Genomic DNA, 113,594 nt, shown 5'->3' with positions numbered 1-113,594 from the left:
GCCGGCCATCATCTGCTGCACCTGCAGAGCAACGCCGAGTACGAACTGATCGAACGCATCCACGCCGCCCGCGGCGAAGGCGTCGACTTCATCATCATCAACCCGGCAGCCTTCACCCACACCAGCGTCGCATTACGTGACGCATTGCTGGCGGTGAGCATCCCATTCATCGAAGTGCACCTGTCCAACGTGCACAAGCGCGAGCCTTTCCGGCACCACTCCTACTTCTCCGACGTGGCGGTAGGCGTGATCTGCGGTCTCGGCGCCAGCGGTTATCGGCTGGCCCTCGACGCGGCCCTGGAAAACCTGGCGAGCAAAAACACCTGAAACCGACGCCATGACAGATCATGTGAAAGCGTAGCGAGCGAAGGTCAGGCGAGGCAAAAAACGGCGAAAAAGCGCAGTTTACGAGTTGTAAATGAGCTTTTCGATTGGACTCGCATCCGAGCCGGTTTTTAACGCAGCATGACCGAGCGCAGTAGCTTTCGCATAATCTGCTCAAGCGGCGGTTCATTTACACAACTTGAACGACCCTGACCAGACTGGGAGTTGAACACCTATGGATATTCGCAAAGTCAAAAAACTGATCGAGCTGCTGGAAGAGTCCGGCATCGACGAGCTGGAAATCAAAGAGGGCGAAGAGTCCGTACGCATCAGCCGTCATGGCAAGCAACCGGCTTACGCCCAACCGACCTACGCACCGGCGCCCGCTCCGGTCGCTGCCGCCGCTGCTCCAGTAGCCGCTGCCGCTGAAGCTGCTCCGGCCGCCGCCAAGCTGAACGGCACCGTGGTGCGTTCGCCAATGGTCGGTACCTTCTACCGCGCCGCTTCGCCGACTTCGGCCAACTTCGTTGAAGTCGGTTCGACCGTGAAGAAAGGCGACATCCTCTGCATCGTCGAAGCGATGAAGATGATGAACCACATCGAGGCCGAAACCAGCGGCACGATCGAATCCATCCTGGGCGAGAACGGCCAGCCGGTGGAATACGATCAACCGCTGTTCACCATCGTCTGATGCACGGGGAACCCGTAATGCAGAAGCTGGAAAAAGTTCTGATCGCCAACCGCGGCGAGATCGCCCTGCGCATCCTGCGTGCCTGCAAGGAGCTGGGCATCAAGACCGTGGCCGTGCACTCCACTGCCGACCGCGAGCTGATGCACCTGGCCCTGGCTGACGAATCCGTGTGCATCGGCCCGGCGCCGGGCAACCTGTCGTACCTGAACATCCCGGCCATCATCAGCGCCGCGGAAGTTACCGGTGCCACCGCCATCCACCCCGGCTACGGCTTCCTTGCGGAAAATGCCGACTTCGCCGAGCAGGTGGAAAACTCCGGGTTCGCCTTCATCGGCCCGAAAGCCGACACCATCCGCCTGATGGGTGACAAGGTGTCCGCCAAGGACGCCATGATCAAGGCCGGCGTACCGGTGGTTCCAGGCTCCGACGGCCCGCTGCCGGAAGACGAAGCTCAAGCCCTGCGCATCGCCCGTGAAGTCGGCTACCCGGTGATCATCAAGGCCGCCGGCGGCGGTGGTGGTCGTGGCATGCGCGTGGTGTGGAAGGAAGAAGACCTGATCAAGTCGGCCAAGCTGACGCGCACCGAAGCCGGTGCCGCGTTCGGCAACCCGATGGTCTACCTGGAGAAGTTCCTCGGCAACCCGCGTCACGTGGAAGTCCAGGTGCTGTCCGACGGCCAGGGCAACGCCATCCACCTGTACGACCGCGACTGCTCGCTGCAGCGCCGTCACCAGAAAGTGCTGGAAGAAGCCCCGGCGCCGCTGATCGACGAGAAGGCCCGCGCCGAAGTGCTCAAGCGCTGCGTCGATGCCTGCATCGAGATCGGCTACCGCGGTGCCGGTACCTTCGAGTTCCTCTATGAAGACGGTCGTTTCTACTTCATCGAGATGAACACCCGCGTTCAGGTCGAGCACCCGGTTACTGAAATGGTCACCGGCATCGACATCGTCAAGGAGATGCTCAGCATCGCCGCGGGCAACAAGCTGTCCTACAAGCAGGAAGACATCAAGCTCCTGGGCCACGCTCTGGAGTGCCGCATCAACGCCGAAGACCCGGATAACTTCATGCCTTGCCCCGGCAAGGTGAAGCACTTCCATGCCCCGGGCGGTTTCGGTGTGCGTGTCGACTCGCACCTGTACAGCGGTTACTCGGTACCGCCGAACTACGACTCGCTGATCGGCAAGCTGATCACCTACGGCGTGACCCGCGACGAGGCCTTGGCCCGCATGCGCAACGCCCTGGACGAGATCGTCGTCGACGGTATCAAGACCAACGTGCCGCTGCACCGCGACCTGGTTCGCGACAAGGGGTTCTGCCAGGGTGGGATCAACATCCATTACCTGGAAAAGAAACTGGGCATGGACAAGCACTGAAACGATCTGCCCGTAGCCTGAGTAGCGCTGGGCTCAACCGCAGGCTAGGGCGTCGTCCGTCTTCAGAGCATTTCCGCGGCAACTGCTGCGCGGATGGCTTCCAACAGCATCATGCACGCCGGGTTGTCGTTGTTGCTGCGCCAGGTCAGGTGCAGCTCGCTCTGGATGCCTTCGCCGAGGTCGATCTCGCGAAAGCACACGTTCTTGAACACCACGTTGGTGGCGCAGCGAGGTACCAGGGCCAGGCCCATACCGGCGTTGACCAGCGCCAGAATGGTCAGCGACGAGCCCAGCCATTGCACGTATTCCGGGGCCACGCCGGCCGATCGAAACATGCCGGTCAACAGCTCGTTGAACGGCGGGTAGGCGGCGTGGGCGTACATCAGGAAGGGCGCGCCATCCAGATCCCGGACGCCCACCTGACCGACCGCGGCCAGCGGGTGCTGGCGGGGGATGGCCAGCACGAAGGGTTCGCGCACCAAACATTCGTTTTCGTAGCCGGCCTGCAGCAGCGGCTGGCGCACGATGCCCAGGTCGATGCGCCGGGTGCGCAGCGCTTCGTGTTGCTGGTGGGTGTTCATCTCGCTCAGGGAAATCTTCACCTGGGGCTGATTGAGGCGCGCCTCGGCGATCACCCGGGGCAGGAATTCATACACTGCACTGCCCACGAAGCTGATGCTCACCGAGCCGATATCACCGGCGGCGAAGCGCCGCGCCGAGGCGGCGGCCTGGTGGGCGCGCTCCAGCAGGTTCTGCGCTTCGATGAAGAACGCCCGGCCGGCGGCGGTGAGCGCGACGCTGCGCGTACTGCGGGTGAACAGTTCGACGCCCAGGCTGTGTTCGAGCAGCTGGATCTGCCGGCTCAGTGGTGGCTGGGTCATGTTCAGCCGTTCGGCGGCGCGGCGAAAGTTGAGTTCGGTGGCGACGGTGGTGAAGCAGCGCAGTTGAGCGAGCTCGAACATTGATCTAATCCAGGTATCAATCGAATGCCAATATAGATTAGACGGGATCAATGCCCGCGTACATGATCGGCGCATCCCACAAAAACAATGATCGGGAGTCGCCCCAATTGAATAACGTCCAAGGTTCAGCCGACCCGCAGGTTGTCGCCCGCGCGGTCTCGAAAGTGAAACGCCACGTCTTGCCGCTGTTCGTGGTCATGTTCATCGTCAACTACATCGACCGGGTGAACATCGGCTTCGTGCGCAGCCACCTGGAAACCGACCTGGGTATCGGCGCCGCTGCTTATGGCTTAGGCGCCGGCCTGTTCTTCATCGGCTACGCGCTGTTCGAAGTTCCCTCGAACATGCTGCTGCAGCGCTACGGCGCCAAGGTGTGGCTGACCCGGATCATGTTCACCTGGGGCATCGTCGCCACCGCCATGGCCTTCGTGCCCAACGAAACCTGGTTCTACATCCTGCGCTTCTTGCTCGGCGTCGCCGAGGCCGGGTTCTTCCCGGGCGTGGTGTACTACTTCACCAAGTGGCTACCGGCCGGCGAACGCGGCAAGGCCATGGCCATCTTCCTGAGTGGCTCGGCGATCGCTTCGATCATCTCCGGCCCGCTCTCGGGCGCGTTGCTGCAGATCGACGGTCTGGGCATGAAGGGCTGGCAGTGGATGTTCTTCATCGAGGGCATGTTCTCGGTGCTGCTGTGCGGCTTCGTGTGGTTCTGGCTGGACTCGCTGCCCAAGGACGCCAAGTGGCTGACCCGTGAGGAAAGCCAGGCACTGACCGACTGCATCGACGAAGAGCAGCGTCAGCGACAGCTGGCGGCGGGGGAGACCGGTGCGGTCAAACACTCGGTGTTCAAGCTGCTGCGTGACCCGCAGATCATGCTGTTCTGCTTCCTGTACTTCTCCATTTCACTGACCATCTATGGTTGTACCTTCTGGCTGCCGAGCATCATCCGCTCCATGGGCGGGCTGGGCGACTTCGAGGTCGGCCTGTTCAACTCCATTCCCTGGATCATCTCGGTCGCTGCCATGTATGCCTTCGCGGCCCTGGCCTCGCGCTACAAGTGGCAACAGGCCTGGGCCTCGGCGGCGTTCATCATCGCGGCGTTCGGACTGTTCATGTCGACCACCGGCGGGCCGGTGTTCTCCTTCGTCGCCATCTGCTTCGCGGCCATTGGCTTCAAGGCGGCGTCCTCGCTGTTCTGGCCGATTCCCCAGGCCTATCTGGATGCGCGCATCGCCGCGGCGGTGATCGCCCTGATCAACTCGGTAGGCAGCCTGGGCGGCTTCGTGGCGCCGGCCACCTTCGGTTATCTCGAGCAGCACACCGGCTCCATCGAGGGCGGGCTGATCGGTCTGGCCGTGGTCTCGCTGGTTGCCGGCATCCTGGTGTTCATGACCAAGACCAGCAAGGGCGCCAAGGGCAACGGCAATGGCGTGAGCCCCAAGCCTGCCGTAACGCCTGCCTGACATGCACCGGCGCTGGCCAGGCCCGCGCCGCTACTTCCAGCACAAGGAATTTGAATGATGAGGATCAAACAGGTACGCGTGACGCCGATTGCGTTCCGTGACGCACCGCTGCTCAACGCCAGCGGTATCCATGAGCCCTACGCACTGCGTTCGATCATCGAAGTGGAAAGCGACAACGGTTTCATTGGCCTGGGCGAAAGCTACGGCGATGCGCCGGTGCTCAGCGTGCTGCAGGCCATGCAGGATTCGCTGGTCGGTCTCGACCCCTTTGACCTGAACGGCTTGCGCGCCAGGGTGGTGAAGACCGTGGCCGCGCTCAAACCGGGCACCGCGGGCGCCGAACTGGCGCCGGGCTCGCACCCGAGCAAACAGGTGGCCAATGCCTATTCGGCTTTCGAGGTGGCCTTTCTCGATCTGCAGGCGCGTTCCCTGGGCATGCCGCTGGTGGATCTGCTCGGTGGTGCGGTGCGCGATCGCGTGCCATTCAGCGCCTACCTGTTTCTCAAGTACGCCGAGCACGTGGGCTCACCCTACAAGCCCGATCGCTGGGGCGAGGGCATCAGCCCCGAGCAGATCGTCGCCCAGGCGCGCACCATGATCGAAGAGAACGGCTTCAAGAGCATCAAGCTCAAGGCCGGTACCTTGCTCGGCCCTGAGCATGAAGTGGCGTGCATCAAGGCGCTGCGCCAGGCCTTCCCGGAAGCGCCGCTGCGTATCGACCCGAATGGTAACTGGTCGGTGGAAACATCGCTGCGCATGGCCGAGCTGATGGGCGATGATCTGGAATACTACGAAGACCCGTGCCCGGGGCTGGAAGGCATGGCCGAGGTGCACAAGCGCACCGGTATCCCGCTGGCGACCAATATGGTGGTCACCGACTTCGACGAGTTCCGCCGCAGCGTGGCGCTGAACAGCGTGCAGATCGTGCTGGCCGACCATCATTACTGGGGCGGCTTGCGCGATACGCAGATCCTCGCGCGCATGTGCGACACCTTTGGTCTGGGCGTGTCGATGCATTCCAACTCGCACTTGGGCATCAGCCTGATGGCCATGACCCATGTGGCGGCGGCGGTGCCGAACCTGTCCTACGCCTGCGATACCCACTATCCGTGGCAGGAGCCGGACGAGGAAGTGATCAAGGGCGGCAAGCTGCCCATCGTCGACGGCTGCGTAACACTGACCCACGCGCCGGGCCTGGGCGTCGAGCTGGACTACGACCAGTTGGCCAAGCTCAACGACCAGTACCTGACCTGCGGCATCCGCTCGCGTAACGACGTGACCCAGATGCAGAAGTACGACCCGAGCTGGAAGGCGCTCAAGCCGCGGTTCTGATCCGCCACCTGCCGAGGTGGCCGCCCATGGCCACCTCAATCCTTTCCTATATCTGCTTGAGTAGTGCTAGCGCTGCTTGGCTTTCAATGACCTGTGCGTACTCATCCTGCAGATTGGCCAGCGCCATGGCGTGCACGTCCTCGGCGCTGCGCAGCACCCCGTGGTAATCGGCCTTGGCGAAGGTGAAGCAGCCATCGGCGATCACATAGGTGGTGAAGCCCAGATTGCCGGCCGTGCGCGCTGTCGCTTCCACGGAGTTGTTGGTGCTGACGCCGACGATCACCAGTGAATCCAGGCCGCGAACCCGCAGCCAGCGTTCCAGTGCCGAGTTGATGAATGCATCCGGCACGTTCTTCTCGACCACATGTTCCTGGGGCAGCGGCTGCAGCGCTGGCTGGAATTGCGCACCGGGCTGACCCGGTGCGAACGGCGAGCCCGGCGAGCGGGAAATGTGACGCACATGCACCACCGGTGCGCGCGCCGATCGCCAGGCCTGTAGCAGTTCGGCGATGCGGTTCGGGGCGTCGGGGTTGTTGCGCACGCCTGCTGCCGGTTCGAGCATGCCGCGCTGCATGTCGATGATGATCAGGGTAGGGAGGGCCATGAGACTGCCTTGTGTCGGGTGGAAGGGCACTTCTGCGGAAATTACCCCTCTATAGAATAATCCCCCTCCCTCCCAGTATTGCATCTTGCACGACCAGAATCTGGTTACCGTGCAGGATGCATAGTTCAATTATTTTTTATCTTTAAATAGTCCTTTTAAATCAGTGACTTAGTTTTTTCCTATAGCTGGCATGCAGCCTGCAATATCCCTCTCGACGAAGGAACACCACTCAGAGGGTACGAGCCATGCAATACGCCATCCAGCACCTGATCGAAAACCTCCCGGACTACGCCATCGATTTCAAGAAGCGCCCCGACGGGATGTTGCTGATGACGTTGCGCAAGGATGGTGAAGTTGCTTTCGTGAAGGCGATCGACCGCCAGACCGTTTTCTGCGAGACCCGCGTTCAGGCGCTGCTGCATGAGATCATGCGTGACAGCAAGCTGATCAGCGGCGAAATCAACTGGAAGGGGCAGGGCGCCCAATGGATCGATCGCAGCCTGCCAACCTTCACGGGCGCGCCGATCAACCCGACTGCTGCCAAGATGATGTGGGCCCGCCGTGGTCGCGACGGTTCCTACCGCGCTACCGCCTGATTCCGTCCAGCAGGCTCAAAGAAGCCCCGCCCAACCAGGCGGGGCTTTTTCGTGCTCGCGAGATGACTTTCCGTGAGCCAACCTCATGACCCGCGGCGCCAGCTCGATGATCGAGTGGATGCGCAGCGCAACGCCATAAATTGTTACGCAGCCATGACATGCCGTAACGGCTTCGCAAAGCCCATGTGAACGGGGCCTTGCAGCTTTCCGACGGGTTTTTCAGCGTCCTGAAAATCACGGTGTGGGCGATCAGCCAGTACCTGTCACAAAAAGTTCATAGGATTGATGCAAAGTGCGGGCTCCCTCTCACAAGGAGTTCCCTAATGAAAAAGCTAATCAAGTCTGCCGCCATCGCCTTCACGGTTTCTCTTTGTGCCACTTCGGTGTCCTTTGCCGCGGAAAATCTGCGACTGACCGGCTCCGGTGCCAGCTTTCCTGCACCGATCTACCTGACTTGGTTCAAGGATTTCAGCAAGAACACCCCCGGCGTCACCGTTGACTACCAATCCAAGGGTAGCGGTGCCGGTGTACAGGATTTTCTGAACAAGACCGTCGACTTCGCGGCCAGTGACTCGGCGATGAAAGAGGAAGATATCGCCAAGGTGGCCGAAGGCGTTCAACTGCTGCCGATGACCGCGGGCGAAATCGTTCTGGCCTACAACCTGCCAGGCAACCCGAAGGGCGTTAAGTTGCCTCGCGACGTCTACTCCAACATCTTCCTGGGCAAGATCACCAAGTGGAACGATCCGAAGATCGTTGCCGCCAACCCCGATCTGGAACTGCCCGACCTGCCAATCACCGTCGTCGTGCGCGCTGACTCCAGCGGCACCACTGCCGTATTCACCAAGCACCTGTCGGCCATCAATGCCGAGTTCAACAAGGAGCTGGGCGAAGGCAACACCGTCAACTGGCCAGGCAGCGACAAGTTCATCAAGTCGCCGAAAAACGATGGCGTGACCGCTACCGTTCGCCAGACTCCCGGCTCCATCGGCTACATCGAGTACGGCTTCGCCAAGCTGGCCAAGGTCGACTTCGCCGTGCTGGAAAACAAGGCTGGTGAATATGTAGTGCCGAACGCTGAAAGCGGTGCCGAAGCACTCGCCGCGGTGAAAATGCCGGAAAACCTGGTGGCCTGGCTGCCGGATCCGGATGGTGCCAAGTCCTACCCGATCACCACCTACACCTGGATGATCTTCCGCAAGGACAACGGCAACCCGGCCAAGGCCAAGGCCCTGCGTGACATGGTCGAGTACAGCCTGACCGAGGGTCAGAAGATCGCCGATTCGATGGGTTACATCCCGCTGCCGCAATCGGTCATCGATCAGGTTCGCAAAGCGTCTGCCAACATCCAGTAATGCCCGCACGGCTCCGTCGGGGGTGGCTGTTAGCTCCGCCCGACGGAGTTCTGCATATGCGTCGGAATTAGCCAATGACCAGCCCTTTCCTTGTTCCAGACAATCCTGATTCTGCTTGTCGGCCGCCTTCCAAGAAGGATTTTCTGGTCGACCGCACCTTCCGCGCACTCGCCCGAGTGGGCGTGGTTCTGATTCTGGCCGTGGTCTTCGCCCTGGTTTTCGAAGTCGGAAGCAAGGCATTGCCCGGCATGCAGGAGTACGGTTTCGATGTGCTGTTTGGCACCGTCTGGGATGTCAATCAGAACAAGTACGGCATCCTGCCCGCCATTTGGGGCACGCTGTACAGCGCCTTTATCGCCTTGTTGATCGCTGGGTTCTTCGGCATCAGTATGGCCATCTTCCTGACCCAGGATTTTCTGCCTGCCAAACTCGCGGCGGTCTTTCGTACCATCGTCGAGCTGCTGGCGGCCATCCCCAGCGTCGTGTACGGCCTGTGGGGTATCTACGTAGTGATCCCGGCCATCCGGCCGCTGACCACCTGGCTGCATGCCGAACTCAGCTGGATCCCCTTTTTCGGCTCATCGCTGAGCGGCCCTGGCCTGCTGCCTGCCGCGCTGGTGCTGGCGATCATGATCCTGCCGACCATCGCAGCGGTTTCTCAGGATGCGCTGTCCAGCGTTCCGATGAAGACCAAGCAAGCCGCCTACGGCATGGGCACCACCCATTGGGAGGCGATTCTCAAGGTGATGGTGCCGTCCGCCGCGACGGGCATCTTCGGTTCGCTGGTGCTGGGCTTAGGCCGCGCGCTGGGAGAGACCATGGCCCTGGCCATGCTGGTCGGTAACGCCAACAACATTTCCCTGTCGCTGTTCGCCCCGGCCAACACCCTGGCGGCGCTGCTGGCCCTGAACTTCCCGGAAGCCGGGCCGCGCGAGGTCGAGGTGTTGATGTACGCCGCACTGGTGCTGATGCTGATCACCCTGATCGTCAACATCATCGGCTCGATGCTGATGGTCTACGCCCAGCGGGGCAATAAACAATGACTAACCTGACTGCTCCTCCCGCCGCAATGCCGAGCCTGCAGCGCCGCTTCGAGGGCCGCGCGCTGCGCAGCCTGGTGTTGACCGGCATGGCCTGGCTCGTGGCATTGCTGGCCAGCGTGCCGCTGCTCTCCGTGCTCTACATGCTGATCACCCGCGGCGGCGCGCGCCTGAGCCTGGAAGTGTTCACCGAGCTGCCGCCCACTGGTTTCGAGACCGGTGGCGGTTTTGGTAACGCCATGGCCGGTACCTTCGTGATGGTTGGCATCGCAGCGGCCATCGCCGTGCCGGTCGGCATTCTGGCGGCGATTTTCCTGGCCGAGTTGGGGCCGGACAGCAAGCTCGCCAATGCCGCGCGCTTCGCTGCCAAGATGCTTACCGGGCTGCCGTCGATTCTCGCCGGGGTGTTCGCCTACGCACTGGTGGTGGTCACCACCGGCACCTACTCGGCACCGGCCGGCGGTGTGGCGCTGGCGGTGTTGATGCTGCCCATCGTCGTGCTGACCGCCGAAGAGGCGATGAAGATGGTGCCCAAGGTCATGAAGGACGCCGCCTACGGTATGGGCTGCACCCGCTCCCAGGTGGTCTGGAAGATCATCCTGCCGACCGGCCTGCCGGCGATTCTCACCGGCGTCATGCTGGCTGTGGCCCGCGCCGCTGGCGAAACCGCGCCGCTGCTGTTTACCGCGCTGTTCAGCAACTACTGGATCTATCACAACGGCGAGCTGGCCGTGATGAATCCCACGGCATCGCTTGCCGTACTGATCTACAACTTCTCCGGCATGCCGTTCGACAACCAGCTCGAGCTGGCCTGGGCCGCCTCGCTGGTCCTGGTGCTGATCGTGCTCATGGTGAATGTCATCAGCCGTATTTTCGGCAAGCCCAAGTATTGAGAATCGGAGCACTCTGATAGTGAACCAATTATCCGCACAAATAGCCACCCCGTTCGAGACTCAAGCGCCCGTGGTCATGGACTGCAAGCTGGACAAGATCTTCTACGGTAACTTCCTGGCCGTGCGCGACAGCCACGTGCCGATCGAGAAGAACAAGATCACCGGTTTCATCGGCCCGTCCGGTTGTGGCAAGAGTACCGTCCTGCGCAGCCTCAATCGCATGAACGATCTGGTCAAAGGCTTCCGCTTCGAGGGCCACGTGCACTTCCTCGGCCAGGACGTTTATGGCAAGGGCGTCGATCCGGTAGTGGTGCGCCGCTACATCGGCATGGTGTTCCAACAGCCCAACCCGTTCTCGATGAGCATCTTCGACAACGTCGCGTTCGGCCTGCGCCTCAATCGCTACAAGGGTGACCTGGGCGACCGCGTCAAGCACGCTCTGCAAGGCGCCGCGCTTTGGGATGAGGTCAAGGACAAACTCAAGGTCAGCGGCCTGTCGCTGTCCGGGGGCCAGCAGCAGCGCCTGTGTATCGCTCGCGCCATCGCGACCGAGCCGGAAGTGCTGCTGCTCGACGAACCCTGCTCGGCGCTCGACCCGATCGCCACGCGCCGGGTCGAAGAGCTGATGATCGAGCTGAAGAAGGATTACACCATCGCTCTGGTTACCCACAACATGCAGCAAGCCATCCGTGTAGCCGACACCACTGCGTTCTTCTCGGTGGACATCTCCCAGGGCACCCGCACGGGTTACCTCGTCGAGATGGGCGCGACGGACCAGATCTTCGGCAACCCACGAGAGAAAATGACCGAGGACTACATCAGCGGCAAGTTCAGCTAACCGCTGTAATCGTTGCAGGCCGAATGCCGTGAGGAGTGGAAACGCTCCAACGGGTATCGGCCGTTTTGTCGTTTCAAAATTTTTCGTACAGGAATGCCAATGCCTGCCAAGCGTCGCCTTGATTTACCTGCAGTGGAGCACGCCCTTCGTGAAGTGCAGAGCCGGTTCGCCGACCTCAGCCGGCACTTCACCGAGCCCCGCGATCCGCTGACCGACGAAGTGCTGGAAAATGTGCTTGAGGGCTACGCGCTGATTGACGATTATGTCGCCCGCGGCATCGACCTGTTCGAACTGCAGAACCTGAACCTGATGCTGGAGCTCAATGCCACTGTGCTCTGTGGGCAAGACGCGGCGCGTCGGCAGGAGTTCGCCCAGCACCTGGCGGCGACTGAAGCGCACTTCTTCAACAACATCGAAGGCGGGATCAAAGACGTGTTCAACTGGTATTGCGCGCATCGCGGCGAATCGGTCTGGAAGCGTGCCGCCGGCGTCTACGTGCGGATTCTCAGCAAGCCGCAGCTGTTCATCGAAGGCAACAACCGTACCGGCTCGCTGATCGTCAGCTACCTGCTGATGCGTGACGGTCAGCCGCCTTTCGTGCTGACCCTGAAAAATGCCGAGGGCTACTTCAATCCTTCTTCGGTGATCCGCAACTCTGCCAAGCACGGTGTGAAGGCCTTGTACGAACTGCCCAAGATCAAGAAGAAATATGCCGCCTTTCTGGAAGATCAGTCGCCCGAGCGCAAAAAGTTTTTCCTCAGCGAGAAGAAACTCGCGGCCGGACAGCGGTGGGAGGCGTAATGAACAAGCGTTTTGCAGCCCGTTTGTCTCACCTCACCGATCTGCCCACGTTGCAGAGTTTCAAGGGGCTCGTGCCGCTGGCTTCGCTCAAGCGCCAGCGCCTGCGTATTTCCTTCGACATCGACGACACCCTGGCCTGCCAGGCCCTGCATAGCGAAGCAGAGCCGAGCAAGCTGCCGGCGTTCGTCCATCGCTGGCTCGGCGAGCCGCTGCGTATCGGCACCCGTTCACTGATTCGCGAGCTGCGTCGTCAGAATTGCAGCGTCTGGATCTACACCTCGTCCGGGCGCACGCCAGCCTACATTCGGCGCTGGCTGATGCTCCACGGCATCCACGTCGACGGGGTGGTGAACAGCGTGCGTCACAAGCATGCGCTGACGGAGCGCGGGCTGTCGCACGCGCCCTCGAAACTGCCGTCGGCATTCGATATCGACCTGCATGTCGACGATTCCGAAGGCGTGCAGATAGAAGGCCAGCATCATGGCTTCCGCGTGGTGGTGGTGCGCCCTGATGACCAGCAGTGGGCGCAGCAGGTGCTGGGTGCCGTGGCCAAGGTGCAGAAGCAGATGAGCCGACAGCAGAACGTGCGTCGCGCCAAGGCCGTGCAGGGCGCGCAGGTTTATTCGTCCTGAACCAGGCGCGTTGAATCGACCTTTACAAAACGCCCGGCATCAGCCGGGCGTTTTTGTTGGTCAGCCGGCCAGCACGCTGTCGACCAGCGCCTTGGCTTCACTCTGAATGCGCTCGAGGTGGGCATCGCCCTCGAAGCTTTCGGCGTAGATCTTGTAGACGTCTTCGGTACCGGACGGGCGGGCGGCGAACCAGCCGTTGTCGGTGACCACCTTGAGCCCGCCAATGGCCGCACCGTTGCCCGGTGCCTCGGTGAGAATCGCGGTAATCGGCTGGCCAGCCAGCTCGCTGGCGGTGACCTGGGACGCCGACAGCTTGCTCAGGCGGGCCTTCTGCTCGCGATCCGCCGGCGCGTCGATCCGTTGGTAGACCGGCGCGCCGAAACGCTCGGTCAGCGCCTGGTAGCGCTCGCCCGGGTCCTTGCCGGTGACGGCGGTGATTTCCGCCGCCAGCAGGCCGAGGATGATGCCGTCCTTGTCGGTCGACCAGGCGCTGCCGTCCTTGCGCAGGAACGAGGCGCCAGCAGACTCTTCACCGCCAAAGCCGAACCGGCCTTCGATCAGGCCGTCGACGAACCACTTGAAGCCTACCGGCACTTCCACCACGTCGCGGCTGATGCCCTTGGCCACGCGGTCGATCATCGACGAGGACACCAGGGTCTTGCCGATGGCAGCCTGGGCCGCCCACTGCGGACGGTGGGTGAACAGGTACTCGATGGCCACGGCCAGGTAATGGTTGGGGTTGAGCAGGCCCACGGAGCGGGCGACGATGCCGTGGCGGTCGTGGTCGGTGTCGCAGGCGATGGACACGTCGAAGCGGTCCTTGTTCTCGATCAGCCCAGCCATGGCATGGGGCGAGCTGCAATCCATACGGATCTTGCCGTCCCAGTCAACGCGCATGAAACGGAAGGTCGGGTCGATACGGGTCGACAGCACCTCAAGCGGCAGGCCGAAGCGCTCGGCGATGCGCGTCCAGTAGTGCACGCCAGCGCCGCCCAGCGGGTCTACCGCGAATTTCAGGCCCGAGCCGCGAATCGCCTGCATGTCGAGCACCTGCTCGAGATCGCCGACGTACTGTTCGATGAAGTCGTGGCGCTGGGTGGTCGGGGCTTTCAGGGCGCTGGCGTAGTCAATGCGCTGCACGCTCTTGAGGCCGGCCACCAGCAGTTCGTTGGCGCGTTCCTGGATCCACTTGGTCACGCCAGTGTCGGCCGGGCCACCGTTGCTGGCGTTGTATTTGAAACCGCCGTCAGCCGGCGGGTTGTGCGAAGGGGTGATGACGATGCCATCGGCCAGGCCGCTGCTGCGGCCTTTGTTGTAGTCGAGGATCGCCTTGGAGATCGCCGGGGTAGGGGTGTAGCCCGGCTCGCTGGCGGTTTCGCTGCAGCCGGCATCGATACGGGTTTCAATGCGGTTGGCGGCCAGCACTTCCAGGGCGGAAACGAAAGCGGGTTCGGATAGCGCGTGAGTGTCCATGCCGATGTACAGCGGGCCGTCGATGCCCTGGCCGCGGCGGTAATCGCAGATCGCCTGGGTCACGGCGAGGATGTGCCATTCGTTGAAGCTGTTCTTCAGGGAAGAACCGCGGTGGCCCGAGGTGCCGAAGGCTACCTGCTGAGCGGGATCGCTCGGATCCGGGCGCTCGCTGTAGTAGCGCGCCACCAGGCGTGGCAGGTTGACCAGGCTGTGCTCGTCGGGAAGGAGCCCCGCGTTGCTGTGAATGCTCATCAATCGTTCCTTTGATGGGGTGAAAGGGCCGGGCGGCTGTCGCGGCACGCCTGACGTCGGACTCGGGGTTCGACACCAGGGCGGTGGGCTGGAGTTCCCCATACTCGCGCCGCGGATGATAAAGATTGCGCGGTAAAGCGCCAGTACCCCATAACTGGCCACTTGGTCAGCTTCGATTGCAAAAGCACGGCACTTTGCATGAGTGCGATAGATTTTTTTTACGCACGAGTCGATAGCACTTTGCTAGTGTTCAGTTATGCGAGCCGGAATCGGCATCGCGTTGCTGGGCCGACAGGGAGTGGTTGGTAGAACGCCTCTGATCTGGTGCCGCCATGAACCTTCGCAGCTTCAACATCGCCCCCCGTGCCGCCTTCTGTTTCGCGCTCATCACCTTGCTGGTGATGGTGCTGGGCGTATTCTCCCTGTACAAGCTCGGCGACCTCTACGAGGCCGAGCAGGACATCGAAACCAACTGGATGGCGAGCATCCAGGCCACCGGCGAGATGCAGAAGGATCTGCTCAACGTACGCCTGGAAACCCTACGCATGCTGGCCGTGGTCGAGAACACCGCGCAGCTGACGTTCGACGAAAGCGCCGCGCAGCAATACCGTGGCGCGCTGCAGCAGGTGCTCGAACAGTACGGCCGTCATCTGGTTTCCTCGGATGTAGAGCGCGCAATGTTCACCCGCATCAACGCCAGCGCCCGGAGCTACCTCGATGGCCAGCAGCAGATCGTCCAGTTCCTGCGCCAAAAGCAACTGCCCCAGGCGCTGGAGCTGGCCAACGGCCAGGTGCGCGATGCCGGTAATACGCTGCAGCAGCAGCTCGACGAACTGACCACCTACAATATGCAGGGTGCCAAGCAGGCCGGCATCAATGCCAATACGACATTCCAGCATGGCCGTACCGGCGTGCTGGTGACCATCAGCGTCGCGGTGCTGCTGACCGTGCTGCTGGCAACGCTGCTGACCCGTTCCATCGCCGCGCCGATCAGGGAGGCGCTGCAGAGCGCCGAGACCATCGCCTCGGGCGACCTGAGCCGCACCGTGCAGGTCACCGGCAAGGACGAAGCCTCGCGCCTGCTGGCCGCTCAGGCCGCCATGCAGAAGAACCTCAACGACGCCATCCGGCAGATCAGCGACTCGTCCACTCAACTGGCCGCCGCGGCCGAGGAAATGGCATCGGTTACCGAGGAGAGCACCCGTAACCTGCAGAGCCAGAATGCCGAGATCGATCAGGCCGCCACGGCGGTGACGCAGATGAGTTCGGCGGTCGACGAAGTGTCGCGCAACGCCAGTGGTGCTTCCGATGCCTCGCGCGAGTCCACCGTGTCGGCCAATGCTGGCAACCAGCACGTGGCGCGCACCGTATCGGCGATCCGCAACCTGTCGAGCAACGTCATGCAGGCCTCCGATCAAGTGCAGGGCCTGGCCGACCAGGCGCGGGACATCAGCAAGGTGCTGGACGTGATCCGCAACGTCGCCGAGCAGACCAACCTGTTGGCGCTCAACGCCGCCATCGAGGCGGCTCGCGCTGGTGACCATGGCCGCGGTTTCGCCGTGGTGGCTGACGAAGTGCGCGGGCTGGCCCATCGTACCTCGGCCTCGACCCAGGAAATCGAGCAGATGATCGCGGCAATCCAGGCCGGCACCGAGAAGGCCGTGCAGGCCATGCGCGGCAGCAGCCAGGAAGCCACCAATACCCTGCAGGTCGCTGACGAGGCACGCGCCGCCCTGGGGCAGATCGTCGATTCCATCGGCATGATCAACGAGCGCAACCTTCAGATCGCTACCGCTTCGGAAGAACAGGCCCATGTGGCCCGCGAGGTGGATCGTAACCTGGTGAGCATTCGCGACCTGTCGATCCAGAGCGCTTCGGGTGCCAACCAGACCGCTGCGGCCTGCAGCGAACTGGCGCATCTGGCTCAGGGGCTGAACAGCCTGGTGGGCCGCTTCAAGCTCAGCGCCTGACTCCATGAGCGGATAGCGGCGCGTTGACCATGGTCAATGCGCCGCCAGCGTGGCTATGATGCAGGCCATGAATTCTTCCCTGCCGATCCGTCATCCCTGCCCACCGGGCGCTTGCGACTGCGAGCGCGAGCAGTTGCTGGACGTGCCCGGCGGCGATCAGCGCATCCTGCTGCTGACCAAGGCCGAGGAGAAGCGCTTGCTCGAGCGCCTGGAAAACCTGGCCAGCCTGGAAGACCTCGAACGCATGCAGCAGCGCATGTTCGAGCAACTGGGGATTCGCGTCGAAGTGGCGCCAGGATTCAACGAAGTGCGCAGCATGCGCGGCATCGCCATCGAAGTGCAGACTTTTCCCGGTTTATGCCGCAAAACCCGCCAGGCGATCCCGGCCGCCATCCGCCGAGGCCTGGAGCGACGCCCGGAAATCGCCTACGCGCTGCTCAACGCCCACGACCTGTTCCGCGACCTTTAGGGTCTGTTCCCGTTTCACGCACGGCCGCGCCGGAGCCAGTTTTTGCGCGAGGCAAGGGCCGCGCCCGCTCCCGGCGGGCTTGCGGCATTTCCCACATCCATGTGGGTCACACAGATGCGAAGTTTGGCGGGCCAAATGAGCCATCGAGTAACGCCGCATCGCGCAAAAACTGGCCCGGCCCTCCGGGTGGGGCCGCCTAGGTTGCGCGGGAAATGACCTTCGCTGTCGTTGCAGGACTTGGCAAGGGAAAACGCGGACGGCTAGTCCATTCCCTGCGTCCTGCGCCTAACCGGAGGCCATTTCTCGCGGCAACGCGGCTCGCGCTGAAACGGGAACAGACCCTAGTGCGCCAACGCGCTCAGTGGTTGTTGCACGGCACCTCGAGAGCTCGGTAGCGCGCGTCGAAATCCTCGGCCAGCGACGCCACGCTGATCGACGATAAGCGCTGCAGCAGCAGCGCCTGGGCTTCGTCGAACGCCTGCCCAAGCGCATGATTGACCGCCTGCTCGACCAGGCAGGTGGGGTGATCGGTGGCCAGCCCGATGCTGAAGATAGACTGCGAGCCCAGCGCCTGGTGGATGTCCAGCAGGGTGATCTCGGCCAACGGCCTGGCCAGCGACCAGCCCCCGTTGTGGCCCTTGTCCGACGTCACGTAGCCCTGGTCGCGCAGCAGGCCCATGGTGCGCCGTACCACTACCGGGTTGGTTTCCAGCATGCGTGCGATGGTCTCCGAGGTGGTGCGCTGCGCGTGGCGGTCCATGTGGATCAGAACATGCAGCATGCGGGACAGCCGGGTGTCGTTTCTCATGGGCGTCTCGAGGTGGAAGCAGGCGCGCAGAGTATGATTCGTAATGAATGAAGTTACGAGAGGTTGACCCTCAGATTGTATGTAACTTATGGTGTTGCATGATGGCTCGGTCTTCTCCCGAGTCGCGCATGGAGGAGCAACGCCATGAGTTATGACGCAATCATCGTCGGTGGCAGCTATGCCGGCTTGTCCGCCGGCCTGCAGCTGGCCCGTGCTCGACGTCGCGTGCTGGTGATCGACGCCGGCGTGCGGCGTAACCGCTTTGCCAGCCATTCCCACGGCTTTCTCGGTCAGGACGGGCGCGCGCCCGACGACATCGCCGCCGACGGGCGAGCCGAGTTGATGGATTACCCCAGCGTCACCTGGCAGGTCGGAGAAGCCGCCGAGGTGCAGCGCGAGGGCGACGGCTTCGTGGTCAGGTTGCGCGGTGGCCAGGCCCATGGCACCCGGCGACTGATCCTGGCCGGCGGTGTGCGCGACGAGCTGCCCGCCATCGACGGGCTGGCCGAGCGCTGGGGCCGTCATGTGTTTCATTGCCCGTATTGCCATGGCTACGAGCTGGATCAGGGGCGCATCGGCGTGCTGGCCGTGTCGCCCATGTCGATTCACCATGCCATGATGCTGCCGGACTGGGGCAGCACCACCTTCTTCCTCAACGGCGCATTCGTGCCCGATGCCGAGCAGCTCGAACAGCTGGCGCGTCGAGGTGTGGTGGTCGAGCCCGATCGCGTGCAATCGATCAGCGGCGAGCGCGTGGACGTCAACCTGGCCGACGGCCGCAGCGTGGCCCTGGACGGTCTGTTCGTGATGCCACGCACGCACCAGGGCAACCCGCTGGCCACGCAACTTGGTTGCGCCCTGCTCGAAGGGCCGATGGGGCTTTACCTGCAAACCACCGAAACCCAGGAAACCACCGTGCCTGGCGTATTCGCTTGCGGCGACGCAGCCCTGGCCGCAGGTTCCGTGGCGCTTGCCGTCGGCACCGGCGCAAGGGCGGGGGCGGGGGCGCATCAGTCGCTGATCTTTCGCTAGCGCAGATCAATGAATCGGTGTGAGTGCTGGGGCATACTGGTGACCCCTCCGCATCCACTTCAGCGTACCAATGACCGTTTCTGTACTGACTCACCTACCGGGCCGGCGCCTCCTGCGTCACGGGTTGCTCATCTCGGCGAGCGCGCTGTTCACCCAGGCGGCCCTGGCCGAAGCCGACATCGCTGCCGGCGAGGCATTGTTCAAGCGCGTCTGTGGCAACTGCCACAACGTCGGGCCGGGCGCGCGGGCGGCCTTCGGGCCCCAACTCAACGGGATTTTCGGCCGCCACGCCGGCGCCACTCAGGACTACAAGTATTCGCCTGCCATGCAGCAGGCGGACGTGGTGTGGGAACACGACACCCTGAGCGCCTTCATCAAGGATTCCGACAGCGTGGTGCCCGGCAACAAGATGCGCTTCTGGGGCATTGGCGATCAGGACAAGATCGATGGCCTGCTGCTCTATCTGAAGGCTCAGCAGGATCACTGAGCGCAAGCAATCAATCTGAACGAAGCCCTCAGCGCTGGCTCTGAAATTGAACCAGCGGACGGCCTGGCCGTTCGCGATCCTCCCTCACGCACCCCGGGATCGCTATGGCAGATGAACAACAGATCAACTGGCTGGTCGAGCAGTCCATGCTGCACACCGCCCGCCAACGCATGCGCCTGTATTCGGGCCAGGCCCGCTTGTGGCAGCAACCCTATGCATTGGCCCGGCCGCGTAGCGTCACCGCGGTAGCCTCGGTGTGGCTGGCGGTCTATCCCGCCTCGATCATTACCTCGCCCGATGGCTCGGTACTGCAGGCGCTCGGCGACGAACGCTTGTGGGCAGCGCTCTCCGAGCTCGGCGTTCAAGGCATCCACACTGGGCCGCTGCGTCGTTCGGGTGGTTTACAGGGGCGCGAGTACACGCCCACCGTCGACGGCAATTTCGACCGGATCAGCCTGGAGATCGACCCGCGCTTCGGCAGCGAGGAAGAGCTGGTGCACCTGAGCCGCGTGGCGGCCGCCCACAATGCGGTGACCATCGACGACTCGATCCCTTCGCACACCGGCAAGGGCGCGGATTTCCGCCTGGCGGAAATGGCTTATGGCGACTATCCCGGTCTCTACCACATGGTGGAGATCGCCGAGGCCGACTGGGAGCTGCTGCCGCCGCTGCGCGAGGGTCGCGATTCGGTGAACCTGTCGCCAGCCACCGTCGATGCACTGCGCGACAAGCACTACATCGTCGGCCAGTTGCAGCGTGTGATTTTCTTCGAGCCGGGCGTCAAGGAAACCGACTGGAGCGCCACGGGCGAGATCACCGGCGTCGACGGCAAGGTGCGGCGTTGGGTGTACCTGCATTACTTCAAGGAAGGCCAGCCGTCGCTGAACTGGCTGGATCCGACCTTTGCCGCCCAGCAGTTGGTCACCGGTGAGTCGCTGCACGCCATCGACGTGATCGGCTCTCGGGTGTTGCGCCTGGATGCCAACGGCTTCCTCGGCGTCGAGCGGCGTAGCCAAGGCAATGCCTGGTCGGAGAGCCACCCGCTGTCGCTGACCGGCAACCAGTTGCTCGCCGGGATGATCCGCAAGGCCGGCGCCTTCAGCTTCCAGGAACTGAACCTCACCCTGGACGACATCGCGTCGATGTCCCAGGGCGGGGCGGATCTGTCCTATGACTTCATCACGCGCCCGGCCTACCAGCACGCCTTGCTGACCGGTGAAGTCGAGTTCCTGCGCCTGATGCTGCAGCAGATGCACGACTTCGGCATTGACCCGGCGTCACTGATCCACGCCCTGCAGAACCACGACGAACTGACCCTGGAGCTGGTGCATTTCTGGACGCTGCATGCCAACGACACCTACGTGTTCCGAGGCCAGAGCCTGCCGGGCAGCATCCTGCGCGAGCACATTCGTGGCGAGATGTACGAGCGCCTAACCGGCGAGCACGCGCCTTACAACCTGAAATTCGTCACCAACGGCGTGGCCTGCACCACGGTGAGCATCATCACCGCGGCGCTGGGCATCCGTGATCTGAACACCATTACCGACGCCGATATCGAGCAGATCCGCCGCGTGCATCTGCTGCTGCTGATGTTCAATGCCATGCAGCCGGGCGTGGTGGCGCTGTCAGGCTGGGATCTGGTCGGCGCCTTGCCGCTGGAAGCCGATCAGGTTGCCGAGCTGATCGCTGATGGCGACACGCGTTGGATCAATCGTGGCGGCTACGACCTGGTCGACCTCGACCCCGAGGCGTTGCTGTCTGCCGAAGGCCTGCCGCGCTCGCGTCAGCTGTACGGCAGCCTCAGCGAACAACTGCAAGACCCGCACTCGTTCGCCTCCCAGGCGCGACGGCTGTTCGCGGCACGGCGCTCCCATGGCGTGGCTTCGAGTCGGCAGATCGCCGTGCCGGTCACCGAGCATCCTGCGCTGCTGATCATGGTGCATGAGCTGCCGGCCGGGCGGGGCATTCAGGTCACGGCGCTGAATTTCGGCGCCGAGCCGCTCAGCGAGATGATCACCCTGGAGCACGTCGAGCCGGGCCCGGTGGTGGACATCATTCACGAGCGGCTGATGGGTGATCTGTCCGCCGATGGCGAATTGCACATCCAGCTCGAACCCTATGAAGGGTTGGCGCTGCGTATCGCCAGCATGGCACCCGGCATCGCGCCCATGGACGGCTGAGCGATATGCCTTTGCGCACTAAGCTCATAACCTGCGAGTAGTTGAGCGAGTCTGCGAGTGCGCCGTATTGTCCATGTTCTGGCTGGCCGTTGGCGCCGGCCACTTGTTGAGTTGAGGTGTCGATGAACGGCGAGCTTGCCATCCGCAATGACGATGGCGCCGAGGTTGATTACTGCTCCCGCCCCGTCAACTGGGACCTGGAACAGACCGTGGCCGGCCTGCGTGCGGCGCGTGCCGACTGGCGCAACCGCTCGGGCCGTCACCCTGAGTTGGGTGGCCGCGAGTTGCCATCGCGCCAGGCCATGGCAGCAATCTTGACGGGCTTCTGCGGGGCGCTTTTCCCGATGCGCCTGGGGCCTACGGAGCTGCGTGAGGAAAGCGAAGATTATTACGTCGGCCATACCCTGGATCGTGCACTCAATGCCCTGGTGACCCAGGTGCGCATGGAGTTGCGTTACGCGGCGCGCCAGCGCGGTGAGTCCGGCGATGACGTGGACGGTCAGGCGGTTGCCATCGTGCGTGATTTTGCCGCCGCATTGCCGGCGCTGCGCCGCTTGCTCGACCAGGATGTGGTGGCTGCCTATAACGGCGACCCGGCGGCGCGCAGCGTCGACGAAGTGCTGCTGTGCTACCCCGGCGTGCTGGCCGTGATCTATCACCGCCTGGCGCATCATCTGTACCGCGCAGGGCTACCGCTGCTGGCGCGCATCGCCGCGGAGACCGCCCACGGCGCCACCGGTATCGACATTCACCCGGGTGCGCAGATTGGCCACAGCTTCTTCATCGATCACGGTACCGGCGTGGTGATTGGCGAGACGGCGATCATCGGCAACCACGTGCGCATCTACCAGGCCGTGACCCTGGGCGCCAAGCGCTTCACCAGTGACGAGAGCGGTCAGTTGCACAAGGGCCAGCCGCGTCACCCGATCGTCGAGGACGATGTGGTGATCTATGCCGGCGCGACCATCCTGGGGCGCATCACCATCGGCAAGGGCTCTGTCATCGGTGGTAACGTCTGGTTGACGCGCAGCGTCGAGCCGGGGAGTAATGTGTCCCAGGCGAGCGCTGAACGCAGCGGTTGCTGATCCCTGTCACAGGAAGGTCACGGGGATCCACTAGAATCGGTGCGAGACCGAAGAGAGAGAAAGGAGAAAGCGATGGACGATTATCAGGAAGAGTTGCTCGAGTCCCGTGCCCTGGAACAGGACGTGCCCGAGTTCGCCGAAGACGCCACCGAGCTCTAGCAGGCCGTTGAAAAACGTAGGCGAGGCAGCCAGTGCAAGGCCAAAACAGGCGAAAAAGCGGAGTTTACGAGGTGTAAATGAGCATTTTGAGCCTGTTTTTAACGCAGCAATGGCAACGCAGGTAGTTTTTCAACAGCCTGCTAGGCTCGCTGAAAGGCTGGGGGCGAACCCTGGCCACGATCAGAACAAAAGGCCCGATGCACATGCATCGGGCCTTTTTCGTTACGACGGCTGAAATGCTTACTGGCTCAGCGCCTTGACCAGCGCGTCGACGTTGCCTTCCAGCTCGGCGACCGGGTCGTCGCTGTCGGTTGCCAGCACCAGCAGCTGCACGCCGGCGGCCTGCACTGCATCAGCCACTGCTTTGGGCGGGTTGCGGTGAGTCAGCACCAGGGCCACGTCATCGGCTTGCAGAGCGCCGGTCAGGGACTTCAGGGCGTCGGCGTCCCAGTCGCGGTCATCGCGGCTGTCGCTACTCACCAGATCCAGGTTGAGGCCGCTGATCAGGTAGTCCAGGCGATCGCTGAGGCTGTACACCGACAGGTTGTCGGCCTTGGCCAGCTCGCGCTCGCTGTGGGCGTTGAGCTTGAGCAGGCGCTGCTTGAGGGCAGCCAGGTTCTGCTCGACCTTGCCCTTGGCGTCCGGCGCCAGGCGCACCAGGTCGGCAGCCATCACGTCGGCCATGCGCCCCATGTTGTTGATCGCCAGCCACGGGTGGCTGGCCAGGTCGTTGTCACCGGCACTTTCGGCCTGGATGGCGATACCCGGCAGGGCGCCATCCACCGGGCGGGCGGCATCGATCTCGACGATGCGGATGTTGCTGCGCCGTGCCATGGGGTAGAGCGGGTCTTCCGACCATAGCGAGCGCAGGGCGATGGCTGCGTCGGCCTCGACGGCGACCTTCTGCAGCGCGGCGGCGCCACGCCCGGCGAAATACGATACCTGGCGGCTGGCCGGAAGGTTGGCCGGCGCGGCGCGCTCGATGTGCACCTGGGTGCCGTCGAGCAGGTCACTGGCCAGGCCAAAGGTGATCGGCTGCGAAACCAGCACGCTGACCTCCTTGGCGAGGGCGAGGCCCGGCAGGCTGAGGAGCAGGGCAAGGCCCAGTTGGTGGAGTCGATGGGTCATCCCAGGTTCCCTTTCAAGCTTGGTACGACGCCGCGTGCGATGGCGGCGAGGGCGAAGGCGATACCAGCGATCATGATGATCGCGGCGCCGGAGGGGATCGGCAGATCCAGCACGATGGGCAACAGGATGCCGAGCAGCGTGCTGACGGTGGCGATCAGCACCGAAAGCCAGAAGAAGCCTTTCAGCGACTGGCTGAGCAGACGCGCGGCGGCGGCTGGAATTACCAGCAGGGCGCCGACCAGAATCGCGCCGATGACCTTGACCGCGGCCACGGTGATCAACGTCACCAGGATCACGAACAGGTAATCCAGGGTCTTCACGGCAACGCCGCGCACTGCGGCCAGCTGCGGGTTGAAGCTGGCCAGCATGATGCGGTTGTAGAGTGGCAGCGCCAGGCCCATGACCAGGCCACCGACCACCAGCAGCACCAGAAGGTCGGTGCCGTTGACGGTGAGCACCGAGCCGAACAGCACGTTTTCCAGAATGTGCACGTTGATGCGCCCGGCCAGCACCAGCAGCAGGCTGGCGCCCATGGCCAGGGACACCGACAGGAACACGCCGATCAGCGTGTCCGGCGCCAGGCCCGTGCGATTGCGCAGGTAGTTGAGCAGGATGCCGAACAACAGCGCGTAGCCGAACAACGCGCCGTAGGGGCCGGTGTAGGGCTCGCCGAGCAGGATGCCGATGGCCACGCCGGTCAGCGCGGCGTGGCCTACCGCCTCGGAGAAGAAGGCGAAGCGCTTGACCACCACCAGGGTACCCAGGCCGCCCAGTACCGGGCCGATCAGCAGGCCGGCGAGCAGGGCGTTGACCACGAAGCCGTAGGCCAGCGCGGCGGGCAGGTAGCCAGCCGAGGCCCAGCCCTGGATCAACAGACGGAACTGTTCATAGTCGATCATGGCTGGGCGGCCTCCACGGTGCGGGCATGGGTGGAGAACAGGCTGAGCAGGCGCTCCGGGGTCAGGGCTTCACCTGGCGGCGCATCGAACAGCACGCGGCGGCTCAGGCCGGTGACGCGATCGGCCAGGCGCTTGACCGCTTCCAGGTCGTGCTCGATCCACAGCACGGTCATGCCGGCACGGCGCCAGTCACCGAGCAGGCGCTCGAACACCTGGATGCCGGCTTCGTCGAGGGCCGACATCGGCTCGTCGAGCACCAGCAATTGCGGCGCGGGAATCAGCCCCTGGGCCAGCAGCACGCGCTGGCGCTCACCGCCGGACAGCGCGCCCATGCGCCGTTTGCGCTTCTCCAGCATGCCGACGCGGGCCAGGGCCTCGTCGATGGCCTTGGCGTAATGCTTCGACAGGCCGAGAAAGGCTGGTCGGCGCTGGCACATGGCAGCCATGAAGTCGTCCACGGTCATCGGCAGGCCGCGGTCGAACTCCAGCGCCTGAGGCACGTAGCCGATGGTGCCGACTTCGCCCTGCCAGGCCAGGCTGAGCGTGCCCTGATGGGGCATCTGGCCGAGCAAGGTCTTGATCAGCGAGCTCTTGCCGCCACCGTTGGGGCCGACCAGCGCATGCACGCTGCCCGGGCGCACCTGAAAGCTGACCTTGTCGAGGATCTGCGTGCGCCCCAGCACCAGGCTGACCTGCTGGAAATCGAGGGTCGGGCCGATGGCCGCCACGCTCAGGTTTTCGGCTGCGGTCATTGGCCGGCGTCCTGGATGGCGCGCACCACGGTGTTCATGTTGTTGGCCATTTCCTTCTCGTATTTCTCGGCGCTGTATTCGCCGTAGGAAATGTGCGACAGCGGGTAGAGCTTGACGCCCGACTCGCGCTGGATGGTGTCGACGTAGGTGGACGGGAAGTCCAGCTCGGAGAAGATCACCTTGACGTCCAGCTCGCGCAACTGGTCGATGGTTTTCTTCAACTGGCTCGGGCTCGGCTCGATGCCGTGGGCTGGCTCTACCACCGCGGTGACTTCCAGGCCGAATTCGCGCAGCAGGTAATCGTAGGCCGCATGCACGGTGGCCACGCGCAGGTCGGCGTCTGGCGCTTCGGTGAGCTGGGCGAGGGCGTCGGCGCGCAGCTTGCGCAGGCGCTTGCCGTACGCACGGGCATTCTGGGTGTAGGTCTTGGCGTTGTCCGGGTCGAGCTTGCCGAGTTCGCGGGCGATGTTGTTGACCTGGGCGATGGAGGCGCTGATCGACAGGAAGGTGTGTGGGTTGACCACCTTGCCGGCGCCACGGGCTGCAATGCCGGTGGCGGCCAGCAGCGGCACGTTGGCATTGGCCTCGATCACTTCGATATCCGGCTTTTCGCTGGCGGCGATCATGCGGTCGGCGAAATCGTCATGGCCCACGCCGTTGAGCACCACCACGTCCAGCGAGCCGATGCGCTTGATGTCCTCGGCCCGCGGCTCGTAGGCGTGGGGGTTGAAGCCGGCCGGAATCAGCGGCACCACCTCGGCCTTGTCGCCGACGATGTTGCTCACGTAGCTGTAGTAGGGGTGCAGGGTGATGCCGATGCGCAGCTTGGCATCGGCCACGCTGGCGGCGCCGAGTAGCAGCAGGGCGGTCGCGCCGATACTCAGGCGTGACAGCAGGTGGCGTGCGCGGAAAAGGCGGGAAATGGGCATGGGCGGGCGGTCTTCTGTCGGGTGAGTCAAAGGTGTCAGTGGCGATGTTGCCGGGTCACACCTGCGTCGTACTGGGAGGCGATCTGCTGCCAGCCGGCAGCGATAAGGGCCGGTGCATCGAGGCTGGCAGGCGCGCTGGCGGTGCTGCGGTTGAGCCACACGTCGGCCTGCTCACCCTCGGCGTCGAGGCGCATGAGCAGGGAGCCGGCGACGTCCAGCGCCTGGCTGGCACCGAAGTAGGCGGCCTCGTCGCCGGGCAGCAACTGCCACTGGTGGCTGCCGCGGCTGGTGGCGCTGGCATCGTTGACGAATGGGGGGAAGCCTTCATCGGCCAGCTCGGCGGGGCTCAGCAGGGTCTGCTCTTCGTCGCGGCGAATGCGGATCTCGTCGGCGGCCACGCGCAGGTCGGCATAGATGCCTTGTTCGGCGGCAGTCAGGTCGCGGCGGGCATCGATCTGGTGACTGGCGATGGCGGTTTCGCTGTCCGTTTCGCCATGCCAGGCGACCACCGAGCCGGCCACCAGCACGATGACCAGGCACAGGGCGAGCACGTAGAGGGTTTCATGACCGGCACCGGCGGGGCGTACGACCTGAACCGTCATGGGGCCTCGATTTCCGTGTGGTCGATTTCGACGATATGGCCGGGGCCCGCGTCGAACAGCACGTAGAACTCACCTTCGGGCTTCTTGAAGGTCAGGGTCGAATCGTCGGCCAGTTTGCCGGGCACCAGGATGCTCTCGTCATAGCCGATCACATCCAGGGTCACGCCGGCGGCGCCGCTGCCATCGGAGAAACCGCCGGTGCAGCGGATGTTCTCGGCATCGACTTCCTCGCACTGGCACATGGGGTTGTGAGCCAGGGCCAGGCCGCTCAGCGACAGCAGGGCGATACCTGCGACGCTGCGCAGGACGTTGGGCTTGATCATGGTTTGCCTCCTTGTTGTTTCTGCAGCCACGCGACGGTGGATGGGGATGCCTGTTCGAGCGGTACGGCGGCCTGATGCACGGAGCCGTCCCAGCCCTCCATGGTGATCCACAGCTCGGCGTCGGGCTTGGTGCGGTTCGGCAACGGCACGGTGGCGCCCATGCGGTAGGCGCTGCCGAAGAAGATGCCGCCGGCGGCGCGCAGGCTGCGGGGCTTGCCGATGCGCAGGTAGGTGGCCTTGACCTGGCCGATGCATTCCTTGCACAGCGCACCGGTGAAGGTCTTCATGTAACCGGCCGGGCCGTCGAGTTCCGGTGGTGCGGCGCGAAATTCTGCCAGGGTGATCGACCAGGGGCCGACCGGGAATTCACCTACCGTGCGCTCGCCCAGGCCGCTGGTGCCGCGAAACAGCGCGACGTCGGCGAAGTACTTGGGCATGAACCCCAACGGGATGAGCACCAGCAGGATGTTGATGTGAAAGCGCCACTTGTACCAGAAGCGGCTCAGCGGCGAAGCGGGTTGTGCTGCCATGGCCTTGCTCATGCCTTGACCTCCCCAGTGTCGGTTGCAGTGTCGCGGTCACGCGAGCGCGCCGGGCGCTTGATCACCTTGGCGGTGGCCTGGGCGGTGCGCTTGGTCCAGATCAGCAGACCGCTGAGCACCATCATGCTCAGCATCAGGCCGAAGAAGAACCAGATCATCTTCACCCACAGGCCCCCGAAGTCGCCGGTGTGCAGCGGGCGCATGGATTCGGTGACGAACTCCAGTTTGGAGCGATCCTCGAGCAGGCGCTGCTGGGCCACTTCGCCGGTGTAGGGGTTGATCGAGGCACTCTGCATCATCAGCGGGTACCAGCCGCGCCCGCCGACGGAGATATGGTCGTAGGCGTTGCTGGGCAGGCGGGTGAAGCTGACGTCCAGGCTCGGTACCTTGCCGATGGCGATGCGCGCCGCTTCGTCCACGTCGAGCATCGGGATCGGCTCGCCGGGGCGCACGTTCGGCACGTCCTCGCGGGCCACTACGGCGGGCACGCCTTCGGTGGAGATGGAAATCTGATTGTCGAACAGGATCGCCTGGATCAGGAACCAGATGCCGGTGATCGACACCACGGCGATGAACCAGATCGACCAGATGCCGCTCAGGCGGTGGAAGTCGCCCCAGAAGATCCGCGCGCCCTGGTTGAAACGCAGGCGCGGCTTGAAGAAGCCCTTCCAGAATTTCTTGTAGACCACGAGGCCCGTGATCAGCGACAGCAGCATGGGGATGCCCATCATCGACACCAGATACCAGCCCCAGCTGAAACCGTTGGTGAAGGGCACCAGCCACCAGCCGTGCAGGGCGCGGGTGAACTGGCGGAAGTCGAACTCGGGGCTCACGCCCTGAATGGCGCCGGTGTAGGGGTTGACGTAGATGGTCGGGTTGCTGCCGTCCGGGTAGCTGACCCGCGCGGTGAGGGCGAAGTGCGATTCGTCAGGGCGGGCGATGGACTGCACCACCAGCTCCGGCTGGGCCTTCTTGATTTCGGCCAGCACCTGGCCGAAGGTCAGCAGCTCGGCGTCGTCCGAGGGTTTGCTGGCGCGTACGTCGGGGTTGGCCAACCAGACGATTTCCTGGCTGACCACCGCCAGGGTACCGGTGACGCAGACGATCAGCACGAAGAACCAGATCGGCAGAGCGAGCCAGCTGTGCACCAGGAACCAGATTTTTGAACGCGACTTCTTGGACATGTATATCAGTCTTGTCTGAGCGCCTCGTGCGTTGCACGGGGCGCGATTTTAGGTACGAACGAAACCTCGCCGGCCAGGTAGCCAGCGAGGTGTACAAACCGATGAAGTGCTCGCCAGGCGGGCACGAATGAATCAGCTATCTACTAGGACGGATGAGAAGCGTAAAACCCGCAGCTGCAAATGAAAATAGTTATTTCATAGATTCAGATGTGCTGCTGTTCTGTCGCAGGGTGCGGCGCATTTCTCCCGGTGGGTGCTCGAGCCAGCGCTTGAAGGCGCGCTGAAACGCCTCCGCGGAGGCGAAGCCGAGCAGGTAGGCGATCTCGCCGAAACTCAGCTCGGTGTCCCGTACGTAGGCAACCGCCAGGTCGCGGCGGGTCTCGTTGACGATGGTGCTGAAGCGGGTGCCTTCTTCGCCCAATCGACGGCGTAGCGTCCAGCTCGGCAACTGCAATTGGCGGGCGATGTCGTCCATGTCCGGCTCTCGCCCATGCAGGCGCGGGCCGAGCAGTTGGATGACGCGATCACGCATGTTTTGCGGGCGGGTCAGCTTATGCAGCTCCTGCTCGCAAAGTTGTAACAATTCATTCCAGGTGCCCGGGCAATGCAGCGGATTGCGCAGGTTGAGCGCCTGCTGGTCGAGCCTGAGTCCGTTGAAGTCCGCCTCGAAGGTCGGCACGCAACCGAACTCCAGCGGATAGCGTTCGGCGTAGTCAGGCGCGCTGAATTCCAGCTGAAGCGCTTGCGCGGTCAGCGGCGTGCGGGCCAGGGCGCCCAATTGTTGCAGCCAGGTGGCCAGCACGGTGTCGACCACGAAGCGGTTGTAGGCGTTGTACGGGCCGATGGAGTGAAAGCGCAGCCAGGCACCATTGCTGTCTTCGGCCAGGCTGGAACGACCACGGTAGTTCGAGGCGTACAGTGCCTCGAAGCGGATCAGCGTACGGGCCGCCTCGCGCACGGTAGGCGCCTGGGCCGCGGCGATACCGGCCAGCCCCAGGCGATGCAGGTAGGCGAAGCGGCCCATCAGCAGGCCCAGGGCCGGCTCGCCGGTCAGTTCGATGGCGGCGTGGCCCAGGTGCATGTAGCGCGGGATCGATAGCCGCGCGCGTGGCTCGGCCAGGCGCGCAGCATCGAAGCCGTAGTGTTCGAGCAGCGGCTGCGAGGCGTGGCCCAGATGGTCGACGGCGTCCGCCAGGCTATGCAGGTAGCCAATGGAGAGATCGCCCAGGCGAATGGCGGCAGGTTTCATCGGCGTGCGCCCGGCAGGGAGGTTCGCCAGCGTAGCTCGGCCCAGGGCAGTGCGCCAGATGTGCTGTCACTCATGATCATTGATTTGTCATTTACGATCATTGAGTGGGGGCATCTGCTTCACTATCGTCTAAGCCATACGACCGCTGCCCGCGCAGGTGGCGGCAACTCCGTGACCGACGCCGATGGACTGAAACCATGACCGCCTACCCGCACCTGCTCGCGCCCTTGGATCTGGGCTTCGTGACCTTGAAGAATCGCACCCTGATGGGCTCCATGCACACCGGCCTGGAAGAGAAACCCGGCGGCTTCGAGCGCATGGCGGCCTACTTCGCCGAGCGTGCCCACGGCGGCGTCGGTCTGATGGTCACCGGCGGCATTGCGCCGAACGAGGAGGGCGGTGTGTACGCCGGTGCGGCGAAGCTGAGCACGCCCGAGGAGGCGGACAAGCATCGCATCGTCACCGAGGCGGTGCATGAGGCGGGTGGGCTGATCTGCATGCAGATCCTGCACGCCGGCCGCTACGCTTACAGCCCCAAGCAGGTGGCGCCCAGCGCCATCCAGGCGCCGATCAATCCGTTCAAACCCCAGGAGCTGGACGAGGCGGGCATCGAGAAGCAGATCGCCGACTTCGTCAATTGCGCGGCGCTGGCGCGCCAGGCTGGCTATGACGGCGTGGAAATCATGGGGTCCGAGGGCTACTTCATCAATCAGTTCCTGGTGGCCCATACCAACCAGCGCAGCGACCGTTGGGGCGGCAGCTACGCCAACCGCATGCGCCTGCCGGTGGAGATCGTGCGTCGCGTACGCGAGGCGGTCGGCAGCGACTTCATCATCATCTATCGCCTGTCCATGCTCGATCTGGTCGAGGGCGGCAGCAGCTGGGAGGAGATCGTGACGCTGGCCAAGGCCATCGAGGCGGCGGGCGCCACGCTGATCAACACCGGCATCGGCTGGCACGAGGCGCGCATCCCGACCATCGCCACCAAGGTGCCGCGCGCCGCGTTCACCAAGGTTACCGCCAAGCTGCGCGGCGAGGTGAAGGTCCCGCTGATCACCACCAACCGCATCAACACCCCGGAAGTGGCCGAACAGGTGCTGGCCGAGGGCGATGCCGACATGGTATCGATGGCGCGGCCGTTCCTGGCCGACCCCGAGTTCGTCAACAAGGCCGCTGCCGGGCGCAGCGACGAGATCAACACCTGCATCGGCTGCAACCAGGCGTGCCTGGATCACACCTTTGGCGGCAAGCTGACCACCTGCCTGGTCAACCCGCGGGCCTGCCACGAAACCGAGCTCAACTACATCCCCACCACTGCGGTGAAGACCATCGCCGTGGTCGGTGCCGGGCCTGCCGGGCTCGCCGCTGCCAGCGTGGCGGCCGAGCGCGGGCACCGCGTTACCCTGTTCGATGGGGCCGGTGAGATCGGCGGCCAGTTCAACGTGGCCAAGCGCATCCCGGGCAAGGAAGAGTTCTTCGAGACCCTGCGCTACTTCAAACGCAAGCTGGAGACCACCGGCGTCGAGTTGCGCCTGAACACCCGGGTGAGCGCTGCAGACCTGCTCGCCGGCGGTTTCGACGAGGTGATCCTGGCCACCGGCATCGTGCCGCGCACGCCTGCCATCCCGGGTGTCGAGAACGCCAAGGTGATCAGCTATCTGGACGCCATCCTGGGGCGCAAGCCGGTGGGCCCGCGCGTTGCGGTGATTGGCGCCGGTGGCATCGGCTTCGACGTCAGCGAATTCATCACCCATGCAGGCCCGGCCACCAGCCTGGACCGTGAGGCGTTCTGGAAGGAGTGGGGCATCGACCCGGCCCTGCAAGCGCGCGGCGGCGTCGCCGGCGTGCAGCCGCAGGTCGAGCCGGCAGCGCGCCAGGTGTTTCTGCTGCAACGCAAGAAGAGCAAGGTCGGCGACGGCCTGGGCAAGACCACCGGCTGGATCCACCGCGCCGGTCTGAAGAACAAGCAGGTGCAGATGATCAATGCCGTCGAATACCTGCAGATCGACGACCAGGGGCTGCACGTGCGCGTGGCCGAGGGCGAACCCCAGGTATTGCCGGTGGACACGGTGATTCTCTGCGCCGGCCAGGATCCGCTGCGCGAGCTGCAGGACGCGCTGGTTGCCGGCGGTGCTTCGGTGCACCTGATCGGCGGCGCTGACGTAGCCGCCGAGCTGGATGCCAAGCGCGCCATCAACCAGGGCTCACGCCTGGCGGCAGCACTGTAGTTCGGCATTTTCATTCACCCTCTACCGAACGGGTCACAGTTCGACCGTACCGTTCGTCCTGCGGCTGAATGACTGCCAACCGGGTCACACAGCCTGTAATGGGTTCTCGCCTAGACTTGCCTGGCTGGCGTCTCGTTGCGCCAGGCCAAAGGCAGCGTGAACCGTCATTACCCGTGGAGAACATCGATGAGCAAGCCGCAACTGATCGAGGCCGTGATGTTCTTCGCCCCGGACGGCAGCATCGGCAAGCAGATGTTCTACACCGAGTTCGAGACCCTGCTCGATGGCCTGGTGAAGATGCCGACCCTGGCCGACGAGCAGGTGCGGGCCGTTTACGTGGTGATCAATGGCCGTCTGCAGATTCGCTCGGCGGTGTTCTTCTACCTGGATCTCGACGAAGACGGTGCGCCGGACAGCGGTTGGAACATTCCCCTGCAGCAGATGGCCGAGCGTGCCGGCCGCGGCCCCGACCTGGGCGGCGGGCCGATTCGCCTGGCCTGCCGGAGCCAGTGCCCGGTTTCCTGGCACCAGATGCATCTGTGGGACCCGAGCCTGGTGCCCGGCAACAATGATCTGGCCACCTTGCGTGACACGGTGCGAGCCAACGCCCTCGGCATCCTCATGCAGGAAGAGGAAGCCCCGGCCGTGACGCCCGAGCGGCTGCAGGTGGCTTCCGAGGATCAATGGTACGCGGCCGACGCTTCCCGCGATCTGGCCGAGAAGCTGGCCGAGCGCCTTTCCCACGACTACCGGCAGAAGGCCGCGCAACTGGTTCGCCAGCAACGCGAGCGCCTGGCTGCCCTGGCTCACGAGCACCAGGCCGAACTGGCGCGCGCCGCGTCCAGAAGCGATGGACAACTGGCCGAGCTGCAAGGGCAGATTCAGGCGTTGCGGCAGGCGCTGCGCCAGCAGGAAGGGCTCAACCAGAGCTTGAAGTCGCAACTGGCCGAACAACGGGAAGCGCAACAGAGCGAGCGCGAGGAAATGGCGGTGCGGGTGCGCGCTGCCGAGCGTCACGCCCGCACCGAGCGCGAAATCCTGCGCGAGCAGTTCGACGAGGAACTGCGCGCGCGCATTCTCGCCACCCAGTCTGCCGCCGAGGAACAGGCGTGTCGCCGCGAGGGCGAGGCTGCCCAGCGCGGCGCCAGCCAGGTGCTCGAACGCCTGGCTGCGCAAGGTGTGGTGTTCGTGGTGTTCCACCCGGGCGCGGGGCACCTGACCGTGCCTTTGCAGGATGTCGACCGCTACCTGGCCGGCCCACTGGCTTATGCGGCGAGCAAGTGCTTCGTGCCGGAGAGCCAGTACCGACAGTGGCTGGAGCATTATCAGCGGCCCCGTTGCGAAGGGCTGCAGGCCGATGGCCAGCGCTGCGACGTAGCGGTCGAGCGGGTCGAAACGCCCGGGCGTTTCGTGGTTGGCGAGTCCAACTGCTGCATGCAGCACAAGACCGCCCGCCTGCGCACCGTGGGTTAAACTCCCGGCCTTTTTCCGGGCCATATCGTCATGACCTCGATTCCACTGGCTGCCATCAGCGCCTGGCATCCCCAGGCGCCGTTGCAACGGCTGCAGTTCGACTGGCTGACGGGCGTCGAACTGGCGGTGCTGCGCCTGGACCTGATCGACCCGCTGATCAGCGGCAACAAGTGGTTCAAGCTCGCCCCCCATCTGCGCGGCGCTGCTGAACAGCGTGCCAGCGGCATCATCAGCCTCGGCGGCGCCCACTCCAATCATCTGCATGCCCTGGCGGCCGCTGGGCAGCGGTTTTCCTTCGCTACCGTCGGCCTGCTGCGGGGCCACCCTCAGGACACGCCGACCGTCGAGGATCTGCAGCGCTTCGGCATGCAGCTGCATTGGCTGGGCTACGGCGGTTATCGCGAGCGGCATCGTGCCGACTTCTGGGCTCAATGGCTGGCGCGTCATCCGGGTTTCATGCCCGTGCCCGAGGGCGGTGGCGGGCTGCCCGGCGCGCTGGGGTGTGCCGATTTGCCGGCGATGGTGGCGGGGCAGCTGGCAACGCTTGGCTGGGATGATTACCACGATTGGTGGTTGGCGGTAGGCACCGGCACCACGCTGGCCGGGTTGGTGATCGCAGAGGAGGGGCGGCATAGCGTTCACGGCGCTCTGGCGGTACCGCTGGATCATGGCGTGCCCGAGCGGGTGCGCACGCTACTGGCTGAGGCGGGCCGTGACGATGGTGGATACCGATTGCTGGATGCCTGTCGCGGCGGCTTCGCGCGTCAGGACAGCGAGTTGCTGGCCTTCATGGAAGGGTGCGAGGCGCAAAGCGATTTGCTGCTGGAGCCCTTGTATACCGCCAAGGCGTTGCTGGCCTTGCGCGATGCCATCCGCCGAGGTGAGATCGAGGCCGGCCGACGCCTGATCTTCCTACACACCGGCGGCCTGCAGGGCCGCCGCGCTGCGCTTGGCAAGGACTCAGCGCGCTGAGGGCGGCGCCGCACCCGGTTCGGTGCCGCTGGCGGGCCAGTCATCGGCGACCAGAAAGATCCGCTGTCGCTCGGTAAGTGCGCCGTTGTCATCAGGCTGTAGATCGACCAGCAACTGCGCGCCGGCGTCCACGGCCAGCCCATCCATCCAGACCTGCAGGTCCTGGGCTGACCAGGCTTGCACCGCCAGCCGTCTAGCCGGTGCCAGCCAAGCGTTGCGCGGCAGTGGTTGCCAGCGGGCATCCGGGTATTGGGCCTGCAGCCCAGGCCATTGCCGGCGGTGCAGCCAGGTGCCGCGCAGGTGCGCCGGCTCGGCCTCCGCCGGTGATGGATGATCCCGGCCATGGGGGTAGAACAGATAGCCACCCAGCCACATCGAGGCCTGGATCGGTGCGTGGGTCAGCCTCTCCAACGCTTGCCGCGCTTGCGGCGAAGCCGACAACGGCAACTGGTGAATGGCGAGATGATCGAGCTTGAGATCCAGGCGGTCCCGGCCTCCCGGGCCGATCCAGTGCTCGGGTGCACCGGGCGGCTGGCCCAGGTACAGCTTGATCGCCAGCTCCACATGGTGCACGCCGCTGCCATCGCGCAGCAGCAGATCCAGCTCGCCCAGGGTATGGCCGCCCTGGCGGATCGGCAGGTTGGCCGCCAGTATCTCGATACCCGGCGCCGCGTGCAGGGCGAACTGCCACAGGCGTTCGTAATAGAGGCCCAGGCGCCGCACCGAGCTACGCGACAGCCATTCGTGCAGCGCTTGCGGGTTTTCGTCCTGAAGCTGCAACCAGTCGGCCAGTAGATCCGGTTCGGCCGCCCAGCTACTGGCGATGAGGGGATGGCGCTGTGGCCAGGACGTATGGGCGAGCAGGGGCGGCGAAAGCAGCGTCCAGGCCAGGTCGCGCACGGCAGGTTCGCTGAGGTGGCGGGGCAGGTCGGCAAGCGCGGTGAAGGGGTTCATCGTTGCAGCATAGGCGTTTGGCAAGCCATTGAAAAACTACCTACGTTGCCATTGCTGCGTTAAAAACAGCCTCGAGTGCGAGCCCAGGCTAGGCGCCCCCGTAAAAATGCTCATGTACAACTCGTACACTCCGCTTTTTCGGCTGTTTTTGTGGGGCCGCCCAGGCCTTGCACTGGCTGCCTCGCCTACGTTTTTCAACGGCCTGCCAGGGCCGTCGGCGTCAGGGTTTGCTGGCGCAGGGTGCCTTCGCCCATAATCCAGGCCATTAGAGCCAGAGCCTCGCGGGAGCCCCATGGAGCAGTTTCGTAATATCGGCATCATCGGCCGCCTGGGCAGCACCCAGGTGCTCGACACCATCCGCCGCCTGAAGAAATTCTTGCTCGAGCGCCAGCTGCACGTGATTCTCGACGACACCATCGCCGAAGTGCTGCCGGGCCACGGCCTGCAGACCTCGGCGCGCAAGCACCTGGGCGAGTTCTGCGATCTGGTGATCGTGGTCGGTGGTGACGGCAGCATGCTCGGCGCCGGTCGCGCCTTGGCGCGCCACAAGGTGCCGGTACTGGGCATCAACCGCGGCAACCTGGGTTTTCTCACCGATATCCGCCCCGATGAGCTGGAGTCCAAGGTCGCCGAGGTGCTGGAAGGCAATTACCTCACCGAGAACCGCTTTCTGCTCGAAACCGAGGTGCGCCGGCATTCCGAGGCAATCGGCCAGGGCGATGCGCTCAACGACGTAGTGCTGCACCCGGGCAAGTCGAACCGGATGATCGAGTTCGAGCTGTATATCGATGGCCAGTTCGTCTGTAGCCAAAAGGCCGACGGTTTGATCGTCGCCACGCCAACCGGCTCCACGGCTTACGCGCTGTCCGCCGGCGGGCCGATCATGCATCCCAAGCTCGATGCCATAGTCGTCGTACCCATGTACCCGCACACGCTGTCCAGCCGGCCCATCGTGGTGGATGGCAACAGCGAGCTGAAGATCGTCGTCTCCAAGGACCTGCAGCTCTACCCGCAAGTGTCGTGCGACGGCCAGAACCATTTCACCTGTGCGCCGGGTGACACCATCACGGTACGCAAGAAATCCCAGAAGCTGTGCCTGATCCATCCGCTGGATCACAACTACTACGAGGTCTGCCGTACCAAGCTGGGTTGGGGTAGCCGACTAGGCGGAGGCGACTGATGCAGCTCGATCCGTCTCGCGGTTATGACCTGATCGGTGATGTGCACGGCTGCGCCAATACCCTGGTGCGCCTGCTGGAACGCATGGGTTATCGCCGCCAGGACGGCGTGTGGCGGCACCCGCGGCGCATGGCGATCTTCCTCGGCGACCTGATCGACCGGGGCCCGCGCATCCGCGAGGCCGTGCATCTGGTGCACGACATGGTGCGCGCCGGCGAGGCGCTGTGCATCGTGGGCAATCACGAATTCAACGCCCTGGGCTGGATGACCCCGGCGCCACCGGGCAGCGGGCGCGCCTTCGTGCGTGAGCACACGGCGCGGCACGAACGGCTGATCGGCGAGACCTTGCGGCAGTTCGAGGCCTACCCGGATGAATGGCGCGACATGCTGGCGTGGTTCTACGAAATGCCGCTGTTTCTCGATGCCGGCCATTTTCGCGTGGTGCACGCCTGCTGGGACGAGGCCATGATCGCCTCGCTGCGCGGGCAATTCCCCAGCGGCTGCATCGACGAACACTTCCTGCAGGCCTCGGCCATTCCCGGCAGCTTCGCCTGCACGGTGCTCGACCGCCTGCTGCGCGGCACCGACATGCGCCTGCCAGGCGGGCTGACCATGACCAGCAGCGATGGCTTCACCCGCTCGTTCTTCCGCACCAAGTTCTGGGCCGGCAACCCGTCGACCTACGGCGATGTGCAGTTCCAGCCCGACCCGCTGCCCGAGCAGGTGGCGTGCCTACCGCTCAGCGAAGAAGACCGGGCGCAACTGCTGACCTACGGCCCCGAGCAGCCGCCGCTGTTCGTCGGCCACTACTGGCGCAGCGGCACGCCGGCGCCGATCTGCCCCAACATCGCCTGCCTCGACTACAGCGCGGTGATGTACGGCAAGTTGGTGGCCTACCGGCTGGACCAGGAAACTCGTCTGGATCCGGCCAAGTTCGTCTGGGTCGAGGTAGAACGGCCGGGGCCGGCGCGATGAGCCCCGTGATCGCCCTGCGTGCGCCGCTGGAACAGGACCTCGCTGCATTCATCACCCTGCTCGGCAGGCTGCGCGTGCCGCACCGGGTGGCCGAGCAGGGCAACGAGCAGGTGCTCTGGGTGCCGAGCGAAGAAATCGCCGCCCAGGTGCGCGAGCTGTATGCACGGGCGCCCCAGGGCGACCCGAATCTGCAGCCCGTGGCAGCGCCGGTCGCCAGCTCGCGGCCCGGCATCGCCGCCCAGGCCCGGCGCAGCCCGCTGACCCTGGTCGTGCTGGCGCTGACCCTGCTGGTCGCGGTGTTGACCTGGGGCGGTGAAGACTACGACGTGGTGCGCTGGCTGAGTTTCGTCGACTTCCATATCGACGGGCAGTACATCTATTTCGCAAGCTTCACCCAGGCCATCGACAGCGGTCAGTGGTGGCGACTGCTGACGCCCATGCTGTTGCACTTCGGCATTCTGCATCTGGCGATGAATAGCCTGTGGTACTGGGAGCTGGGCCGGCGCATCGAGGCGCGCCAGGGCGCCCTGATGCTGTTGCTGCTGACGCTGTGGTTCGGCCTCGCCGCCAACGTGGCGCAGTACGTCTATGGCGGGCCTGCGCTGTTCGGCGGTTTGTCCGGCGTGCTCTACGGGCTGCTTGGCCATTGCTGGCTGTTCCAGTGGCTGGCGCCCAATGCAGCATATCGGCTGCCACGTGGCGTGCTGGTGAGCATGTTGATCTGGCTATTGATCTGCATGACCGGTGTCTTCGAACTGCTGCAGTTCGGCGCCATCGCCAATGCCGCCCACGTTGGCGGGCTGATCGCCGGCTGCCTCACCGGCGCCATCGGAGGGTTGCTGGCTCGCCAGCTGGCACGGCGCTGAGCGTCGCCAGCGCCTCGGCTTGGCGGGTCAGATAGGGTAGAATCAGCGCTTTTCCAGCTTTGGAGTCAGCCATGTCCTCCTTCGTCGAATTGATCCGCAACATCACCCCGGACGTGTATGAAAGCCTCAAGCTGGCTGTGGAGATCGGCAAGTGGCCCGATGGCCGCAAGCTCACCCAGGAACAGAAAGAGCTGAGCTTGCAAGCGATGATCGCCTGGGAAATCGAGAACCTGCCCGAGGATCAGCGCACCGGTTACATGGGCGCGTCCGAATGTGCCTCGAAGTCCGAGCCTGTCCCGAACATCCTGTTCAAGTCCTCGGAAACCCTGCACTGATGTTTGAGGTAGCCCGCGGCGCTTTGAGCAAGATGGCCACCCAGCTCGATGCGCCAGTGCAGTACGCGTTTCGCCTGGGTGACGAGCAGGTTGCCGTCAACCCGATGATCGGCAAGACCGTGCGCCTGGAGTTTCTCGGCGCCATTCATTGCAGCCATTGCGGCCGCAAGACCAAGTCCAGCTACAGCCAGGGCTATTGCTACCCCTGCATGCAGAAGCTGGCCCAGTGCGACCTGTGCATCATGAGCCCCGAGCGCTGCCACTATGACGTCGGCACCTGCCGTGATCCCGGTTGGGGCGAGCAATTCTGCATGACCGATCACGTGGTGTACCTGGCCAACTCGTCAGGCATCAAGGTCGGCATCACCCGCGCCACGCAGATTCCCACCCGCTGGATCGACCAGGGCGCCACCCAGGCGCTGCCGATCATGCGCGTGGCCACGCGCCAGCAGTCGGGCTTCGTCGAAGACCTGCTGCGCAGCCAGGTGGCGGACAAGACCAATTGGCGTGCCTTGCTCAAGGGCGACGCGGCGCCGGTCGACCTGCTGCACGTGCGCGAGCAGATCTTCGATGCCTGCGCCAGTGGCATCACCGCGCTGCAGGAGCGTTTCGGCCTGCAGGCCGTGCAGCCGCTCAACGAACAGAGCGTGGTGGAAATCCGCTATCCGATCGAGGCGTATCCGGCGAAGATCACCAGCTTCAACCTGGACAAGAACCCTATTGCCGAAGGCACGCTGCTGGGCATCAAGGGCCAGTACCTGATGTTCGATACCGGCGTGATCAATATTCGCAAGTACACCGCTTACCAGATCGTAGCCAGCTGCGCCGCCTGACCGGCAGGCGCGGCTGACGCCATTCACCTGTCTGCCGCGCCAGTCGGCGCGGCATCGAAGAGGTTTCCCATGCGCACCGAACAATCGAAGACCATCTACCTGAAGGACTATCAGGCGCCGGATTACCTGATCGACGAAACCCACCTGACCTTCGAGCTGTTCGAGGATCACACCCTGGTACACGCCCAGCTGGTGATGCGCCGTAACCCAGAGCTGTCCGCCGAACTGCCGGCGCTGGTGCTGGACGGCCAGCAGCTCGAGCTGTTGCACCTCAAACTCGACGACCGTGAACTGAGCGCCGGCGACTATCAGCTCGCCGACAGTCACCTGACCCTGCAGCCCACCCAGGCCAGCTTCGTCATCGACAGCAGCGTGCGCATCCACCCGGAAAGCAACACCGCGCTGGAAGGCCTGTACAAGTCCAGCGGCATGTTCTGCACCCAGTGCGAGGCCGAGGGTTTTCGCAAGATCACCTATTACCTCGACCGCCCGGACGTGATGAGCAGCTTCACCACCACGCTCAGCGGCGACAAGCAGAAGTACCCGATCCTGCTGTCGAACGGCAATCCGATCGCCAGCGGCGAGGAAGACGACGGCCGCCACTGGGCGACCTGGGAAGACCCGTTCAAGAAACCGGCCTACCTGTTCGCCCTGGTCGCTGGTGACCTGTGGTGCGTGGAAGACACCTTCACCACCATGAGCGCCCGCAACGTGACGCTGCGCATCTACGTCGAGCCGGAAAACATCGACAAGGTGCAGCACGCCATGGACAGCCTGAAGAAGTCCATGAAGTGGGACGAAGAGGTGTATGGCCGCGAGTACGACCTGGACATCTTCATGATCGTCGCGGTCAACGATTTCAACATGGGCGCCATGGAGAACAAGGGTCTCAACATCTTCAACTCCAGCGCCGTGCTGGCCCGCGCCGAAACCGCCACCGATGCCGCGCACCAGCGTGTCGAGGCGATCGTCGCCCACGAGTACTTCCACAACTGGTCGGGCAACCGCGTGACCTGCCGCGACTGGTTCCAGCTGTCGCTCAAGGAGGGCTTCACGGTGTTCCGTGACGCGGGCTTCTCGGCGGACATGAACTCGCCGACGGTCAAGCGCATCCAGGACGTCGCCTACCTGCGCACCCACCAGTTCGCCGAGGACGCCGGCCCCATGGCCCACCCGGTGCGCCCGGATGCGTACATGGAAATCTCCAACTTCTACACCCTGACCATCTACGAGAAAGGCGCCGAAGTCCTGCGCATGATCCACACCCTGCTGGGCGCCGAAGCGTTCCGCAAGGGCTCGGACCTGTACTTCGAGCGCCACGATGGCCAGGCCGTGACCTGCGACGATTTCGTCAAGGCCATGGAAGATGCCAGCGGCGTCGACCTGACCCAGTTCAAGCGTTGGTACACCCAGGCCGGCACGCCGCGCCTGGCAGTCGCCGACAGCTACGACGCCGCGGCGAAAACCTACACCCTGACCTTCACCCAGAGCTGCCCGGCCACGCCGGGGCAGAGCGAGAGCAGCAAGCTGCCGTTCGTGATCCCGGTGGAGCTGGGCCTGCTGGACGGGCAGGGCAACGACTTGCCACTGCGCCTGCAGGGCGAAGCCGCCGCCGTGGGAGGCAACCGCGTGCTGTCGGTGACCGAGGCGCAGCAGTCGTTCACCTTCGTCGACGTTGCCGAGAAGCCGCTGCCGTCGTTGCTGCGTGGCTTCAGTGCACCGGTGAAGCTCAGCTTCGCCTACGACCGCGACCAGCTGATGTTCCTGATGCAGCACGACAGCGACGGCTTCAACCGTTGGGAGGCCGGCCAGCAGCTCAGCGTGCAGGTGCTGCAGGAACTGATTGGCCAACACCAGCGCGGCGAAACGCTGGTGCTCGACCAGCGCCTGGTCAGTGCACTGCGCACCTTGCTGCAGGACGACACGCTGGATCAGGCCATGGTCGCCGAAATGCTGTCACTGCCGGGCGAGGCCTACCTCACCGAAATCAGCGACGTTGCCGATGTCGACGCCATTCATGGCGCCCGCGAGTTCGCCCGCCAGCAACTGGCCGATGCGTTGTTCGAACCGCTGTGGCAGCGCTATCAGGCCAACCGCGCGGTATCGCGCGCCACGCCTTACGTTGCCGAGGCCGATCACTTCGCTCGCCGTGCGCTGCAGAATATAGCGCTGTCCTACCTGATGCTGGGTGACAAGCCCGAGGTGCTAGCCGCGGCGCTCGATCAGTTCGAGAACAGCGACAACATGACCGAGCGGCTGACTGCCCTGGCGGTGCTGGTCAATTCGCCATTCGAGGCCGAGCGCAGCAAGGCCCTCGAGGCGTTCGCCGAGCACTTCAAGGACAATGCCCTGGTCATGGATCAGTGGTTCAGCGTGCAGGCCGCCAGCACCCTGCCGGGCGGGTTGGCCCGCGTGCAGGCGCTGATGGAACACCCGGCTTTCACCCTGAAGAACCCCAACAAGGTGCGTGCGCTGATCGGCGCGTTCGCCGGGCAGAACCTGGTGAATTTCCATGCCATTGACGGTAGCGGCTACCGCTTCCTGGCCGATCAGGTGATCGTGCTCAACGCGCTGAACCCGCAGATCGCCTCGCGTCTGCTGGCGCCGCTGACCCGCTGGCGCAAGTACGGCGCCGCGCGTCAGGCGCTGATGAAGGCCGAGCTTGAGCGCATTCTCGCCTCCGGCAAGTTGTCACCCGATGTCTATGAGGTGGTTAGCAAGAGCCTGGCCTGAGCCATGCTCGGAGCGGCGCTGGCCGTTCCGGGCGTACCATTGCTGCATCCCACCGGCGCCCGTTCTGGGCGCCCCATCAACTGTGCTTAGCCCCCCGATCTTTGTTACCCGCGCTTTGGTGGTAACAAATTTTTGTTACCTCAGGGGATGAAAAGCTACCGCCGCCCTCCGTCAGCCACTTAATATCGCCGCCGCTGTCGCCATGCTGGCATTTTGATCAAGGTTTTTTATTGCCCGTGAGGCACTTCGACAGCTTGCTGAAAGCGCTGATGAGCGATTCTGCATCGATATCGGGGCGTTGCTGTTCAGTGGCCGACCAGTCACAAAGAGACGCAGCAGAGCTGCTCTAGAAAAGCACTTTCGGCTAATACGATCGTTTGAATTGGCACCAAGGTTGCACTGCATGACGCAGTCACGCCAGCCAGTTCAAGGTCATCGACGGGCGCCCTGCGAGGGGTTCGTCAGGCTCATCGGAAAATGAGCCGCAAGAATAATGACTGTCTGTCTGCGGAGTAGAGATTCAATGCGTATCAAGTCCCTTGTGCAGGCCCCGCGTCTGGTGCCGGCCAAAGCCGGTTTTGCCCTGGCCGGCGTGCTGCCGTTGCTGGTTGCCGCGCCTGCGCAGGCGGTGGAGTTCAGCTTCGCCGATAACGAGGTCAGCGGCTCGCTGGACACCACGCTGTCCTATGGGCAGCTGTGGCGTGTGCAGGGGCAGAGCCGCGGTAACGACGACGTCAACGTCAACGACGGCAATCGCAACTTCGACACCGGGCTGGCTTCCGAAGTGTTCAAGATCACCTCGGACCTCGAGATGAACTACCAGAACTACGGCCTGTTCGTGCGTGGCACCGCGTTCTACGACACGCAGATCATGGACAAGCGCAACGACTTCTACAGTGGCGACCGTGCCGCCCAACCCAGCCAGAACACCCCCAACGACGATCGTTTCACCCGCGACACGCGGCACACCGCCGGCCGCGATGCGCAGATTCTCGACGCCTACGTCTATGGCAACTGGGACGTCGCCGAGCGCCCGGTCACTGCACGCCTGGGGCGCCAGGTATTCAATTGGGGCGAGGGCCTGTTCTACCGCGGTGGCGTGAACACCAGCAACCCGGTGGACGGCGCACGCTTCCGCCTGCCAGGCGCGGAACTCAAGGAAGTGCTGATCCCCGTCGAGGCGGTCAGCTTCAATATCGGCCTGACCGACAACCTGTCGATGGAAACCTTCTACCAGTTCAAATGGAAGGAAACCGCCATCGATCCGGTGGGTAGCTATTTCTCCGAGACCGATCTGTTCGCTGAGGGTGGCAGTACAGCCTACAGCCGCAATGCCGCGCTGGGCAGCGCTGCGTTTCAAGGCAACTACGCGGGTCTGAGTGCCTTGGGCGTCGGCGGGCTGCAGGGCAGCGAGTACCTCGACAGCAATGGCTACTTCAAGGTCGCCAGCATCGGCTCGGATATCGAGGCCAAGGACGACGGTCAGTTTGGCGTCGCCTTTCGCTACATTGCCGAACAGCTGAATTCCACGGAGTTCGGCTTCTATTTCGTCAATTACCACGCCAAGGAACCGACGCTCAACGCCGATCTGGAGGGTTTCTCGGGGCTGGATCTGGATGCGATCACCGCAGCCGCCAGCGGCAATGCGATTACCAACTATTCGACACTGCAGACGCTGGCTGGTTTGGGCAACAGCACTGCCCAGGGGTTGCTCGGGCTGGTCAATGGCGCCGCCACCGTCGATGCGGCCAACCAGGTCAATGCTCGTCGAGAGTACGTGGAAAACATCCGCATGTACGGCTTCAGCTTCAATACCACCCTGGGCGATGCCTCGGTGTTCGGTGAGCTGACCTACCGGCCGAACCTGCCGATCGGCGTCGCCGCGACCAACGATCTGCTCGGCGACCTGCTGCGTCAGGCGCCGCAAGTGGTGCAGGGCCAGCAGGTCAACATCGGCGGCCAGCCGCTGCAGCTCGGTGACGAGATTCACAACTACGAGCGGGTCGAGGCCTACAACGCCTCGCTCGGCACCATCTACAACTTCGGCCCGTCGCTGGGCTTCGATGCGCTGACCGGGGTGGCCGAGCTGGCCTCCGAGCACCTGCGCGGCAGTGACCTGAAGTACACCGCTTTCGACGGCTCGACCCGCTATTACTCGGGCCGGGGCGATTCGTCCTACACCTTCGGCTACGGGCGCAGTTACCAGGTCAACAAGAATGCCTATGGCTACACCCTGGTGCTGTCAGGCACCTGGAACGACGTGTTCGCCGGTGTGAACCTGTCGCCCTTCGTCGTCTATCGTGATGATTTCGAAGGCAACTCCTACCAGACCGGGCGCTTTATCGAAGGCCGCAAGGCCTACACCCTTGGCATCAAGGCGGCCTACATGAACAGCCTGGAAGCCGAACTGCAGTACACCGAGTTTTCCGGCGGTGGCAACAACAACGCCGTACGCGACCGCGACAACATCGGCTTCAACGTCAAATACTCCTTCTGATCACGGGGAAACAGCATGCTGAACATCAAGGGTGTCGCCGTCGCGCTGGTTCTGCTGGCTGGCAACAGCATGGCAGCGGTCTCGCCGCAGGACGCTGCCAAGCTCGGCAGTAGCCTGACGCCGCTGGGCGCCGAAAAGGCCGGCAACGCTGCTGGCACCATCCCGGCGTGGACGGGCGGCATCACCCAGCCGCCGGCTGGCTACCAGGGCTCGGGCAAGCACCATGTCGACCCGTTCGCCGGCGACAAGCCGCTGTTCACCATCACCCGCGCCAACCTGGCCCAGTACCGCAATCAACTGACGCCGGGGCAGGTAGCCTTGTTCGAGGCCTACCCGGACACCTTCCAGATGCCGGTCTACCCCAGCCGCCGCTCGGGCTCGGCGCCGCAGTGGGTGTATGACAATACGGCCAGGAACGCCGCCAGCGCCAAGCTGCTCGACGGCGATAATGGTTTCGCCGATGCCTTCGGCGGCATCCCGTTCCCGATTCCGCAGAATGGCGTCGAGGCCTTGTGGAACCACATCGCCCGTTATCGCGGCACCTACGTGGTGCGCCGCGCCTCGGAAGTGGCGGTGCAGCGCAACGGCTCCTATTCGCTGGTCACCTCGCAGCAGGAAGCGCTGTTCAAGTTCTATGACCCGAAAGGCAGCTACGCCAACCTCAACAACATCCTGTTCTACTACCTGTCGTTCACCCGCAGCCCGGCGCGTCTGGCCGGCGGTGCGGTGCTGGTTCACGAGACCCTCGATCAGGTCAAGGAGCCACGCCAGGCCTGGGGCTACAACGCCGGCCAGCGCCGGGTGCGCCGTGCACCGAACCTGGCCTACGACACGCCGATCTCCACGGCCGACGGCCTGCGTACCGCCGATGACACCGACATGTTCAACGGTGCGCCGGATCGCTACGACTGGAAGCTGCTCGGCAAGCGCGAGATCTACATCCCGTACAACAGCTACAGGCTCACCAGCCCAGAGGTGAAGTACAAGGACCTGCTGCAGGTCGGCCACCTCAATCCGGCCTACACCCGCTACGAACTGCACCGCGTGTGGGTGGTGGAGGGCACGCTCAAGACCGGCGAGCGGCACATCTATTCCAAGCGTACCCTGTACCTGGACGAAGACAGCTGGCAGGCCGCGGTGGTCGATCAGTACGATGGCCGTGGTGAGTTGTGGCGCGTGTCCATGGCGTATCTGAAGAACTACTACGAACTGCCGACCACCTGGTCCGCGCTGGACGTGTTCCACGATTTGCAGGCCCGTCGCTACCACGTGCAGAACCTGGACAACGAGGAAGCCAACACCATCGACTTCAGTCAGCCGATGGCCGAAGACAGTTATTTCACACCGGCAGCACTGCGCCGTCGTGGCACCCGATAGCAGGCAAGGCTCGCCCGTTGTGCGACAGCCATTCGCGCGGTCGATAACTGGGCTTTTTCTTACAAAACAGCGGATCAAAGTGGCTACCATGCCTTGCAAAGGCCGATAGCATAGGCGGCGCCGCGCAGGCGCTGATATAACAAGAACAAAAGGGGGAGTTGTGTATGAGTGAGCCCATCGTGCGGCGCACCCGAAGCGGTAAAGTCACCCGGCCCGTGCTGCAGGCACTGGCGTTGTGTTCGCTGCTGATGGCCGCCGCGCCGCTCGTCCAGGCCCAGGCTGCCGATGCGGCGACTTTCTCGGTGCCGTCGACCCGCGCCGCCTCCAGCCTGCTGCTCGACGTCGCCCATGCCGGCAAACGCCTGGTGACGGTCGGCGAGCGCGGTCACGTGCTGTACTCCGACGACGATGGTGCCAACTGGACCCAAGCCAAGGTGCCGACCCGGCAGATGCTCACCGCGGTGTATTTCGTCGACGACCAGCGTGGCTGGGCGGTCGGCCACGACGCGCTGATCCTGGCGAGCAGCGACGGCGGTGCGACCTGGACCAAGCAGTTCGAAGACCTGCAGCGCGAAGCACCGCTGCTCGACCTGTGGTTCAAGGACGCCCAGCACGGTTTCGCCATCGGCGCCTATGGTGCATTGCTGGAGACCAGCGATGGTGGCGCCAACTGGGACGACGTCAGCGACCGCCTCGACAACGAAGACACCTACCACCTCAACGCCATCGCCGATGTGCCGGGCGCCGGCCTGTTCATCGTTGGCGAGGCGGGCGCTCTGTTCCGCTCCACCGATGAAGGGCAAAGCTGGGAAACCCTCGAAGGCCCCTATCAGGGCTCGCTGTTCGGCGTGATCGCCAGCGGCGAGGGCAATGGCCTGCTGGTCTTTGGCCTGCGCGGCCACCTGTTCCATTCCATCGATGCGGGCGAAACCTGGCAGCAGGTCGCGCTCACCACCGCCAGCGGCGGTGACCTGGAGTTCGGCCTGGCCAGTGCGGCCACGCTCGGCGACGGCAGCATCGTGGTGGTCGGCCATGGCGGCAGCGTGCTGCGCAGTACCGATCACGGCAACAGCTTCAGCGTGTTCAACCGCCCGGATCGCGTATCCCTGGCGAGCGTCACCGCGGGTGCAGACGGCAAGTTGGTGCTGGTCGGGCAGGGCGGCGTACGCCTGACCACCGAGACCGGTGCCAATCCAGGCCAACAATAACAAGCTGGGGTAGTGTTCGATGAGTAACCTTGATCAAGACAAGGCCAGCCTGCTGGAGCGCCTGATCTTCAATAACCGACCGGCAGTGATCCTGATCTGCTTGTTGGTCAGCCTCTTTCTGTTCTTCCAGGCCACCCAGGTGCGCCCCTCGACCAGCTTCGAGAAGATGATCCCGCTGAGCCATCCGTTCATCCAGAACATGATGGAGCACCGCAACGACCTGGCGAACCTCGGCAATACCGTGCGTATTTCCGTGGAGGCCAAGGACGGCGACATCTTCAGCCAGTCCTACATGGAAACCCTGCGCCAGATCCACGACGAGGTGTTCTACATCCCCGGCGTCGACCGCTCCGGGCTCAAGTCGCTGTGGAGCCCCAGCGTGCGCTGGACCGAGGTGACCGAGGAAGGCTTCGCCGGTGGCGAGGTGATCCCTCAGACCTACGACGGCAGCGCGCAGAGCCTCGAAGAGCTGCGCGGCAACGTGCTCAAGTCCGGGCAGATTGGCCGCCTTGTAGCCAACAACTTCAAGTCCAGCATCATCGACGTGCCGCTGCTCGAGTCCTACCCGGACCCGCAAGACCAGGGCCGCCTGATCAAGCTCGACTACCAGCAGTTCTCCCACCAGCTCGAAGAGAAGATCCGCAACAAGTACCAGGCGCAGAACCCGGACATACAGATCCACATCATCGGATTCGCCAAGAAGGTCGGTGACCTGATCGACGGCCTGGTGATGGTCGCGCTTTTCTTCGGCGTCGCGCTGCTGGTCACCTTCGTGCTGCTGTACTGGTTCACCTGGTGCATCCGCAGCACCATTGCCGTGCTGATCACCACCCTGGTAGCGGTGGGCTGGCAGCTAGGGCTGATGCACACGGTGGGCTTCGGCCTCGATCCGTATTCGATGTTGGTGCCGTTTTTGATCTTCGCCATCGGCATTTCCCATGGCGTGCAGAAGATCAACGGCATCGCCCTGCAATCCGGCGGCTGCGACAACTCGCTGACCGCCGCGCGACTGACCTTCCGCCAGTTGTTCCTGCCGGGCATGATCGCCATCCTCGCCGACGCCGTGGGCTTCATCACCTTGCTGCTGATCGATATCGGGGTGATTCGCGAGCTGGCCATCGGCGCCTCCATCGGTGTGGCGGTCATCGTGTTTACCAACCTGATCCTGTTGCCGGTGGCCATTTCCTATATCGGTATCAGCAGGAAAGCGGTGGAGCGCAGCAAGCGCGATGCGGTCAGCGAGCATCCGTTCTGGCGCCTGCTGTCGAACTTCGCCAGCGCCAAGGTTGCGCCGATTTCGGTGACATTGGCACTGGTGGCCGGTGTCGGTGGTTTCTGGTATCAGCAGCAGAACCTGCAGGTTGGCGACCTCGACCAGGGCGCGCCGGAGCTGCGCCCGGATTCGCGCTACAACCTCGATAACGACTTCGTGATCCGCAACTACTCGACCAGCTCCGACGTGCTGGTGGTGATGGTCAAGACCGCACCCGAAGGCTGCTCGACCTATGAGGCCATGGCGGCCATGGACGAGCTGATGTGGACCATGGAAAACACCCAGGGCGTGCAGTCGGCGATCTCCATGGTCAGCGTGTCGCGCCAGGTGATCAAGGGCATGAACGAGGGCAACCTGAAATGGGAAACCCTGTCGCGCAACCCCGACGTGCTCAACAACTCCATCGCCCGTGCCGACGGCCTGTACAACGCCGACTGCTCGGTGGCGCCGGTGCTGGTATTCCTCGAAGACCACAAGGCGGAAACGCTCAAACGTGCGGTGAAAGCGGTCGAGGGCTTCGTCGCCGAGCATCAGTCCGACAACGTCGAGTTTCTGCTGGCCGCCGGTAACGCCGGTATCGAAGCGGCCACCAACGAAGTGATCAGCACCTCGGAGCTGCTGATCCTGATCCTGGTGTACCTGTGCGTCGGCGCGATGTGCATGATCACCTTCCGCTCCTTCGCCGCGACCATCTGCATCGTGCTGCCGCTGATCCTCACCTCGATCCTCGGCAATGCGCTGATGGCCTTCCTGGGCATCGGTGTGAAGGTCGCGACCCTGCCGGTGATCGCCCTGGGCGTCGGCATCGGCGTGGACTACGGCATCTATATCTACAGCCGCCTGGAAACCTTCCTGCGCGCCGGCCTACCGCTGCAGGAAGCCTACTACCAGACCCTGCGCTCCACCGGTAAAGCCGTACTATTCACCGGCCTGTGCCTGGCCATCGGCGTGGCGACCTGGATGTTCTCGGCGATCAAGTTCCAGGCCGACATGGGCCTTATGCTGACCTTCATGTTCATCGTCAACATGTTCGGTGCACTGTGGCTGCTACCGGCCCTGGCCCATTATCTGATCAAACCCGAGAAACTGGCGGGCAAGAAGGGTGGTTCGCTGCTGGCGCACTGACGGGTTGGCTCTATAAAAGGCGCGACCTCTACGGCATTTGCATGCCGTAGAGGTCGTTTTGCTACTGCGCCCGAAAAGAGGGCTGATTTTTATATGGAAGAACAACTTTTGAATGCATGGTGCGAAATTTTGAGTTGGAACTGGTCTGGAATAGTTCAAAGCATAACCGGGCTTGGAACTCTTATTGTTGCTTTTATTGCTTTAACTTCATGGCGGCGTCAACACCGCTCACAAGCCGTAACCAAGTTGCTCGATGAGCTCACCGACTCAGTACACGAGTTTGTTCAATCAATCTCGCCAGCTGTGCAAATGCTCTCGTTTGTTCGGATAGGCATCGAAAGTCAAGAATTCAACCGCGACCTCAATAGAGAGCTGCAGCATCCCCTAGCAGTTGCGTATATCGAAAAAGAAGGCAGGGAGTCCGCCGACCGTTTAATGACGCTTCTGAAAAATGCGGAGCAGCCAGTTCACCGTATTCGGTCGCTACTGGTTAAAGGTCAAGTTCTAGGCATCTCTAACTATCGCGAGTGTCAAAATGCCTGCAATATGATTGCTTGGCAGTTTGATCGGCTGCAAGTCGTTTTTTCTATGCTTAGTAACCAACATATGAACTGGGAGCATCCCAAGGTTGCAGAGAATCTTGGCAGTATGATGGATATAACTCCTGAGGACATTACTCGCCATATAAATGAGAGCCAGAAGAATTTATTGGCGTTTCTAAAGGACATCTATGCACAAGAGTACAAAAGCGTCTAAAAAGTGCATGAAGTACATCCCAGCCCTTCGAGCCTCCATCGGACGCCCTTGACAGGGCACCGCTTATGCAGGCGTTAGCTCACCTCCGATCGCCTATGTAAATAGGCCCACAATCCACAATTTGAAGAGCTAGCTATGGCGGCTGAATCGAGAAATCTGCGGGTACAGCAGGTGAACTGCTTCTACAATTACGCAATTGGCCTTGATGTCACTCGGGTCGATCTCCTTAAAACAGCCAAGGCACTTTTAAAGTCGGGTACAGTTAGAACCGTTTGTTTCTCTGACCTGAAGGCCATATACCTTGACGAACATGGTGAGGTTAAGCTCGAATGGCTACGACCGAAGGGGCGTCGATGGGATAATAGTTGGACGGTCCAGCTCAGCGATTCTTTGCCACAATATACCGCCGAGGACCTGATTTTCTGCTTGGAGTTAGCATTCCACGAGCGGCGTATCGAAGGTGACGAGGCGGGACAAGTGCCTCCGCATTTGCGAGCCGCACTGCCTCCAGTCGTACTAGAGAATGACGACTTGACTCTACCAGTCTACCCATGGCTAAAGCTCCATGCTGACGGACTTATGTGCATTTGCTTCCAACTCGATACGACATGGGATGATCTGAGCGAGGAAGATTTTATAAGCGATGTCGTCAACTTGTTTCAGCGCTACTTTAAATCTGTTTGGGTAGAGGCGGCACTTCAAAGAATAGATGGTGAGCAGCTCTTGCTTGATGCATTCGAGGGTGAAATCTCCATCGGCGGGCAAGGTGTAGATGACCGAAGGACTCGTAAGCTCGTCAAGAAGATGCGGCTAACCGCAAGAACTACACTAGACAACTCCCTCGGCAAGGAAGGACGATGTTTTGATTTGCATGGGGAGCCATGGCTCTTACATCAAATCGCGGGATCGGAGGACCAAATGGATTGGGAGGGGACGATTGACCTTTGCAGATCCATCTACGCAAATGCGGTAGCATCGCAGGTAGTATCAAAAAACTACAAAAAGAATGACGGGGTAGCAGGAGTACAGTTGTGGCAAGGCCGGCCCTCAGTCTCCTTAATGCGATTCGCCGGCCAGCCTAAATCCAAGGACCAGTTATTTGAGATGTACGGACAATCGATGTCCCGTATCCTGATGCGCTCCCCTGAAATGACTGATCCTCCGCACCTCCCTCCTGACCTTCGTCCATTTAATGACTATTGCTTACACGGCAATCGAGCAGTTTTGCTCTGGACGTGGCTGCGCCCACTCGGCGCATCTGACAATGCTTGGGATGACCCAAACACAAGGGCTCATTTGTTAGAGAACCAGGCCAGGGCGGAGCACTTCGAGTACCACAACATTCGCATTGCGCGGGCATGTGCCATAGCAGAAGGACCTCCATCCGATGAACAACTTGTATACGCGTACGAAACGTTGGCCAATGCCGATTCTGTAATTCACAAATCAAGCCAAGCTGGCGAGATTACTGATGCGCTTGAGTTTTTGATGACTGCTGCCGGCACAACAGGACTCATCGCATCAGGGAAAGAGCAGGCTAGATGGTTCTTAGATGAACGACGTTACAAGGCCGAAAAACAACGGTCACGGATGGACCGGTGGCTGACGGCGGTGTTTGGGATAGTGGGAGCGGCCGGGCTGGCCGACATAGTATTTAAGCCGATGCTGCAAACAACGTATCCTGGCTGGGTTGATTGGCTCACTGGACTGGCTGCATTCGCGACTGCCTCATTTCTGATTGTGCTTTTGGCGATGTTTATATCGGCCGTTAACAAGATATGGATATGGTAACTTGCAGATTTAGAAAGCATGTACTAACAATTGGCTGCATTACGATCGATTTTCGCCGCTTTCGGCTCCAAGCCGGCGCATGAGCCGAGCGTTAGACTTATATGATTAGGCTTTTCTCTACATCTATACCTCAGCCACATCCAGAGCTACTCTGGATGCCAACTCCCGCGTACAAGATAGAGGCAGTAGAAGTCGAATTGGCTTTATTTGAAGATGGTCATATTGAGTTCTTATTGATTCAAATCTAGAATAAAGAATTTAGTCTGATTGCTCGCGACATATGGTGCTGCACGCTGGAGGACCTTATATATGAAACTAGCGTCTGCCATGGCGTGCCAGTGGACGCCTGGCACCTTGAGCCAACTTTTGAAGTTGGAAAAATAACTGAACTGCTTCCTGCTCTGGTTGAAGATCGCTCTCCGATACACGTGCCATTTATTAAGTCAGCCATCGCGTCACTCTAAGCTCCACGCTCACCCATCGGAGTGATCGGCAAACGAAAAAACGCAGCCTAGCCGCGATTTTCATTTCAGAGGGTGCAAATTTTCTTCAATACGCCCGCATTGGCGCTGCGTAACGTGCCTCACTCGATCAGCAGTGAGGTAGGCGTGATGATGAGTTTGTATTTGTCCATGGCAGCGTTCGCGCTGGCCGCTTCCATTTCTCCCGGGCCGGTCAATCTGGTTTCGCTGAGCGCAGGCGCGCGCCATGGCTTTGGAGTGGCCATGCGGCATGTCGCCGGGGCGACGCTGGGCTTCACGCTACTGCTGGTGTTGATTGGCCTGGGGCTGCATCAGTTGCTGGAGCTGCTGCCCTGGCTGACGGCAGCGATCCAGTGGGCTGGCGTGGCCTTTCTGCTGTATCTGGCTTGGCGCTTGGCGGTCGATAACGGCGAGTTGCACAGCGCTGAAGGTGGGGCGGTTGCGTCTTTTGCTGGCGGCGCGTTGATGCAGTGGCTTAACCCCAAGGCGTGGCTGGCAGCGATTGCCGGCACGGGTGCCTTTGCAGCCGATGGTGATGCGGGGCGGGTGTGGCTGTTCGCGGCGATCTACTGCGTGGTCTGTTATCTGTCGTTGGCTTGCTGGGCTATTGCCGGGACCTGTTTGCAGCCGTATCTGCAGGCGCCGCAGCGGGTGCGGGTTTTCAATCGGGTGTTGGCGGGGTTGTTGGTGGCCAGTGCTGGGTATCTGGTGTTGGCGTAAGTCCGTTAGAGCCTGCGCATGATCTTTATGCTCGTGAAGCTGCAACTACAAGGCGGAAACGGACGGTCACCCGTGGGAGAGGCTTTAGCCTCGAGTTTTTTATTGAGGCAAACAAAGAGCTCGGGGCTAAAGCCCCTCCCACGAAATCGCGAACAGTACGGTAGGGCGTACTCGCGAAGCCGTATGCCGTTGCGGCGGCGTCAGGATCGGCATGAATCGGCGGACTGTTCGCTTCGCTCCTGAGGCCGCCCTACGAGCGAGCGCGCAAACAAAACGGTAATGCTGGTGGACTCCTTATGGGAGCGGGCGGGTACGCCCAGTTCATGCCCGTGATTTCTTCGCGGGCATGGCCCGCTCCCACAGGTAATCACCAGTCAATCCTATGCGCGCGACCGGCCGCTTCCACCACTTTGCTTGCCAAAATCGACGAACCTGTGCTGAAAGATTATGGGCAGGTTCTTGGAGCGCCACAGAGCCGTAGCCCGTGGTTGAGCGTAGCGACACCCGGGGGCATCTTCGCGAGAGTGATTCCTGGGTATCGCTGCGCTCAACGCCAGGCTACGGGGTTGGGTCAGGCTACGGGCTGGTTGTCGCTAGCCGCGGTATTGGCCAGGCGTGGCGGCGAGGAGTTGTTTGAAGGTGCGCTGGAAATGCGCCTGGTCGGCGAAGCCGGCTTCCTGGGCGACTTCGGCCAGGGCTGCGCCGCTTTTCAGGCGGGCGTGGGCGAACTGGATGCGGCGGTTGAGCAGGTAGGCGTGGGGAGTCAGGCCGTAGCGTTGCTTGAAGCCGCGGATCAATTGCGATGGCGACAGCTGCGCGGCCTCGCAGAGGGTATCTAGGCGCAGCGGCTCGCCGCAGTGCTGCTCGATCAGCTCGGCGGCCAGTTCCAAGCGCGGGTTCAGGCTGTCGTCACGCTCACCTTCGAGTATCAGCCGCTGCAGCGCCAGACCGAAGAATGCCTCGGCCTCGGCGCGCTTGTCGGCTGTGCTTACCAATGTATCGAGCAGGCAACGCCGCAATGCCAGCAGGCCCTGATACAGCTCGGCATCGTCGCTGGCGATGGAGGCGAAGCGCTGGAAAGCGGGTGTGTCGGTAAAGCCCCGGGCATGCTGCAGCTCGCCCAGCCACTGCGGGTCGACGTAGCACATCAGATATGACCAGGGCTCGCCGTCGATGGGGTTACAGGCGTGCACGTCGCCGGGGTTCATCAGCACCACCGTACCCTGGCTCACCTGGCGATCCACCTCGCGGTTGCTGTAGGTGCTCTGGCCTCCGGTGATGGCGCCGATCGAGAAGAACGCATGGCTGTGCCGCCCGTAGCAGACCTTTCTGCCGTCTTCGATGGAGCGCAGCTCGATGCAGGGCAGGGCGGCGTCGCGCCAGAAGCTGGGGGTGGGCGAGGCGGGGCGAGCGTCCATGGTGGCTTCCTTCAGCGCGGGTAGAGCGGCGGCAGTTGGCCGCTGTCTTGCCCGCTATCCTGGTTTTTTTCCGCAGCCGGCAGCTCGCCGATGGCCTGCCACAGCTGCTTGCCCTGCCAGTGCTGGCCGGATTCGCTGTACAGCGCGCCGTTGAGGCCGTCCAGGGCTTCGGACAGCGGCGCGAAGCGGGCGGCCATGTCGGCCAGGGTTTCCGGTTGCTGGCGCGCCCAAGCATCGAGAGCCTGGCGGGTGGCCTGGCTGTCGTTGGCCAGGCAAGCGCGCTTGAGGTCGTCGAGCAGGGTGCGCGGGCTGGGCCCGACCTGGGCGCTACGCTGCACCGCCGGCTGGCTGCGTGCGTGCCACCACAGACCAAAGCCGAGCAGGGTGGTCAGTGCCAGCAGCACGGTGCTTAGTTGCCAGGGCCACAACAGCACGTTTTCGGCGTTGCTTTCGCGTGGGCGTGTCTCCACCGGCTGTTCGACGCTCAGAGCCGGATCGACGGCCACGGTCAGGGTACGAGCTGGCAGGCTGGTGTGTTCCAGGCGGTCTTCATGGGTGTTCCACCACACCACGTCCACGGCGGGCAATTCCAGGTTGCCGGCCTTGCCTGCCACCAGGGCTTCCCGCTCTTCACGGCTGCCGATCACCCCACGCTCACTGCCTTCGTTGTTCAACTGGGGCTGATCGGGGTAGCGGCGCAGGCCTTCCACCTGGGTCGCCGGCAGTGGTGGCAGCTGGGCGCTGGACAGCCCATCGGCCTTGAGCATCAGGCTGCGGGTCAGCGAGTCGCCGACTTTTACCTGGCCCGGCTCAGGGCTCCAGGCCTCGGCCAGGCTCAGGGCGCGGGCCGGCAGCCAGGGCGCGTCGGCCGGGTAGTCGGCGGGCTTGGCCTTGACCGTCAGGGGAATCTCCGGTGAACGCACGCGGGTGACCTTGCCCGGGCGCGGGCCGAACGGCGTATAGCCGTTGCGGCTGCTGCGGTCGGCCAGGGTCGCGCTGAACACCTGGCTGGGGATGGTCAGCTGGCCACTCTTCTGCGGGAAGATGGCATAGCGTAGCTCGATCACGCCGTGGCGTACGCCGCCGATGTCCTGCTCGTAGGTGCGGGGTTCCCCCAGGGATTCGACCCTCGCATCGGCGATCTCCAGCGGCGTCAGGCTGCTGTCGTCGTACAGCGATACCGAGTGATAGATGCGCAGAGTCAGCACGCTCTGCGCCTGCACGTAGACGCTTTCGTGATCCAGGCTGGCATCGATGAACACCGGCGCCATCTGCTCGTCCGCGCCCTGGCTGGTCGATTCCACCACATGCAGGCTGACGGGCTGGCTCTGTGAGTCGCCCAGGCGCAGCGGCGGCACCACCACGTAACCGCTATGCCGTGGCTTCAGGGTGACGATCCAGCGGGTGCTGGCACGCGCCTGGCCATCCAGGGTGGTCAGCCGGTTGACCTGGCGCGTACCGAGTACGTCGAACAGTTCGTTGAGCGGCGTCAGGTCGGGCTTGCCGAACTCGGTGGCATCCGTAGATTCGAGAATCAGGTCGAGGCTTTCGCCCAGGTTCAGCCGGCTGCGGTCGACGCTGGCGGTAAATTCCTGCGCGCTGGCCTGCAATGCCAGCAAACAGAGAAGCAGGGTGCAGAGCAGGCGGGTCATCGGGGTTGTTCCTGACGCTGTTGCTGTTCGTACCAGAATTTGCGGCGCAGCAATTCGCCCGGGTCGTCGGGAATCTGCCGCAGCCATTGTTCCAGAGCCTGACGACGCTCGCCATCGAGCGGTGCATCGGCGTCCTGGGCCTCGCCGTCTGGCGGCGAGGTCTGCGCCGGCTCGGCCTTTTCGTCGGGCTCGCCGGCCTGGCTGGGCGGCTGCTCCTGCTTGGCTGGTGACTGATCCTCGGTGGTCGACGACTGGCCCTGGCCTCTCTGTTCATCGTCGCTGGAGGCCGAGGATTGGCCGGGCGGCTGCTGGTCGTCGGGCTTGTCTGCGGATTGCTGCTCGTCGCCGGCGTCCGGCTGCTCCTGCTCTTGTTGCTGGCGCTGGCGCAGCAGCTCCTCGACCAAGGCCTTGTTCTTCGCGGCCTGCTGCAGTTGCGGGTCGATTTCCAGCGCCCGTTCGTAGGCATCGATGGCCGCCTCCAGCTCGTTGCTGTGGGCCAGGGCGTTGCCGCGGTTGTAGAGCGAGGGCGCGCTGTCATCCTTGGCGAACTGTTCGGCGGCCGCCGCGTAGTCGCCGGCCTCATAGAGCGCGGTGCCGCGCCAGTGCGGGTCCTCGAAGCGTTCGGCGGCTTCCTTGGGGCGGCCTGCTTCGAGCAAGCGCTGGCCCTGCTGGTCGGCACGCAGCCAGAGGTCGTCGAAGCTCATGGCCATGCCGGTTTGCGGGGTGGCGAGCAACAGCAGCGGCAGGCACAGCAGCCAGCCACGACGGCCCGCGCAGGCGGCCAGCAGCAACAGCGGCAGGAGCAGCCAGTAACCTTGGTCGGCCCAGCTGCGCAATTGCGTCTTGTGGCCGTTGTCGCGCAGTTGCGACGGGCCGTCGAGCAGGCCGAGGCTGCGCAGATCGCGGTCGTCGAGGCTGATGCTGCGGTATTGCCCTTTGACGCTCGCCGCGAACTGCCGCAAACCGCTGACGTCCAGGCGCGGCATGAGAATCGCACCTTGCTCGTCCTTCATGAAGGTGCCGTCTTCCTGGACGATCGGCGCACCCTCGCTGCTGCCCACTCCGAGGATGCGCAAACGCTCGCCGCGACTGCCGAGCGATCTGGCGATGGCGCTGCGTTCGCCGTCGTCCAGGCTGCTGGTGATCAGCAGCAGGCGCCCCTGGCCCTGGGCGCCGCCCTTTAGTAGTTCGAGTGCCTTGGCCACCGCCAGGTCGGCACGTTTTCCAGGCTCGGGCATGATCGACGGCTTGAGCGCTTCGAGCAGGTTGCGGCTGGTGCCCAGATCATCGGACAGTGGCACCAGGGTGTGGGCGCTGCCGGCGTACACCACGATGGCGGTCTGCGCGTCGCCACGGGCCTGCAACAGGTCGAGCAATTTGCGACGGGCCTGGGCCAGGCGGTTGGGGGAGGCGTCGCTGGCCAGCATCTGCGGCGTCAGTTCGAGCATCACCACCAGCGGGTCAGCCGGTTTGACGTCGTTCTGCTCGATGCGCTGCCAGCTGGGGCCGACCAGCGCCAGGGTGGTCAGCAGCCAGGCAAACGCGAGAATGATCAGCGGCAAGCGGCTGCGCCGGCCCCGGCCACCGCGCAGCAGCACGGCGTGAAAGGCGGGTGGCAGCAGGCTTTGCCAGTGACCGCTACGGGTTTCCCGGTGCGCCAGCAACCACAGCAGCCAGGCCAGCACGGGCAATGCCAGCAGCCACCACGGGCGCAGGAGATGGGGGAGGAATTCGCTCATGGCGTCTTGCGCCCCAGGCGTCGTGCGGCGCTCAGCGCTTGCTGGCGCAGTTGTGGCCACAGGCTGCGGATCACCAGCAGCAGGCTCAGCAGCAGAGCCGCCGCCAGCGGCCAGATGTAAAGCGCCTGGGCCGGGCGCGCCAGGGTCGGCTGCTGGGCCACCGGTTCGAGACGGTCGAGGGTCGCCTCGATGTTTTGCAATTCGCTCTGGTCGCGGGCGCGGAAATATTCGCCGCCAGTGAGTTCGGCAATGGCGCGCAGGCTCGGCTCATCCAGATCCAGGCTCGGGTTGAGGCCAAAGGCGGCAAAATTGCCGGCTTGCTGCGGGTCGGAACCGATGCCGATTGGGTAAATGGTCACGCCTTCCTCGGCGGCCAGGCGGGCGGCGGTCATCGGTTCGATCTGCCCGCCATTGTTCGCGCCATCGGTAATCAGCACCAGCACGCGGCTGTCGGCCGGGCGTTGGCGCAGGCGCTTGACCGCCAGGCCGATGGCGTCGCCGAGGGCGGTGTTCTGCCCGGCGATGCCGATCACCGCTTCGTCGAGCCAGGTGCGTACCGTCTGCCGGTCGAAGGTCAGCGGCGCCTGCAAATAGGCCTGGCTGCCGAACAGGATCAAGCCGACACGGTCGCCGGTACGGCCATCAATGAACTCGCCGATCAACTGCTTGACCAGGGTCAGGCGGCTGACGTCCTCGTCTTCCAGGCGCATGTCGGCGTAATCCATTGAACCGGACACGTCCACGGCGATCAGCAGATCGCGCCCGCTGGCCGGCAGCGGCAGTGGCTCGCCAACCCATTCCGGGCGCGCGGCGGCGATCAGCAAGAGCAGCCAGAGCAAGGCGAAGTGCACCTGCTTCTTCCAGGGCGGCAGCTGCAGGCGGGCGCGGCGCCCGGATAGGCTTTCCAGCTCGCCGAGAAAGCTTACCTGCAGCGCCGCTTCGCCGCTGTCGGCGGCCGGCAGCCACAGGCGCAGCAGCCAGGGCAGGGGCGCGAGCAGGAAGAGCCACGGCCAGGCGAATTCAAACATGCTTGCGAATCCAGATGGCGACCGCCTGGTGCAGGCCGTCGATGGCCTTGTCGTCCAGGTTGCACTGCGGTTTGTAGGCGCCCTCGACGAGGATCATCCAGCGCGTCAGCCCGGCGGCCGGGCAGCGGTTGTCGAGAAACGCCAGCCAGGCGCGGCTGCTCAGGGTATGGCTGTGGCTGTCCGGGTAGCGCTCGCGGCACAGGCGCTTGAGCAGGCCGTTGAGCTGCTGCAGCCAGGGGCCGGCGGCGGCGCCGTCATAGGGTTTGCTGAGGCGCTGCAGCTCCTGCAGGGCCGCTTCGCGCAGCGGATCGAGGGGCTGTTCGACGGCCTGCTTGCGGCGTGGCCGGGGCAACCGCGGCGCCAGGCGCCAGGCGGCCCACAGCAGCACGGGCAACAGCACGGCGAGCAGCCACCAGCCGGGCGCCGGCGGCCACCAGCCGATGGCGGCGGGGGCGATCAACGGTTCGAGCTGGTCCAGCGGGTTCATGCCGATCGACCCGGGCGCAGGTTGTTCAGGTGCTCGTGCAACTGCTCGACCAGTTCCTGGCCGGTCGACAGTGACAGCAGCGGCACGCCGAGCTTGTTCGCCAGGCGCTGCCAGCGCGCGCGGCGTGCCTGGGCCTGATCGCGGTAGCTGTGCTGCAGGTTGGCGTCTTCGGTGTCCACGTCCAATTGGGCGTCACCATCGGCGAAGCGCAGCAGGCCGGAGGCGGGCAGGGCGTGATCGAGCGGGTCGGAGACCGGCAGCAGCAGCAGGTCGGTATGCCGGGCCAGGAGCATCAGCTGCTGCTCGCTGCTGTCGCCCAGGGTGCGTTCGTCGCAAAGGATCACCACCAGGCTGCCGGGGCGCAGCACTTCGCGGGCACGGCGCAGGGCCTGGCCGAAGCTGTCGCGCACCAGCGGCGTGTCGGCGGACAGCGCCTGATTGGCACGGGCCAGGCGGCTGAGCAGTTGTAGCAGGCTTTGCTTGCTGCGCCGCGGTTTGATCTCGTGGTTGTCCTGGCCGCCGAAGACCAGCCCGCCGATGCGGTCGTTGTGACCCAGGGCGGCCCAGCCGATCAGCCCGGCCGCGCGGGCGGCGAGCACCGACTTGAACATCAGGCCCGAGCCGAAGAACAGCTGGCGGCTCTGCTCGACGAGTAGGTAGATGGGCCGCTCGCGTTCTTCGTGGAACAGTTTGGTATGCGGCTCCTGGGTGCGTGCGGTAACGCGCCAGTCGATGGTGCGCACGTCGTCACCCGGCTGGTAGACGCGCACCTGGTCGAAGTCGACCCCGCGCCCGCGCAGCTTCGAGTGGTGCAGGCCGATCAGCGGGCTGCGGCGGCCCGGCGTGGAAAACAGCTGCACCTCGCGCACCCGGTGGCGCATGTCGATCAGTTGCTTGAGATCGGTACGGATGCCCGCCTGCAGCTCAGGGTTATCCGCATGCGAAAGCATCAGGCCACCGCGACCACGTCGAGGATGCGCTGGACCACGCGGTCCTGGTCGATGCCCGAGGCCTCGGCCTCGAACGACAGGATGATGCGGTGGCGCAATACGTCGAACAGCACCGCCTGGATGTCTTCGGGGCTGACGAAATCGCGGCCCGCCAGCCAGGCGTGGGCCCGCGCGCAGCGATCCAGGGCGATGGAGCCGCGCGGGCTGGAGCCGTGGGCGATCCACTCGGCCAGCTCGGCGTCGAACTTGCCGGGGGTGCGCGAGGCCATTACCAACTGCACCAGGTATTCCTCCACCGCATCGGCCATGTAGAGGCCGAGGATTTCCTTGCGCGCGGAGAAGATCGCCTGCTGGCTGAGACGATGATCGGGCTTGGTCTCGCCGTGCAGCGCTTCGCCGCGGGCCTGGGCGAGGATCTTGCGCTCCACGCTGGCGTCGGGGAAACCGATCTTCACGTGCATCAGAAAACGGTCGAGCTGGGCTTCGGGCAGCGGGTAGGTGCCTTCCTGCTCGATGGGGTTCTGGGTGGCCATGACCAGGAACAGCGGCGACAGGTCGTAGGTGCTGCGGCCCACCGATACCTGGCGTTCGGCCATGGCTTCGAGCAGTGCCGACTGTACCTTGGCCGGCGCGCGGTTGATCTCGTCGGCGAGCACCAGATTATGGAAGATCGGCCCCTGCTGGAATACGAAACTGCCGGTTTCCGGGCGATAGATCTCGGTACCGGTAATGTCGGCCGGCAGCAGGTCGGGGGTGAACTGGATGCGGTGGAACTCGGCTTCGATGCCTTCGGCCAGTTCCTTGATCGCCTTGGTCTTGGCCAGGCCGGGAGCGCCTTCGACCAGCATGTGGCCGTCGGCGAGCAGGGCGATCAGCAGGCGATCGATGAGCTTTTCCTGGCCGAGGATCTGACTGGCGAGAAAGTGGCGAAGAGCGAGCAGCGCGTCTCTGTGTTCCATTGGGGCTGTCCAGATGCGAATCGCGAGCGACGAACCCCGCTCGCCAGGGCCGTCCATGATAATCGAAGGCAGGGGCGTTAAGCCATGCGAGCCGGACGCGGTCTGTGACCGGGTCGCCAGCCGCCTACCGCAGCAGGCGGCCGGCACCGGCTCAGACGATACGGAACTGGCCGGCGCTGTGGTTGAGCGCCTCGACCTGCCGCGACAGGCCCTGGGTGTGTTCGTCCAGGCTCAGGCGCAGGGTTTTGGTCTTGCCGGTGTGCAGGTTAATGTCCTCGACCTTGGCGGCGATCTCCTCGGTGGTGCAGGAAATCTGCTCGATGGCCACCACCACCTGGCTCATCTCGGCACTGAGATGCTCCATGGAACCGGTGATGCCGTCGATGGCCTGGGCCACTTCGCCGGAGCTGCGCTCGCCCTGGGTGGCCAGGTTGAGGCCGCTGGTCATCAGTTGGTCCATCTGCTGGGTCTGCTGGCGCAGCTCGTTGACGATCACCGCGATATCGGTGGTAGCCGCCACCGTCTTCTGGGCCAGGGAGCGCACTTCGTCGGCGACCACCGAGAAGCCGCGGCCGGCCTCGCCAGCACGGGCTGCTTCGATGGCGGCGTTCAGTGCCAGCAGGTTGGTCTGGTCGGCCAGGCCGTTGATCACGTCGATGATGCTGGTGACCTTGGTGCTCGACTGGGTAAGGGCGCTGACCTGGGCGTGGGTGTCCTGAATCAGCTGCGACAGGCGGCGCATGTTGTCGGCGCTGGCAGTGATCACCGAAGCACCATCGCGCGCCGACTGATAGGCAGCCTGGGTGGCGTTGCCGACATCGGTGGTGCGCTGGGCCATTTCGTGGACCGTGGCGGAAATCTGCTGGGAGGCCGAGGCGGCCTGCTCGGTCTGCATCTCCACCTGTGTGCTGTTCTCCTCGAGGCGGCGCATGGCGTCGTTGAGGTAGCTGTGCAGCTGGTTGAGCTGCTGGTTGCCGTCGAGCACCTGGCGAATCACCCCGGCGATACCTTGGGTCATCTGGTTCGAGGCACTGCCCAATTGGTTGAATTCGTCGCGATGGTTCTGGCCGACGTCGATCCGCGCGGTGAGATTGCCCGCCGCGACCTGGGCGAGCAGGCGGTTGACCCTGTCCAGCTGCGCCATCAGCAGGCGTGAAGCGCGGCTCAGGGTGATCAGCATGAACAGCGACACCGCCACGAAGGTCAGCCCCATGGCCCAATTGGCGGTGCTGCGCGCCTGTTCGGCCTGGCGAGTGGCATTGGCCAGCACGGTCTGTTGCAGATGAACGCGCTGGGCTTCGATGCTGTTTTCGATCTGCCGGCCCTGGTCGAGCAGGTGCTTTTCGGTGGCGGCGATGCGCTGGATCATCCCATCCGCAGCGGCGAAATCGGCGCTGTAGCTGGTGACCGCCTTGCCAACCTGGCTGTCCTGCCATTCCAGTTCGATGATGCGGGCCTGCAGGTCGGCCAGCGCCGCTTGCACGCGCTCGGCATAGGCCCCGTCGAAGGTGGCCAGGTAATCACGCTGGTTGCTCAACGCTTCGGCGATCGATGCCTGGATCAGGCTGATGCTCACCCGTTCGAGGCCTTTGCCGCTCTCGGCGAGCTTGGCGCGCTGCCCGGTGAACGGCGTCAGGCCCAGCTCGTGGGATTGCTCCAGCCAGCTGTGCTGCAGGCGGATGTCTTCCTGCAGCATTTCGTCGATCTGCCGGGAGCTGTCGATCACCGACTCATCGTCCAGGCGCTCGGCGCGCTCGGCATATTGCCTGGAGAGCGCGCTGAGCGCCGTCAGGCTGTCCTGGAAATCCTCTTCATCATCGGGTGTGAGGCGTCGACGTTCCGCGCCCAGCTTGAGCCACTGGTTCATCAGCGCGGCCGAGGCGCCGGCGTAGGCCGTGGCGTCTTCCCTGGCTTGCAGGGCAGCGCTCAGGGTTTGCGTGGCCCAGAACGAGGCGGCCGTCATCAGCGCCAGGCTGGAGAGGGTGATGAGAATCAGCAGGCGAAACTTCTGCTTCCAGGAAAGGAACAGTGACATGGGGGGTGTCCGTTTGGCTTTATTTTTATTGACGCCAGACTTTAGGTGTTGTGCTGGCACAGTGCAAGCGGTCGTACGATGTCTGCTGTGGCGCAGGCAGCGTGAACGAAAATGTCGCTGCACCGCAAGCGTGCATCGCACTCGCCTCGTTAAGCTCTCCGGGCACCTGTGACCGGAGCGTCATCGCGCATTTCAGGTAGCGTTTGCAGGCAGCCGGTCTAAGGTTGAACTACGCATGGAAACACGAATCGCACATACCAAGCCCATAGACGGAGCATACAAATGGCGTTCTTCACCGCGGCCAGCAAAGCCGACTTCCAGCATCAACTGCAAGCGGCCCTGGCGCAGCACGTCAGCGAGCAGGACCTGCCACAAGTGGCCCTGTTCGCTGAACAGTTCTTTGGCATCATCGCACTCGAAGAGCTGACTCAGCGGCGACTTTCCGACCTCGTTGGCTGCACCCTTTCGGCCTGGCGCCTGCTGGCCCAGTTCGATCCCGCCCAACCGCAGGTCCGCGTATTCAACCCCGACTATGAAAAGCACGGCTGGCAGAGCACCCACACCGGCATCGAGGTGCTGCACCCGGACATTCCGTTCCTGGTCGACTCCGTGCGCATCGAACTCAAGCGCCGCGGCTACAGCATTCATACCCTGCAGAACAGCGTGCTCAGCGTGCGCCGCGACGCCCAGGGCGCGCTGCTCGAACTGCTGCCCAAGGGCAGTACCGGCGAGGGCGTCAGCCTCGAGTCGCTGATGTTCCTGGAGATCAACCGCTGCGCCAGCAACACCGAAATCAAGTCGCTGCAGAAGACCCTGCTCGAAGTGCTCGAAGAGGTGCGCCTGAGCGTGGCCGACTTCCAGCCGATGAAGGCCAAGGCCCAGGAACTGCTGACCAAGCTCGGCGACGGCACCTTCGGTAAGGGTGCCACCGACCCCGCCGAGCTGGACGAGATCAAGGTGTTTCTCGCCTGGCTGCAGGACAACCATTTCACCTTCCTCGGCTATGAGGAATTCACCGTTCACGACGCCGTCGATGGCGGCCACCTGCAGTACGACGAGAGCTCGCTGCTGGGCCTGTCCCGGCGCCTGCGCAGCGGCCTGAGCAAGGACGACCTGCACATCGAGCCCTACGCGCTGGCCTACCTGCGTGAACCGACCCTGCTGTCGTTCGCCAAGGCGGCGCAACCGAGTCGCGTGCACCGCCCGGCCTACCCGGATTTCGTTTCCATTCGCGAGATCGACGCCAGCGGCAAGGTGGTCAAGGAATGCCGTTTCCTCGGTATTTACACCTCGACCGCTTACAGCGAGAGCGTGCGCGAGATTCCCTACATCCGCCGCAAGGTCGCCGAGGTCGAGAAGCGCTCCGGCTTCATCTCCCAGGGCCACCTGAGCAAGGAGCTGGTCAAGGTTCTCGAAGTGCTGCCGCGCGACGACCTGTTCCAGACGCCGGTCGACGAACTGGCCAGCACGGCGCTGTCGATCGTGCAGATTCAGGAGCGCAACAAGGTACGCCTGTTCCTGCGCTTCGACCCCTACGGTCGTTTCGTCTACGCCCTGGCCTACGTGCCGCGCGACGTTTACTCCACGGAAACCCGCCTGCGTATCCAGCAGGTGCTGGTCGATCGCCTGCAGGCCAGCGACTGCGAGTTCTGGACCTATTTCTCCGAGTCGGTACTGGCCCGTGTGCAGTTCATTCTGCGTGTGGACCCGAAGACCAAGCTGGACATCGACCCTCAGCAGCTCGAGCGCGAAGTCGTCCAGGCCTGCCGTTCGTGGACCGACGACTATGCCGCCCTGGCCGTGGAGAATTTCGGCGAAGCCAAGGGCACCCGCGTGCTCACCGACTTCCCGAAAAGCTTCCCGGCCGGTTACCGCGAGCGCTTCGCACCGCATTCGGCAGTGGTCGACATGCAGCATCTGCGCAGCCTCTCCGAGGAGCGCCCACTGGTCATGAGCTTCTACCAGCCGCTGGTGCCTGGTGAGCGTCAGCTGCATTGCAAGCTGTACCACGCCGACACGCCGCTGGCGCTGTCCGACGTGCTGCCGGTGCTGGAGAATCTCGGCCTGCGCGTGCTGGGCGAATTCCCGTATCGCCTGCAGCACCAGAACGGTCGCGAGTTCTGGATTCACGATTTCGCCTTCACCTACCCCGAGGGCATGAAGCTCGACATCCAGCAGCTCAACGACACGCTGCAGGACGCCTTCGTGCACATCGTGCGCGGCGATGCCGAGAACGATTCCTTCAACCGCCTGGTGCTGACCGCCGGCCTGGCCTGGCGTGACGTGGCGCTGCTGCGCGCCTATGCCCGCTACCTGAAGCAGATTCGCCTGGGCTTCGACCTGGGTTATATCGCCAACACGCTGCTCAACCATGCCGATATCGCCCGCGAGCTGGTGCGTCTGTTCCGGACGCGCTTCTACCTCGCCCGCAAGCTCAATGCCGACGACCTGAACGACAAGCAGCAGAAGCTCGAGCAGGCCATTCTCGGCGCGCTGGACAACGTCGCGGTGCTCAACGAAGACCGAATCCTGCGTCGCTACCTGGACCTGATCAAGGCCACCCTGCGCACCAACTTCTACCAGCCCGACGCCCTGGGCGAGGTGAAGAACTACTTCAGTTTCAAGTTCAACCCGAGTGCGATTCCCGAACTGCCACGGCCGGTACCGAAGTTCGAGATCTTCGTCTATTCACCGCGGGTCGAAGGCGTTCACCTGCGTTTCGGCAACGTCGCTCGCGGTGGCCTGCGCTGGTCGGATCGTGAAGAAGACTTCCGTACCGAAGTGCTCGGCCTGGTCAAGGCCCAGCAGGTCAAGAACGCGGTGATCGTGCCGGTCGGCGCCAAGGGCGGTTTCGTGCCGCGGCGCCTGCCGCTGGGTGGCGGTCGCGACGAGATCCAGGCCGAGGCCATCGCCTGCTACCGCATCTTCATCAGCGGCCTGCTGGACATCACCGACAACCTCAAGGAAGGCGAGGTGGCGCCACCGGCCAACGTGGTGCGCCACGATGCCGATGATCCCTATCTGGTCGTCGCGGCGGACAAAGGCACTGCGACCTTCTCCGACATCGCCAACGGCATCGCCAACGAATACGGCTTCTGGCTCGGCGATGCGTTCGCCTCGGGTGGTTCGGCCGGTTACGACCACAAGGGCATGGGCATCACCGCCAAGGGCGGCTGGGTCTCGGTGCAGCGCCACTTCCGTGAGCGTGGCATCGACGTGCAGAAGGATCTGACCACCGTGATCGGCATCGGCGATATGGCCGGTGACGTGTTCGGTAACGGCCTGTTGCTGTCCGAGTCGCTGCAGCTGGTCGCTGCCTTCAACCACCTGCACATCTTCATCGACCCGAACCCGGATGCCGCGCGCAGCTTCGTCGAGCGCAAGCGTCTGTTCGACCTGCCGCGTTCGAGCTGGGCCGATTACGACGCGTCGCTGATCTCCCAGGGTGGCGGCATCTTCCTGCGCAGTGCCAAGAGCATCGCCATCAGCCCGGAAATGAAGGCACGCTTCGATATCCAGGCCGACAAACTGGCGCCGACCGAGCTGCTCAACGCATTGCTCAAGGCGCCGGTCGATCTGATCTGGAACGGCGGCATCGGCACCTATGTCAAGTCCAGCCGCGAGAGCCATGCCGACGTCGGCGACAAGGCCAACGACGTGCTGCGCGTCGACGGCCGAGAACTGCGTGCCAAGGTGGTGGGCGAGGGCGGCAACCTGGGCATGACTCAGCTCGGTCGCGTCGAGTACGGCCTGGGTGGCGGGGCCAGCAACACCGACTTCATCGACAACGCCGGTGGTGTGGACTGCTCCGACCACGAGGTGAACATCAAGATCCTGCTCAACGAGATCGTCACCGCCGGCGACATGACCGGCAAGCAGCGCAACACGCTGCTCGCCGAGATGACCGAGGACGTGGGCAATCTGGTGCTGGGCAACAACTACAAGCAGACCCAGGCGCTGTCGCTGGCCGAGCGCCGCGCCCGTGAACGCCAGGGTGAATACAAGCGCCTGATGGCGGCGCTGGAAGCCTCCGGCAAGCTGGACCGCGCATTGGAGTTCCTGCCCAGCGAAGAGGAGCTCAACGAGCGCGCCACCAAGGGCCAGGGGCTTACCCGTCCCGAGCTGTCCGTGCTGATTTCCTACAGCAAGATCGAGCTGCAGGAGGCGTTGATCAAGTCCGACGTCGCCGACGACGACTACCTGGCGCGCGAGATGGAAACCGCCTTCCCGGCGCGCCTGGCGCAGGAGTATGGCGAGGCCATGCGTCGTCATCGCCTCAAGCGCGAGATCGTCAGCACGCAGATCGCCAACGATCTGGTCAACCACATGGGCATCACCTTCGTGCAGCGCCTGAAGGAATCCACCGGCGTGGGTTCGGCCCAGGTAGCCGCTGCCTACGTAGTCGTACGCGATGTCTTCCACCTGCCGTTCTGGTGGCGCCAGATCGAAGCCCTGGACAACCAGGTGCCGGCCGACCTCCAGTTGACCATGATGGACGAGCTGATGCGTCTGGGCCGTCGCGCCACGCGCTGGTACCTGCGCAGCCGTCGCAACGACCTGGATGCCGCCCGCGACGTGGCCCACCTCGGCCCACGGGTCAAGGCGCTGGCCATGCGCCTGGACGAGCTGCTCGAAGGCCCGGCCCGGGACGAGTGGATGGCGCGCTACCAGACCTATGTCGAGGCTGGCGTGCCGGAGCTGCTGTCCCGCGTTGTTGCCGGCACCGGTCACCTTTATACGTTGCTGCCGATCATCGAGTCCGCCGATCTCACCGGCTACGAGCCGACCGAGGTAGCGTCCGCATACTTTGCGGTATCCGATGCCCTGGATCTGTCCTGGTACCTGCAACAGATCAGCGGCCTGAGCGTGGAAAGCAATTGGCAGGCTCTGGCCCGCGAGGCGTTCCGCGACGATCTGGATGCGCAGCAGCGCGCCATCACCGTCTCGGTTCTGCAATTGGCCAACGGGCCGGAGTCGATCGAGGCGCGGGTCGAGATGTGGCTGGAGCAGAACCGTCGACTGGTCGACCGCTGGAAGGCCATGCTCGCCGAACTGCGTGCGGCTACCGGAAGTGACTACGCCATGTATGCCGTGGCAAATCGCGAGCTGAGCGATCTGGCGCAAAGCCAGCTGCCTGTGTTGCCGGCTTGAGCTGAGTAACGGCTGTAAATGAAAACGCCCCGACTGGTTCGGGGCGTTTTCGTTTCAAGGCCTGCTGGCTGCGAGCGACCCAATTGTCCGCAGATCACCAGTAGGTTTTTGCGGGATGCCATGTGTGGGGTTGCTCAGCATCATGGTGAGAGCTGCGACCCGCAGCAAATAGTGGGCGCAGCGCGATTACGCCATATGGCGACAATCGTTCGCGCCGAGGGCGACGCTCCTACGCGAGTGTTGGGTTGCTCACGATCCCTGTAGGAGCTGCGACCCGCAGCGAATAGTGGGTGCGATGCCGATTGCGCAACATGGCCACAATCGTTCGCGCCGAGGTCGGCGCTCCCACACGAATGCCGGGTTGCTCACGATCCCTGTAGGAGCTGCGACCCGCAGCGAATAGTGGGCGCAGCGCGATTACGCCATATGGCGACAATCGTTCGCGCCGAGGGCGACGCTCCTACGCGAGTGTTGGGTTGCTCACGATCCCTGTAGGAGCTGCGACCCGCAGCGAATAGTGGGTGCGATGCCGATTGCGCGACATGGCCACAATCGTTCGCGCCGAGGTCGGCGCTCCCACACGAATGCCGAGTTGCTCACGATCCCTGTAGGAGCTGCGACCCGCAGCGAATAGTGGGCGCAGCGCGATTACGCCATATGGCGACAATCGTTCGCTCTGGGGGCGACGCTCCTATGGGGTTGTGACGGTGTGGTTTTGTGGCCATGCCCCACCGCTGACGTTGTGCGGTTAGGCAGGCTGATATGCCTGCCTAACGCCTGGGCCCGAGCATTGATTGGGTGTCAACGCTTGCGGTCGAGCCCTTCGAGCAATGCTTTATGAAAGCGATCGGGTTCCTGAATCTGCGGCGAGTGGCCGAGGTCCGGGAAAGTCACCAGCGTAGCATCGGGAATACGCTCAGCAGTGGCTGGGCCCAGCGCCTTGTAGTCTCCCAGCTTGTTGCGCATCGCCTCGGGCGCCGCGTCCTTGCCGATGGCGGTGTTGTCCTGCTCGCCGATCAGCAGCAGGGTGGGCATTTTCAGTTGGGAAAACTCGTAGACCACTGGCTGGGTGTAGACCATGTCGTAGGTCAGTGCCGAGTTCCAGGCGACGATCTTCTTGCCGTCACCATTGAACATGCCCGCCTGCATTTCGACCCAGCGATCGAACTCGGGGCGCCATTGGCCGGCGTAGTAAGTGTTCTTCTGGTAGTTGCGGCTGGCCTCGGCGGTGGTTTTCAGCTCGCGCTGGTACCACTGATCGACGCTCAGGTAGGGCACGCCGAGGGTTTTCCAATCTTCCAGGCCGATCGGGTTGACCATCACCAGTTGCTCGACCTGCTCGGGGTAGAGCAGGGCGTAGCGGGTGGCCAGCATGCCGCCCATGGAGTGACCCATGACGGTCACCTTGTCGACGCCGATCTGTTCGAGCAGCGCGTGGGTGTTACTGGCCAGTTGCTGGAAGCTGTATTGGTAGTGCGCCGGCTTGCTGGATTTACAGAAACCGACCTGATCGGCCGCTACCACGCGGTAACCGGCTTCGCTCAGCGCCTTGATGCTGCCTTCCCAGGTTGCTGCGCAGAAGTTCTTGCCGTGCATCAGCAGCACCGTGCGGCCATTGGCCTTCTCGGGCTGTACGTCCATGTAGGCCATCTGCAACGACACGCCTTGCGATTCGAGGTTGAAGCGTTTGACTTCATGGGGGTAATCGAACCCCTGCAGCTCGGCGCCATAACGTGGCGTTTCGGCGGCTAGGACAGGCAGGCTACCTGCGATCAGCAAAGAAGCGAGGGCAATGCGCACGGCGATGCTCCAGACAAAGAGGGGAGCAAAGACTGACCCCTCATTGATGCAGGCGTCCGGGCGAAGTGGTTACAAAACCTGTCAGCTAGCTCAGCTCGCGCACGTAGCGCAACATGTCCGGTGCGCCGGCCTGGAGCAGCCCTTCTCCCAGCGCACAGGCCTGCGGCGAATGCTTGGGCAGCAGCAGGAACTCGGGTGAGCCCGGCGTGCGTAACAGGCTCAGGCGGGCGTAGGGCACCTCGTGCTCCATCAACAACTGCATGAAGCCGGCATCGCTCCAGGCTGCGCAGGGCATCGCCAGGGCGTGGTAGCGCTGTTCCAGATCACGCAGGCCGTCGGGGCTGATGCGGTAGTAGGTGATGTGTGCCGGCAGGGTGATTTCCAGACCACGCAATCGCGCGTAGGCCACCGCGCTGGCAAAGGCTTCAGGGTTGGAGTCGCCGGCCCAGAACAGCCGCTCTCCGCGCCACTGGGCGTGGAACAGCTCGAGGCTCTGGTGCGGATAGTCGGGCAACGCCTTGCCAAGGTGCTTGAGGAAGTCGCGGTAGCTGATGATGCGAATCTGTCGACAGGCTTCGCTGGCCGCGTAGTCCTCGAGGCTGCTGTAGCTTCCGTCGCAGTGCACCAGACTGTCGACCAGGCGCAGATCGAACTGCTCCAATTCACGGTGTTCGACTTCGATGAGTTGGATCAGCGCGGCGTGAGCTTCCGCCTTGTCTTCCTGCACCGGGCCGGACAGCGCGCTACGGGGCAGGTCCTTGAGGCGCTGCAGGGGCGGGCCGCCCAGCCAGCAGATGGTGTCCCCGAAGGTCGGAATGGCAGAGAAAGGCAGCTGAAGCTGGCTGGCGCGTTCGAAGATGGGCTTGCAGCCGCGGCCAAGCAGGCCCACGCGCTGAGCCAGGGCGGCCAGGCGTGAGGCAAGGGGGCTGGGCGGTTCAGGCAGGCTCATGGCAGCTCGCGTACGTCGGTGTGCCAGGCGGAGTGTGGCAGAGGCTGCCGGGAGTTGCACGACCCTCGCTGCAGAATGTCCATGCCGTGGCTGAAATGCCTTGGCCTGAGGCGTGGGGTGCGTTCGAGTGTGGCACAATCCGTTCATTCATCTGCAAGGAGCCTCCATGGCAAGCCTGGTTCTGGATATCGCATTACCCGCAGACCGCGTGCAGGCGATCTATCAGGGGCGGGCCAACCGCATTCAGGCGCTCAGCCGCGACGGGCGGCGAGTCAGTATTCCCGCCCATCATTTCCGGACGTTTCTGACCCACACCGGTATCCATGGTTCCTTCGAACTGGAGTTCAATGATGCCGGTGAGTTGCTCAGCCTCCGGCGCCTAGCCTAAGAGCCTGTTCACGATCTGCTGCGCGTCGGCGCTACAGCGTTGAAAACAAGCTGGATTGCCGGCCCAGTCGGAAAGCCGCTTGCGGCTAACGCGCTTTAGCGCGGCCCGAAGGGCGAGCGAAGCGAGTAATGCTCATTTACAGCTCGTAAACTCGTGTGCGAGCCCAGTCCGCTTGATTCGCTGCGCTCACCCTGCGGGCCAGCCGTTGGCTGTTACTCCGCTGCGCTGCGTTTCTCGCCTGTTTTTGCGGGGGCGCCGAGCTCTTGTATCGCTCTAGCTCGCTAAATCGTGAGCAGGCTCTAATCCTCGCTACAGGGTGGCTTGGCCGGCTATAATTCGCGCCTTTCGATTTCGCCACTGCCGAGCTAAGCCTGCCCATGTATAACCTGGCCCGCGAGCTGCTGTTCAAACTGTCCCCGGAAACTTCCCACGAGCTGTCCATCGACCTGATCGGCGCCGCTGGCCGTCTGGGGCTGGCGGGCCGCCTGACCAAGGCACCGAGCAGCCTGCCGGTCACGGTCATGGGCCTTCAGTTCGCCAACCCGGTAGGTCTGGCGGCGGGCCTGGACAAGAACGGCGATGCCATCGACGGCTTCGCGCAGCTGGGTTTCGGCTTCGTCGAGATCGGCACCGTCACCCCTCGGCCGCAACCAGGCAACCCCAAGCCGCGTTTGTTCCGCTTGCCCGAAGCCGAGGCGATCATCAATCGCATGGGGTTCAACAACCACGGCGTCGACCACCTGCTGGCCCGCGTGCAGGCGGCCAAGTACCGCGGCGTGCTGGGCATCAATATCGGCAAGAACTTCGATACGCCGGTCGAGCGCGCGGTGGACGATTACCTGATCTGCCTGGACAAGGTCTACGCCCACGCCAGCTACATCACCGTCAACGTCAGCTCGCCGAACACCCCGGGGCTGCGCAGCCTGCAGTTCGGCGATTCGCTCAAGCAGTTGCTCGATGCCCTGCACAAGCGCCAGAACGAACTGGCCCTGAGCTACGGTCGGCGCGTGCCGCTGGCGATCAAGATCGCCCCGGACATGAGCGACGAGGAAACCGTGCAGGTCGCCGCCGCGCTGCTGGAAAGCGGTATGGATGCGGTGATCGCCACCAACACCACGCTGAGTCGCGAGGGCGTCGAGAACTTGGAATTCGCCAACGAGGCTGGTGGTCTGTCCGGCGCGCCGGTGCGCGACAAGAGCACCCATACGGTCAGTGTCCTGGCAGGCGAGTTGGGCGGTCGGTTGCCGATCATCGCTGCCGGTGGCATCACCGAGGGTCGACATGCGGCAGAGAAGATCGCCGCAGGCGCGAGCCTAGTGCAGATCTATTCGGGCTTCATCTATAAAGGACCGGCGTTGATTCGAGAGGCGGTGGACGCCATCGCGGCAGCGCGGCGTTGAATCGCGGGCAATAAAAAGGGCTCCCTTGGGGAGCCCCTGGGCTTGCGCCCGCCGCTCGGATGGAGCGTGCTTGGTGAAGTCGGTAGGTCCTTGGCGTTAGCCGACTGCGCGAAGTTCGTTGAGTCGATGAATACCGGCAGTGCCGGTCAAACCGTCCCAGTTGTCACCGCGGCCTTCACGCCAGCCATTGAGCCAGGCTTGACGCACGGACGGAAGAGTGAAAGGACACAGCTCGCGGGATTTACCACTGATACCGTACTGATAGCCGCGCAAAAATGCTTTTTCTAACGGATCACGCTTAAGTCTTCTCATAGGGTGTTGCCCTCACTTGTTGACTGTTTTATGTCCCGTTGACCTCCAGGAGGTCAGGCAGAAGGTCTGCCGTTGGAGTCCGCTGCCGGCGTCGCGAGCCTCCATGTGCCATCGTCGTTGCGACGACGGCCTGGGTAGATTTCTATCGAATGCACGAAGCGGTGTGAATGATCGATTTGTCATAAGGACGTAACGCTTTTGAGGGTCAAGCCATAAGCTTCATGAACGATGACCGCGCTAGCCGCTGAAACCCGCGCCGCTGGTGGCTCTCGCTAAAGCTGGTGGTGTTTTGCCATCGTGAATGGCTATCGATTGCACCTGTTATTTATTCGGACGAAGGGTCGCATTGCGACTTCTTGTCACTTATTTTTGGTTGCGCCCACCACGGGGCCAACCCATTACCGCCTTTGGGCACTGGATCTATGATGTCGGACCAAAACGAACTCTTCCTCACGTGTCCCAAGGGGCTCGAAGGCCTGCTGCTCGAGGAAGCCAAGGCGCTGGGCCTGATTGAGGCCCGCGAGCACACCTCGGCCATTCGTGGCGTTGCCAGCATGGAAACCGCCTACCGGCTGTGCCTGTGGTCGCGCCTGGCCAACCGGGTGTTGCTGGTGATGGCGCGTTTTCCGGTGCGCGATGCCGAGTCGCTCTACCAGGGCGTGCTCGACGTCGACTGGTTCGAGCACCTGGAGCCGAGCGGCACCCTGGCGGTGGAGTTCAGCGGCCACGGTTCAGGCATCGACAACACCCACTTTGGCGCCCTGAAGGTCAAGGATGCCATCGTCGACAAGCTGCGCCAGGCCGACGGCACGCGCCCCTCGGTGGACAAGCTCAACCCGGACCTGCGTGTGCACCTGCGCCTGGATCGCGGCGAAGCGATCCTGTCGCTGGATCTCTCCGGCCATAGCCTGCACCAGCGCGGCTATCGCCTGCAGCAAGGTGCTGCTCCGCTGAAGGAGAACCTGGCGGCTGCCGTGCTGATCCGCGCCGGCTGGCCGCGCATCGCCGCCGAGGGCGGTGCTCTGGCGGACCCGATGTGCGGAGTGGGCACCTTTCTGGTCGAGGCGGCGATGATCGCCGCCGATATCGCCCCGAACCTGACACGCGAGCAATGGGGCTTCAGCAACTGGCTCGGTCATGTGCCGGCCACCTGGAATCGCCTGCGTGCCGAGGCCGAGGAACGTGCCGCAGCGGGATTGGCCAAGCCGCCGCTGTGGATTCGCGGTTACGAGGCCGACCCGCGGCTTATTCAGCCAGCGCGCAACAACATCGATCGTGCCGGGCTCAGCGACTGGATCAAGGTCTATCAGGGCGAAGTGGCGACCTTCGAGCCGCGGCCGGATCAGAACCAGAAAGGTCTGGTGATCAGCAACCCGCCCTATGGCGAGCGCCTGGGCGACGAAGCGAGCCTGCTGTATCTCTACCAGAACCTCGGCGAGCGCCTGCGCCAGGCGTGCATGGGCTGGGAGGCGGCGGTGTTCACCGGCGCGCCTGACCTGGGCAAACGCATGGGTATCCGCAGCCACAAGCAGTACTCGTTCTGGAACGGCGCGCTGCCGTGCAAACTGTTGCTGATCAAGGTGCAGCCCGAGCAGTTCGTCACCGGCGAGCGCCGCACGCCGGAGCAGCGGGAACGTGAGCGTGAGCAGAGTGCCTTGCAGGCCGAGGCGCCGAAGCTCAACCGCAACGGCAACCCGATCAAGCCCGCGCCAGCGCCGGTCGAGCAGGCGCGCCTGAGCGAGGGCGGGCAGATGTTCGCCAATCGCCTGCAGAAGAACCTCAAGCAGCTCGGCAAGTGGGCGCGTCGCGAAGGCGTCGACTGCTACCGACTGTACGATGCCGACATGCCCGAGTACGCCCTGGCCGTCGACCTGTACCACGATTGGGTACATGTACAGGAATATGCCGCACCGCGCTCCATCGACCCGGAGAAAGCCCAGGCGCGCCTGTTCGACGCCCTGGCGGCGATTCCCCAGGCCCTTGGGATCGACAAGAGCAAGGTGGTGATCAAGCGTCGTGAACGCCAGAGCGGTATCAAGCAGTACGAGCGCCAGGCGGCCCAGGGTCAGTTCATGGAGGTGAAGGAGGGCGGCATCAAGCTGCTGGTCAACCTCACCGACTATCTGGATACCGGCCTGTTCCTCGACCACCGCCCGCTGCGCCTGCGCATTCAGAAAGAGGCGGCAGGCAAGCGCTTCCTCAATCTGTTCTGCTACACCGCCACGGCCAGTGTGCACGCGGCCAAGGGTGGCGCGCGCAGCACCACCAGCGTCGACCTGTCGAAGACTTATCTGGACTGGGCACGGCGCAACCTGTCGCTCAACGGCTTCTCGGACAAGAACCGTCTGGAGCAGGGTGATGTGATGAGTTGGCTGGGCGATGATCGTGGTGAGTACGACCTGATCTTCATCGATCCGCCGACCTTCTCCAACTCCAAGCGCATGGAAGGGGTATTCGACGTGCAGCGCGACCACGTCCAGTTGCTGGACATGGCCATGGCGCGCCTGGCGCCGGGTGGCGTGCTGTACTTCTCCAACAACTTCCGCAAGTTCCTGCTCGACGAGCAGTTGCCGGCCCGTTATCGGGTCGAGGAAATCAGCGCCGAGACCATCGACCCGGACTTCGCTCGCAACGCCAAGATCCACCGTGCCTGGAAGGTGATGGCCAAGTAAGTCTGTTACAGCCCTGGCCTGGGTAAAGCGTAGCGATACCCAGGATGGCTTCCCGGGTGTCGCCGCGCTCGCCCCGAGCGACTTCAGTGCTTATCGGGCAGCGCTTTTCGGCTGCTTGTAGAGGTCCAGCAGTACCTGGTCGATAATCACCGAGGCGCCCCAGGGTTTGGGGTCGTTGAGGATGGCCACCACTGCCCAGCTGTTGCCATTGTTGTCGCGGCTGAAGCCGGCGATGGCGCGCACGTTGTTCAGAGTGCCGGTCTTGATGTGCGCCTGGCCGGCCATCGGCGTGTTGCGCAGGCGTTTGCGCATGGTGCCGTCCAGCGCGACGATCGGCATCGAACTGATGAACTCGGCCGCATAAGGGCTCTTCCAGGCCGCCTCCAGAATCCGCCCCATTTCCCGGGCGCTGATGCGTTCGGCACGGGACAGCCCGGAACCGTTCTCCATGACCAGTTGCGGCGCGGTGATGCCCTTGCGCGCCAGCCAGGCACGGATCACCCGTTGCGCGGCGTGGGCGTCATCGACATCTGCCTCGTTGCGGTTCTGCGCGCCGATGCTGAGGAACAGCTGGCGGGCCATGGTGTTGTTGCTGTACTTGTTGATGTCGCGAATGATCTCCACCAGGTCTGGTGAGAAGGCGCGGGCCAGCAGGGTGGCGCTCTTCGGCACTTCGGCCTGGCGATCCTTGCCCATGATGCTGCCGCCCAGCTCACCGAAGATCGCCCGCACCGCGCCAGCGGCGTAGGACGGGTGATCGAGCAGCGACAAGTATGTCTGGGCGCTGCAGCCATCGGTCAGCTGGCCGGTGACGATCACGCGGGTGCCATCGAATTCCTTCACCGGGTTGTAGCGCACGTCTGGCCAGGCTGGGCATTTGCCGGCCTTGAGCACCTTGACCTGATTGTCCAGCTTCAGCCCGACCAGGGGTGGCTCGGCAGCCACGGTGACCGTGCCGTTCTCGGCGCGGGCGATGAAGCGCAGCGCCTTGAGGTTGACCAGCAACGAATCGGGGGTGACCAGATAGGGCTTGTTGGCATCGCCGCCATCGTCATTGAAGGCGGGCAAATCCGGTTGCACGAAGTGGGTGCGGTCGAGCACCAGATCGCCGGTCACCTGGCGTACGCCATTGGCGCGCAGGTCGCGCAGCATCAGCCAGAGCTTTTCCATGTTCAGCTTGGGATCGCCTCCGCCCTTGAGGTACAGGTTGCCGTTGAGCACCCCATCCTTGAGCTGGCCATCGGTGTAGAACTCGGTCTTCCACTGGAAGGTCGGGCCGAGCAGCTCGAGGGCGGCGAACGTGGTGACCAGTTTCATGGTCGAGGCCGGGTTCACCGACACGTCGGCATTGAAGATGGTGCCATTGCCCGGCCCGTTGAGCGGCAGGGTCACCACGGAAAGCGACTGTTGACCGATCTTGTTGGTCTTCAGGCTCTTGGCGACGCTTTCCGGAAGCGTGGCGCTGGTGGCTGCATGAGCAGGCAGGGCGGTGGGCAGAACGAGGCAGGCGAAGGCCAGAGGGCGGAGGATGCGCAGCCTCCGAACGGCGGGTACAACGGAAAATCGCATTACGAGCTCCCACAGCGGTTTGGGACAATGCCGCGCATTATGCCCCATCACCAGGCCACCAAGGGCCGTGATTGCGGGATTTTATGGTCGGCCATCGATTGGCTGTCGGTGTGGACGATCGAGACGGTGATCCCGGTGGATTTTTCGTCGGCTGGCAGGCATCGCCGCCGCTAAACTGGTAGAGTGCCGCGCGTTATCACTCTGCAAGGATTTATACCCATGGCTACCAATCGTTCCCGTCGTCTGCGCAAGAAACTCTGTGTGGACGAGTTTCAGGAGCTGGGTTTCGAACTGAACCTGAATTTCAAGGAAGACCTGAGCGATGAAGCGGTCGACGCCTTCCTCGATGCCTTCCTGAGCGACGCGATGAACGCCAATGGCCTGGGCTATGTTGGCGGCGACGACTACGGCCTGGTGTGCCTGGCCAAGCGTGGTTCGGTCAGCGAAGAGCAGCGCGCCGCTGTGGAAGCCTGGCTGAAGGGCCGCTCCGAGCTGGTCGATTTCAGCGTCAGCCCACTGCTGGACGTGTGGTACCCGGAAAAAGAGATCAACTCCGCTTCCTGATTCACGACAAAGGGCCTCGTTCGAGGCCCTTTTCTTTTGTGCCCGCCCTGGGTCACTCGTCGTTCATTGCCTTTGTTTCCAGTTGCTGCGCCGGCGCTCGCTCGTCTGCTGCCGCGGTGCTTAGCCTGGCGGCGTTGCGGTTATCCAGCCATTGGCGCAAGCCGTGCATCAGCAGGGCGATGAACAGGGTCAGCACGATACCCAGGGTGACGTTGAACAGGCGCACCTGCGGCAGGTGCCAGTCCTTGGCCAGGCTTTCGGCGAGCAGCACGAAGCAGACCGTCGTCTGCAGCACGAACAGACCGTAGTGGTTGGCCTGCAGGGCGCGGCTGAACATGATCAGCGGCAGCATGATGGCGACCATCAGCGGTGGGCTTTGCAGGCTATGGCCGAACAGGATCAGCAGGCCAGCAGCAGTCAGGCTGGCCATGCTCGCCTGCAACGCGCGCACCAGGCTGCCCCTGAACTCCAGTTGCAGGGTGGTGACCACCGCCAGGGTCAGCCAGTAACCGCGCTGCAGGTGGGCCAGATTGACGATCAAGCCGGCCATAGAAACCGCCACCGTACAGCCCAGGGCGTAAAGGCCCCATTGTTGGCGAGACTGTCGCTGCGCATGACGACGCAACACCTTGAGCAGGCTGATCAGGCGTGGCATGTGCGGCCACATGCGCAGGCCATGCAGGCCGCGCAAACCGAAGGCCAGTAGCATCACCCACAGCCCACCGAGCATGAACAGCATGGCGATGGCGTTGGGGTTGTTGAGCATGCTGCTGCCGTACTGGCCTTGCCCCAGGCACAGGCAGACGGTCAGGCCGATGCCCAGCTTGCCGGCCTCGGTGCCATAGCGCTGCAGCCAGGCCAGTAACAGGCCGAAGGCGGCGAACAGCGACAGGCTGATCAGCGGGTGGGTCGCCGACCAGAAGCCCAGGCCGGCGCTGCAGGCGCCCAGGCCGGTGAGCAGCAGCATGCGTAGCATGCCGAAGCGGTGCAGCGGGTTGGCCTGGGCCGCCTGGAAGGCGCCGACCGACGCCCACAGAAAGCCCGGATGGGCGCTGAACAGGCCAAGCAGCAGCGGCAGCGCACAGCCCAGGCCAGCGACCACCGCAGGTCCCCAGGCGGGTGGCCCGGCGTGCCAACTGAACAACTGCCTGAGCACCTGGCGCATATTCAGACCGGGCTCGAGCGACCGGTCATTTCCCGCGCCATCTCGGTGGCGTAGCTGTCGGTCATGCCGGCGATGAAATCGATCATGCGCAGGAACGAGCGGTACAGCGGCCAGTGCGGATCGGGTGCGTTATGGCCCAGCAGGTCAAGAATTCGCCGGTTCTTGAACGACGGCGTGCGCCCGCCGTGTTGCTCCAGCGCCGCGCCGCAGAAGGCATTGAGGAGAATTTCCAGCGTGGTGTAGGCGCCGATCTCGTGCAGCGTCTTGCGTTTGTCCTGAAAGATCTTTTCGCGGGCCATGGCCTTCGCCGCCTGCACGCAATGCTTGGCCGGGCCGTGCATGTGCTCGACCAGATCGCCCTCCAGGCGGCCGGCCAGCAGGCTGGGCTGCTGCTCGACGAAGGCCTGGGCGGCCGAGTTGGTCAGGTGCTCGATGGCCTTGCCGCGCAGGATCGCCAACTTGCGCCGCCGCGAATCCTGCGGGCCGAGCTGGCGGTAGGTTTCCGGCAGGTCATCGCCGACCAGGTCGAGGAGCAGTGATTCCACCTCGGCGTAGTCGAGCAGTTCCATTTCCAGTCCGTCTTCCAGGTCGATCAGGCCGTAGCAGATGTCGTCCGCGGCCTCCATCAGGTAGACCAGCGGGTGACGTGCCCAGCGTTGTTCTTCGAGCTGCGGCAAGCCGAGTTTGCCGGCGATCTGCTCGAGCAGCGGCAACTCGCTCTGGTAGCAGCCGAACTTGTGCTTCTTGTAGCCCAGGGCCTCGGCGTGCCGTGACGTCCAGGGGTATTTGAGGTAGGCGCCAAGGGTCGCGTAGGTCAGCCGTGTGCCGCCATCGAACTGGTGATACTCCAGCTGGGTGAGTACGCGAAAACCCTGGGCATTGCCTTCGAAGCTGAGAAAGTCGCCGCGCTCGGCATCGCTCATGGCATCCAGCCAGCCGCGCCCGGCGGCCTGCTGGAACCAGTGGCGGATGGCGTCCTCGCCGGAGTGGCCGAACGGCGGGTTGCCGATGTCGTGGGCCAGGCAGGAGGACTGCACCACCATGCCCAGATCGCTGGGCTCGCACCAGGCCGGCAGTTCGCCGCGCAGCATCTCGCCGACACGCATGCCCAGGGAGCGACCCACGCAGCTGACCTCCAGCGAATGGGTCAGGCGGGTATGGATGTGGTCGTTGCTGGACACCGGATGCACCTGGGTCTTGCGGCCCAGCCGGCGAAAGGCGCCGGAGAAGATGATGCGGTCGTGATCCTTGTGGAAGGGGCTGCGGCCCAGTTCATCGGCGCTGGGCGCCGGTTTGCCAAGACGTTCACGGGTGAGCAGGGTTTGCCAGTCCAAGCGTACTTCCTTTACCGGATACGACGAGTCGGGCGCGTACGGCCCTCGAAAGGCGGCGCATGCGCGAATGTCCGTTAGCTTCTCTGTTCGTTCCCGCAACTGCAAGGCCGTATCCACAAGGCTCTGTCCGAAAAGTACCTGCGCTCGGTGATGCTTCGCTAAAAACCCGTTCGGAGCGCTCATTTACAATACGTAAACTGCGCGTCCTCACAGATTTTTGCCTTGCCTGACCGTCGCTCGGAGACTTTTCGTATCGATCCTAAAGTCCACTGGCGTCGATATCGACCAGCAGCAGGCGGCTGCCGTTATCGATGAATTGCCCGGCAGTCAGGCAGTACTGGTTGGTGGTGGCGTCGCGGTAGGTGTTGGAGAGGATCAAGCGGCGCTCTTCCCAGCCTTCGGCAAGCAGTTGATAGAAGTAGGGGCGCCATGACCAGTTGTGGCCCAGGTAACGATCGTCGGCCTGCCAGGCGCCGTCGCGCCATTCCAGGTTGGGGGTGATCTGCGTGCCATGGCGGTCGCACTGGTACAGGCGAATCAGCCAGGGGTAGGCGCCTGGGTTCACCATCGGTGCGAGCCCCTCGGGGCTGTGCTTGAGCTGGATGAACAGCTCGGCGAGCTGGCGGCGCAGGGTCATCAGTTGCATGCGGTCGGCGAGTTTCTTTTGCACATAGGCGTCACGCAGGCGGGCGAAGCAATCGACGAATGCGCCACTGTCGAAAAAACCCAGCTCCGGCCTGGCGAACAGATAGCCCTGCACGTAGCGGGCGCCACACTCCAGGGCGAAATGCAGTTCGGCTTCGGTTTCCACGCCTTCGGCGATGATCCAGCAGCCGGTCTTTTCCGCCATCATCGCCAACGCCTTGACCACTTCGCCGCTGGGCCCGCCCCGGGCCGCTTCCTGGAACAGGCGCATGTCCAGTTTGAGGATGTCGGGGCGCAGTGCCAGCACACGGTCGAGTTGCGAGTAGCCGGCACCGAAATCGTCGATGGCGATACGCACGCCGGCCTCGCGGTAGCGCGCGGCCACTGCTGCCAGGCGCTGGCTGGCGCCGCCCAGTTCGGTGATCTCGAACACCACGCGAGTGGGATCGACGCCACTGCTTGCCAGCTGCTTGAGGCTCGGCAGCGCCTGCTGTGGGCGCAGACGACCAATCCAGCGTGGCGAGATGTTCACGCTCAGGAACCAGTCGGGCGGCGCGTCATGAAAGCGCATGAACGCCTGCTCACGAATTGCTCGGTCCAGCCTGCGCAAGGCCGCGGCGGGCGTTTTCGGATCGGCGAACAGCGGTCCAGCAGAATGCAGATGGCCAGCGGAGTCGCGCAGTCGAGCCAGGGCCTCGATGCCGGCGATCTGTCCGGTAGCGGTATCGATGAAAGGTTGGAAGACGGCGGTAGGTTGACCGTCGAGCACCGGGCACATCCTTAGTGAGAAGGGCAGGTTAGCCAGGCGTTACCCAGGCTTTTTCGTGCTCTTTCCTAGCAAGAAGATGGCCAGTTTCAGGCCTGATCGGATTTTTCTGCTGGCTTTTCGCTTTCGTGGCCAGGCGAGCGTTTGCGCAGGTCAGGGAACGCGGCGAGCGCCACGCGCAGCCAGCGGCGCCATTGGCCGCCGCGCATGCCCAGGACGGTCAGGGCGAATACGCCGCCGGTGATCCAGATTGGTGCGTGGCTACCCTTGAGCTCCTGGCGCCAGTGAGTGCCCAAATCCTTGGCCTTGCGCAGTGGCTCCAGCATGACCTGGGTTTCATAGCGAATTTCCTGGCGGTGCATCTCCAGGCGCAGCCGCAACATGGTCTTGCGCAGTTCCTGGGTATTTTTGTCGCTCATGGCAGCAGTTGCTCGCGGTCGCGGGCCAATTCTTCGAGGCTGGCGCTGAACGGCGCCGGGGCATTACGCATGCGCTGCACCAGGCTCCAGCCGCAAACCAGCAGGCCGGCTGCATAGAACAGGCAGAGCAGGGTGATGACCAGAATTCGGTGAGTGTCCCAGAAGCCGATCAGCAAGGCAGCCGACAGGCCGATGATCAGCAGCAGGCCGAACAGGACGCAGAGGCCGGTCAGGATCAGCAGGGTGACGGTGCGCGCCTGCTGTTCCCGGAACTCCTCGCTGAACAGCGCGACATGGCCGTGGACCAGCCCGAGCAGCGCACCGGCCAGGCGCCGTGGCGAGGGGCCGCGGCTGGGAGGTGCTGCTGTCTGACTGTCATCCATGTGCTGTCCTGATCAACGTCGGCTAATGAGCATGCCGATCAGTATACCAATGCCAGCGGCAATACCGATGGTCTGCCACGGATGGGTCTGCACGTAGTCTTCGGTAGCACCCACGGCCGCACGGCCGCGCTGAACAACGGTTTCTTCAGTGTTCTTCAGCGTGGTGCGCGCACGGCCAAGGCTGTCGCGAATCTGCGCGCGCAGCTCTTCGGCCTGGTCGCCGACCAGGCTGGCCGAATGCTGAAGCAGGGTTTCGGTGTCACGTACCAGTGCCTGGAACTCTTCGAGCAGCTCTTCCTTGTTGGCTGGAGCTACGGGGCGCGAGGGGAGTGGGCGGGCCATTGATCAATCTCCTGTAGGTATGAGGCGGTGTAAGGGGTTCGAGTGGCGCACCCCTGGCAGGTTCACTCTATCTGCCGGGGACGGATGCGGGACCGCGCAGAGGGGCACAGGCATTGCATTGGCGAACGGCGAAGCAGGCCGACATGCATGGTTATGGTGCTCGGCATTCTTCCTGGCATCTGTCTGGTGCCTTATTAACTAATTGATAAACCAAGAATAAGTTTTGAAAAGGCAGGGCGACGGAGCGCCGTGATGCCGATGCGCTCCCAATAGGTGCGCAAGGAAGTGAGATGGCGTGCTTATAAATGGTGCTTCTTGCTGGGTCGGTGTTCCTTTTTGGTGCTTTTCGCTGCGGAGTCTGTGCTTCGATGGAAAACCTCGACAGTGCTGTGCAAACCCTGATTCATGGCTCGAACACCTTATTCATCCTGATCGGCGCCATCATGGTCCTGGCCATGCATGCCGGCTTCGCCTTTCTGGAAGTCGGCACCGTGCGACAGAAGAACCAGGTCAATGCGCTATCCAAAATCCTTTCGGATTTCGCGATCTCGGCCGTCGCCTACTTCTTCGTCGGCTACTGGATCGCCTATGGGGTCAGCTTCCTGCACCCGGCCAGCGTACTGGTCGAGGGCAATGGCTACGCGCTGGTGAAATTCTTTTTTCTGCTGACCTTTGCCGCAGCGATCCCTGCGATCATTTCCGGGGGCATCGCCGAGCGTGCGCGTTTCGGCCCGCAGCTATGCGCCACCGCCCTGATCGTCGCGTTCGTCTACCCGTTCTTCGAAGGCATGATCTGGAACGGCAACTTTGGTTTCCAGGCCTGGCTGCAGACGACCTTCGGTGCGCCGTTCCACGACTTCGCCGGCTCGGTGGTCGTTCATGGCGTCGGCGGCTGGCTGGCGTTTGCCGCGGTGGTGCTGCTGGGGCGCCGCCATGGCCGCTACCGCGACGGCCGCCTGGTGGCCATGGCGCCGTCGAGCATTCCCTTCCTGGCACTGGGCTCCTGGGTACTGATTATCGGCTGGTTCGGCTTTAACGTGATGAGCGCGCAGACCCTGGGCAGCATTAGCGGGCTGGTGGCCGTCAACACCTTGATGGCGATGGTGGGCGGCACCCTGGCCGCGCTGATCGTCGGCCGCAATGACCCGGGCTTTCTGCACAACGGCCCGCTGGCCGGGCTGGTCGCCATCTGCGCCGGCTCCGACCTGATGCATCCGGTGGGCGCCCTGGTCACCGGCGCCATCGCCGGTGCGCTGTTCGTCTGGGCCTTCACCGCGACACAGGTGAAATGGAAGATAGATGACGTACTCGGCGTCTGGCCGCTGCACGGACTGTGTGGCGTCTGGGGCGGTATCGCCTGCGGCATCTTCGGCCAGCCGCTGTGGGGCGGTCTCGGCGGCGTGAGCATCGCCAGCCAATTGGTGGGCAGCCTGGCTGGCGTCGCGGTGGCGCTGCTTGGCGGCTTTGCAGTGTACGGACTACTTAAACAGGTAGTGGGCATTCGCCTGAGCCAGGAGCAGGAGTATTACGGCGCCGATCTGTCGATTCACAAGATTGGTTCGGTGAGCCAGGATTGAGCCTGTTACCGTTGGGTCGATTGTTTGAAAGCCAACCCTAAACTTTCGCCGAGGGCTGCCGTCAACCTTGGACATGCTCCGTTTCGGTGACTTGCCATGGCTATCACAATCCCGCTGTCGACCAACACGACAGGCCGCTCGCCACAACTCGGCGGTCAGCCCACCATTCGCAATGCGGCCGACGCCCAGGCGGCGCTGTCCAACCGTCTGGCCGAACGCCTCGGCCTGCCGCCCGGCTCGCTGACGGCCAAGCAGGACGACTTCTCGCCGGAGAAGGTCGCCGATCGCGTCATGGGCTTCGTCGAACAACGGCTCAAGAGCGAGGCGGCATCCGGCGCCAGCCCCGAGAAGCTGCAACAACTGCTCGATCAGGCCCGCTCCGGTGTGCAGAAAGGCTTCGACGAGGCGCGCAAGATCCTCGACGGCATGGGTGTGCTCAAGGACAAGATCGCCAGCGATATCGACGACACCTTCAAACGTATCCAGCAAGGTTTCGCCGGGCTCGACAAGCTTTACGGCTCCGTACCGAGCGCGAGTGAAGGCAACGGCGTGGCGCCCACATCCAGCGATCGCTTCGCCGCGGTGGCGGAAAGTTTCGAGCTCAACATCACCACCCGTGACGGCGACCGTCTGCGCGTTTCGGTGGCCCAGGCTTCGGCAGCCTGGTCGCGTACCGCGGGTGCGAACAGTCAGTCCGGCAGCTTGCAGATCGGCGGTTGGCAGGTCGAAGTAGAGGGCGAGCTGGACGATCAGGAAAAGGCCGCACTGGAGAAATTGTTCTCTCAGGTGCAGGACCTGTCCAACTCCTTCTATTCAGGCGATATGGCTGGCGCCTTCGACCGCGCCATGGCTCTGGACATGGACAGCTCGCAGTTGGCCTCCATGTCCCTGCGCCTGACCCAGACCAGCGTGCGCCAGGCCACCGACACCTATGGTTCGGTGTCCAGCCAGGGCGGGCAGCCGGCCAGTGCCGTCAATGGTGCGCTGACCGATTACGCCCAGGGTCTGCTCGATGCCCTGCGTAATGCCGATGCCTGGGTCAGTGATGGCAAGAGCTTGCTGCAGGATCTGCTCAAGGGCGGGTTCTCGCTGGACGACCGCTTCGATTCCGGTCGCCTGGACAAGGCCGAGCAGGTCAACGGGCGCTTGCTCGATGGCTTGCAGGGCCTGCTGGGTTCGACACTGGCGCCGCCGCAAGGCGAGGGCAGCGAGAAGGCCTGAGCAAGTCGTTCGAGGTGATAAACTCAAGGTTCCATCACCTTGCAGGCTGCCTCGACCATGCTCCCTGAATGCCAGTTGCTCGGCACGCTCGGCTGTCACCTGTGTGACTACGCGGAAGCCGTGCTGATGCCATTCGTGGAAAACGGCCTGCTGGTCGAGCTGGTGGATATCGCCGATGGGCCGGGGTTGCTGGAGCGCTATGCCCTGGTGATTCCGGTGTTGCGGCGTGTGGACACCGGCGCCGAGCTGCACTGGCCATTCGATGCGCCACAGGTCGCCGCCTTTCTAGGCTGACCGACTGCCTTAGAGCAACGAGCCGGGCGCCATGCCGCCGGGCCACTTTTTCGTTTTTGATGGATGGGGATATACGGGTATGAACATGGTGCTCGGCGACGCGCTGTCGCTGCTGCTGTTTCGGTTGCATAACGGCCGCCTGCTGGGCATCAACCTGCTCAAGGTCAACGAGATCATTCCCTGCCCCGCCCTGACCAAGATGCCCAGCCGACATCCCCATGTACGTGGCGTCGCGACCCTGCGTGGCTCGGCGCTCACAGTGATCGATCTGGCCCGGGCGATCGGCGAGCGCGGCGGCAGCGATACCGGCGAAGGCTGCCTGATCGTCACCGAGCTGAGCCGCTCGCGGCAGGGCCTGCACGTGCACAGCGTCGAGCGTATCGTGCAGTGCCCGACCCGCGACGTGCGTCCGCCACCTTCGGGGGCCGGCACGCGCGCGTTCATCACTGGCGTGACTCAGATCGATGGGGTCATCGTGCAGATTCTCGATATCGAGAAGGTGCTGCATGAAATCGCCCCGGCACCGCTGGAAGACGTCAACGTGGAGTTGCTCACCCCGGTCGAGCGCCAGCTGTTGCAAGGGCGACGTGTGCTGGTGGTCGACGACTCCCAGGTGGCGATTCAGCAGACGCTGATGACCTTGCGCAAGCTGGACCTCGATTGCGAGGCCGTGCGCAGCGCGGCCAGCGCCCTCGAAGTGCTCAAGCGCGCGCGCGAGGAGGGGCGACCCGTCGAGGTACTGGTCTCGGATATCGAGATGCCGGAAATGGACGGCTATGCCCTGGTTCAGCAAATCCGTAAAGACAGCCAACTGGCCGACACCTACGTGTTGCTGCACACCTCACTGGATAGCACCATGAACACCGAGAAGGCCCGCTCGGTAGGTGCCAACGACGTGCTCACCAAATTCTCCAGCGTGGATCTCAGTCAAGCACTGCTGCGCGCCTTTCAGCGTCTGCAGGGCTGAGGCTACTCGACGCGCTGTTCGCCGGTGAACTGCAAGGTGATCTTGCAGCGTCGGCAGAAGTAGCGGCGCCCCTTGGCCACTAGCGCGTGGCGCTGGGCGGAGAACGGAAACTCGCCTTGCGGGCACTGGCAACGGTAGATGAAACGGCTGACCTGGCGGCGCTTCACGTCATAAGTATGGCAGCGGTGCGGCGGCAGTTCGTAGACGCCGCGCATGATCAACTGCCATTCCTCGCCGTGGGGCTGGATGCTTAGGCCGAACAGCTGGTGGGCGATCAGGTGGGCCACTTCGTGGGCGACGGTCTGGCGCAGGAAGTCTTCCTGGTTCTCGCGATACAGCTGCGGGTTGAAGCGCAGCTTGTTTTCGGTGAGATGCGCCACGCCGGCTTTCTGCCCGCGTAGCTTGAAGCTCACCTGCGGGCGGACGAAGCGCCGCTTGAAGAAGGCTTCCGCCTGCTGGTAACAGGCTTCGACGCGGGTGTGGATCTGATCGGGCATGGCGGCTTCGAGGGCGGGTAACTGGCGTCGATTATGCCGCAGATCAGCGCCCGCTGCAGGGCCAGGAGCCGAGCGGTGGCCTCAGGGGCTGTTCAAGATCTATATGCGCATGAAGCGGCAGCTACAAGGCGGAAGCGGTCATCGGCGCAGTATCTGTAGGAACGGGCGGGGACGCCCAGTCCATGCCCGCGATTTTTCGCGCGCATGGCCCGCTCCTACAGTGGATTGGCGAACGGCCGTTTGCGCCCCTTAGCTACAAAAAAATAGGCGAGCCTGGACCGAAAGATTATGAACAGGCTCTCAGCGGTAGTAGCGCTGCAGCGTTTCCATGGCGCTGTTGATGCGCTGCAGGCGCTGCGTGCAGCCGCCTCGGTCCGGGTGATGAAGGCTGACCAGCTGCCGGTAGCGCTGGCGGATGACGCCCAGGTCAAGCTCGCCAGCCTGCTCGTCGAACTCAAGCGCCGCCAGGGCCTGCTGCCGATCTTCCGCGCCGTGCAGGCGCACCCAGAAGGCGCCGAGCATCTGCTCGACATCCTCAGCGCCGGTGTCACGCAAGTGGGCGAGATCGAGGTAGTACTCGCGCAGTGGCTCCTGTTCGCTCAAGGCGCTCTCTGCCGCCTGATAAGGCATCAAGCGTATGCATAACGGGCTTATCTGCAATGACGCGCGGCCCGCGGCATGTAGCTCGTCGCGCAGCCGATACAGCGTATGGAAGAGCAGAAAGTGGCTGCGAAACAGTTCCAGGGTGTCGCTCGGCAGGCGCTCGTCACGACCCTGCCAGCGGCTCAGGCGCAGCATCAGTTCGTACTCGGAGAGCCCTTCGGGCGCGGCCTCCAGCAAATCGAGCAGCCGGCTGCCGGGTAAGGTTTCCTGGTTCATCGGCTTTCCTTGGTCGATGAGAGGGTATGTTGTTGGCCGGTTTCGTCGGCATGCCGACGGTTAGCCGTTTTGTAGCTGGGGTGCGCCTCGTTTTCTGGGTAAAATGCGCGGCTTCAGTACTTATAGCGGATTCTTGCGCGCCATGGGCACCCTCTCGGTCAATCAGAACAAGCTGCAAAAACGCCTGCGTCGTCAGGCCGGCGAGGCCATCGCCGACTTCAACATGATCGAGGAGGGGGACAAGGTCATGGTCTGTCTGTCCGGTGGCAAGGACAGCTACACCATGCTCGACATCCTGCTGCACCTGCAGAAGGTCGCGCCGATCAAATTCGAGATCGTCGCAGTGAACATGGACCAGAAGCAGCCCGGCTTCCCCGAACACGTGTTGCCGGCCTACCTGGAGTCCATCGGTGTGGCGTATCACATCGTCGAGAAAGACACGTACTCGGTGGTCAAGGAAAAGATTCCGGAAGGCAAGACCACCTGCTCGCTGTGCTCGCGCCTGCGCCGCGGCACGCTGTACACCTTTGCCGACGAGATCGGCGCGACCAAGATGGCCCTTGGTCACCACCGTGACGATATCCTCGAAACCTTCTTTCTCAACATGTTCTATGGCGGCACGCTCAAGGCCATGCCGCCCAAGCTGCGTGCCGACGATGGCCGCAACGTGGTGATTCGCCCGCTGGCCTACTGCAGCGAGGCCGATATCGAGGCCTACAGCACGCTCAAGGGATTTCCGATCATCCCGTGCAACCTGTGCGGCTCCCAGGAAAACCTGCAGCGCCAGGTGGTCAAGGACATGCTGCAGGAGTGGGAGCGAAAGTCGCCGGGGCGTACCGAGATCATGTTCCGCGCCCTGCAGAATGTGGTGCCTTCGCAACTGGCTGACCGCAACCTGTTCGATTTCACCAGCCTGAAGATCGACGAGCAGGCCACGCCGCGCTTTCTGAACGTGATGAACCTGTAATTTCGAGGGTTGACGCCAAGCGATGCAAGATTATCGATGGCTGCATGAATACTGCGTGAACCGTTTCGGCTCGCTCGAGGCACTCGAGGCGCGCCTGCCGCAGCCCGTCTCCGACAAAAAGCTACGGGCGCTGGGTAATGATCGCTACCTGTCGATCATGAGCCTGCGCATATTCCGGGCTGGCCTCAAACACAGCCTGGTCGATGCCAAGTGGCCGGCCTTCGAGGAAGTGTTCTTCGGCTTCGATCCGGAAAAGGTCGTGCTGATGGGCGGCGAGCGCCTGGAGCGTCTGATGCAGGATGCTCGGTTGATTCGCCATCTGGGCAAGCTCAAGAGCGTGCCGCGCAATGCGCAGTTCATTCTCGACGTGGAGTGTGGTGCGCTGAGCGGGCCTGCCGCTGCCGCGAAGGCCGGCACGCCGAAGCCGGGTTTCGCCTTTGGCGCGTTGATCGCCGATTGGCCGGTGACCGATATCGTCGGTCTCTGGCACTGGCTGGCCAAGCAAGGCAGCCAGTTGGGCGGGCTTTCCGCGCCGCGTTTCCTGCGCATGGTCGGCAAGGATACCTTCATCCCCAGCGATGACATGGTCGCCGCCCTCAAGGCCCAGAAGATCATCGACAAGACGCCCAATAGCCAGCGCGACCGGGCGGCGGTTCAGGCCGCCTTCAATCAGTGGCATGCAGAAAGCGGCAGGCCGATGTGTCAGCTTTCAGTGATGCTGGCGCACACGGTCAACCATTGATGGCGGCGCAACTGCAGCGCCTGGTGTCAGCGTTCATCGATGCCCGGCGCATCCTAATCATCACCGGGGCGGGAATATCGGCCGATTCCGGCTTGCCGACCTACCGCGGCATCGGCGGCCTCTACAACGACCATACCGATGACGGTGTGCCGATCGAGGTGGCAATGTCCGGCGACATGCTGCGCCGCGATCCGGCGCTGTGCTGGAAGTATCTGGCGCAGCTTGGCAGCGCTTGCCTGGGCGCCCAGCCCAATGCCGCCCACCGGGCGATAGCCGAGCTGCAGACGCTCAAGCCGGATTGCTGGGTGCTGACCCAGAACATCGACGGCTATCATCGCCTGGCCGGCAGCCCCGACGATCGCTTGATCGAGATTCACGGTGAATTGGCGCCCCTGTATTGCCAGGTTTGCCGGGAAACCGACGAGCGGTTGGGCGAGCATCTGCAGCGACCCCTGCCGCCTATGTGCGTGGCCTGTGGAGGGGTGTTGCGGCCACCCGTAGTGTTGTTCGGCGAGCGGCTGCCGCCACTGGCCGTAGAGCGTCTATATGGGCAGATGCGGGAGGGCTTCGACCTGGTGATCAGTGTCGGAACCAGCGCCAGCTTTCCTTATATAGCCGAGCCGCTGATACAGGCGCGCCGTTCGGGCAAGGTCACGGTCGAGGTCAATTTGTCGCACACGGACGTCAGCGCACTGGTTGACTTCAGGCTGGAAAAGCGGGCCTTAGATGTTTTCCCGGAACTACTGAGTCACATTGCTGATCATAATATTTGCAAATGATCCCGTTAGCGGGCATAGTCGCGGCTGATCAATTTTCATGCCACGGTCGTGCCCATGCGCCAACGCTTCGCACCCCTCGTGCCTCTCGCACTCACAATGGTTCTCGCCGCGTGCGCTAACCATGCTCCACAATCCCAGATTGATGCGCCGTCGGCCCAGGCTTCCTTGCCTGCCAGGCCAGTCGTAGTAGCGCCCGCTCTCGATCAGGCCGATGCCGGTGCAGACGACGCCGCTGCCGAATTCGCCGATCACGCACCCTATGAGCTGCCGCAGTTGGCCGACAGCGTGCTGGAAAAGGGCATCTCCCTGATCGGCACTCGCTACCGTTTCGGTGGCAACTCGGTGAAGACCGGGTTCGACTGCAGTGGCTTCATCGGTTACCTGTTCCGCGAGGAGCTGGGCATGGAACTGCCGCGCTCGACCCGCGACATGATCAACATCGATGCTCCGTTGGTCGAACGCAAGGCGCTCGAGCCGGGTGATCTGGTGTTCTTCAGCACCGCCGGCCGTGGCCGCGTCAGCCATGCAGGCATCTACCTGGGTGACGATCAGTTCATCCATTCCTCCAGCAGCCGCAGCGGTGGCGTGCGCATCGACAGCCTGGATGATGGCTACTGGAAGCGTACGTTCATCGAAGCCAAGCGCGTTCTGGCGCTGGCGCCGACCGAGCATCTGGCCTCCCAGCACTGATAAATCGTTGCCTGATCGAGTCGGTCGGGCAACAATTTTAATGTTTTCAAGTGACTGCAGCGTAAAGCTAAAGCTTGCACTGCAGTTGTGAACGCGGCAGAGTAGGGCGCATTCAGGCTCCAGGATCGTCCGTCCATGACTGCCACCATCCGCATCGCCTTCCTCTTGCTCGCGGCACTGCTCAGTGCTTGTTCCAGCCGGGCGCCCGTACCTGCTCCGAAACCTGTCGTCGTCATGCCTGCTCCCGGTGCCTATCAGGGTGGCGCGGATGATGTGCTGTTTCGCGCGCTCGGCCTGGTGGGTACCCCTTATCGCTACGGCGGCAACACGCCGGACAGCGGTTTCGATTGCAGCGGCCTGATCGGCTACGTGTACCGTGATGCCGCCGGCATCAGCCTGCCACGCTCGACCCGCGAGCTGATCAGCATGCGCGCGCCGACCATCGGCCGCGATTCCCTGCGCAGTGGTGACCTGGTGTTCTTCGCTACCAGCGGTGGTAGGCAGGTCAGCCATGCCGGCATCTACGTCGGTGAGGGGCGCTTCGTGCATGCGCCGTCATCGGGCGGCACCGTCCGCCTGGACAGCCTCGGCAACAGTTACTGGCAGCGCACCTATATCGAAGCCAAGCGCGTTTTTCCGGTGGAGCTTGCCAGCCATCCCTGAGCTGCCGTCGCCCAGAGCAGCGCTACATGGCTGACTCTCCGATTGACGCTTATGCCGTCAGTCCTTACCCTTTGCGACCTGCTTCAGGTGTCCCTGGTCTCGGCCAGGGGTGAAACTGGGAAGTCGGTGCGCTGCCGCCAAGCGAGCAATGCCGACGCTGCCCCCGCAACGGTAAACGAGCCCAACCATGCTTCTGGCCACTGTATCTTCGATGCGGGAAGGCGGCGTGGTTCGTCGTGTTCTGTGAACGCGGCACTCGTGAGCCCGGAGACCGGCCTGTCGCTTTTTCCTTAGGTTGCGCGGTGGGCGCGGCCGGTGCGCGGCCCTAGGGCCAGCCCCTGCCTGCTCCTGCGTGATCGTTTTTATCGTCGGGCACCGATACGTGCTCGAACCGCGCGAGCTTGCTGGCGCCGAGGAGATCCCATGAGCGAATCGACCCCATCCCCCAGCCGCGAATCGGCCGAGCGCGACGCGCGCCATAACGCCCGCATGGCGCGCAAGAAAGCGCTGATGGACGAAAAGATCGCCCAGGCCCAGGAAGAATACGGCTTGCTGCTGGTGCACAGCGGCAACGGCAAGGGCAAGAGCAGTTCGGCCTTCGGCATGGTTGCCCGCGCGCTCGGCCATGGCCTGAAGGTGGGCGTGGTGCAGTTCATCAAGGGCGGCATGGCCACCGGCGAGGAGCACTTCTTCCGGCGCTTTCCCGATGAAGTCAGCTACCACGTGATGGGCGAGGGCTACACCTGGGATACCCAGGATCGCCAGCGCGATATCGAGAAGGCACGCTTGGCCTGGGATGTTGCCAGGCAGTTGCTGAACGATCCGCAGATCGCCCTGGTGGTGCTGGACGAACTGAACATCGCTCTCAAGCACGGCTACCTGGATGTGGACGTGGTGCTGCGCGATATCGAATCGCGCCCGGAGCTGCAGCACGTCGTGGTGACCGGTCGTGGCGCACCGCCAGCCCTGCTCGAAGCGGCCGATACGGTGACCGAAATGACCCTGGTCAAACACGCCTTCAAGGCCGGTGTGAAGGCGCAGAAGGGCGTGGAATTTTGAGCACGACAGATGCGCTTTCCGCCGAGCCTGGGGCGCCACGGCAGTGCCCGGCCCTGGTGATCGCCGCGCCCGCCTCGGGGCAGGGCAAGACCACCGTCACTGCTGCCCTGGCGCGCCTGCACACCCGACGAGGCAAGCGGGTACGGGTGTTCAAGTGTGGGCCGGACTTTCTCGACCCGATGATTCTTTCCCGCGCCAGCGGCAACCCGGTCTATCAGCTGGACCTGTGGATGGTCGGCGAAGCCGAGAGCCGCCGCCTGCTCTGGGAAGCCGCTGGCGAGGCCGATCTGATTCTGATCGAAGGGGTAATGGGCTTGTTCGACGGTTCGCCGTCGGCAGCTGACCTGGCGCGCCGTTTCGGTGTGCCGGTGCTCGGGGTGATCGATGGCTCGGCCATGGCCCAGACCTTCGGCGCCCTGGCCGTCGGCCTGGCCAGCTACCAGCCTGACCTGCCGTTCTCCGGCGTGCTCGGCAACCGCGTCAATCCGGGTCGCCATAACGACCTGATCCGTGACAGCCTGCCGGCTTCGATCCGCTGGTATGGCTCGTTGCCACGCCGTGCGGCCATCGAACTGCCCAGCCGGCACCTCGGCCTGGTGCAGGCTGGCGAACTCGTCGACCTCGATACGCGCCTGGATACCGCGGCCGATGCCCTGGAGCAGACGGCGACGATCACGCTGCCGCCGCCGGTGAACTTCGCCGCGCCCTCGACCGAATCGGTAGCGCCGCTGCTCGCTGGCGTACGCATCGGTGTGGCTTTTGATGCTTCCTTCGCGTTCATCTACCAGGCCAATCTCGACCTGCTCGAGCAGATGGGCGCGACGCTGACGTTCTTCAGCCCGCTGACCGACGAGGCGCTGCCCGACGTGGACAGCCTTTACCTGCCGGGCGGCTACCCGGAGTTGCATCTGCAGGCGCTGGCCGCCAATCGGCCGATGATCGACGCCATCAAGGCCCATCAGCAGGCCGGCAAGCCGCTGCTCGCCGAGTGCGGCGGCATGCTGTATCTGCTCGAGTCGCTGAGCGATGTCGCTGGCGAGCGCGCCGAGCTGGCCGGTCTGCTGCCTGGCACTGCGCAGATGCAGAAGCGTCTGGTTGCCCTGGCCCTGCAGAGTGTCGAACTGCCCGAGGGCGTGCTGCGCGGGCACAGTTATCACCACTCGCGCCTGGACTCTGCGCTGCAGCCGCTGGCCCGCGGTGACTGCCCGAACGACAAGCCGGTCAGCGAGGCGGTGTTCCGACTCGAGCGCCTGACCGCGTCCTATATTCATTTCTACCTGCCTTCCAATCCGCCAGCCGCTGCGGCGTTGTTTCGTCCATGACCGCGCACGCCTTCAGCGCCGAGGAGCGCGCCGCGGTCTACCGCGCCATTGCCGAGCGCCGTGACATGCGCCATTTCAGTGGTGGCGAGGTCGCGCCCGAGTTGCTCGCCCGCCTGCTCGAAGCGGCGCACCAGGCGCCCAGCGTTGGCTTGATGCAGCCGTGGCGTTTCATCCGCATCACCCGGCTGGCGCTGCGTGAAGACATCTATCAGTTGGTCGAGCGCGAGCGCCAGCTGACCGCCGAGGCACTGGGCGAGCGCTCCGACGAATTCATGCGGCTGAAGGTCGAGGGCGTTCGCGACTGCGCCGAAGTGCTGGTGGCGGCCTTGATGGAAGGCCGCGAGGCCCACGTGTTCGGCCGACGCACCTTGCCGGAAATGGACATGGCGTCGCTTTCCTGCGCGATCCAGAACCTGTGGCTGGCGGCCCGTGCCGAAGGCCTAGGCATGGGCTGGGTGTCGCTGTTCGACCCCGTCGCCCTGGCCGAGCTGCTGGGCATGCCGCCGGGCAGCAAGCCGGTCGCGGTGCTCTGTCTGGGACCGGTGCAGGCCTTTTACCCAGCGCCGATGCTGGCCCAGGAAGGTTGGGCGCAGGTACGGCCGCTGCACGAGCTGCTGTTCGAGGATCGCTGGGATCAGCATGAATAACGAGAGCCGTCCATGAGCCTGATCCTCAGCGCTGTTGCGGGCGTGACCCTGGATGCCGCCCTCGGCGAGCCGAAGCGCTGGCACCCGCTGGTGGGCTTCGGCAAGCTGGCCAACCGCCTGGAGCAGCGCTTCAACCCGTCCGGTGGCGGCTGGCGCAGCCATGGCGTGAGCGCCTGGTGCCTGGCGGTGCTGCCGTTGACGCTGCTTACCGTGCTGCTGGTGCAGCTACCGTGGATAGGCTGGCTGGTGCAGATCGTCGCCCTCTACGCCGCCCTGGGGCTGCGCAGCCTCGATCAGCATGCCCAGCCGGTGGCCCAGGCGCTGCGCCTGGGTGATCTGCCGGTGGCTCGCCAGCGAGTGGGCTACATGGTCAGCCGGCGTACCGAGGACCTGGACGCCACTGGTGTGGCCCGTGCGGGTACCGAGTCGGTGCTGGAGAACGGCAGCGATGCGGTGTTCGCCGCGCTGTTCTGGTTTCTCGTCGCCGGGGCGCCGGGCGTGGTGCTGTACCGCCTGAGCAACACCCTGGACGCCATGTGGGGCTACCGCAACGAGCGCTTCGAGCGCTTCGGCTGGGCCGCCGCGAAGATCGATGATCTGCTCAATTACGTGCCGGCCCGGCTGGTGGCGCTGACCTATGCCGTACTGGGTCACAGCGCCTTGGCGATGCGTTGCTGGCAGCGCCAGGCACCACGATGGGACAGCCCCAACGCCGGGCCGGTGATGGCAGCGGGAGCGGGTGCGCTGGGCGTCAGCCTCGGCGGCGCGGCGGTCTATCACGGTGAGCTGCACCAGCGCCCCGAGCTGGGCGAAGGCCCGCCGCCACGGGCGCGGGATATCGAGCGGGCGATGAACCTGGTGTGGGGCGGCGTGCTGCTCTGGTTGCTGCTGATGCTGATCGTGGAGGTGTGCATTGCTTGAGCACGGCGGGCGGTTGCGCAAGGCGGCGCTTCGCTATGGTATTGCGCTGGGCGACTGGCTGGACCTTTCGACCGGCGTGGCGCCATACGGCCTGCCGCTTCCGGAAATTCCCGCGCAAGCCTGGAACCGCCTGCCGGAGCAGGACGACGGCCTGGAAGCCGCCGCCTGCGCCTATTACGGCGCTGCCGACCTGCTGCCAGTGGCCGGCTCCCAGGCGGCGATCCAGTGCCTGCCGCGGCTGCGCCGCGAGGCACGGGTCGGCATCGTCTCGCCGGCCTACGCCGAGCACGCGGCGGCCTGGCAGCGTGAAGGGCACCGGGTGCTGGAGATCAGCGAGGCCGGCGTCAATCGCGCCCTGGAACGGATCGACGTGCTCTTGCTGGTCAACCCCAACAACCCTACCGGGCGGCGGTTTTCCCCCGAGCAGCTGTATGCCTGGCATGCGCGTCTGGCCGAGCGGGGCGGCTGGCTGATCGTCGATGAAGCCTTTGTCGACTGCACCCCGGAGCAAAGCCTGGCGGCCCATGCACAATTGCCAGGGCTGATCGTGCTGCGCTCGTTCGGCAAGTTCTTCGGCATGGCCGGTGCCCGGCTGGGCTTCGTGCTAGCCGAACGCACGCTGCTCGATGAGCTGGACGAAATGCTCGGACCCTGGACGATCAGCGGCCCGACCCGCTGGCTGGCGACCCGGATGCTCGAAGACAAGGCTGCTCAGCAAGCCCAGCGCCAGCGCCTGAGCAATGATGGCCAGCGCCTGGCCAGCCTGCTGCGTGAGCATGGTCTGGCGCCCACCGGTGGCTGTGCGCTGTTCCAGTGGATCGCCAGCGAGCACGCTGCGCTGCTGCATGAATTCCTCGCCTGCAATGGCATCTTCTCTCGCCTGTTCGAGCGCCCGGCCAGCATTCGTTTCGGCCTGCCGCCCGATGAAGCCGGTTGGCAGCGCCTGGCCGCGGCGCTAAAGGTCTTTGCCGAGGAGGCACGATGAGTAATCTGCAAGCCGGCGCCACCCTGATGGTGCAGGGCACCACCTCGGATGCGGGCAAGAGCACCCTGGTGACCGCTCTGTGCCGCTGGTTGCAGCGCCAGGGCATCAGCGTGGCGCCGTTCAAACCGCAGAACATGGCGCTCAACAGCGCGGTGACCGCCGACGGTGGCGAGATCGGTCGGGCCCAGGCGGTGCAGGCCCAGGCCTGTGGCCTGCCGGCGCACACCGACATGAACCCGGTGCTGCTCAAGCCCAACAGCGACACCGGCGCCCAGGTGATCATCCATGGCCAGGCCGTCGGCAACATGAATGCGGTGGCCTATCACGACTACAAGCGCGTCGCCCGTGAAGCGGTGCTGGCGTCTCACGCTCGCCTGCGGGCGAACCACCAGGTGGTGATGGTCGAGGGCGCCGGCTCGCCGGCCGAGATCAACCTGCGCGCTAACGATATCGCCAACATGGGCTTTGCCGAAGCGGTCGACTGCCCGGTGATCCTGATCGCCGATATCGACAAGGGCGGCGTCTTCGCGCATCTGGTCGGCACGCTGGAGCTGCTTTCGCCGAGTGAGCAGGCGCGCCTCAAGGGCTTCGTGATCAACCGGTTTCGCGGTGATATCGCCTTGCTCAAACCGGGGCTGGACTGGCTCGAGCAGCGCACCGGCAAACCGGTGTTGGGCGTGTTGCCGTACCTGATGGATTTCCATCTGGAGGCCGAGGACGCCATCGACCGGCGTCAGGTGAGCAAGGCCGATCAGGTGCTCAAGGTGGTGGTGCCGGTGCTGCCGCGGATCAGCAACCACACCGATTTCGATCCACTGCGCCTGCATCCACAGGTGGAGCTGACCTTCGTCGGCCCCGGCGAAGCCATTCCGCCGGCCGACCTGATCATCCTGCCCGGTTCCAAGAGTGTACGCGCCGACCTCGCCTTCCTGCGCAGCGGCGGCTGGGCGGCGGCCATCGACCGGCACCTGCGCTACGGCGGCAAGTTGCTGGGCATTTGTGGCGGCTTGCAGATGCTCGGGCGCCGGGTCGAGGACCCGCAAGGGCTGGAAGGGCCGGCGGGTGGCAGCGACGGTTTCGGCCTGCTGCAGATCGATACCGTGCTGGAGCCGCACAAACAGCTGCGCAACGTCAGTGGCCGGCTGTGCCTGAACGATGCCGCCATCAGCGGCTACGAAATCCATGCCGGGGTGACGTCCGGCGCCGGCCTGCAGCGCGCCGCCGTGAGGCTCGACGATGGCCGCAGCGACGGCGCCTCGAGCGAAGATGGTCAGGTCATGGGCACCTATTTGCACGGGCTGTTCGAGTCCTCGGCGGCGTGCAGCGCATTGCTGCGTTGGGCCGGGCTGCGTGACGTGCAGACCTTGGATTACCACGCGCTGCGCGAGCGCGACATCGAGCGCCTCGCCGATCTGGTCGAAAACCACCTGGATAAAGCCGCCTTGCGTGCGCTCTGCGGTCTGGACGAGGAGGCGTGCTAGATGCGTGAGCTGATTCTGGGTGGCGCCCGCTCGGGCAAGAGCCGCCTGGCAGAACGCCTGGCCGCCGAGTCCGGGCTGGAGGTCGTCTATGTTGCCACCAGCCAGCCGCTCGACGGCGAGATGAACAGCCGCATCCGTTCGCACCGTGACCGCCGCCCGGTCGAGTGGGGGCTGGTCGAGGAGCCTTTGGCGCTGGCGCGAGTGCTCGAAGACCAGGCTTCGCCAGGGCGTTGCCTGCTGGTCGACTGCATGACCCTGTGGCTGACCAACCTGCTGATGCTGGAGGACGAAGCACGCCTGAGCTGCGAGTGCGACGCACTGCTGGCGGGCCTGCAAGCCTTGCCCGGTCGGGTGATTCTGGTCAGCAACGAAACCGGCCTCGGCGTGGTGCCGATGGGCGAGCTGACCCGCCGTTACGTGGATGCCGCCGGTTTGCTGCACCAGGCCGTTGCCGAGCGCTGCGAGCGCGTGGTGTTCACCGTTGCCGGCTTGCCGATGATTCTCAAGGGAGACCCGTTATGACCCTCGACTGGTGGCTCAACCCCACGCAGCCGCTGGACCCGGTGGCGCGCGACAAGGCCGCGGCTCGCCAGGCCCAACTGACCAAACCGGCCGGCTCGCTTGGTGAGCTGGAGCGCCTGGCGGTGCACCTGGCGGCGCTACAGGGCCGTGAGCGGCCGCTGATCGACAAGGTGTGGATCGCCATTTTTGCCGGCGACCACGGCGTGGTGGCCGAGGGCGTCTCTGCCTATCCGCAGGCGGTGACCGGGCAGATGCTGCGCAACTTCGTTGCCGGCGGCGCGGCGATCAGCGTGTTGGCCCGTCAGTTGGGCGCTGCCCTGGAAGTGACCGATCTGGGCACTGCCGAGCCGCTAGAACCGTTGCCGGGCGTGCGTCATCTGCAAGTCGGCGCGGGTACCGCCAACCTGATGCGCGAGGCGGCGATGACCCCGGCTCAGGCGTTGATCGCCATGCAGGCCGGGCGCGACAGCGTGAGTCGGGCTGCCGAACAGCGCCATGAGCTGTTCATCGGCGGCGAAATGGGCATCGGCAATACCACCGCCGCCACAGCGCTGGCCTGCCTACTGCTCGATTGCCCGGTCGGCGAGCTGGTAGGGCCGGGCACCGGCCTGGCGGCGGCCGGCGTTGCCCACAAGGCGCAGGTGATCGAAACGGCCCTGAAGCTGCACCAGGGCGCCGCCGATCAGCCCATCGAGGCCCTGCGGCGCCTCGGCGGCTTCGAGATCGCCGCGCTGAGCGGCGCCTACCTGGCCTGCGCCCAGCAGGGCGTGGTGGCGCTGGTCGATGGTTTCATCTGCAGCGTCGCGGCCTTGCTGGCAGTGCGCCTGAACCCGGCCTGCCGCGACTGGCTGCTGTTCTCCCACCAGAGCGCCGAGCCCGGACATCAGCGCCTGCTCGCCGCGCTGCAGGCCACGCCGATCGTCAGCCTGGGGCTGCGCTTGGGCGAGGGCAGCGGGGCGGCGCTGGTGGTGCCGATGCTGCGCCTTGCCTGTGCGCTGCATAACGGCATGGCCACCTTCGCCGAAGCAGCGGTTGCGGATCGCCCGGCTTGATCCTGCATCTGCTGCGCCACGGCGAAACCGAGCAGGGTAGCGGCCTGCGTGGCAGCCTCGACGATGCCCTGACCGAGGCAGGCTGGGCGCAGTTGCGCGCGGCCGTGCAGGCTGATGAGCACTGGGATGCGCTGGTCAGCTCGCCGCTGCAGCGCTGTGCGCGTTTTGCCGAAGAACTGGCGGCTGCCCGCGGCTTGCCGCTGCAATTGGAGCCGGGTCTGCAGGAACTGCATTTCGGTGAATGGGAAGGGCGCACGGCCGCGCAACTGATGGAAACCGATGCGGATGATCTTGGCCGCTTCTGGGCCGATCCCTATGCGTTCACGCCACCGGGCGGCGAGCCACTGCCGGCTTTCGAAACGCGGGTATTGGATGCGCTGCAACGATTGCACGCCGAGTATCGTGAACGACAACTGCTGGTGGTCACCCATGGCGGCGTGATGCGCCTGTTGCTGGCCAGGGCGCGGGGCTTACCGCGCGAGCAACTGCTGCAGGTCAGCGTGGCCCACGGCCAGCGCGTGCACCTGCAGTTCGATGGGCGCGGGTTGCGGGAGCTACCATGACGCCATTGTGGATCGCTCTGCAATTTCTCACCCGTTTGCCGGCGCGCCTGGCGGGCATGCCCACGCCGCAGCAGATGGGCCGTTCGCTGCTGTTCTACCCAGTGGTAGGCGTGGTGATCGGTGGGTTTTTGATCGTTTCCGCTCATCTTCTCGACGGTGCGCCGGTGCCATTGCAGGCGGCCTTGTTGCTGACTCTGTGGGTGGGCCTGACCGGTGCCTTGCACCTCGATGGCCTGGCCGACAGCGCCGATGCCTGGATGGGCGGTTTCGGTGATCGCGAGCGTACCCTGGCGATCATGAAGGATCCGCGTAGCGGCCCGATCGCCGTAGTGGTGCTGGCATTGCTGCTGCTGCTCAAGTTCACCGCCTTGCTGGCGCTGCTCGAACAGGGTGATCACCTCGTATTGCTGCTGGCGCCGGTGCTGGGGCGAGGGGCGCTTCTGGCACTGTTTCTCTGCACGCCCTACGTGCGGCCCGGCGGGCTCGGCGATGCGCTGAAGACTCATCTGCCGCGCTCCAGCGCCACGGTCGTGCTGGCCATGACCGCGTTGCTTGGCCTGCTGCTCGGCGGTTTCTGGGTGATGGTGGCGGTAGCGGGCGTCTTTCTCTGGCTGCGCCGGATGATGCTGCAGCGCCTGGGCGGCACGACCGGCGATACGGCGGGTGCGTTGCTGGAAGTGATCGAGTGCGCGGTGCTGCTCGCTGCGGCGCTGCAGGTCAGCTAAGAGCCTGTGCATGATCTTCCGGCCCAGGTCCGCCGATTTTGGCAGCTAAGTGGGGCGGAAACGGCCGTTATCCGATCCATTGTGGGAGCCGCGACCTCGCGGCGATTCGCTCAGGCACCGCCGAAATAGGCAGTCAGACTGCAATCGTTTCGCCCCGAGGTCGGGGCTCCCACAGGTTGGTTTGAGTCTCTGCTCCTGCCTCGTAGTTACCGCTTCAGCGCATAAAGATCGTGAGCAGGATTTGAGCTCGAAAGACACCGTGTTCGGCTTTCGCCCGATTCGGCAGCACATAGCTTGTTGAAGCCAAATTACGGGTATATACCTATATCCATGTTGCCGACCGAATGCCTGTGCACTCGCTTGCGTCGCGCCAGTCGTGGCGTCAGCAAGCTGTATGACGACGCCTTGAGCGGTGTCGGGCTGAGCGTTGCCCAGTATTCTCTGCTGCGCCACCTGCAACGGCTCGATCAGCCGAGCATCACTGATCTGGCCGATGCGGTGGGCCTGGAACGCAGCACGCTGGGGCGCAACCTCAGGCTGCTCGAAGGGCGCAGCCTGGTGGCCCTGGCGGACGGCGCCGATCAGCGTAATCGCCTGGTGAGCCTGACCATCAGAGGCGAGAAGCTGCTCGCCGAGGCGCTGGATGCCTGGCAGGGTGTGCAGCTCGAACTCAAGCACCGGCTACAACCGCATCATCTGCAAGCGCTGGACGAATTGCTCGCCAGCCTGGATTGACGGGCAGGGCGGTGCCACTGCCATTTCCCGTTTCGACCTACAACAAAAGGACATGCAATGAATTCGGTTTGGCGTACCAGCGTCTGGATCATGTTGGGGGCTTCGCTGATCCTCGCCCTGTCCCTTGGCGTCCGTCACGGCTTCGGCCTGTTCCTGTCGCCGATGAGCGCGGATTTCGGCTGGGGGCGTGGCGTGTTCGCTTTCGCCATCGCCTTGCAGAACCTGATCTGGGGCATTGCACAACCGTTTACCGGGGCCCTGGCCGATCGTTTCGGCGCGCAGCGGGCGATCATCGTTGGCGGCGTGCTCTATGCAGCGGGCCTGGTGCTGATGGGCTTGGCGGACTCACCGCTGTCGCTGTCACTGAGCGCGGGGCTGCTGATCGGCATCGGCCTGTCGGGTACCTCGTTCTCGGTGATTCTCGGCGTCGTCGGTCGGGCCGTGCCGGTGGAGAAGCGCAGTATGGCCATGGGCATCGCTGCGGCGGCCGGCTCCTTCGGCCAGTTCGCCATGTTGCCGGGCACCCTGGGGCTGATCGGCTGGCTGGGTTGGTCGGCTGCGTTGATTGCCTTGGGCATGATGGTGGCGTTGATCGTGCCGTTGGCGCTGATGATCAAGGATCGCCCGCAGGTCAGCCAGGGGCCCCAGCAGACCCTGGGCGAGGCGCTGCGCGAGGCCTGCAGCCATTCCGGTTTCTGGCTATTGGCGCTGGGCTTTTTCGTCTGTGGCTTCCAGGTGGTGTTCATCGGCGTGCACCTGCCGGCCTACCTGGTCGACCAGCATCTGCCGGCCATCGTCGGCACTACGGTGTTGGCGCTGGTGGGGCTGTTCAACGTATTCGGCACCTACATTGCCGGCTGGCTGGGCGGGCGCCGCTCCAAGCCGCGGCTGCTCAGCGCGCTCTACCTGGCCCGCGGTGTGGTCATCACGCTGTTCATCACGGTACCGCTTAGCGTATGGACGGCCTACGCCTTCGGCATCGCCATGGGGCTGCTGTGGCTGTCCACGGTGCCGCTGACCAATGGCACCGTGGCGACCCTGTTCGGCGTGCGCAACCTGTCGATGCTCGGCGGTATCGTGTTTCTGTTCCACCAGCTGGGTTCGTTCATGGGCGGCTGGCTCGGCGGTTACCTCTACGACCACACGGGCAGCTATGATCTGGTCTGGCAGATCTCCATTCTGCTCAGCGTGCTTGCCGCCGCGCTCAACTGGCCGGTTCGCGAGCAACCCGTAGCGCGTCTGCAAGGAGCCCAGGCATGACCTTCAAGCCCGCCTTCGCCCTGGCAGCGCTGGCTGTATTCGCGGTGCTCGCGCTGGTTTTCTGGGCCTGGCGCTCGAGCGGGCTGGCGATCATGCAACTGGGCATGAACCTGTGCTGAGACCGACAAGGAAACCTTCCATGCGATTGTCACTGTTTGCCGTACCGCTGGCCTTGCTGGCGTTGAGCGGCCAGCTCCAGGCTGCCGAATGCCCGGCTTTACTGGCGGATCAGGGCGAGCTGCCAAAGCTGCGCTCCAAGGACAAGATCGACCTGTGCGAGCAGTTCGCCGGCAAACCGCTGATGGTGGTCAATACCGCGAGCTTCTGCGGCTTCACCTCGCAGTTCGAGGGGCTGGAGGCGCTCAACAAGCGCTATCGCGAGCAGGGGCTGGAGATTCTTGGCGTGCCATCCGACTCGTTCAGGCAGGAGTCCGACGATGCCGAGGAAACGGCCAAGGTCTGCTACGTGAACTACGGCGTGACCTTCACCATGAGCGAGACTCAGCCCGTCACCGGTGACAAGGCCATTCCACTGTTCAAGGAGCTGGCCCGGCAGACGGCTGCGCCGCGCTGGAATTTCTTCAAGTACGTGGTCGATCGCCAGGGGCAGGTGATCGCGCGGTTTTCCAGCATGACCAAACCGGATGATCCGGAGTTGATCGCGGCCATCGAGAAGGCGATCGCTTCGGCACCTTGAGGCCTGTTAAGGCATAAAAAATCGCGGCAAAGGCCGCGATTTTATTGTGAGCGGAGAAGGCTCGACCACATTGCAGCGGCCGAGCCTGGTATCCGTCAGAAGCGGTAGGTCAGAGAAGCGCCCAGACCATGGGCGCTGTTCTTGTAGGTGGCGTTGTAGCTGCCGCGAGCCGGGCTCGCGCGGTTGACCTCGACTTCTTCTTCCTTGAGGTAGGAATAGGCCAGGTCGATGGTCATGTCGTCGGTCGGGCTCCAGCCGGCGCCCAGGCTGAAGATCGTCCGGTCGCCGGACGGGATACGCGGCGAACGGTCAGTGTTGTTGGTCGGCGTCTGGTCGATGGCGATACCGGTGCGCAACACCCACTGCGGGTTGACCTTGTAGGACAGACCGACGGCGTGAGCCCAGGTATCGTGCCATTCCTGTTCTTCGACGATGGTACCGAGCGAGCCGGCGAATGCACCGCCTACGCCTTCGTTCTCGATGCGCAATTCCTTGAAGCGGCTCCAGCGCGTCCACGTGCTGCCTGCGTACAGCGTCCAGGCGTCATTCAGCTCATGGGTGAAGGACATGTCCACCGACTCTGGAGTCGTCACATCGAGCGAGGCGTCGTATTTGCCAGCTGAGGTGCCGATTGCGGCACCGGGGCCGGATACACGGGTATCGCCTTCCAGTTCGTACTTGACCCGCGAGCGATAGGTCACGCCAACACGGGTTTGCGGGGTAAATTCGTAGAGCACGCCGGCGTTGAAGCCGACTGCGGTATCGTCACCCTTGATCTTGACCTTGCCGTCATTGGCACCGGCCGGGCCGAACGGATTGGTCAGCGAGGAGCTCAGCTCACCCTCGATGTGGTTGAACGTCGGGCCGAAGCCGACCGACAGCTTGTCGTTGAAGCGATAGCTCAGGGTCGGTTGTACGGTGATGACGCGCACATAGCTCTTGTCGGCAAAGTAGCGGCCCTGGAAGCCGTTTTCATATTCGGTGGCCAGGCCGAACGGGGCATAGACGCCAATACCGAAGGCGACCTTTTCATCCAGTGGTTTGACGTAGTAGCCCATGGGTACGCCAGTGGTGGGGACCATGTCGCCATCGTTACTACCGCCGTTCGCGCCGCCGCCGCCCGCAGCCGGTGCGGTGGTACTGCTGGTGTTGCTGATACGGCTCTTGGCATGAATGGCTGCGACGCCGAAATTGACCTGTTCGCGCTGGATGCGCGCCATGCCAGCGGGGTTACCGAATACCGTGCTGGCGTCCTCCGCTGAAGAGGAGCGACCGGCGAACGACATGCCCATGCCGGCGACGCTTTGCTCGTTGAGCGCGAAGCCGGCGGCCATGCCGTAGGTGGAGGTGGATGCGATGGCGATTGCCAGACCGGTTCTTAGGATTGTTTTACTCACGGGGTGCTCCATGGCAGGGTCGGGGAACTCTCGCTTGCTGACTAAGCGGCAATTCGGAAAGTTCAGGGTAAACACGATCCTTCGAGGTTGATGCTGTCCGTGAAACGCAGGATATAGAGCCTTTCGTGACTTGGCACCTGTGACTCTACAGTCAGTTTTTTCAGGCGACGGCTGCCAGTTCCAGGACGCAGCGTTGGCAGGCGCGGACGAATTCGCCGGGTTGACGACAAGGCGCGAAGACCTGTTGCCAGATCAGCGCCTGGGCGCCGAGATCCTCCGCGGCGGGCAGCTCCTTGTACCGCTGTTCGACAAGCAGCCAGGCGATGGCCGTGGCGTAGCGCAGGTTGACGGTAAGCTCGAAATGCGGCGCGCCTAAAAATGCGTGCTGGCTGGCCAGGCCGCGAACCCGGCTGGCCAGGTCAGGGCTGCTGGCCAGGTGGTTGTCCCAAAGATGTTGGTGGTGAAACGCCGAGATTCGGTACAGGCCGTAGCCGTTGTGGTTGTCCAGTTCGGCGCCCAGTGACGACTGACACGCGGCGATGCCCAGCAGCAGGGCTTCGGCAGCGACGGACTGACTGTTCAGATACAGCAAGGTTGGGCGGATGACGTGTTGGTTCAGGTCACTGGCGGCGATTCCCATACGAGCCTCTACAAAGAGATAACCGGTGGGGGAGGGCGCGGGTAGCAGAGCGATGGCTGCCAGAGGCGTCGTTGTTCAGGGTCGATGACCGATAAGTCCCACCAGGAGCGGTGCTTAGCTGCTCAACTTGAAGCGTAGTGGGATATTTACGCTGTAAAAGGCTGTTTTTAAATCGTTTAAGGATTTAGCTCAGTCTGCATATATCCAATTGGAACTGCCAGCCCTCCCGACGCTGCTTCGCATCGAGATTGACACCGCCGCGTCGGGTTCGGCAGTATCGGGTTCTAATCGCCTTGCCGAGCGTCCCATGTTCGCCACCTCGTTGCCCACGCCTGCTACCCATAGCCTCGTCGCTATGGCTCAGTGCGTGTGCCTGGGCGCTAGCAAGTCGAAGAAACAGTCGCTCATTTGACCGGGGCGCGCTGTCCCGTCAGATGGGCTGACAGGACAGAGGCGCTGAGTCGAAGCATCCCTTCGCTACACTCCCTTCCCGCACTCCATCGACGGTGACCAGACGGTCTACACCGAGGAGTTGCAAGCATGTCTACATTTTCCGGTATCTGGGTTGCGTTGGTAACGCCGTTTCGCGGTGGGCAGGCGGACCTGCCTTCATTGCGATCCCTGGCGGCGCATTTGATCGAAAGTGGTGCGGCCGGGCTGGTGGTCTGCGGCACCAGCGGCGAGGCGGCAGCCCTGGATGAGCAGGAGCAGTTGGCGGTGCTGGATGCCGTGCTCGAGGTGGTACCGGCCAGCCGCGTGGTGGTGGGCCTTGCCGGCAACAACCAGGCGGCGGTGCTGGCCCGCCTGCAGCGAATTCAGCGTCGCCCACTGGCCGGCATTCTGGTACCGGCGCCGTACTACATAAGGCCGTCGCAAGACGGCTTGCAGGCGTTCTTCCTGGCTGTCGCCGAGGCCTCGCGACTGCCCATCATCCTCTATGACATTCCCTATCGCAGCGCTGTGGCCCTGGAACTGCAGACCCTGCGGCAACTGGCCCGACACCCGCGCATCGTCGCGATCAAGGATTGCGGCGGTGACGTGCGCAAGACCCAGGCGCTGATCGCCGATGGTCAACTCGACGTGCTCACCGGCGAAGACGAGCAGATCTTCGCCACCCTGTGCCTGGGCGGCAGCGGCGCCATTTCCGCAGCCGCGCACCTGCGTACCGCCGACTTCGCCAGAGTGGTCAGCCTGCTGCGCAAGGGCGACCTGCTTGCCGGGCGCGCGCTGTTTCGTGAGCTGTTGCCGTGGATACGCCTGGCCTTCAGCGAGCCCAACCCCGCGCCGGTCAAAGCCGCGTTGGCGCTGCAGGGCATGATCGCCGATGAATTGCGCGAACCCATGCTGAGTGTTTCCGATGGCTTGCGCGCGCAGTTGCGCAATGAGTTGCCATGAGCGCACGGCAGGGGCTCACGGGATATACTGCGCGGCAATCTTTACGGGAGAGCCGCGTGACCATCGAAATTGTCTGGATTCGAGACGACGCCAGCCTGGCAGCGCAGTGCGCTGTCTGGCGCAAACAGCCCTTCGTGGCGCTGGACACCGAGTTCATGCGTGTCGATACCTTCTACCCGATCGCCGGTCTGCTGCAGGTCAGCGAGGGCGAGCGTGCCTACCTGATCGACCCATTGCTGATCGGCGACTGGGCACCGTTCGCCGCGCTGCTCGAAGACCCGCAGGTGATCAAGGTTGTGCACGCCTGCAGCGAGGATCTGGAGGTATTCCTGCGCCTGACCGGCAGCCTGCCGGCACCGCTTTTCGACTCGCAACTGGCCGCCGGCTACCTCAACCTCGGCTTCTCCATGGGCTATTCGCGCTTGGTGCAGGCGGTGCTGGAGATCGAGCTGCCCAAGGGCGAGACCCGCTCCGACTGGTTGCAGCGCCCGTTGTCCGAGACCCAGGTCAGCTACGCCGCCGAAGACGTCGTGCACCTGGCCGAACTCTATCGCCGCCTGCAGGCCAGGCTGTCCGCCGAGAAGAACGCCTGGGTGCTCGAGGACGGCGCTGAGCTGGCCGCTGGCTTGCGCCGCGAGACCTCGCCCGAGGACGCCTACCGCGAAGCCAAGCTGGCCTGGAAGCTGTCCCGCGCGCAACTGGCCGTACTGCGTTCGCTGTGTGCCTGGCGTGAACGTCAGGCGCGGGCGCGCAATCAGCCGCGCAATCGTATCCTGCGCGAGCATTCGCTATGGCCGCTGGCGCGCCATCAACCGAACGATCTGGTCAGCCTGGCACGCATCGAGGACATGCACCCGAAAACCGTGCGCCAGGATGGCGAGACCATCCTGCAATTGATTCGCGAGGCAGCGGCATTGCCACCTGCCGAGTGGCCGCCGGCAATGCCCGAGCCGTTGCCGATCGAAGCCTCGGGGCTGCTCAAGAAGTTACGCGCGATCGGCCAGCGTGAAGGCGAGCGCCTGGAAATCGTCCCCGAACTGATGCTGCGCAAGAAGACCCTCGAGGCGCTGCTCAAGAGCGGCTACCCGAACGGCCCCTACCGCCTGCCCGACAGCCTGCGCGGCTGGCGTCGTGAATTGATGGGCCAGGCGCTGCTCGACTGCCTGGCCGATGAAGGAGAAGCTGCTTGAAACGTATCTGCTCGATCTACCGCAGCCCGCGCAAGCACGAGATGTACCTCTACGTGCTGCGTGCCGACGCGCTGAGCCGGGTGCCCGAGCCTCTGCTCAATGCCTTCGGCGCCCCGGTGCATGCTTTCGACATGGTGCTCACGCCCGAGCGCGCCCTGGCGCGCGAGGACATCACCAAGGTGCTGGAGAACCTCGACAATCAGGGCTATCACCTGCAGATGCCGCCGCCGGAAGAGGATTACATCCAGCATCTTCCCGAGGAATTGCTGCGCCGTAACGATCCGGTCTGACGGGAGAGCGATGCCATGCGCGTACTGATCGCCGAGCAGGATCACGCCGAGTACCAGCGGTTGCTGCAGCAGGCCGCGCCACAGCTCGAACTCGTCGTGGGCGAGGACGCGGCGCTAGCCGAGCAGGCCGCCCGTTGCCCGGTCTGGCTGGGCGAGCCCGACCTGTTCGCCAGCGTGCTGCGCGCCGGCCACAAGCCGGCCTGGCTACAGTCGACCTGGGCGGGCATTACACCGCTGCTGGCGGACGACCTGCCCCGCGATTATCGGCTGACTCGAGCGGTCGGCGTGTTCGGGCAGATCATGGCCGAGTACGTGCTGTGCCATATGCTCGCCCATGAGCGCGAGCTGGTCGCTCGCCAGCAGGCGCAGCGCGAGCAATGCTGGGATGGCCGCCTGCCGGGCAGCCTGGCGGGGCGCCGGGTGCTGATCGTCGGCACCGGTGAGATCGGCGCGGCGGTCGCCCGCTTCCTGCAGCCGTTCAACGTCGAGCTGAGTGGCGTGGCCAGCAGCCCGCGAACCCTGGTGCCGTTCAGCGAAGTGGCTGCGCTCGAGGAATTGCCGCGGCTGGTGGCCCAGGCCGATTACGTCGTCAACCTGCTACCCAATACGCCCGCGACCCGCGATATCTATGACGCCGCCTTGTTGGCTCGCTTCAAGCCCACGGCGGTGCTGATCAACGCTGGGCGTGGCACGTCAGTGGTCGATGAGGATCTGGTCGCCGCGCTGGCTGCTGGCCAACTGGCCGCGGCGGTGATCGATGTCTGCCGCGAAGAACCGTTGCCGGCCGGCCATTCGTTCTGGAATGCGCGCAACCTCACGCTGACCGGGCACAGCGCAGCGCCGACCTTGCCGCGCCTGCTGGTCGAGCTGTTCCTGGCCAATCTGCAGCGTTATCAGGCCGGCGCCGAGTTGCACGGTCTGGTGGATTTCGCTCGCGGCTATTGAGCGCGCCATCGCGCGCGGCTTGTACTGTGCGGTCGGCAGACCTAGACTGCCGGCCTTTTCGTATCCTCCCTGCAAGCTCGACCATGGCCGCATCTGCGTATCCTTTCTGGCAACACAAGACCCTCGATCAGCTCGACCATCAGGAGTGGGAGTCGCTGTGCGATGGCTGCGGCCTGTGCTGCCTGCAGAAGCTGGAGGACGAAGACGACGGCGCGGTGTATTACACGCGCATCGCCTGCAAGCTGCTCGATCTGCAGACCTGCCGCTGCAGCGACTACCCGAACCGCAAGGCCTTCGTGCCCGACTGCATCCAGCTCACTCCGTCCCAGGCCGATCAGTTCCAGTGGCTGCCGCCAACCTGCGGTTACCGGCTGGTCAGCGAGGGCAAGGATCTGCCGTCCTGGCATCACCTGGTATGCGGCGACCCCGACGCCGTGCACCGCGAGCGCATTTCCCAGGCCGGGCGCATGCTCAGTGAAAACGCCGTGGCCGAGGATGATTGGGAAGATCACCTGATCTTTCGCGCCGGCTGAGTGTCTGTGATGAGCCGTTAAGGCTCGTTTAAGCGCGCTGGTGTTTGATGACGCCGTTACGCATAGTCTTGTGACGTATCGCTTGTCCGTTCTGGAGTCCTCCATATGTCGATTCGCTGCCTGCTGCTGTCCGTTGTTCTGTTGAGTACCGGCACACCCTTGTGGGCCGCCGAGAAGGTCGATCTGGATTACAAGGTCAAATTCCTGCCGCAGAGCGACGAGGCAGAAGTGAGCATCACCCTGGAAAAGGGTGAGCGTGTGCGCGGGCTGAATTTCAACCTCGGCGACGAGGGTTATTACAGCGACTTCAAGGCCGATGGCGAGTGGAAACCCGAGGGCGATAACCGCGGCCTGTGGGTGCCCGGCAAGGGCAAGAGCACGCTGAGCTACAAGGTGCGTATCGATCACCCGCGCGGGGAAGGCCGCTTCGATGCACGCATGACCGAGGACTGGGCACTGCTGCGTGGTGACGATTTGATTCCCAGCGCGGTACTCAATCAGGTCGACGGCCTTGATCTGGTCGCGCGCCTGGAGTTCGACCTGCCAAAGGGCTGGCGCAGCGTCGAGACCGGCTGGCCGCGGGTCGGCAAGAACAAGTTTCGCATCGACAACCCGCAGCGCAAGTTCGACCGGCCCACTGGCTGGATCCTGGCTGGCAAGATCGGCACCCGCCGCGCCAAACTCGGCGAAACCCAGGTGACTGTCGCCGCACCGGTGGGCGAGGGCATGCGCCGGATGGATGCGCTGACCCTGCTGACCTTCGTCTGGCCGGAAATGCAGGCGGTGTTCCCGCGCGATCCCGCCAAGCTGCTGGTGGTTGGCGCCGGTGACCCGATGTGGCGCGGTGGCCTGTCGGCGCCCAATTCCTATTTCATGCATGCCGACCGCCCGTTGGTCAGCGAGAACGGTACAAGCTCCCTGGTGCACGAACTGGTGCATGTGTTCAGCCGCATCAGTGACACCGACAAGAGCGACTGGATCAGCGAAGGCATCGCCGAGTACTACGCCATCGAGGTGATGCGTCGCGCCGGTGGCCTGAGCGAAGACCGCTACCAGAAGGTTCGCGAGCATTTGATCAAGTGGAGCAAGCCGGTCAAGTCGCTGCGTACCGAGAACTCCACCGGGCCGGTCACCGCCCGTGCGGTGTTGTTGCTGCAGGAACTCGATCGCGAGATTCGCCAGGCCACCAAGGACGGCCAGCAGCGCTCTCTGGACGACGTGGCCCGTGGCCTGATGCGCATGGACAAGGCCAGCACCAAGGATTTCATCGAGATCACCGAGAACGTCATGGGCCGCAGCTCCAAAGTGCTCGATACACGCCTGCTGCGCTGACCCCGCAGGCCCCTGCGCGGCGCTTGCGCAGGGGGCGTCGCGCTCCTAAGCTCGCGGAAATTCACCGCGAGTACCCTGCATGTTTGGTATCGAACACTTCGCCCTGTTTTTCACCGCCACCCTGGCGCTCAACCTGACGCCAGGCCCCGACATGATCTATATCGCGTCGCGCTCCAGCGCCCAGGGCACCACGGCGGGCCTGGTATCCAGCCTCGGGATCGGTGCAGGTTGCCTGGTTCATGTGCTGGCCGCGGCGTTCGGCTTGTCCGCCCTGCTGATGATGTCGGCGGTGGCGT

General features: G+C 63.8%; 105 protein-coding genes and 1 riboswitch (2 of these 106 only partly in view). Of the genes, 69 read left to right on the top strand and 36 right to left on the bottom strand.

Going from position 1 to position 113,594, the window contains the following annotated elements; all coding sequences use genetic code 11:
* From aroQ to accC, 3 genes are all read left to right on the top strand, one after another.
* Positions 1–327: the 3' portion of a type II 3-dehydroquinate dehydratase gene (aroQ, locus tag BVH06_RS08850; RefSeq protein WP_027904932.1), read on the top strand. It extends 123 nt beyond the left edge of the window; 327 of the gene's 450 nt are visible here — the last part of the coding sequence; its start codon lies off the left edge, out of view; the stop codon is at positions 325–327.
* Between the two features lie 232 nt (positions 328–559).
* A complete protein-coding gene (accB, locus tag BVH06_RS08845) occupies positions 560–1,015 on the top strand; it encodes an acetyl-CoA carboxylase biotin carboxyl carrier protein (protein WP_075932305.1) in 456 nt (151 codons plus the stop codon).
* A gap of 17 nt (positions 1,016–1,032) precedes the next feature.
* The gene (accC, locus tag BVH06_RS08840; protein WP_075932306.1) at positions 1,033–2,388 is read left to right on the top strand and encodes an acetyl-CoA carboxylase biotin carboxylase subunit; all 1,356 of its coding nucleotides are present in this window, start codon (positions 1,033–1,035) and stop codon (positions 2,386–2,388) included.
* 62 nt (positions 2,389–2,450) lie between these two features.
* On the opposite strand, the gene BVH06_RS08835 is transcribed toward accC, so the two are convergent.
* The gene (locus BVH06_RS08835; protein WP_075933813.1) at positions 2,451–3,350 is read right to left on the bottom strand and encodes a LysR family transcriptional regulator; all 900 of its coding nucleotides are present in this window, start codon (positions 3,348–3,350) and stop codon (positions 2,451–2,453) included.
* Positions 3,351–3,457: 107 nt separating this feature from the next.
* On the opposite strand from BVH06_RS08835, the gene BVH06_RS08830 reads away from it, so the two are divergent.
* Both BVH06_RS08830 and BVH06_RS08825 read left to right on the top strand, forming a co-directional pair.
* Positions 3,458–4,813, top strand: coding sequence for an MFS transporter (locus BVH06_RS08830; RefSeq protein WP_075933875.1), 1,356 nt, complete (start codon positions 3,458–3,460; stop codon positions 4,811–4,813).
* A 57-nt stretch (positions 4,814–4,870) separates the two neighbouring features.
* Entirely contained in the window at positions 4,871–6,145 is a 1,275-nt protein-coding gene (locus BVH06_RS08825) for a glucarate dehydratase family protein (protein WP_075933874.1), read from the top strand.
* Positions 6,146–6,191: 46 nt separating this feature from the next.
* Here the strand turns inward: BVH06_RS08825 and BVH06_RS08820 are convergent, their stop codons facing one another.
* Complete coding sequence (locus tag BVH06_RS08820; protein ID WP_075933811.1) at positions 6,192–6,749, bottom strand: cysteine hydrolase family protein; 558 nt, start codon at positions 6,747–6,749, stop codon at positions 6,192–6,194.
* Between the two features lie 245 nt (positions 6,750–6,994).
* Here BVH06_RS08820 and BVH06_RS08815 point away from each other — a divergent pair, with 245 nt between their 5' ends.
* The 7 genes from BVH06_RS08815 to BVH06_RS08785 all read left to right on the top strand — a co-directional run bounded on the left by BVH06_RS08815 (position 6,995) and on the right by BVH06_RS08785 (position 12,904).
* A complete protein-coding gene (locus BVH06_RS08815) occupies positions 6,995–7,345 on the top strand; it encodes a hypothetical protein (protein ID WP_070886468.1) in 351 nt (116 codons plus the stop codon).
* A gap of 323 nt (positions 7,346–7,668) precedes the next feature.
* Positions 7,669–8,700 carry a phosphate ABC transporter substrate-binding protein PstS gene (gene pstS, locus BVH06_RS08810; protein WP_075930775.1) on the top strand — a complete coding sequence of 344 codons (1,032 nt, stop codon included), beginning with the start codon at positions 7,669–7,671 and terminating at the stop codon, positions 8,698–8,700.
* Positions 8,701–8,774: 74 nt separating this feature from the next.
* Positions 8,775–9,743: a phosphate ABC transporter permease subunit PstC gene (pstC, locus tag BVH06_RS08805; RefSeq protein WP_075930774.1), complete on the top strand. Its 969-nt coding sequence runs from the start codon at positions 8,775–8,777 to the stop codon at positions 9,741–9,743.
* Positions 9,740–10,633: a phosphate ABC transporter permease PstA gene (gene pstA, locus BVH06_RS08800; protein WP_075930773.1), complete on the top strand. Its 894-nt coding sequence runs from the start codon at positions 9,740–9,742 to the stop codon at positions 10,631–10,633. Before pstC ends, pstA begins: the two co-directional genes overlap by 4 nt.
* 76 nt (positions 10,634–10,709) lie before the next feature.
* The gene (gene pstB / locus BVH06_RS08795; protein WP_070886465.1) at positions 10,710–11,471 is read left to right on the top strand and encodes a phosphate ABC transporter ATP-binding protein PstB; all 762 of its coding nucleotides are present in this window, start codon (positions 10,710–10,712) and stop codon (positions 11,469–11,471) included.
* Between the two features lie 99 nt (positions 11,472–11,570).
* Complete coding sequence (locus tag BVH06_RS08790; protein WP_075933809.1) at positions 11,571–12,272, top strand: hypothetical protein; 702 nt, start codon at positions 11,571–11,573, stop codon at positions 12,270–12,272.
* Positions 12,272–12,904, top strand: a complete 633-nt coding sequence (locus tag BVH06_RS08785) for a hypothetical protein (protein WP_075930770.1) — start codon at positions 12,272–12,274, stop codon at positions 12,902–12,904. Before BVH06_RS08790 ends, BVH06_RS08785 begins: the two co-directional genes overlap by 1 nt.
* Positions 12,905–12,964: 60 nt before the next feature.
* Here BVH06_RS08785 and pgm read toward each other — a convergent pair whose 3' ends face one another.
* Entirely contained in the window at positions 12,965–14,629 is a 1,665-nt protein-coding gene (gene pgm, locus BVH06_RS08780) for a phosphoglucomutase (alpha-D-glucose-1,6-bisphosphate-dependent) (protein WP_075933808.1), read from the bottom strand.
* A gap of 332 nt (positions 14,630–14,961) precedes the next feature.
* Here pgm and BVH06_RS08775 point away from each other — a divergent pair, with 332 nt between their 5' ends.
* Both BVH06_RS08775 and BVH06_RS08770 read left to right on the top strand, forming a co-directional pair.
* Positions 14,962–16,599, top strand: coding sequence for a methyl-accepting chemotaxis protein (locus BVH06_RS08775; protein ID WP_075933807.1), 1,638 nt, complete (start codon positions 14,962–14,964; stop codon positions 16,597–16,599).
* Between the two features lie 67 nt (positions 16,600–16,666).
* Entirely contained in the window at positions 16,667–17,068 is a 402-nt protein-coding gene (locus BVH06_RS08770) for a hypothetical protein (RefSeq protein ID WP_075933873.1), read from the top strand.
* Positions 17,069–17,426: 358 nt separating this feature from the next.
* On the opposite strand, the gene BVH06_RS08765 is transcribed toward BVH06_RS08770, so the two are convergent.
* Entirely contained in the window at positions 17,427–17,876 is a 450-nt protein-coding gene (locus tag BVH06_RS08765; protein ID WP_075930767.1) for an Rrf2 family transcriptional regulator, read from the bottom strand.
* A gap of 144 nt (positions 17,877–18,020) precedes the next feature.
* On the opposite strand from BVH06_RS08765, the gene BVH06_RS08760 reads away from it, so the two are divergent.
* From BVH06_RS08760 to epsC, 4 genes are all read left to right on the top strand, one after another.
* On the top strand, positions 18,021–18,908 hold the full coding sequence (locus BVH06_RS08760) for an NAD(P)/FAD-dependent oxidoreductase (protein ID WP_075933806.1): 888 nt from the start codon (positions 18,021–18,023) through the stop codon (positions 18,906–18,908).
* 70 nt (positions 18,909–18,978) lie between these two features.
* Positions 18,979–19,395, top strand: coding sequence for a cytochrome c family protein (locus BVH06_RS08755; RefSeq protein ID WP_075933805.1), 417 nt, complete (start codon positions 18,979–18,981; stop codon positions 19,393–19,395).
* A gap of 104 nt (positions 19,396–19,499) precedes the next feature.
* The gene (treS, locus tag BVH06_RS08750) at positions 19,500–21,575 is read left to right on the top strand and encodes a maltose alpha-D-glucosyltransferase (protein WP_371915275.1); all 2,076 of its coding nucleotides are present in this window, start codon (positions 19,500–19,502) and stop codon (positions 21,573–21,575) included.
* 122 nt (positions 21,576–21,697) lie between these two features.
* Positions 21,698–22,660 carry a serine O-acetyltransferase EpsC gene (epsC, locus tag BVH06_RS08745; RefSeq protein ID WP_256562759.1) on the top strand — a complete coding sequence of 321 codons (963 nt, stop codon included), beginning with the start codon at positions 21,698–21,700 and terminating at the stop codon, positions 22,658–22,660.
* Between the two features lie 399 nt (positions 22,661–23,059).
* Here epsC and BVH06_RS08740 read toward each other — a convergent pair whose 3' ends face one another.
* From BVH06_RS08740 to BVH06_RS08700, 9 genes are all read right to left on the bottom strand, one after another.
* Positions 23,060–23,947: a metal ABC transporter solute-binding protein, Zn/Mn family gene (locus BVH06_RS08740; protein WP_075930763.1), complete on the bottom strand. Its 888-nt coding sequence runs from the start codon at positions 23,945–23,947 to the stop codon at positions 23,060–23,062.
* A complete protein-coding gene (locus BVH06_RS08735) occupies positions 23,944–24,846 on the bottom strand; it encodes a metal ABC transporter permease (RefSeq protein ID WP_013790915.1) in 903 nt (300 codons plus the stop codon). Before BVH06_RS08735 ends, BVH06_RS08740 begins: the two co-directional genes overlap by 4 nt.
* The gene (locus tag BVH06_RS08730; protein WP_075933801.1) at positions 24,843–25,598 is read right to left on the bottom strand and encodes a metal ABC transporter ATP-binding protein; all 756 of its coding nucleotides are present in this window, start codon (positions 25,596–25,598) and stop codon (positions 24,843–24,845) included. The genes BVH06_RS08735 and BVH06_RS08730 overlap by 4 nt, the downstream gene beginning before the upstream one ends.
* Complete coding sequence (locus BVH06_RS08725) at positions 25,595–26,527, bottom strand: metal ABC transporter substrate-binding protein (RefSeq protein WP_075933800.1); 933 nt, start codon at positions 26,525–26,527, stop codon at positions 25,595–25,597. Before BVH06_RS08725 ends, BVH06_RS08730 begins: the two co-directional genes overlap by 4 nt.
* A 35-nt stretch (positions 26,528–26,562) precedes the next feature.
* Positions 26,563–27,129 (bottom strand): DUF6162 family protein, encoded by a 567-nt coding sequence (locus BVH06_RS08720; protein ID WP_075933798.1) that lies wholly within the window; start codon positions 27,127–27,129, stop codon positions 26,563–26,565.
* Positions 27,126–27,452, bottom strand: coding sequence for a hypothetical protein (locus tag BVH06_RS08715; protein WP_075930759.1), 327 nt, complete (start codon positions 27,450–27,452; stop codon positions 27,126–27,128). The genes BVH06_RS08720 and BVH06_RS08715 overlap by 4 nt, the downstream gene beginning before the upstream one ends.
* Positions 27,449–27,994 carry a thiamine pyrophosphate-binding protein gene (locus tag BVH06_RS08710; protein ID WP_075930758.1) on the bottom strand — a complete coding sequence of 182 codons (546 nt, stop codon included), beginning with the start codon at positions 27,992–27,994 and terminating at the stop codon, positions 27,449–27,451. Before BVH06_RS08710 ends, BVH06_RS08715 begins: the two co-directional genes overlap by 4 nt.
* A complete protein-coding gene (locus tag BVH06_RS08705) occupies positions 27,991–29,178 on the bottom strand; it encodes a PepSY domain-containing protein (protein ID WP_075930757.1) in 1,188 nt (395 codons plus the stop codon). The genes BVH06_RS08710 and BVH06_RS08705 overlap by 4 nt, the downstream gene beginning before the upstream one ends.
* A 190-nt stretch (positions 29,179–29,368) precedes the next feature.
* A complete protein-coding gene (locus BVH06_RS08700) occupies positions 29,369–30,427 on the bottom strand; it encodes an AraC family transcriptional regulator (RefSeq protein ID WP_075930756.1) in 1,059 nt (352 codons plus the stop codon).
* Between the two features lie 197 nt (positions 30,428–30,624).
* Between BVH06_RS08700 and BVH06_RS08695 the strand changes: the two genes are divergently transcribed.
* From BVH06_RS08695 to BVH06_RS08685, 3 genes are all read left to right on the top strand, one after another.
* Positions 30,625–32,655: an NADPH-dependent 2,4-dienoyl-CoA reductase gene (locus BVH06_RS08695; RefSeq protein WP_075933797.1), complete on the top strand. Its 2,031-nt coding sequence runs from the start codon at positions 30,625–30,627 to the stop codon at positions 32,653–32,655.
* Between the two features lie 186 nt (positions 32,656–32,841).
* On the top strand, positions 32,842–34,128 hold the full coding sequence (locus BVH06_RS08690) for a chromosome partitioning protein ParA (RefSeq protein ID WP_075933796.1): 1,287 nt from the start codon (positions 32,842–32,844) through the stop codon (positions 34,126–34,128).
* Positions 34,129–34,158: 30 nt separating this feature from the next.
* Complete coding sequence (locus BVH06_RS08685) at positions 34,159–35,100, top strand: 1-aminocyclopropane-1-carboxylate deaminase/D-cysteine desulfhydrase (protein WP_075933795.1); 942 nt, start codon at positions 34,159–34,161, stop codon at positions 35,098–35,100.
* Here BVH06_RS08685 and BVH06_RS08680 read toward each other — a convergent pair.
* Complete coding sequence (locus tag BVH06_RS08680) at positions 35,089–36,054, bottom strand: DUF1853 family protein (RefSeq protein ID WP_075933794.1); 966 nt, start codon at positions 36,052–36,054, stop codon at positions 35,089–35,091. The genes BVH06_RS08685 and BVH06_RS08680 overlap by 12 nt on opposite strands.
* 292 nt (positions 36,055–36,346) lie before the next feature.
* On the opposite strand from BVH06_RS08680, the gene BVH06_RS08675 reads away from it, so the two are divergent.
* From BVH06_RS08675 to BVH06_RS08615, 13 genes are all read left to right on the top strand, one after another.
* On the top strand, positions 36,347–37,234 hold the full coding sequence (locus BVH06_RS08675; RefSeq protein WP_073268818.1) for an NAD(+) kinase: 888 nt from the start codon (positions 36,347–36,349) through the stop codon (positions 37,232–37,234).
* The gene (locus tag BVH06_RS08670; protein WP_075933793.1) at positions 37,234–38,208 is read left to right on the top strand and encodes a metallophosphoesterase; all 975 of its coding nucleotides are present in this window, start codon (positions 37,234–37,236) and stop codon (positions 38,206–38,208) included. The genes BVH06_RS08675 and BVH06_RS08670 overlap by 1 nt, the downstream gene beginning before the upstream one ends.
* Positions 38,205–39,074, top strand: a complete 870-nt coding sequence (locus BVH06_RS08665) for a rhomboid family intramembrane serine protease (RefSeq protein WP_075933792.1) — start codon at positions 38,205–38,207, stop codon at positions 39,072–39,074. The genes BVH06_RS08670 and BVH06_RS08665 overlap by 4 nt, the downstream gene beginning before the upstream one ends.
* A 71-nt stretch (positions 39,075–39,145) precedes the next feature.
* Positions 39,146–39,409 (top strand): YeaC family protein, encoded by a 264-nt coding sequence (locus BVH06_RS08660; RefSeq protein ID WP_070886441.1) that lies wholly within the window; start codon positions 39,146–39,148, stop codon positions 39,407–39,409.
* Positions 39,409–40,242, top strand: a complete 834-nt coding sequence (locus BVH06_RS08655; protein ID WP_075933791.1) for a DUF2797 domain-containing protein — start codon at positions 39,409–39,411, stop codon at positions 40,240–40,242. Before BVH06_RS08660 ends, BVH06_RS08655 begins: the two co-directional genes overlap by 1 nt.
* Before the next feature lie 69 nt (positions 40,243–40,311).
* The gene (gene pepN / locus BVH06_RS08650) at positions 40,312–42,975 is read left to right on the top strand and encodes an aminopeptidase N (protein ID WP_075933790.1); all 2,664 of its coding nucleotides are present in this window, start codon (positions 40,312–40,314) and stop codon (positions 42,973–42,975) included.
* 523 nt (positions 42,976–43,498) lie between these two features.
* Positions 43,499–45,472 carry a DUF1302 domain-containing protein gene (locus BVH06_RS08645; RefSeq protein ID WP_075933789.1) on the top strand — a complete coding sequence of 658 codons (1,974 nt, stop codon included), beginning with the start codon at positions 43,499–43,501 and terminating at the stop codon, positions 45,470–45,472.
* 15 nt (positions 45,473–45,487) lie between these two features.
* Complete coding sequence (locus BVH06_RS08640; RefSeq protein ID WP_075933788.1) at positions 45,488–46,849, top strand: DUF1329 domain-containing protein; 1,362 nt, start codon at positions 45,488–45,490, stop codon at positions 46,847–46,849.
* Between the two features lie 164 nt (positions 46,850–47,013).
* Positions 47,014–48,057, top strand: coding sequence for a YCF48-related protein (locus BVH06_RS08635; protein ID WP_075933787.1), 1,044 nt, complete (start codon positions 47,014–47,016; stop codon positions 48,055–48,057).
* A 19-nt stretch (positions 48,058–48,076) separates the two neighbouring features.
* Positions 48,077–50,455, top strand: a complete 2,379-nt coding sequence (locus tag BVH06_RS08630) for an RND family transporter (protein ID WP_075930745.1) — start codon at positions 48,077–48,079, stop codon at positions 50,453–50,455.
* Positions 50,456–50,548: 93 nt separating this feature from the next.
* Complete coding sequence (locus BVH06_RS08625; protein ID WP_139315599.1) at positions 50,549–51,211, top strand: hypothetical protein; 663 nt, start codon at positions 50,549–50,551, stop codon at positions 51,209–51,211.
* A gap of 135 nt (positions 51,212–51,346) precedes the next feature.
* Positions 51,347–53,002: a hypothetical protein gene (locus BVH06_RS08620; RefSeq protein ID WP_075933786.1), complete on the top strand. Its 1,656-nt coding sequence runs from the start codon at positions 51,347–51,349 to the stop codon at positions 53,000–53,002.
* 614 nt (positions 53,003–53,616) lie between these two features.
* Positions 53,617–54,204, top strand: coding sequence for a LysE family translocator (locus BVH06_RS08615; protein WP_075933872.1), 588 nt, complete (start codon positions 53,617–53,619; stop codon positions 54,202–54,204).
* A 593-nt stretch (positions 54,205–54,797) separates the two neighbouring features.
* Here the strand turns inward: BVH06_RS08615 and BVH06_RS08610 are convergent.
* The 8 genes from BVH06_RS08610 to BVH06_RS08575 form a co-directional block, all read right to left on the bottom strand.
* On the bottom strand, positions 54,798–55,622 hold the full coding sequence (locus BVH06_RS08610) for an AraC family transcriptional regulator (RefSeq protein WP_075930742.1): 825 nt from the start codon (positions 55,620–55,622) through the stop codon (positions 54,798–54,800).
* Between the two features lie 11 nt (positions 55,623–55,633).
* Positions 55,634–57,274: a BatD family protein gene (locus BVH06_RS08605; RefSeq protein ID WP_075930741.1), complete on the bottom strand. Its 1,641-nt coding sequence runs from the start codon at positions 57,272–57,274 to the stop codon at positions 55,634–55,636.
* Entirely contained in the window at positions 57,271–59,013 is a 1,743-nt protein-coding gene (locus BVH06_RS08600) for a VWA domain-containing protein (protein WP_075933785.1), read from the bottom strand. Before BVH06_RS08600 ends, BVH06_RS08605 begins: the two co-directional genes overlap by 4 nt.
* Positions 59,010–60,041 (bottom strand): VWA domain-containing protein, encoded by a 1,032-nt coding sequence (locus BVH06_RS08595; RefSeq protein WP_075933784.1) that lies wholly within the window; start codon positions 60,039–60,041, stop codon positions 59,010–59,012. The genes BVH06_RS08600 and BVH06_RS08595 overlap by 4 nt, the downstream gene beginning before the upstream one ends.
* Complete coding sequence (locus BVH06_RS08590; protein WP_075933783.1) at positions 60,034–60,528, bottom strand: DUF4381 domain-containing protein; 495 nt, start codon at positions 60,526–60,528, stop codon at positions 60,034–60,036. The genes BVH06_RS08595 and BVH06_RS08590 overlap by 8 nt, the downstream gene beginning before the upstream one ends.
* Complete coding sequence (locus tag BVH06_RS08585; RefSeq protein ID WP_075930737.1) at positions 60,525–61,478, bottom strand: DUF58 domain-containing protein; 954 nt, start codon at positions 61,476–61,478, stop codon at positions 60,525–60,527. The genes BVH06_RS08590 and BVH06_RS08585 overlap by 4 nt, the downstream gene beginning before the upstream one ends.
* Positions 61,478–62,437, bottom strand: coding sequence for a MoxR family ATPase (locus BVH06_RS08580; protein WP_013790950.1), 960 nt, complete (start codon positions 62,435–62,437; stop codon positions 61,478–61,480). The genes BVH06_RS08585 and BVH06_RS08580 overlap by 1 nt, the downstream gene beginning before the upstream one ends.
* Before the next feature lie 151 nt (positions 62,438–62,588).
* The gene (locus BVH06_RS08575; RefSeq protein ID WP_083651941.1) at positions 62,589–64,472 is read right to left on the bottom strand and encodes a methyl-accepting chemotaxis protein; all 1,884 of its coding nucleotides are present in this window, start codon (positions 64,470–64,472) and stop codon (positions 62,589–62,591) included.
* A gap of 282 nt (positions 64,473–64,754) precedes the next feature.
* On the opposite strand from BVH06_RS08575, the gene BVH06_RS08570 reads away from it, so the two are divergent.
* A complete protein-coding gene (locus tag BVH06_RS08570) occupies positions 64,755–69,623 on the top strand; it encodes an NAD-glutamate dehydrogenase (RefSeq protein ID WP_075933782.1) in 4,869 nt (1,622 codons plus the stop codon).
* Positions 69,624–70,424: 801 nt separating this feature from the next.
* Here BVH06_RS08570 and BVH06_RS08565 read toward each other — a convergent pair.
* On the bottom strand, positions 70,425–71,423 hold the full coding sequence (locus BVH06_RS08565) for an alpha/beta fold hydrolase (protein WP_218189099.1): 999 nt from the start codon (positions 71,421–71,423) through the stop codon (positions 70,425–70,427).
* An 85-nt stretch (positions 71,424–71,508) separates the two neighbouring features.
* The gene (locus BVH06_RS08560) at positions 71,509–72,372 is read right to left on the bottom strand and encodes a DUF6685 family protein (protein ID WP_075933781.1); all 864 of its coding nucleotides are present in this window, start codon (positions 72,370–72,372) and stop codon (positions 71,509–71,511) included.
* Positions 72,373–72,538: 166 nt separating this feature from the next.
* Here BVH06_RS08560 and BVH06_RS08555 point away from each other — a divergent pair, with 166 nt between their 5' ends.
* Positions 72,539–72,760 (top strand): DUF2835 domain-containing protein, encoded by a 222-nt coding sequence (locus tag BVH06_RS08555; protein WP_075930733.1) that lies wholly within the window; start codon positions 72,539–72,541, stop codon positions 72,758–72,760.
* A 377-nt stretch (positions 72,761–73,137) separates the two neighbouring features.
* Positions 73,138–74,160, top strand: coding sequence for a quinone-dependent dihydroorotate dehydrogenase (locus tag BVH06_RS08550; RefSeq protein ID WP_075930732.1), 1,023 nt, complete (start codon positions 73,138–73,140; stop codon positions 74,158–74,160).
* Positions 74,161–74,256: 96 nt separating this feature from the next.
* Here the strand turns inward: BVH06_RS08550 and rmf are convergent, their stop codons facing one another.
* On the bottom strand, positions 74,257–74,472 hold the full coding sequence (gene rmf / locus BVH06_RS08545; protein ID WP_073268316.1) for a ribosome modulation factor: 216 nt from the start codon (positions 74,470–74,472) through the stop codon (positions 74,257–74,259).
* Positions 74,473–74,897: 425 nt separating this feature from the next.
* On the opposite strand from rmf, the gene rlmKL reads away from it, so the two are divergent.
* Positions 74,898–77,144 carry a bifunctional 23S rRNA (guanine(2069)-N(7))-methyltransferase RlmK/23S rRNA (guanine(2445)-N(2))-methyltransferase RlmL gene (gene rlmKL, locus BVH06_RS08540; protein ID WP_075933780.1) on the top strand — a complete coding sequence of 749 codons (2,247 nt, stop codon included), beginning with the start codon at positions 74,898–74,900 and terminating at the stop codon, positions 77,142–77,144.
* Between the two features lie 90 nt (positions 77,145–77,234).
* On the opposite strand, the gene dacB is transcribed toward rlmKL, so the two are convergent.
* Entirely contained in the window at positions 77,235–78,713 is a 1,479-nt protein-coding gene (dacB, locus tag BVH06_RS08535) for a D-alanyl-D-alanine carboxypeptidase/D-alanyl-D-alanine-endopeptidase (RefSeq protein WP_075933779.1), read from the bottom strand.
* Positions 78,714–78,932: 219 nt separating this feature from the next.
* Between dacB and BVH06_RS08530 the strand changes: the two genes are divergently transcribed.
* Positions 78,933–79,277: a YggL family protein gene (locus BVH06_RS08530; RefSeq protein WP_013790960.1), complete on the top strand. Its 345-nt coding sequence runs from the start codon at positions 78,933–78,935 to the stop codon at positions 79,275–79,277.
* 52 nt (positions 79,278–79,329) lie between these two features.
* Here BVH06_RS08530 and BVH06_RS08525 read toward each other — a convergent pair whose 3' ends face one another.
* The 6 genes from BVH06_RS08525 to BVH06_RS08500 form a co-directional block, all read right to left on the bottom strand.
* Complete coding sequence (locus BVH06_RS08525; protein ID WP_075930729.1) at positions 79,330–80,442, bottom strand: FUSC family protein; 1,113 nt, start codon at positions 80,440–80,442, stop codon at positions 79,330–79,332.
* Positions 80,443–80,444: 2 nt separating this feature from the next.
* Positions 80,445–81,776: a deoxyguanosinetriphosphate triphosphohydrolase gene (locus BVH06_RS08520; RefSeq protein ID WP_075930728.1), complete on the bottom strand. Its 1,332-nt coding sequence runs from the start codon at positions 81,774–81,776 to the stop codon at positions 80,445–80,447.
* Between the two features lie 259 nt (positions 81,777–82,035).
* Positions 82,036–83,190 (bottom strand): EAL domain-containing protein, encoded by a 1,155-nt coding sequence (locus BVH06_RS08515; RefSeq protein ID WP_075933778.1) that lies wholly within the window; start codon positions 83,188–83,190, stop codon positions 82,036–82,038.
* Between the two features lie 86 nt (positions 83,191–83,276).
* On the bottom strand, positions 83,277–83,606 hold the full coding sequence (locus tag BVH06_RS08510; protein ID WP_075930726.1) for a hypothetical protein: 330 nt from the start codon (positions 83,604–83,606) through the stop codon (positions 83,277–83,279).
* Complete coding sequence (locus BVH06_RS08505; protein WP_075930725.1) at positions 83,603–83,989, bottom strand: phage holin family protein; 387 nt, start codon at positions 83,987–83,989, stop codon at positions 83,603–83,605. Before BVH06_RS08505 ends, BVH06_RS08510 begins: the two co-directional genes overlap by 4 nt.
* Before the next feature lie 12 nt (positions 83,990–84,001).
* Entirely contained in the window at positions 84,002–84,331 is a 330-nt protein-coding gene (locus BVH06_RS08500) for a YqjD family protein (protein ID WP_075930724.1), read from the bottom strand.
* Positions 84,332–84,699: 368 nt separating this feature from the next.
* Between BVH06_RS08500 and BVH06_RS08495 the strand changes: the two genes are divergently transcribed.
* The 4 genes from BVH06_RS08495 to BVH06_RS08480 all read left to right on the top strand — a co-directional run bounded on the left by BVH06_RS08495 (position 84,700) and on the right by BVH06_RS08480 (position 88,390).
* The gene (locus BVH06_RS08495; RefSeq protein WP_075933777.1) at positions 84,700–85,908 is read left to right on the top strand and encodes an ammonium transporter; all 1,209 of its coding nucleotides are present in this window, start codon (positions 84,700–84,702) and stop codon (positions 85,906–85,908) included.
* A 96-nt stretch (positions 85,909–86,004) separates the two neighbouring features.
* Positions 86,005–87,129 (top strand): DUF5610 domain-containing protein, encoded by a 1,125-nt coding sequence (locus BVH06_RS08490; protein ID WP_075933776.1) that lies wholly within the window; start codon positions 86,005–86,007, stop codon positions 87,127–87,129.
* A 57-nt stretch (positions 87,130–87,186) separates the two neighbouring features.
* A complete protein-coding gene (locus BVH06_RS08485; RefSeq protein ID WP_075933775.1) occupies positions 87,187–87,423 on the top strand; it encodes a glutaredoxin family protein in 237 nt (78 codons plus the stop codon).
* A gap of 79 nt (positions 87,424–87,502) precedes the next feature.
* The gene (locus BVH06_RS08480) at positions 87,503–88,390 is read left to right on the top strand and encodes a chemotaxis protein CheV (RefSeq protein ID WP_075930720.1); all 888 of its coding nucleotides are present in this window, start codon (positions 87,503–87,505) and stop codon (positions 88,388–88,390) included.
* Positions 88,391–88,392: 2 nt separating this feature from the next.
* On the opposite strand, the gene BVH06_RS08475 is transcribed toward BVH06_RS08480, so the two are convergent.
* Positions 88,393–88,887: a SprT family zinc-dependent metalloprotease gene (locus BVH06_RS08475; protein WP_075930719.1), complete on the bottom strand. Its 495-nt coding sequence runs from the start codon at positions 88,885–88,887 to the stop codon at positions 88,393–88,395.
* Positions 88,888–89,187: 300 nt separating this feature from the next.
* Complete coding sequence (locus tag BVH06_RS08470; protein ID WP_075933774.1) at positions 89,188–89,766, bottom strand: DNA-J related domain-containing protein; 579 nt, start codon at positions 89,764–89,766, stop codon at positions 89,188–89,190.
* A gap of 142 nt (positions 89,767–89,908) precedes the next feature.
* Here BVH06_RS08470 and ttcA point away from each other — a divergent pair, with 142 nt between their 5' ends.
* From ttcA to BVH06_RS08380, 19 genes are all read left to right on the top strand, one after another.
* Positions 89,909–90,733 (top strand): tRNA 2-thiocytidine(32) synthetase TtcA, encoded by an 825-nt coding sequence (gene ttcA, locus BVH06_RS08465; RefSeq protein WP_075933773.1) that lies wholly within the window; start codon positions 89,909–89,911, stop codon positions 90,731–90,733.
* A 22-nt stretch (positions 90,734–90,755) separates the two neighbouring features.
* A complete protein-coding gene (locus BVH06_RS08460; protein ID WP_075933772.1) occupies positions 90,756–91,475 on the top strand; it encodes a DNA-3-methyladenine glycosylase I in 720 nt (239 codons plus the stop codon).
* Positions 91,475–92,254 (top strand): NAD-dependent deacylase, encoded by a 780-nt coding sequence (locus BVH06_RS08455; RefSeq protein ID WP_075930715.1) that lies wholly within the window; start codon positions 91,475–91,477, stop codon positions 92,252–92,254. Before BVH06_RS08460 ends, BVH06_RS08455 begins: the two co-directional genes overlap by 1 nt.
* A 54-nt stretch (positions 92,255–92,308) precedes the next feature.
* Positions 92,309–92,944 (top strand): C40 family peptidase, encoded by a 636-nt coding sequence (locus BVH06_RS08450; RefSeq protein ID WP_075930714.1) that lies wholly within the window; start codon positions 92,309–92,311, stop codon positions 92,942–92,944.
* A gap of 135 nt (positions 92,945–93,079) precedes the next feature.
* On the top strand, positions 93,080–93,607 hold the full coding sequence (locus BVH06_RS08445; protein WP_075930713.1) for a C40 family peptidase: 528 nt from the start codon (positions 93,080–93,082) through the stop codon (positions 93,605–93,607).
* Between the two features lie 68 nt (positions 93,608–93,675).
* Positions 93,676–93,902, top strand: a riboswitch (cobalamin riboswitch).
* Positions 93,903–94,030: 128 nt separating this feature from the next.
* Positions 94,031–94,666, top strand: coding sequence for a cob(I)yrinic acid a,c-diamide adenosyltransferase (gene cobO, locus BVH06_RS08440; RefSeq protein WP_075933771.1), 636 nt, complete (start codon positions 94,031–94,033; stop codon positions 94,664–94,666).
* The gene (locus BVH06_RS08435) at positions 94,663–95,988 is read left to right on the top strand and encodes a cobyrinate a,c-diamide synthase (RefSeq protein ID WP_075933770.1); all 1,326 of its coding nucleotides are present in this window, start codon (positions 94,663–94,665) and stop codon (positions 95,986–95,988) included. The genes cobO and BVH06_RS08435 overlap by 4 nt, the downstream gene beginning before the upstream one ends.
* The gene (gene bluB / locus BVH06_RS08430; protein ID WP_075933769.1) at positions 95,985–96,635 is read left to right on the top strand and encodes a 5,6-dimethylbenzimidazole synthase; all 651 of its coding nucleotides are present in this window, start codon (positions 95,985–95,987) and stop codon (positions 96,633–96,635) included. Before BVH06_RS08435 ends, bluB begins: the two co-directional genes overlap by 4 nt.
* Positions 96,636–96,647: 12 nt before the next feature.
* A complete protein-coding gene (cbiB, locus tag BVH06_RS08425; protein ID WP_075933768.1) occupies positions 96,648–97,556 on the top strand; it encodes an adenosylcobinamide-phosphate synthase CbiB in 909 nt (302 codons plus the stop codon).
* On the top strand, positions 97,549–98,541 hold the full coding sequence (cobD, locus tag BVH06_RS08420) for a threonine-phosphate decarboxylase CobD (RefSeq protein ID WP_075933767.1): 993 nt from the start codon (positions 97,549–97,551) through the stop codon (positions 98,539–98,541). The genes cbiB and cobD overlap by 8 nt, the downstream gene beginning before the upstream one ends.
* Positions 98,538–100,022, top strand: a complete 1,485-nt coding sequence (locus tag BVH06_RS08415) for a cobyric acid synthase (protein WP_075933766.1) — start codon at positions 98,538–98,540, stop codon at positions 100,020–100,022. Before cobD ends, BVH06_RS08415 begins: the two co-directional genes overlap by 4 nt.
* Entirely contained in the window at positions 100,023–100,544 is a 522-nt protein-coding gene (cobU, locus tag BVH06_RS08410) for a bifunctional adenosylcobinamide kinase/adenosylcobinamide-phosphate guanylyltransferase (RefSeq protein WP_075933765.1), read from the top strand. It abuts the gene before it with no gap.
* Positions 100,541–101,596, top strand: a complete 1,056-nt coding sequence (cobT, locus tag BVH06_RS08405) for a nicotinate-nucleotide--dimethylbenzimidazole phosphoribosyltransferase (protein ID WP_075933764.1) — start codon at positions 100,541–100,543, stop codon at positions 101,594–101,596. The genes cobU and cobT overlap by 4 nt, the downstream gene beginning before the upstream one ends.
* Positions 101,593–102,159, top strand: coding sequence for a histidine phosphatase family protein (locus tag BVH06_RS08400; RefSeq protein ID WP_075933763.1), 567 nt, complete (start codon positions 101,593–101,595; stop codon positions 102,157–102,159). The genes cobT and BVH06_RS08400 overlap by 4 nt, the downstream gene beginning before the upstream one ends.
* Positions 102,156–102,884: an adenosylcobinamide-GDP ribazoletransferase gene (locus BVH06_RS08395; RefSeq protein ID WP_075933762.1), complete on the top strand. Its 729-nt coding sequence runs from the start codon at positions 102,156–102,158 to the stop codon at positions 102,882–102,884. Before BVH06_RS08400 ends, BVH06_RS08395 begins: the two co-directional genes overlap by 4 nt.
* 330 nt (positions 102,885–103,214) lie before the next feature.
* Positions 103,215–103,619 carry a MarR family winged helix-turn-helix transcriptional regulator gene (locus tag BVH06_RS08390; protein WP_075930702.1) on the top strand — a complete coding sequence of 135 codons (405 nt, stop codon included), beginning with the start codon at positions 103,215–103,217 and terminating at the stop codon, positions 103,617–103,619.
* Positions 103,620–103,676: 57 nt separating this feature from the next.
* Positions 103,677–104,879 carry an MFS transporter gene (locus BVH06_RS08385; protein ID WP_075930701.1) on the top strand — a complete coding sequence of 401 codons (1,203 nt, stop codon included), beginning with the start codon at positions 103,677–103,679 and terminating at the stop codon, positions 104,877–104,879.
* Entirely contained in the window at positions 104,876–104,998 is a 123-nt protein-coding gene (locus BVH06_RS26035; RefSeq protein WP_256562758.1) for a hypothetical protein, read from the top strand. The genes BVH06_RS08385 and BVH06_RS26035 overlap by 4 nt, the downstream gene beginning before the upstream one ends.
* A 20-nt stretch (positions 104,999–105,018) precedes the next feature.
* Positions 105,019–105,576, top strand: coding sequence for a glutathione peroxidase (locus tag BVH06_RS08380; RefSeq protein ID WP_075933761.1), 558 nt, complete (start codon positions 105,019–105,021; stop codon positions 105,574–105,576).
* 95 nt (positions 105,577–105,671) lie between these two features.
* Here the strand turns inward: BVH06_RS08380 and BVH06_RS08375 are convergent, their stop codons facing one another.
* Complete coding sequence (locus BVH06_RS08375) at positions 105,672–106,973, bottom strand: OmpP1/FadL family transporter (RefSeq protein WP_083651939.1); 1,302 nt, start codon at positions 106,971–106,973, stop codon at positions 105,672–105,674.
* Positions 106,974–107,133: 160 nt separating this feature from the next.
* Positions 107,134–107,613: a hypothetical protein gene (locus BVH06_RS08370; RefSeq protein WP_075933759.1), complete on the bottom strand. Its 480-nt coding sequence runs from the start codon at positions 107,611–107,613 to the stop codon at positions 107,134–107,136.
* Positions 107,614–108,153: 540 nt separating this feature from the next.
* Here BVH06_RS08370 and dapA point away from each other — a divergent pair.
* The 7 genes from dapA to BVH06_RS08335 form a co-directional block, all read left to right on the top strand.
* Positions 108,154–109,008 (top strand): 4-hydroxy-tetrahydrodipicolinate synthase, encoded by an 855-nt coding sequence (gene dapA / locus BVH06_RS08365; protein WP_075933758.1) that lies wholly within the window; start codon positions 108,154–108,156, stop codon positions 109,006–109,008.
* A gap of 56 nt (positions 109,009–109,064) precedes the next feature.
* Entirely contained in the window at positions 109,065–110,198 is a 1,134-nt protein-coding gene (rnd, locus tag BVH06_RS08360; protein ID WP_075930696.1) for a ribonuclease D, read from the top strand.
* Positions 110,195–110,488, top strand: coding sequence for a YcgL domain-containing protein (locus tag BVH06_RS08355; protein WP_075930695.1), 294 nt, complete (start codon positions 110,195–110,197; stop codon positions 110,486–110,488). Before rnd ends, BVH06_RS08355 begins: the two co-directional genes overlap by 4 nt.
* 15 nt (positions 110,489–110,503) lie before the next feature.
* Positions 110,504–111,433 (top strand): D-2-hydroxyacid dehydrogenase, encoded by a 930-nt coding sequence (locus BVH06_RS08350; RefSeq protein WP_075933757.1) that lies wholly within the window; start codon positions 110,504–110,506, stop codon positions 111,431–111,433.
* A gap of 83 nt (positions 111,434–111,516) precedes the next feature.
* Positions 111,517–111,966 carry a YcgN family cysteine cluster protein gene (locus tag BVH06_RS08345; protein WP_075933756.1) on the top strand — a complete coding sequence of 150 codons (450 nt, stop codon included), beginning with the start codon at positions 111,517–111,519 and terminating at the stop codon, positions 111,964–111,966.
* A gap of 105 nt (positions 111,967–112,071) precedes the next feature.
* Positions 112,072–113,298, top strand: a complete 1,227-nt coding sequence (locus tag BVH06_RS08340) for a hypothetical protein (protein ID WP_075933755.1) — start codon at positions 112,072–112,074, stop codon at positions 113,296–113,298.
* A 79-nt stretch (positions 113,299–113,377) separates the two neighbouring features.
* A protein-coding gene (locus BVH06_RS08335; protein WP_075933754.1) for a LysE family translocator crosses the window boundary here: on the top strand, positions 113,378–113,594 show its beginning. Its footprint extends 416 nt past the window's final position; 217 of the gene's 633 nt are visible here — the first part of the coding sequence; it begins with the start codon at positions 113,378–113,380; its stop codon lies off the right edge, out of view.

The organism is Pseudomonas sp. PA27(2017) (assembly GCF_001945445.1).
GTDB lineage: Bacteria > Pseudomonadota > Gammaproteobacteria > Pseudomonadales > Pseudomonadaceae > Aquipseudomonas.
The sequence above is the reverse complement of the archived record's forward strand: the minus strand, read 5'-3'. Positions and strand labels throughout refer to the sequence as shown.

Excerpts from the sequence above, each read along its gene's own strand:
- rlmKL (WP_075933780.1), top strand. The coding sequence starts at position 74,898 with ATGTCGGACCAAAACGAACTCTTCCTCACGTGTCCCAAGGGGCTCGAA.
- BVH06_RS08460 (WP_075933772.1), top strand. The coding sequence starts at position 90,756 with ATGCAAGATTATCGATGGCTGCATGAATACTGCGTGAACCGTTTCGGC.
- BVH06_RS08590 (WP_075933783.1), bottom strand. The coding sequence starts at position 60,528 with ATGAACCCGCTGGACCAGCTCGAACCGTTGATCGCCCCCGCCGCCATC.
- BVH06_RS08630 (WP_075930745.1), top strand. The coding sequence starts at position 48,077 with ATGAGTAACCTTGATCAAGACAAGGCCAGCCTGCTGGAGCGCCTGATC.
- BVH06_RS08605 (WP_075930741.1), bottom strand. The coding sequence starts at position 57,274 with ATGACCCGCCTGCTCTGCACCCTGCTTCTCTGTTTGCTGGCATTGCAG.
- BVH06_RS08615 (WP_075933872.1), top strand. The coding sequence starts at position 53,617 with ATGAGTTTGTATTTGTCCATGGCAGCGTTCGCGCTGGCCGCTTCCATT.
- bluB (WP_075933769.1), top strand. The coding sequence starts at position 95,985 with ATGACCGCGCACGCCTTCAGCGCCGAGGAGCGCGCCGCGGTCTACCGC.
- pstS (WP_075930775.1), top strand. The coding sequence starts at position 7,669 with ATGAAAAAGCTAATCAAGTCTGCCGCCATCGCCTTCACGGTTTCTCTT.
- BVH06_RS08710 (WP_075930758.1), bottom strand. The coding sequence starts at position 27,994 with ATGAGCAAGGCCATGGCAGCACAACCCGCTTCGCCGCTGAGCCGCTTC.
- accB (WP_075932305.1), top strand. The coding sequence starts at position 560 with ATGGATATTCGCAAAGTCAAAAAACTGATCGAGCTGCTGGAAGAGTCC.
- BVH06_RS08655 (WP_075933791.1), top strand. The coding sequence starts at position 39,409 with ATGTTTGAGGTAGCCCGCGGCGCTTTGAGCAAGATGGCCACCCAGCTC.
- BVH06_RS08825 (WP_075933874.1), top strand. The coding sequence starts at position 4,871 with ATGAGGATCAAACAGGTACGCGTGACGCCGATTGCGTTCCGTGACGCA.
- rmf (WP_073268316.1), bottom strand. The coding sequence starts at position 74,472 with ATGAGAAGACTTAAGCGTGATCCGTTAGAAAAAGCATTTTTGCGCGGC.
- BVH06_RS08635 (WP_075933787.1), top strand. The coding sequence starts at position 47,014 with ATGAGTGAGCCCATCGTGCGGCGCACCCGAAGCGGTAAAGTCACCCGG.
- BVH06_RS08690 (WP_075933796.1), top strand. The coding sequence starts at position 32,842 with ATGAGCAAGCCGCAACTGATCGAGGCCGTGATGTTCTTCGCCCCGGAC.
- BVH06_RS08815 (WP_070886468.1), top strand. The coding sequence starts at position 6,995 with ATGCAATACGCCATCCAGCACCTGATCGAAAACCTCCCGGACTACGCC.
- BVH06_RS08575 (WP_083651941.1), bottom strand. The coding sequence starts at position 64,472 with ATGTCACTGTTCCTTTCCTGGAAGCAGAAGTTTCGCCTGCTGATTCTC.
- BVH06_RS08550 (WP_075930732.1), top strand. The coding sequence starts at position 73,138 with ATGTATAACCTGGCCCGCGAGCTGCTGTTCAAACTGTCCCCGGAAACT.
- BVH06_RS08700 (WP_075930756.1), bottom strand. The coding sequence starts at position 30,427 with ATGAAACCTGCCGCCATTCGCCTGGGCGATCTCTCCATTGGCTACCTG.
- BVH06_RS08685 (WP_075933795.1), top strand. The coding sequence starts at position 34,159 with ATGACCTCGATTCCACTGGCTGCCATCAGCGCCTGGCATCCCCAGGCG.
- BVH06_RS26035 (WP_256562758.1), top strand. The coding sequence starts at position 104,876 with ATGACCTTCAAGCCCGCCTTCGCCCTGGCAGCGCTGGCTGTATTCGCG.
- BVH06_RS08820 (WP_075933811.1), bottom strand. The coding sequence starts at position 6,749 with ATGGCCCTCCCTACCCTGATCATCATCGACATGCAGCGCGGCATGCTC.
- BVH06_RS08620 (WP_075933786.1), top strand. The coding sequence starts at position 51,347 with ATGGCGGCTGAATCGAGAAATCTGCGGGTACAGCAGGTGAACTGCTTC.
- BVH06_RS08755 (WP_075933805.1), top strand. The coding sequence starts at position 18,979 with ATGACCGTTTCTGTACTGACTCACCTACCGGGCCGGCGCCTCCTGCGT.
- BVH06_RS08640 (WP_075933788.1), top strand. The coding sequence starts at position 45,488 with ATGCTGAACATCAAGGGTGTCGCCGTCGCGCTGGTTCTGCTGGCTGGC.
- pgm (WP_075933808.1), bottom strand. The coding sequence starts at position 14,629 with ATGAGCATTCACAGCAACGCGGGGCTCCTTCCCGACGAGCACAGCCTG.
- dapA (WP_075933758.1), top strand. The coding sequence starts at position 108,154 with ATGTCTACATTTTCCGGTATCTGGGTTGCGTTGGTAACGCCGTTTCGC.
- BVH06_RS08340 (WP_075933755.1), top strand. The coding sequence starts at position 112,072 with ATGTCGATTCGCTGCCTGCTGCTGTCCGTTGTTCTGTTGAGTACCGGC.
- BVH06_RS08600 (WP_075933785.1), bottom strand. The coding sequence starts at position 59,013 with ATGAGCGAATTCCTCCCCCATCTCCTGCGCCCGTGGTGGCTGCTGGCA.
- BVH06_RS08705 (WP_075930757.1), bottom strand. The coding sequence starts at position 29,178 with ATGTCCAAGAAGTCGCGTTCAAAAATCTGGTTCCTGGTGCACAGCTGG.
- BVH06_RS08475 (WP_075930719.1), bottom strand. The coding sequence starts at position 88,887 with ATGCCCGATCAGATCCACACCCGCGTCGAAGCCTGTTACCAGCAGGCG.
- ttcA (WP_075933773.1), top strand. The coding sequence starts at position 89,909 with ATGGGCACCCTCTCGGTCAATCAGAACAAGCTGCAAAAACGCCTGCGT.
- epsC (WP_256562759.1), top strand. The coding sequence starts at position 21,698 with ATGAACGGCGAGCTTGCCATCCGCAATGACGATGGCGCCGAGGTTGAT.
- BVH06_RS08490 (WP_075933776.1), top strand. The coding sequence starts at position 86,005 with ATGGCTATCACAATCCCGCTGTCGACCAACACGACAGGCCGCTCGCCA.
- BVH06_RS08485 (WP_075933775.1), top strand. The coding sequence starts at position 87,187 with ATGCTCCCTGAATGCCAGTTGCTCGGCACGCTCGGCTGTCACCTGTGT.
- BVH06_RS08560 (WP_075933781.1), bottom strand. The coding sequence starts at position 72,372 with ATGAGCCTGCCTGAACCGCCCAGCCCCCTTGCCTCACGCCTGGCCGCC.
- accC (WP_075932306.1), top strand. The coding sequence starts at position 1,033 with ATGCAGAAGCTGGAAAAAGTTCTGATCGCCAACCGCGGCGAGATCGCC.
- BVH06_RS08510 (WP_075930726.1), bottom strand. The coding sequence starts at position 83,606 with ATGAGCGACAAAAATACCCAGGAACTGCGCAAGACCATGTTGCGGCTG.
- BVH06_RS08660 (WP_070886441.1), top strand. The coding sequence starts at position 39,146 with ATGTCCTCCTTCGTCGAATTGATCCGCAACATCACCCCGGACGTGTAT.
- BVH06_RS08695 (WP_075933797.1), top strand. The coding sequence starts at position 30,625 with ATGACCGCCTACCCGCACCTGCTCGCGCCCTTGGATCTGGGCTTCGTG.
- BVH06_RS08445 (WP_075930713.1), top strand. The coding sequence starts at position 93,080 with ATGACTGCCACCATCCGCATCGCCTTCCTCTTGCTCGCGGCACTGCTC.
- treS (WP_371915275.1), top strand. The coding sequence starts at position 19,500 with ATGGCAGATGAACAACAGATCAACTGGCTGGTCGAGCAGTCCATGCTG.
- BVH06_RS08735 (WP_013790915.1), bottom strand. The coding sequence starts at position 24,846 with ATGATCGACTATGAACAGTTCCGTCTGTTGATCCAGGGCTGGGCCTCG.
- cobT (WP_075933764.1), top strand. The coding sequence starts at position 100,541 with ATGACCCTCGACTGGTGGCTCAACCCCACGCAGCCGCTGGACCCGGTG.
- BVH06_RS08570 (WP_075933782.1), top strand. The coding sequence starts at position 64,755 with ATGGCGTTCTTCACCGCGGCCAGCAAAGCCGACTTCCAGCATCAACTG.
- BVH06_RS08645 (WP_075933789.1), top strand. The coding sequence starts at position 43,499 with ATGCGTATCAAGTCCCTTGTGCAGGCCCCGCGTCTGGTGCCGGCCAAA.
- BVH06_RS08555 (WP_075930733.1), top strand. The coding sequence starts at position 72,539 with ATGGCAAGCCTGGTTCTGGATATCGCATTACCCGCAGACCGCGTGCAG.
- pstC (WP_075930774.1), top strand. The coding sequence starts at position 8,775 with ATGACCAGCCCTTTCCTTGTTCCAGACAATCCTGATTCTGCTTGTCGG.
- BVH06_RS08395 (WP_075933762.1), top strand. The coding sequence starts at position 102,156 with ATGACGCCATTGTGGATCGCTCTGCAATTTCTCACCCGTTTGCCGGCG.
- BVH06_RS08715 (WP_075930759.1), bottom strand. The coding sequence starts at position 27,452 with ATGATCAAGCCCAACGTCCTGCGCAGCGTCGCAGGTATCGCCCTGCTG.
- BVH06_RS08525 (WP_075930729.1), bottom strand. The coding sequence starts at position 80,442 with ATGCGCCAGGTGCTCAGGCAGTTGTTCAGTTGGCACGCCGGGCCACCC.
- pepN (WP_075933790.1), top strand. The coding sequence starts at position 40,312 with ATGCGCACCGAACAATCGAAGACCATCTACCTGAAGGACTATCAGGCG.
- BVH06_RS08670 (WP_075933793.1), top strand. The coding sequence starts at position 37,234 with ATGCAGCTCGATCCGTCTCGCGGTTATGACCTGATCGGTGATGTGCAC.
- BVH06_RS08580 (WP_013790950.1), bottom strand. The coding sequence starts at position 62,437 with ATGGAACACAGAGACGCGCTGCTCGCTCTTCGCCACTTTCTCGCCAGT.
- BVH06_RS08530 (WP_013790960.1), top strand. The coding sequence starts at position 78,933 with ATGGCTACCAATCGTTCCCGTCGTCTGCGCAAGAAACTCTGTGTGGAC.
- cobU (WP_075933765.1), top strand. The coding sequence starts at position 100,023 with ATGCGTGAGCTGATTCTGGGTGGCGCCCGCTCGGGCAAGAGCCGCCTG.
- BVH06_RS08835 (WP_075933813.1), bottom strand. The coding sequence starts at position 3,350 with ATGTTCGAGCTCGCTCAACTGCGCTGCTTCACCACCGTCGCCACCGAA.
- pstB (WP_070886465.1), top strand. The coding sequence starts at position 10,710 with ATGGACTGCAAGCTGGACAAGATCTTCTACGGTAACTTCCTGGCCGTG.
- dacB (WP_075933779.1), bottom strand. The coding sequence starts at position 78,713 with ATGCGATTTTCCGTTGTACCCGCCGTTCGGAGGCTGCGCATCCTCCGC.
- BVH06_RS08345 (WP_075933756.1), top strand. The coding sequence starts at position 111,517 with ATGGCCGCATCTGCGTATCCTTTCTGGCAACACAAGACCCTCGATCAG.
- BVH06_RS08470 (WP_075933774.1), bottom strand. The coding sequence starts at position 89,766 with ATGAACCAGGAAACCTTACCCGGCAGCCGGCTGCTCGATTTGCTGGAG.
- cbiB (WP_075933768.1), top strand. The coding sequence starts at position 96,648 with ATGAGCCTGATCCTCAGCGCTGTTGCGGGCGTGACCCTGGATGCCGCC.
- BVH06_RS08415 (WP_075933766.1), top strand. The coding sequence starts at position 98,538 with ATGAGTAATCTGCAAGCCGGCGCCACCCTGATGGTGCAGGGCACCACC.
- BVH06_RS08625 (WP_139315599.1), top strand. The coding sequence starts at position 50,549 with ATGGAAGAACAACTTTTGAATGCATGGTGCGAAATTTTGAGTTGGAAC.
- BVH06_RS08480 (WP_075930720.1), top strand. The coding sequence starts at position 87,503 with ATGAACATGGTGCTCGGCGACGCGCTGTCGCTGCTGCTGTTTCGGTTG.
- BVH06_RS08380 (WP_075933761.1), top strand. The coding sequence starts at position 105,019 with ATGCGATTGTCACTGTTTGCCGTACCGCTGGCCTTGCTGGCGTTGAGC.
- BVH06_RS08610 (WP_075930742.1), bottom strand. The coding sequence starts at position 55,622 with ATGGACGCTCGCCCCGCCTCGCCCACCCCCAGCTTCTGGCGCGACGCC.
- BVH06_RS08730 (WP_075933801.1), bottom strand. The coding sequence starts at position 25,598 with ATGACCGCAGCCGAAAACCTGAGCGTGGCGGCCATCGGCCCGACCCTC.
- cobO (WP_075933771.1), top strand. The coding sequence starts at position 94,031 with ATGAGCGAATCGACCCCATCCCCCAGCCGCGAATCGGCCGAGCGCGAC.
- BVH06_RS08785 (WP_075930770.1), top strand. The coding sequence starts at position 12,272 with ATGAACAAGCGTTTTGCAGCCCGTTTGTCTCACCTCACCGATCTGCCC.
- BVH06_RS08385 (WP_075930701.1), top strand. The coding sequence starts at position 103,677 with ATGAATTCGGTTTGGCGTACCAGCGTCTGGATCATGTTGGGGGCTTCG.
- BVH06_RS08665 (WP_075933792.1), top strand. The coding sequence starts at position 38,205 with ATGAGCCCCGTGATCGCCCTGCGTGCGCCGCTGGAACAGGACCTCGCT.
- BVH06_RS08370 (WP_075933759.1), bottom strand. The coding sequence starts at position 107,613 with ATGGGAATCGCCGCCAGTGACCTGAACCAACACGTCATCCGCCCAACC.
- BVH06_RS08500 (WP_075930724.1), bottom strand. The coding sequence starts at position 84,331 with ATGGCCCGCCCACTCCCCTCGCGCCCCGTAGCTCCAGCCAACAAGGAA.
- BVH06_RS08390 (WP_075930702.1), top strand. The coding sequence starts at position 103,215 with ATGTTGCCGACCGAATGCCTGTGCACTCGCTTGCGTCGCGCCAGTCGT.
- BVH06_RS08790 (WP_075933809.1), top strand. The coding sequence starts at position 11,571 with ATGCCTGCCAAGCGTCGCCTTGATTTACCTGCAGTGGAGCACGCCCTT.
- BVH06_RS08675 (WP_073268818.1), top strand. The coding sequence starts at position 36,347 with ATGGAGCAGTTTCGTAATATCGGCATCATCGGCCGCCTGGGCAGCACC.
- BVH06_RS08725 (WP_075933800.1), bottom strand. The coding sequence starts at position 26,527 with ATGCCCATTTCCCGCCTTTTCCGCGCACGCCACCTGCTGTCACGCCTG.
- BVH06_RS08775 (WP_075933807.1), top strand. The coding sequence starts at position 14,962 with ATGAACCTTCGCAGCTTCAACATCGCCCCCCGTGCCGCCTTCTGTTTC.
- BVH06_RS08760 (WP_075933806.1), top strand. The coding sequence starts at position 18,021 with ATGAGTTATGACGCAATCATCGTCGGTGGCAGCTATGCCGGCTTGTCC.
- BVH06_RS08765 (WP_075930767.1), bottom strand. The coding sequence starts at position 17,876 with ATGAGAAACGACACCCGGCTGTCCCGCATGCTGCATGTTCTGATCCAC.
- BVH06_RS08350 (WP_075933757.1), top strand. The coding sequence starts at position 110,504 with ATGCGCGTACTGATCGCCGAGCAGGATCACGCCGAGTACCAGCGGTTG.
- BVH06_RS08595 (WP_075933784.1), bottom strand. The coding sequence starts at position 60,041 with ATGTTTGAATTCGCCTGGCCGTGGCTCTTCCTGCTCGCGCCCCTGCCC.
- BVH06_RS08740 (WP_075930763.1), bottom strand. The coding sequence starts at position 23,947 with ATGACCCATCGACTCCACCAACTGGGCCTTGCCCTGCTCCTCAGCCTG.
- BVH06_RS08680 (WP_075933794.1), bottom strand. The coding sequence starts at position 36,054 with ATGAACCCCTTCACCGCGCTTGCCGACCTGCCCCGCCACCTCAGCGAA.
- BVH06_RS08585 (WP_075930737.1), bottom strand. The coding sequence starts at position 61,478 with ATGCTTTCGCATGCGGATAACCCTGAGCTGCAGGCGGGCATCCGTACC.
- BVH06_RS08505 (WP_075930725.1), bottom strand. The coding sequence starts at position 83,989 with ATGGATGACAGTCAGACAGCAGCACCTCCCAGCCGCGGCCCCTCGCCA.
- pstA (WP_075930773.1), top strand. The coding sequence starts at position 9,740 with ATGACTAACCTGACTGCTCCTCCCGCCGCAATGCCGAGCCTGCAGCGC.
- BVH06_RS08720 (WP_075933798.1), bottom strand. The coding sequence starts at position 27,129 with ATGACGGTTCAGGTCGTACGCCCCGCCGGTGCCGGTCATGAAACCCTC.
- BVH06_RS08770 (WP_075933873.1), top strand. The coding sequence starts at position 16,667 with ATGAATTCTTCCCTGCCGATCCGTCATCCCTGCCCACCGGGCGCTTGC.
- BVH06_RS08450 (WP_075930714.1), top strand. The coding sequence starts at position 92,309 with ATGCGCCAACGCTTCGCACCCCTCGTGCCTCTCGCACTCACAATGGTT.
- BVH06_RS08455 (WP_075930715.1), top strand. The coding sequence starts at position 91,475 with ATGGCGGCGCAACTGCAGCGCCTGGTGTCAGCGTTCATCGATGCCCGG.
- BVH06_RS08495 (WP_075933777.1), top strand. The coding sequence starts at position 84,700 with ATGGAAAACCTCGACAGTGCTGTGCAAACCCTGATTCATGGCTCGAAC.